At 48.4% G+C, this 107287-nt stretch carries 104 protein-coding genes, 1 rRNA gene and 2 pseudogenes (1 of these 107 cut by a window edge); 51 read left to right on the forward strand and 56 right to left on the reverse strand.

Annotated elements, in window-relative coordinates; all coding sequences use genetic code 11:
* The first annotated feature begins 74 nt into the window (after positions 1–74).
* Positions 75–1082: a dihydroorotase gene (gene pyrC / locus AOG36_RS02630; RefSeq protein ID WP_015106278.1), complete on the forward strand. Its 1008-nt coding sequence runs from the start codon at positions 75–77 to the stop codon at positions 1080–1082.
* A 557-nt stretch (positions 1083–1639) separates the two neighbouring features.
* Here pyrC and AOG36_RS02635 read toward each other — a convergent pair.
* Positions 1640–2296, reverse strand: a complete 657-nt coding sequence (locus tag AOG36_RS02635) for a non-canonical purine NTP pyrophosphatase (protein WP_015106279.1) — start codon at positions 2294–2296, stop codon at positions 1640–1642.
* A gap of 86 nt (positions 2297–2382) precedes the next feature.
* On the opposite strand from AOG36_RS02635, the gene hypB reads away from it, so the two are divergent.
* Genes hypB through hypD form a run of 3 tightly spaced genes read left to right on the forward strand, consistent with a single transcriptional unit; the run spans position 2383 to position 4443 of the window.
* Positions 2383–3117 carry a hydrogenase nickel incorporation protein HypB gene (gene hypB, locus AOG36_RS02640; RefSeq protein WP_015106280.1) on the forward strand — a complete coding sequence of 245 codons (735 nt, stop codon included), beginning with the start codon at positions 2383–2385 and terminating at the stop codon, positions 3115–3117.
* The gene (locus tag AOG36_RS02645; protein WP_015106281.1) at positions 3117–3350 is read left to right on the forward strand and encodes a HypC/HybG/HupF family hydrogenase formation chaperone; all 234 of its coding nucleotides are present in this window, start codon (positions 3117–3119) and stop codon (positions 3348–3350) included. Before hypB ends, AOG36_RS02645 begins: the two co-directional genes overlap by 1 nt.
* Positions 3343–4443, forward strand: a complete 1101-nt coding sequence (gene hypD, locus AOG36_RS02650; RefSeq protein WP_015106282.1) for a hydrogenase formation protein HypD — start codon at positions 3343–3345, stop codon at positions 4441–4443. Before AOG36_RS02645 ends, hypD begins: the two co-directional genes overlap by 8 nt.
* On the opposite strand, the gene AOG36_RS02655 is transcribed toward hypD, so the two are convergent.
* From AOG36_RS02655 to moaA, 5 genes are all read right to left on the reverse strand, one after another.
* A complete protein-coding gene (locus AOG36_RS02655) occupies positions 4436–5884 on the reverse strand; it encodes a M16 family metallopeptidase (RefSeq protein ID WP_015106283.1) in 1449 nt (482 codons plus the stop codon). The genes hypD and AOG36_RS02655 overlap by 8 nt on opposite strands.
* Positions 5877–6926: a dehypoxanthine futalosine cyclase gene (locus AOG36_RS02660; protein ID WP_015106284.1), complete on the reverse strand. Its 1050-nt coding sequence runs from the start codon at positions 6924–6926 to the stop codon at positions 5877–5879. The genes AOG36_RS02655 and AOG36_RS02660 overlap by 8 nt, the downstream gene beginning before the upstream one ends.
* A gap of 8 nt (positions 6927–6934) precedes the next feature.
* Positions 6935–9352, reverse strand: coding sequence for an outer membrane protein assembly factor BamA (bamA, locus tag AOG36_RS02665; protein ID WP_053825562.1), 2418 nt, complete (start codon positions 9350–9352; stop codon positions 6935–6937).
* Positions 9353–9551: 199 nt separating this feature from the next.
* A complete protein-coding gene (gene mqnE, locus AOG36_RS02670) occupies positions 9552–10634 on the reverse strand; it encodes an aminofutalosine synthase MqnE (RefSeq protein WP_053825438.1) in 1083 nt (360 codons plus the stop codon).
* A gap of 17 nt (positions 10635–10651) precedes the next feature.
* Complete coding sequence (gene moaA, locus AOG36_RS02675) at positions 10652–11620, reverse strand: GTP 3',8-cyclase MoaA (protein WP_015106287.1); 969 nt, start codon at positions 11618–11620, stop codon at positions 10652–10654.
* A gap of 95 nt (positions 11621–11715) precedes the next feature.
* On the opposite strand from moaA, the gene AOG36_RS02680 reads away from it, so the two are divergent.
* Genes AOG36_RS02680 through flhB form a run of 4 tightly spaced genes read left to right on the forward strand, consistent with a single transcriptional unit; the run spans position 11716 to position 14974 of the window.
* On the forward strand, positions 11716–12570 hold the full coding sequence (locus tag AOG36_RS02680; protein WP_015106288.1) for a type II restriction endonuclease: 855 nt from the start codon (positions 11716–11718) through the stop codon (positions 12568–12570).
* Entirely contained in the window at positions 12563–13369 is an 807-nt protein-coding gene (locus AOG36_RS02685; protein ID WP_015106289.1) for a DNA-methyltransferase, read from the forward strand. The genes AOG36_RS02680 and AOG36_RS02685 overlap by 8 nt, the downstream gene beginning before the upstream one ends.
* Positions 13357–13926 carry an NTP transferase domain-containing protein gene (locus AOG36_RS02690; RefSeq protein WP_231850681.1) on the forward strand — a complete coding sequence of 190 codons (570 nt, stop codon included), beginning with the start codon at positions 13357–13359 and terminating at the stop codon, positions 13924–13926. The genes AOG36_RS02685 and AOG36_RS02690 overlap by 13 nt, the downstream gene beginning before the upstream one ends.
* Positions 13919–14974, forward strand: a complete 1056-nt coding sequence (flhB, locus tag AOG36_RS02695; protein WP_015106291.1) for a flagellar biosynthesis protein FlhB — start codon at positions 13919–13921, stop codon at positions 14972–14974. Before AOG36_RS02690 ends, flhB begins: the two co-directional genes overlap by 8 nt.
* On the opposite strand, the gene AOG36_RS02700 is transcribed toward flhB, so the two are convergent.
* Both AOG36_RS02700 and AOG36_RS02705 read right to left on the reverse strand, forming a co-directional pair.
* The gene (locus tag AOG36_RS02700) at positions 14971–15876 is read right to left on the reverse strand and encodes an alpha/beta fold hydrolase (RefSeq protein ID WP_015106292.1); all 906 of its coding nucleotides are present in this window, start codon (positions 15874–15876) and stop codon (positions 14971–14973) included. The genes flhB and AOG36_RS02700 overlap by 4 nt on opposite strands.
* 11 nt (positions 15877–15887) lie before the next feature.
* The gene (locus AOG36_RS02705) at positions 15888–16742 is read right to left on the reverse strand and encodes a menaquinone biosynthesis family protein (RefSeq protein WP_015106293.1); all 855 of its coding nucleotides are present in this window, start codon (positions 16740–16742) and stop codon (positions 15888–15890) included.
* Between the two features lie 106 nt (positions 16743–16848).
* On the opposite strand from AOG36_RS02705, the gene AOG36_RS09215 reads away from it, so the two are divergent.
* From AOG36_RS09215 to AOG36_RS02715, 3 genes are read left to right on the forward strand one after another with little or no spacing between them, the layout of a single operon-like run.
* Positions 16849–17190 (forward strand): NlaIII/IceA1 family type II restriction endonuclease, encoded by a 342-nt coding sequence (locus AOG36_RS09215; protein ID WP_265341731.1) that lies wholly within the window; start codon positions 16849–16851, stop codon positions 17188–17190.
* A gap of 49 nt (positions 17191–17239) precedes the next feature.
* Entirely contained in the window at positions 17240–17509 is a 270-nt protein-coding gene (locus AOG36_RS09220) for an NlaIII/IceA1 family type II restriction endonuclease (RefSeq protein ID WP_265341730.1), read from the forward strand.
* A 4-nt stretch (positions 17510–17513) separates the two neighbouring features.
* Positions 17514–18518, forward strand: a complete 1005-nt coding sequence (locus AOG36_RS02715) for a DNA adenine methylase (RefSeq protein ID WP_053825439.1) — start codon at positions 17514–17516, stop codon at positions 18516–18518.
* Positions 18519–19263: 745 nt separating this feature from the next.
* Here AOG36_RS02715 and AOG36_RS02725 read toward each other — a convergent pair.
* Genes AOG36_RS02725 through ndk form a run of 5 tightly spaced genes read right to left on the reverse strand, consistent with a single transcriptional unit; the run spans position 19264 to position 22224 of the window.
* Positions 19264–20256, reverse strand: a complete 993-nt coding sequence (locus AOG36_RS02725) for a beta-ketoacyl-ACP synthase III (protein ID WP_015106298.1) — start codon at positions 20254–20256, stop codon at positions 19264–19266.
* 9 nt (positions 20257–20265) lie between these two features.
* Positions 20266–21294, reverse strand: coding sequence for a phosphate acyltransferase PlsX (gene plsX / locus AOG36_RS02730; protein WP_015106299.1), 1029 nt, complete (start codon positions 21292–21294; stop codon positions 20266–20268).
* A gap of 6 nt (positions 21295–21300) precedes the next feature.
* Positions 21301–21450: a 50S ribosomal protein L32 gene (gene rpmF, locus AOG36_RS02735; protein WP_015106300.1), complete on the reverse strand. Its 150-nt coding sequence runs from the start codon at positions 21448–21450 to the stop codon at positions 21301–21303.
* Positions 21451–21460: 10 nt separating this feature from the next.
* Positions 21461–21826, reverse strand: a complete 366-nt coding sequence (locus AOG36_RS02740; RefSeq protein ID WP_015106301.1) for a hypothetical protein — start codon at positions 21824–21826, stop codon at positions 21461–21463.
* The gene (gene ndk / locus AOG36_RS02745; RefSeq protein WP_015106302.1) at positions 21826–22224 is read right to left on the reverse strand and encodes a nucleoside-diphosphate kinase; all 399 of its coding nucleotides are present in this window, start codon (positions 22222–22224) and stop codon (positions 21826–21828) included. The genes AOG36_RS02740 and ndk overlap by 1 nt, the downstream gene beginning before the upstream one ends.
* 135 nt (positions 22225–22359) lie before the next feature.
* Here ndk and AOG36_RS02750 point away from each other — a divergent pair, with 135 nt between their 5' ends.
* The 7 genes from AOG36_RS02750 to AOG36_RS02785 are packed head-to-tail and all read left to right on the forward strand — an operon-like array spanning position 22360 to position 29633.
* Positions 22360–23391: a type II asparaginase gene (locus AOG36_RS02750; protein ID WP_053825441.1), complete on the forward strand. Its 1032-nt coding sequence runs from the start codon at positions 22360–22362 to the stop codon at positions 23389–23391.
* Between the two features lie 9 nt (positions 23392–23400).
* On the forward strand, positions 23401–24453 hold the full coding sequence (locus tag AOG36_RS02755) for a GMP reductase (RefSeq protein ID WP_015106304.1): 1053 nt from the start codon (positions 23401–23403) through the stop codon (positions 24451–24453).
* Positions 24443–25045: a TorD/DmsD family molecular chaperone gene (locus AOG36_RS02760; protein ID WP_015106305.1), complete on the forward strand. Its 603-nt coding sequence runs from the start codon at positions 24443–24445 to the stop codon at positions 25043–25045. Before AOG36_RS02755 ends, AOG36_RS02760 begins: the two co-directional genes overlap by 11 nt.
* Positions 25046–25053: 8 nt before the next feature.
* The gene (locus AOG36_RS02765; protein ID WP_053825442.1) at positions 25054–25296 is read left to right on the forward strand and encodes a hypothetical protein; all 243 of its coding nucleotides are present in this window, start codon (positions 25054–25056) and stop codon (positions 25294–25296) included.
* 15 nt (positions 25297–25311) lie between these two features.
* A complete protein-coding gene (locus tag AOG36_RS02775) occupies positions 25312–28119 on the forward strand; it encodes a formate dehydrogenase subunit alpha (RefSeq protein WP_210628053.1) in 2808 nt (935 codons plus the stop codon).
* A gap of 1 nt (position 28120) precedes the next feature.
* On the forward strand, positions 28121–28759 hold the full coding sequence (gene fdh3B, locus AOG36_RS02780) for a formate dehydrogenase FDH3 subunit beta (protein ID WP_015106310.1): 639 nt from the start codon (positions 28121–28123) through the stop codon (positions 28757–28759).
* Positions 28760–28769: 10 nt separating this feature from the next.
* Entirely contained in the window at positions 28770–29633 is an 864-nt protein-coding gene (locus AOG36_RS02785; protein ID WP_015106311.1) for a formate dehydrogenase subunit gamma, read from the forward strand.
* A gap of 37 nt (positions 29634–29670) precedes the next feature.
* Here the strand turns inward: AOG36_RS02785 and AOG36_RS09225 are convergent, their stop codons facing one another.
* On the reverse strand, positions 29671–29799 hold the full coding sequence (locus tag AOG36_RS09225; protein WP_265341729.1) for a hypothetical protein: 129 nt from the start codon (positions 29797–29799) through the stop codon (positions 29671–29673).
* 16 nt (positions 29800–29815) lie between these two features.
* Here AOG36_RS09225 and AOG36_RS02790 point away from each other — a divergent pair, with 16 nt between their 5' ends.
* On the forward strand, positions 29816–30211 hold the full coding sequence (locus tag AOG36_RS02790) for a glycosyltransferase family protein (protein ID WP_053825443.1): 396 nt from the start codon (positions 29816–29818) through the stop codon (positions 30209–30211).
* A 295-nt stretch (positions 30212–30506) separates the two neighbouring features.
* Here the strand turns inward: AOG36_RS02790 and pdxA are convergent, their stop codons facing one another.
* From pdxA to AOG36_RS02805, 3 genes are read right to left on the reverse strand one after another with little or no spacing between them, the layout of a single operon-like run.
* Positions 30507–31430 (reverse strand): 4-hydroxythreonine-4-phosphate dehydrogenase, encoded by a 924-nt coding sequence (gene pdxA / locus AOG36_RS02795; RefSeq protein ID WP_015106313.1) that lies wholly within the window; start codon positions 31428–31430, stop codon positions 30507–30509.
* Positions 31420–32196 (reverse strand): pyridoxine 5'-phosphate synthase, encoded by a 777-nt coding sequence (locus AOG36_RS02800; RefSeq protein ID WP_015106314.1) that lies wholly within the window; start codon positions 32194–32196, stop codon positions 31420–31422. The genes pdxA and AOG36_RS02800 overlap by 11 nt, the downstream gene beginning before the upstream one ends.
* Positions 32187–33164, reverse strand: coding sequence for a glycosyltransferase family 4 protein (locus AOG36_RS02805; RefSeq protein WP_015106315.1), 978 nt, complete (start codon positions 33162–33164; stop codon positions 32187–32189). The genes AOG36_RS02800 and AOG36_RS02805 overlap by 10 nt, the downstream gene beginning before the upstream one ends.
* Positions 33165–33195: 31 nt before the next feature.
* Here AOG36_RS02805 and AOG36_RS02810 point away from each other — a divergent pair, with 31 nt between their 5' ends.
* On the forward strand, positions 33196–33780 hold the full coding sequence (locus AOG36_RS02810) for a phosphatase PAP2 family protein (RefSeq protein WP_015106317.1): 585 nt from the start codon (positions 33196–33198) through the stop codon (positions 33778–33780).
* Between the two features lie 104 nt (positions 33781–33884).
* Positions 33885–35564, forward strand: coding sequence for a methyl-accepting chemotaxis protein (locus AOG36_RS02815; protein ID WP_053825444.1), 1680 nt, complete (start codon positions 33885–33887; stop codon positions 35562–35564).
* 102 nt (positions 35565–35666) lie between these two features.
* On the opposite strand, the gene selA is transcribed toward AOG36_RS02815, so the two are convergent.
* Positions 35667–36965: an L-seryl-tRNA(Sec) selenium transferase gene (gene selA, locus AOG36_RS02820; RefSeq protein WP_015106322.1), complete on the reverse strand. Its 1299-nt coding sequence runs from the start codon at positions 36963–36965 to the stop codon at positions 35667–35669.
* Between the two features lie 80 nt (positions 36966–37045).
* On the opposite strand from selA, the gene speA reads away from it, so the two are divergent.
* Genes speA through AOG36_RS02845 form a run of 5 tightly spaced genes read left to right on the forward strand, consistent with a single transcriptional unit; the run spans position 37046 to position 42915 of the window.
* The gene (gene speA / locus AOG36_RS02825) at positions 37046–38908 is read left to right on the forward strand and encodes an arginine decarboxylase (RefSeq protein ID WP_015106323.1); all 1863 of its coding nucleotides are present in this window, start codon (positions 37046–37048) and stop codon (positions 38906–38908) included.
* 33 nt (positions 38909–38941) lie between these two features.
* Complete coding sequence (locus AOG36_RS02830; RefSeq protein ID WP_015106324.1) at positions 38942–39853, forward strand: carbon-nitrogen hydrolase; 912 nt, start codon at positions 38942–38944, stop codon at positions 39851–39853.
* A gap of 27 nt (positions 39854–39880) precedes the next feature.
* Positions 39881–40246, forward strand: coding sequence for a hypothetical protein (locus tag AOG36_RS02835; protein WP_156294629.1), 366 nt, complete (start codon positions 39881–39883; stop codon positions 40244–40246).
* 39 nt (positions 40247–40285) lie between these two features.
* A complete protein-coding gene (locus AOG36_RS02840; protein WP_053825446.1) occupies positions 40286–41581 on the forward strand; it encodes a Na+/H+ antiporter NhaC family protein in 1296 nt (431 codons plus the stop codon).
* A 56-nt stretch (positions 41582–41637) separates the two neighbouring features.
* The gene (locus AOG36_RS02845; RefSeq protein ID WP_015106327.1) at positions 41638–42915 is read left to right on the forward strand and encodes an MATE family efflux transporter; all 1278 of its coding nucleotides are present in this window, start codon (positions 41638–41640) and stop codon (positions 42913–42915) included.
* Here the strand turns inward: AOG36_RS02845 and gmd are convergent.
* On the reverse strand, positions 42908–44011 hold the full coding sequence (gene gmd, locus AOG36_RS02850; RefSeq protein ID WP_015106328.1) for a GDP-mannose 4,6-dehydratase: 1104 nt from the start codon (positions 44009–44011) through the stop codon (positions 42908–42910). The two genes, AOG36_RS02845 and gmd, sit on opposite strands and share 8 nt — an antisense overlap.
* A gap of 9 nt (positions 44012–44020) precedes the next feature.
* The gene (locus AOG36_RS02855; RefSeq protein WP_231850708.1) at positions 44021–45400 is read right to left on the reverse strand and encodes a mannose-1-phosphate guanylyltransferase/mannose-6-phosphate isomerase; all 1380 of its coding nucleotides are present in this window, start codon (positions 45398–45400) and stop codon (positions 44021–44023) included.
* A gap of 349 nt (positions 45401–45749) precedes the next feature.
* On the opposite strand from AOG36_RS02855, the gene AOG36_RS02860 reads away from it, so the two are divergent.
* Positions 45750–47060, forward strand: a complete 1311-nt coding sequence (locus AOG36_RS02860; protein ID WP_370696095.1) for a hypothetical protein — start codon at positions 45750–45752, stop codon at positions 47058–47060.
* On the opposite strand, the gene gltX is transcribed toward AOG36_RS02860, so the two are convergent.
* Together gltX and dapF are read right to left on the reverse strand one after the other, a co-directional pair.
* A complete protein-coding gene (gltX, locus tag AOG36_RS02865; protein WP_053825449.1) occupies positions 47057–48445 on the reverse strand; it encodes a glutamate--tRNA ligase in 1389 nt (462 codons plus the stop codon). The two genes, AOG36_RS02860 and gltX, sit on opposite strands and share 4 nt — an antisense overlap.
* A 21-nt stretch (positions 48446–48466) precedes the next feature.
* Positions 48467–49258, reverse strand: a complete 792-nt coding sequence (gene dapF, locus AOG36_RS02870; protein ID WP_015106333.1) for a diaminopimelate epimerase — start codon at positions 49256–49258, stop codon at positions 48467–48469.
* Between the two features lie 55 nt (positions 49259–49313).
* Between dapF and AOG36_RS02875 the strand changes: the two genes are divergently transcribed.
* Positions 49314–50366 (forward strand): AI-2E family transporter, encoded by a 1053-nt coding sequence (locus tag AOG36_RS02875; protein ID WP_015106334.1) that lies wholly within the window; start codon positions 49314–49316, stop codon positions 50364–50366.
* Here AOG36_RS02875 and AOG36_RS02880 read toward each other — a convergent pair.
* The 7 genes from AOG36_RS02880 to trpD form a co-directional block, all read right to left on the reverse strand.
* Positions 50359–52008, reverse strand: a complete 1650-nt coding sequence (locus AOG36_RS02880) for an L-lactate permease (protein ID WP_015106335.1) — start codon at positions 52006–52008, stop codon at positions 50359–50361. The genes AOG36_RS02875 and AOG36_RS02880 overlap by 8 nt on opposite strands.
* Positions 52009–52465: 457 nt before the next feature.
* Positions 52466–52621 carry an outer membrane beta-barrel protein gene (locus AOG36_RS08170; protein WP_015106337.1) on the reverse strand — a complete coding sequence of 52 codons (156 nt, stop codon included), beginning with the start codon at positions 52619–52621 and terminating at the stop codon, positions 52466–52468.
* 254 nt (positions 52622–52875) lie between these two features.
* Entirely contained in the window at positions 52876–53049 is a 174-nt protein-coding gene (locus AOG36_RS02890) for a hypothetical protein (protein ID WP_156294630.1), read from the reverse strand.
* Positions 53050–53975: 926 nt separating this feature from the next.
* Positions 53976–54548 carry a thiamine phosphate synthase gene (locus AOG36_RS02900; RefSeq protein ID WP_015106341.1) on the reverse strand — a complete coding sequence of 191 codons (573 nt, stop codon included), beginning with the start codon at positions 54546–54548 and terminating at the stop codon, positions 53976–53978.
* Between the two features lie 42 nt (positions 54549–54590).
* Positions 54591–55760, reverse strand: a complete 1170-nt coding sequence (gene trpB / locus AOG36_RS02905) for a tryptophan synthase subunit beta (protein WP_015106342.1) — start codon at positions 55758–55760, stop codon at positions 54591–54593.
* Positions 55761–57116 (reverse strand): bifunctional indole-3-glycerol-phosphate synthase TrpC/phosphoribosylanthranilate isomerase TrpF, encoded by a 1356-nt coding sequence (trpCF, locus tag AOG36_RS02910; RefSeq protein ID WP_053825455.1) that lies wholly within the window; start codon positions 57114–57116, stop codon positions 55761–55763.
* Entirely contained in the window at positions 57109–58122 is a 1014-nt protein-coding gene (trpD, locus tag AOG36_RS02915; RefSeq protein ID WP_015106344.1) for an anthranilate phosphoribosyltransferase, read from the reverse strand. Before trpD ends, trpCF begins: the two co-directional genes overlap by 8 nt.
* A gap of 250 nt (positions 58123–58372) precedes the next feature.
* On the opposite strand from trpD, the gene AOG36_RS02920 reads away from it, so the two are divergent.
* Positions 58373–59182, forward strand: coding sequence for a glycosyltransferase family 25 protein (locus AOG36_RS02920; protein ID WP_053825456.1), 810 nt, complete (start codon positions 58373–58375; stop codon positions 59180–59182).
* A gap of 18 nt (positions 59183–59200) precedes the next feature.
* Positions 59201–60247 (forward strand): YeiH family protein, encoded by a 1047-nt coding sequence (locus AOG36_RS02925; protein WP_015106347.1) that lies wholly within the window; start codon positions 59201–59203, stop codon positions 60245–60247.
* A 562-nt stretch (positions 60248–60809) separates the two neighbouring features.
* Here the strand turns inward: AOG36_RS02925 and AOG36_RS09325 are convergent.
* Positions 60810–60986 (reverse strand): alcohol dehydrogenase catalytic domain-containing protein, encoded by a 177-nt coding sequence (locus tag AOG36_RS09325; RefSeq protein WP_082336614.1) that lies wholly within the window; start codon positions 60984–60986, stop codon positions 60810–60812.
* A 161-nt stretch (positions 60987–61147) separates the two neighbouring features.
* On the opposite strand from AOG36_RS09325, the gene AOG36_RS09330 reads away from it, so the two are divergent.
* A complete protein-coding gene (locus tag AOG36_RS09330; RefSeq protein ID WP_370696088.1) occupies positions 61148–61543 on the forward strand; it encodes a tetratricopeptide repeat protein in 396 nt (131 codons plus the stop codon).
* A 59-nt stretch (positions 61544–61602) separates the two neighbouring features.
* Here the strand turns inward: AOG36_RS09330 and AOG36_RS02935 are convergent, their stop codons facing one another.
* The 5 genes and pseudogenes from AOG36_RS02935 to groES all read right to left on the reverse strand — a co-directional run bounded on the left by AOG36_RS02935 (position 61603) and on the right by groES (position 65814).
* Positions 61603–61974, reverse strand: a complete 372-nt coding sequence (locus tag AOG36_RS02935; RefSeq protein WP_015106349.1) for a tetratricopeptide repeat protein — start codon at positions 61972–61974, stop codon at positions 61603–61605.
* Positions 61975–62170: 196 nt separating this feature from the next.
* A pseudogene (locus AOG36_RS02940) lies at positions 62171–62793 on the reverse strand (GIY-YIG nuclease family protein).
* Position 62794: 1 nt separating this feature from the next.
* Positions 62795–63705: pseudogene (locus AOG36_RS02945) on the reverse strand (DNA adenine methylase).
* Positions 63706–63779: 74 nt separating this feature from the next.
* Positions 63780–65426: a chaperonin GroEL gene (groL, locus tag AOG36_RS02950; protein WP_053825458.1), complete on the reverse strand. Its 1647-nt coding sequence runs from the start codon at positions 65424–65426 to the stop codon at positions 63780–63782.
* Between the two features lie 46 nt (positions 65427–65472).
* Entirely contained in the window at positions 65473–65814 is a 342-nt protein-coding gene (gene groES, locus AOG36_RS02955; RefSeq protein WP_015106354.1) for a co-chaperone GroES, read from the reverse strand.
* Between the two features lie 229 nt (positions 65815–66043).
* On the opposite strand from groES, the gene dnaG reads away from it, so the two are divergent.
* The 4 genes from dnaG (at position 66044) to AOG36_RS02975 (ending at position 70086) form a co-directional block, all read left to right on the forward strand.
* Positions 66044–67699: a DNA primase gene (gene dnaG, locus AOG36_RS02960; protein ID WP_082333455.1), complete on the forward strand. Its 1656-nt coding sequence runs from the start codon at positions 66044–66046 to the stop codon at positions 67697–67699.
* Positions 67696–68754 (forward strand): 7-cyano-7-deazaguanine synthase, encoded by a 1059-nt coding sequence (locus AOG36_RS02965; RefSeq protein WP_015106356.1) that lies wholly within the window; start codon positions 67696–67698, stop codon positions 68752–68754. Before dnaG ends, AOG36_RS02965 begins: the two co-directional genes overlap by 4 nt.
* Before the next feature lie 16 nt (positions 68755–68770).
* Positions 68771–69613, forward strand: a complete 843-nt coding sequence (locus tag AOG36_RS02970) for a DUF5718 family protein (protein WP_015106357.1) — start codon at positions 68771–68773, stop codon at positions 69611–69613.
* 107 nt (positions 69614–69720) lie between these two features.
* Positions 69721–70086: a hypothetical protein gene (locus AOG36_RS02975; RefSeq protein WP_015106358.1), complete on the forward strand. Its 366-nt coding sequence runs from the start codon at positions 69721–69723 to the stop codon at positions 70084–70086.
* A gap of 1 nt (position 70087) precedes the next feature.
* Here the strand turns inward: AOG36_RS02975 and selD are convergent, their stop codons facing one another.
* The 13 genes from selD to AOG36_RS03040 are packed head-to-tail and all read right to left on the reverse strand — an operon-like array spanning position 70088 to position 82046.
* Positions 70088–71047 carry a selenide, water dikinase SelD gene (selD, locus tag AOG36_RS02980; RefSeq protein ID WP_015106359.1) on the reverse strand — a complete coding sequence of 320 codons (960 nt, stop codon included), beginning with the start codon at positions 71045–71047 and terminating at the stop codon, positions 70088–70090.
* A 43-nt stretch (positions 71048–71090) separates the two neighbouring features.
* The gene (gene epsC, locus AOG36_RS02985) at positions 71091–71612 is read right to left on the reverse strand and encodes a serine O-acetyltransferase EpsC (RefSeq protein ID WP_015106360.1); all 522 of its coding nucleotides are present in this window, start codon (positions 71610–71612) and stop codon (positions 71091–71093) included.
* Entirely contained in the window at positions 71587–72516 is a 930-nt protein-coding gene (gene cysK, locus AOG36_RS02990) for a cysteine synthase A (protein WP_015106362.1), read from the reverse strand. Before cysK ends, epsC begins: the two co-directional genes overlap by 26 nt.
* Positions 72517–72527: 11 nt before the next feature.
* Complete coding sequence (locus AOG36_RS02995) at positions 72528–73376, reverse strand: aldo/keto reductase (protein ID WP_015106363.1); 849 nt, start codon at positions 73374–73376, stop codon at positions 72528–72530.
* Between the two features lie 46 nt (positions 73377–73422).
* On the reverse strand, positions 73423–74562 hold the full coding sequence (locus AOG36_RS03000) for a sigma-54-dependent transcriptional regulator (RefSeq protein ID WP_053825460.1): 1140 nt from the start codon (positions 74560–74562) through the stop codon (positions 73423–73425).
* Entirely contained in the window at positions 74559–74927 is a 369-nt protein-coding gene (locus tag AOG36_RS03005; protein WP_015106365.1) for a hypothetical protein, read from the reverse strand. The genes AOG36_RS03000 and AOG36_RS03005 overlap by 4 nt, the downstream gene beginning before the upstream one ends.
* A 37-nt stretch (positions 74928–74964) precedes the next feature.
* On the reverse strand, positions 74965–77382 hold the full coding sequence (gyrA, locus tag AOG36_RS03010; protein ID WP_015106366.1) for a DNA gyrase subunit A: 2418 nt from the start codon (positions 77380–77382) through the stop codon (positions 74965–74967).
* 8 nt (positions 77383–77390) lie between these two features.
* Entirely contained in the window at positions 77391–77729 is a 339-nt protein-coding gene (locus tag AOG36_RS03015) for a diacylglycerol kinase (RefSeq protein WP_053825463.1), read from the reverse strand.
* Positions 77726–78589, reverse strand: a complete 864-nt coding sequence (locus AOG36_RS03020; protein ID WP_053825464.1) for a hypothetical protein — start codon at positions 78587–78589, stop codon at positions 77726–77728. Before AOG36_RS03020 ends, AOG36_RS03015 begins: the two co-directional genes overlap by 4 nt.
* On the reverse strand, positions 78589–79572 hold the full coding sequence (locus tag AOG36_RS03025; protein ID WP_015106369.1) for a lipid A deacylase LpxR family protein: 984 nt from the start codon (positions 79570–79572) through the stop codon (positions 78589–78591). The genes AOG36_RS03020 and AOG36_RS03025 overlap by 1 nt, the downstream gene beginning before the upstream one ends.
* A gap of 34 nt (positions 79573–79606) precedes the next feature.
* Positions 79607–80746: a potassium channel family protein gene (locus AOG36_RS03030; protein ID WP_053825570.1), complete on the reverse strand. Its 1140-nt coding sequence runs from the start codon at positions 80744–80746 to the stop codon at positions 79607–79609.
* Positions 80747–80767: 21 nt separating this feature from the next.
* Entirely contained in the window at positions 80768–80956 is a 189-nt protein-coding gene (rpmB, locus tag AOG36_RS03035; RefSeq protein ID WP_053825465.1) for a 50S ribosomal protein L28, read from the reverse strand.
* A gap of 52 nt (positions 80957–81008) precedes the next feature.
* A complete protein-coding gene (locus AOG36_RS03040; RefSeq protein ID WP_231850711.1) occupies positions 81009–82046 on the reverse strand; it encodes a cytochrome-c peroxidase in 1038 nt (345 codons plus the stop codon).
* A gap of 169 nt (positions 82047–82215) precedes the next feature.
* Here AOG36_RS03040 and crdR point away from each other — a divergent pair, with 169 nt between their 5' ends.
* Positions 82216–82851, forward strand: coding sequence for a copper response regulator transcription factor CrdR (gene crdR, locus AOG36_RS03045; protein ID WP_053825571.1), 636 nt, complete (start codon positions 82216–82218; stop codon positions 82849–82851).
* Positions 82833–84047, forward strand: coding sequence for a sensor histidine kinase (locus AOG36_RS03050; RefSeq protein ID WP_015106376.1), 1215 nt, complete (start codon positions 82833–82835; stop codon positions 84045–84047). The genes crdR and AOG36_RS03050 overlap by 19 nt, the downstream gene beginning before the upstream one ends.
* On the opposite strand, the gene AOG36_RS03055 is transcribed toward AOG36_RS03050, so the two are convergent.
* From AOG36_RS03055 to AOG36_RS03075, 5 genes are read right to left on the reverse strand one after another with little or no spacing between them, the layout of a single operon-like run.
* Positions 84044–85750 carry an SEL1-like repeat protein gene (locus tag AOG36_RS03055; protein WP_015106377.1) on the reverse strand — a complete coding sequence of 569 codons (1707 nt, stop codon included), beginning with the start codon at positions 85748–85750 and terminating at the stop codon, positions 84044–84046. The two genes, AOG36_RS03050 and AOG36_RS03055, sit on opposite strands and share 4 nt — an antisense overlap.
* 1 nt (position 85751) lies before the next feature.
* A complete protein-coding gene (locus tag AOG36_RS03060; protein ID WP_015106378.1) occupies positions 85752–86318 on the reverse strand; it encodes an ABC-type transport auxiliary lipoprotein family protein in 567 nt (188 codons plus the stop codon).
* Entirely contained in the window at positions 86315–87169 is an 855-nt protein-coding gene (locus AOG36_RS03065) for an MlaD family protein (protein ID WP_053825467.1), read from the reverse strand. The genes AOG36_RS03060 and AOG36_RS03065 overlap by 4 nt, the downstream gene beginning before the upstream one ends.
* Positions 87154–87939 carry an ABC transporter ATP-binding protein gene (locus AOG36_RS03070; RefSeq protein ID WP_370696090.1) on the reverse strand — a complete coding sequence of 262 codons (786 nt, stop codon included), beginning with the start codon at positions 87937–87939 and terminating at the stop codon, positions 87154–87156. The genes AOG36_RS03065 and AOG36_RS03070 overlap by 16 nt, the downstream gene beginning before the upstream one ends.
* Complete coding sequence (locus AOG36_RS03075; protein WP_015106381.1) at positions 87920–89032, reverse strand: MlaE family lipid ABC transporter permease subunit; 1113 nt, start codon at positions 89030–89032, stop codon at positions 87920–87922. The genes AOG36_RS03070 and AOG36_RS03075 overlap by 20 nt, the downstream gene beginning before the upstream one ends.
* Before the next feature lie 94 nt (positions 89033–89126).
* Between AOG36_RS03075 and AOG36_RS03080 the strand changes: the two genes are divergently transcribed.
* The 13 genes from AOG36_RS03080 to fusA all read left to right on the forward strand — a co-directional run bounded on the left by AOG36_RS03080 (position 89127) and on the right by fusA (position 103605).
* Positions 89127–89816: an outer membrane beta-barrel protein gene (locus AOG36_RS03080; protein ID WP_015106382.1), complete on the forward strand. Its 690-nt coding sequence runs from the start codon at positions 89127–89129 to the stop codon at positions 89814–89816.
* 16 nt (positions 89817–89832) lie between these two features.
* Entirely contained in the window at positions 89833–92148 is a 2316-nt protein-coding gene (locus AOG36_RS03085) for a TonB-dependent receptor family protein (RefSeq protein ID WP_202903434.1), read from the forward strand.
* Positions 92149–92203: 55 nt separating this feature from the next.
* Positions 92204–92539, forward strand: coding sequence for a histidine triad nucleotide-binding protein (locus tag AOG36_RS03090; RefSeq protein ID WP_015106384.1), 336 nt, complete (start codon positions 92204–92206; stop codon positions 92537–92539).
* Entirely contained in the window at positions 92521–93897 is a 1377-nt protein-coding gene (locus AOG36_RS03095) for an aminotransferase class V-fold PLP-dependent enzyme (protein ID WP_015106385.1), read from the forward strand. The genes AOG36_RS03090 and AOG36_RS03095 overlap by 19 nt, the downstream gene beginning before the upstream one ends.
* Positions 93898–93899: 2 nt before the next feature.
* On the forward strand, positions 93900–94412 hold the full coding sequence (locus tag AOG36_RS03100) for a DUF3972 domain-containing protein (RefSeq protein ID WP_015106386.1): 513 nt from the start codon (positions 93900–93902) through the stop codon (positions 94410–94412).
* A 517-nt stretch (positions 94413–94929) separates the two neighbouring features.
* Positions 94930–95214: a hypothetical protein gene (locus AOG36_RS03105; RefSeq protein ID WP_015106388.1), complete on the forward strand. Its 285-nt coding sequence runs from the start codon at positions 94930–94932 to the stop codon at positions 95212–95214.
* Positions 95215–95246: 32 nt separating this feature from the next.
* Positions 95247–95468: a hypothetical protein gene (locus AOG36_RS03110; RefSeq protein ID WP_053825468.1), complete on the forward strand. Its 222-nt coding sequence runs from the start codon at positions 95247–95249 to the stop codon at positions 95466–95468.
* Between the two features lie 282 nt (positions 95469–95750).
* Positions 95751–99359 (forward strand): DNA polymerase III subunit alpha, encoded by a 3609-nt coding sequence (gene dnaE / locus AOG36_RS03120; RefSeq protein WP_053825470.1) that lies wholly within the window; start codon positions 95751–95753, stop codon positions 99357–99359.
* Positions 99359–100123 carry a pseudouridine synthase gene (locus AOG36_RS03125; RefSeq protein WP_053825471.1) on the forward strand — a complete coding sequence of 255 codons (765 nt, stop codon included), beginning with the start codon at positions 99359–99361 and terminating at the stop codon, positions 100121–100123. Before dnaE ends, AOG36_RS03125 begins: the two co-directional genes overlap by 1 nt.
* A gap of 296 nt (positions 100124–100419) precedes the next feature.
* Complete coding sequence (locus tag AOG36_RS08515; RefSeq protein ID WP_156240560.1) at positions 100420–100563, forward strand: hypothetical protein; 144 nt, start codon at positions 100420–100422, stop codon at positions 100561–100563.
* 69 nt (positions 100564–100632) lie between these two features.
* On the forward strand, positions 100633–101040 hold the full coding sequence (rpsL, locus tag AOG36_RS03130; protein WP_015106395.1) for a 30S ribosomal protein S12: 408 nt from the start codon (positions 100633–100635) through the stop codon (positions 101038–101040).
* A gap of 9 nt (positions 101041–101049) precedes the next feature.
* On the forward strand, positions 101050–101517 hold the full coding sequence (rpsG, locus tag AOG36_RS03135) for a 30S ribosomal protein S7 (RefSeq protein WP_015106396.1): 468 nt from the start codon (positions 101050–101052) through the stop codon (positions 101515–101517).
* 9 nt (positions 101518–101526) lie between these two features.
* A complete protein-coding gene (gene fusA / locus AOG36_RS03140; RefSeq protein WP_015106397.1) occupies positions 101527–103605 on the forward strand; it encodes an elongation factor G in 2079 nt (692 codons plus the stop codon).
* A 547-nt stretch (positions 103606–104152) separates the two neighbouring features.
* Here fusA and AOG36_RS03145 read toward each other — a convergent pair.
* The 3 genes from AOG36_RS03145 to AOG36_RS09335 form a co-directional block, all read right to left on the reverse strand.
* Positions 104153–104587, reverse strand: coding sequence for a hypothetical protein (locus AOG36_RS03145; protein WP_053825472.1), 435 nt, complete (start codon positions 104585–104587; stop codon positions 104153–104155).
* Between the two features lie 737 nt (positions 104588–105324).
* Positions 105325–105507 carry a hypothetical protein gene (locus AOG36_RS08970; protein ID WP_015106400.1) on the reverse strand — a complete coding sequence of 61 codons (183 nt, stop codon included), beginning with the start codon at positions 105505–105507 and terminating at the stop codon, positions 105325–105327.
* A 585-nt stretch (positions 105508–106092) separates the two neighbouring features.
* Entirely contained in the window at positions 106093–106173 is an 81-nt protein-coding gene (locus AOG36_RS09335; protein ID WP_366884328.1) for a hypothetical protein, read from the reverse strand.
* A gap of 629 nt (positions 106174–106802) precedes the next feature.
* Here AOG36_RS09335 and AOG36_RS08180 point away from each other — a divergent pair.
* A 23S ribosomal RNA gene (locus AOG36_RS08180) occupies positions 106803–107287 on the forward strand (it continues 2463 nt past the right edge of the window).

Raw genomic sequence — 107287 nt, forward strand, 5'->3', positions numbered from 1 at the left:
CCCCCCCCCGCCCCACCACCACGACTTTAATCCGTATCCGCGTGCGCTACTTCATCTACCGCTAAGGCCAAGCCATGCAAATCACTTTAAATAACCCTTTAGACATGCACCTGCACCTACGAGAAGGTGCACTTTTAAAAGCCATCCTGCCCTTTAGTGCCGTCCCCTTTAGCGCAGCGGTGGTGATGCCCAATTTAAGCACCCCCTTAAGTACCCCCGCCCTAGCCCTAGAGTACCAAGCACAAATTGCCACCCTAGCCCCCCGCTTTAAACCCCTCGTGGCTTTGTATTTAAACGACCAGCTAGACAAAGAAAGCCTGCAATCTGCCAAAGAACAGGGGCTGTTTTTACTCAAACTCTACCCCAAGAACGCCACCACCAACTCCGTACAAGGGGTGGGCGACATTTTAAGCCCCAAAATACTAGAAATTTTGCAAGTAGCACAAGACTTGGGCTTTATTTTGTGCGTGCATGCCGAGAGCACGGGCTTTGTACTTGAAAGAGAATTTGAGTTTCACACCACCATCCACACCCTAGCCGCGACCTTTAAGAACCTAAAAATCATCCTAGAACACATGAGCGATCGGCGTAGCATTGCCCTATTAGAACAATACCCCAATATTTACGCCACCCTGACTCTGCACCACTTAGCCCTAAACTTAGACGCTTTGGCCGGTGGCGCGCTCTTGCCCCATCTCTTTTGTAAGCCCCTTTTAAAAACCCCTAAAGACCAGCAAGCCCTGCTAGAGCTTGCCCTGACAGCCCACAAAAAAGTCTCCTTTGGCTCGGACAGCGCGCCGCATTTAACCGGCACCAAGCACACCTACAGCTGTGCGGCTGGAGTGTTTAGTGCGCCTTTACTTTTAAGCGGGCTTTGTACCCTCTTTGAGCAGCATAACGCCCTAGAGCATTTACAGGATTTTATCAGTACGAACGCAATGCGCATCTATGGTCTAACAGATCTACCCCAAAAGAGCATCACTTTGGAGAGAAAACCGCCTAACTTGCCAAACTTTCTTTTAAACGGCGATCTCATTATCCCCCATTTCATACCTCTAGAGTGGCGCATCCAGTCCACTTAAAAAGCTAAAAAGGATACTTTAAGAAACTTGGTGCGTGCTCTTGCCCGTTATGGTAGCTCTCGTAGCAATCCCCTTAGGGGGATTGGCTAGCCAGCAGATCCGAGGTTGTATGTGCCAAAAAGACAATACCCCAAAGAATGTTTAATGACAGCTTTAAACCTTTTGGCTAGACAACCAATACCCCGCAAGAAACAGCAGTGCAACAGAGTTGCTCCCCCGCCTCTTTAAGGTGGCATTGTGGACTTATTCATTTAACACCGATGGTATGTGGGTGTTTGTTTAATACAAAGGTGCGGCCACATTTGTGGGCTAAACCCCCATTGTTTTCCACCTTATAGGCAGCCACCTGCTCTATCAAGATCGCTTCCCTAACTCTTAGCCAAATTCACCTCTAAGACATTGACTGCAGCCACCTAAAAGTTAAAAATGAAAAAGATAAACAAATTACTGCCTACTGCTGATTACGCAATTCGCTTTATTTAGCCTCGAGTTTGATACACACAGAGAGCGGGTTTTGCAAGGATCAGCAGTGTCGCAAGCCCAAGTGTGAGTGGCGTTTAAGGCACTAAGTCTTTCAAGAAGTTTTGTACTTGCTGCAACGCTAAAAAGCGGTGCGAGATTCTGTTCTTCTCTTTTAAGGTGTCCATGGTGGTGTGATAGCCCTTGGGAATGAATAAGGGATCATAACCAAAAGCATTAGATTTCAAGGAGGCTTTTACGATCTTACCCCAACACTCCCCTCTAAAGGCTTGGCTAACCTCTTGTCCGCCCACACACCCACACAGAGCCGCCACACACACAAAACAAGCGGGCGATTCTAAAAGCCCCAATGCATCTAAACACGCCAAGAGTTTGTTGTTGTTCTCTGTGTCGCTTGCGGGCAAACTAGGGGGTGTGAAGTTGCCCGCCATGATGGCTTTTGCGCTCTCCTTTATGCTTGCAAAGCGTGCGCTGTAAATGCCCGGATATCCGCCTAGAGCCTGCACGCACAGCCCACTATCCTCCGCCAACACGCAAAAGTCTTGAAATTTGTCGGCCAAAAGGGGATAGAGTGTCTGCGCTTTTAAATGGGCGTTTTCTTCAAAACTCTGCCCACCCTCTACAACTTCTACACGCCCTAAAAGGCTTGTGTAGGGCAAGATTTCTTGACCTAAAATGACTTGCACCTCAGCACATTTATGGGTGTTGTTGCTAAAAAATATTAAGGGTAACACCCAAATATTTTAATCTTTTTTGCTTGCAAAGAGATTATTAAACCTTTTGTGTTAACATGGGGAGTTTTTAAATTTAGGAGCTACACATGATCGAAGCAACGGCAAGAGAACAAAGCCTTAATAACAACCCCAATTTGAGTAAAAAAGATGTCAAAGTTGTGGAGAAAATCTTAAGCAAGAACGACCTAAAAGCTCTTGAGATGAAAGAACGCTACATGGCCGATGGGCTGTATGTACTCAACTTCATGAGTTCTCCCGGAAGTGGCAAAACCACGCTGCTAGAAAACTTAGCCAGCTTTGAAGATTTTAAATTCTGTGTGATTGAGGGGGATTTACAGACCAACAGAGACGCTGACCGCTTGATTAAGAAAAATGTCGCCGCCCAGCAGATCACCACAGGGGAGGCCTGCCACTTGGAGGCAGCGATGTTGGAGGGGGCGTATGACATTTTAAAAGACAAGGGGGCAATCACTGCTAGCGATTACTTAGTGATTGAAAATGTCGGCAACTTGGTTTGCCCCTCCAGCTACAACTTGGGCGCGGCGATGAACATCGTCTTGCTCTCTACACCAGAGGGCGATGACAAGGTGCTCAAATACCCAAGCATGTTTTTATGTGCTGATGCCGTTGTGGTGAGCAAGGCGGATCTCATGGACGTCTTTGGCTTTAGGATTTCTCAGGTGCAAGAGGACATGGATAAGTTAAAGCCAAACACCCCCATTTTTACCCTAAGCTCTAAAGATCGGGCTAGTCTAGAAGCTTTTAAAGATTTCATTGTTTCAAGACGGGCTGAGAATTACCAATCCACCCACGCCTTTTAATGTGCCTCGCGATCCCCTCTAAGGTCGTTGCCCTTCAGGGCAATGTGGCGGTGTTAGAAACGATGGGCGTGCAAAGAGAGGCAAGTTTAGACTTAATGGACGAGCCTTTGGAGGTGGGGGATTTTGTGCTCTTGCATGTGGGCTTTGTGGTGGGCAAGATCGACACCAATGAAGCCCTAGAGTCCCTAAAGCTTTACGCAGAAATGATTGCCAAAATGGAGCAAGATGCCTGATCTCATCGACTCTTTTAGGGACAAGAACGCCATTTTAGCCCTTGTGGGGCAGATTAAAAAAGAGAGTGCTTCGCTCAAAGCCCCCTTTAAAATCATGGAGGTGTGCGGAGGACACACGCATGTTTTGATGCGCTATGGTCTCTTGAATCTCTTGCAAGACACACCCCTAGACTTCGTGCACGGCCCGGGCTGCCCCGTGTGTGTGATGCCCAAACTGCGCATCGATGAAGCCATCGCTTTGGCCCAAATGCCAAATACAATTTTAATCACCCTAGCGGATTTAATGCGTGTGCCCGGCAGCAAGGGTAACCTACAATCTCTAAGAGCACAGGGGGCCGATGTGCGCTTTGCCTACGCCCCCCTGCAAGCCCTAGAAGTGGCTGCACAAAACCCCGATAAAAAGGTCGTATTTGTAGCGATCGGGTTTGAAACCACCACACCCATGACGGCTAGCCTTGTGTTGCAAGCCAAAGAAAAGGGGTTAAAAAACCTCTTCATACATAACAACCATGTGCTTGTGCCCCCCAGTGTGCAAGCAGTGCTAGAAAACTCTAAGATCGATGCCCTGATCGCTCCCTCGCATGTGAGCGTGATCACGGGGGCTAAGATTTATAAACCCCTACTTGATCTGTTTAAAATCCCTATTGTTGTGGCAGGTTTTGAGCCCGTGGATGTCTTAGATGGCATTTTACGCATTGTGCGCCAAGCCATTAGAGAACAAGCCTTGTTAGAGATACAATATAGCCGTGTGGTGAGCTTTGAAGGCAATTTAAAGGCGCAAAGCTTGATCGCTCAAACCATGCAGGTAAGAGAAAGTTTTGAGTGGCAGGGGCTAGGGCATATTGCCTTTTCTGCCATGTGTTTGCGCCCTGAGTTTAGAGAGTTTGATGCGGAAGTGGTCTTTGCTGAGTTCCTGCCAAAGGCAAGCGTGCTTGAGCCTAAAAATTGTCTTTGCGGGGCGATTTTAAAAGGCCAAGCCAAACCCTTAGATTGCACCTTGTTTAATAAGGCGTGCACACCCAGCCACCCCGTGGGTGCGTGTATGGTGAGCACTGAGGGGGCTTGTGCGGCGTATTATAAATACCTTAGTTAGCCTCTTTTTTCTCCTCTTTACCCACTAATTTATTGTATTTAGGGTTTTTGGGGTCCATGGTCACGATGCTGAAGCTTAGATTGTTGATCTCTGTGTGGGACTTGATGTAGTCGTTGATCTCTTTCAAGGTCATCTTGCGGATGCGCTCGAGCATGATGGCATCGTAGTTTAGGGGTAGCCCTAAGTAGAAGTTGTGGAACTTGCTGGTAAGCCGCTTACTGATTGTTTCATTGGCCAGGGGCTCAGAACCTAGTAGGAACTTTTTAGCCCCATCTAACTCCTCTTGAGTGATCCCTTTTGCAATAAACTCCTCGATCACCTTTTTAACCAGCTCGACACTCTTGTCTTGGTTCTCCAGCTTGGTTTGTAAATAGCCCGTGGTACAGTTGATGATGCGTGAGAGCTGGATACGCATATATGCACTGTAAGCCAAACCCTCTTTTACGCGGATGATGTCCATAAGGCGTGAACCAAACCCGCTAGAACCCAGTACAAAACCCATCACCTTGGCTAAAGGTAGGTCTTTTTCTAAGTCCTTCATCATAAAGGGGGAGCCAAAATAGATGTAAGCTTGTTGGCTGTCCTTGTAAATGATTTTGGTTTCGGGCTTATTGGTGGTGTCAAAGTATGGGGTGAAAAAGGGCTTGTTAGAGGGCAGGGCTTCTAGGGTGGGCTTTAAAAAGTTTAGGGTTTTATTGATATCCAAATCCCCGCCCATGACAATGATCAAGCGCTCAATGTCTAGCGCATCCTCTAGGCGTTTTTTGACATCGTCTAAAGAGATGGATTTAATGCTTTTGGGTGTACCGGTGGCCGGATGCGCTAGGGGCGTGCCGGCAAATAAAATTTCATTGAGCCCCAGTTGTGCTACATAGTCAAAATTGCTCTCTTTATTCAAGGCAGCAGCGACCATGCGCTGCTGGACCTTAGCTAAAGTGCTTGGAGTGAGGTTGGGCGAGAGCAAGAGGTCGTGTAAATAGCCAATCGCCTTGTCCTCATATTCTTTTAAAAAGCTTAGGTCGATGTGTAAAGACTCTAGGCGGATGTCTGCATCTAGCGTAATGGCTAATTGCTCCAACTGCTCGGCAAAGGCCACACTACCCAGCTCTTTAGTCCCCTCGTTTAAAATGCTGGCACTGAGCTTTGAAAGGCCGTATTTATCCTTGTCCATGATATTGCCCCCACCCATGAACATCAGCTTGATGGTCCCCATAGGCAAGATGTGGTTGTCTTCATAAATCACGGGGATTTTCACTCCCTTGACCTCAAAGTAATGCATCCCCTTACCAACTTGATCCCGTTTGATCACTTGTGCGGATTTTTCATGTGTCTTTGTTTTTGTTGGCATATTTCCTTCCTTATAAATTCCAAACACGGCAAGAAGCACAACGGCCAAAACCAAGAGCAGGGTGTAGCGCGCGCTACGGACTTTATTAGACATGGTAGCGTTTTAAGATTTCGTAAGCCGTGTTGCGCTTGGCTGCCTTGCTGCCGATGTCCTCGATCAAATGCACCATCTCCTGTTCGTTCAAGCAAAAGCTTGTCCCCGCCGCCTTAACGACATTTTCTTCCATCATCACACTCCCCAAATCATTGGCCCCAAAAAGTAGGGCCAACTGCCCGATGAGTGCCCCTTGTGTAACCCAAGAGCTTTGGATGTTTCTAACATTATCTAAAAATAACCGACTGCAAGCTAACAAACGCAGATAATGGTTCGAACTTGCCTTTTTGATGTGAGGCATTTCTTGCTGTAGGGGTGTGAAATCGGGCTGAAAGCTCCATAGAATGAACGCCCTAAAGCCCCCTGTTTCATCTTGCAAATTGCGCACCCTCTCCAAGTGCTCGGCAATATCCTCATCGGTGTCTGTTGTGCCAAACATCATGGTTGCTGTGCTTTTGATGCCCAGCTTATGGGCTTCTTTATGCACCTCGATCCAACGATCCGCGCTTAATTTCTTGGGTGCAATCTTTGTGCGCACCCGATCACTTAAAATCTCTGCCCCAGCCCCAGGAATCGAGCTTAGCCCCGCTGCTTTTAAACGCTCCAACACTTCTTGCAAAGAAAGCCTGGACACCTTAGCAATGTAGTCGATCTCCACTGCTGAAAAGCCGTGGATGGTAATGGTGGGGAACTTCTTAGCGATATGGCTGACGAGGTTTTCATAGTAGTCGATCTTCAGCTGTGGATGCACGCCGCCTTGAAATAAAATTTGTGTCCCTCCAATCGCCAAGAGCTCTTCGATTTTGCGATCGATCGTCTCAAAGTCCAAGACATAGGCATCTTTGTCTTTGAGCGTGCGCTTGAAGGCGCAAAATTTACAATCCACAAAACAAATATTCGTGTAATTAATATTGCGGTCCACGATAAAAGTTGTGGTGTTTTCCGGGTGCAACTCTTGCTTTTTGGCCAAAGCCATTTGCCCCAACTCTTTTAAGGGCTTGTTTGCCATGTAATCTAATAATTCTGTTCTACTCAAACGCATGTGTTCTCCTAAAAACGGGTACCCATTGAGAAGGCGAAGCGTTGGGTATAGTCGTGCATGTTGGGGTTGAACCACAAGCCCTTTTTGTCGCTCCAATCGTTGAAAAAGGCGATGGGGAAGATCAAGACCAAGGGCCCCATGGGTGAAATCCACTCAATTTGTAAGCCCGTAGAAGCCCGCCAAGTGCCGTGCTCATAGCCCGCACCCACCACGCCATAATCCTTAAAACTCACATCGGTCGCATAGGTTTGTTCCCAAAAGCCCCCAGCTTTATTGGGGGTTTTAAAGGTCAAGAAGCCCCAGTCAAAGAACCACGCCAAGCGCATTTTAGCCGCTTTTAAGAGCCCATAGCTCAGCTCCACCGAACCCGTGTAGAGACCATCGCCCCCTACCCACATACCTAAATTGGTTTTGGGCGTGATCGAGCTGTTTCTAAAGCCCCGGATAGTGGTAACACCCCCCATATAGAACACGGAGTTAAGGGGCAGGTAGTCCTCAGTGTTGTAGCGGAAGATGTAGCCTCCTTGGGTCTTGAAGCGGGCGATGAGATCGATGAGCAAGAGTTTTTTAAGGTCTTTATAAGCGGCAAACTTGCCGTAGATTTTGGTGTTGCGCACATTCCCGCCCAGCCCATTCCATGAGTTGAGAGGGTGGTCTGAAGGCAGGCCGGACATGGTGGTGTAGTTGGTGAAAGTAAAGCCATTTCTGGGGAAGTAGTAGTCATCTGTGTTGTCAAAATGCGTGCTCAGAGTGAAGGAGCTGGTGGCGGGCGTGTTGTAATCTCTGTTCCATAAGCCATGCAAGACCTGCCCATTGGGTCCTTTAAAGGGCACGCCATCGAATGTAATTACGGTGTTTTTACTGCTGTAAAACATCTCATACAAGGGACTAGAGAAGCCCAAAATTTTATTGATGTTGTAGTTGTAACCCAAGTTCATGCTAAACGTGTTAGTGAGCATGCGCCCCGCGCTGATGCTAAAGCCCCCGCCTTGTTGGATATAGTTATAGTTGATGATGTATTCGGCAAAAAGGCTGATAGACGAGCTGTAGCGGCTGTCAAAAATACGGGGGTTTCTTAGGGTTAAGTTGCCCGAGAACATCCGTCCACTGCCTCGAATCCCGTAGTTTCTATTGCCCCCTCCTGTGGCGATATTGGCGTATAAACTCATGCTTTGGCCTGTGCCAAAGAGATTTTTCTCGCTCACACTGCCATTGAGCATAAGCCCCCCGTAACTGCCATAACCTAGCCCAAATTGCAACTGTCCAGTGCGCCCCTCTTGGACATTCACTAACAAGTCCATCAGCTGGCTGTTGACCCGTCGCTCTTCAATTTTAACCTTAGAGAAGAAACCCAAGCGGCGCAAGGCGTTCTCTGAAGCAGCGACTTTACTCAAGCTGTAGCGCTCTTTGGGGCTTAGCCACACCTCGCGGCGGATCACGCGGTCGCTGGTGCGCTGGTTGCCCGAGATGATGATGTCGTTGATGTAGACCACATCCCCCGTTTCGATATGGTAAATCACCTTCACCTTGCCGTGTTTTTCATCCTTATCTAGGTCGGGCTTGACCACCGCAAAAGCATAGCCCTGGTCGGCGACCTCTCGTTTTAAAATCTGGGCATCCGAGCGCATGTGTTCAATGTTGAAAACATCGCCCTTGTGGATTTTGATTGCCTTCAAGAGTTTAGCCATCGGCACAACTTGTTTGTTGATCTTGATCTCAATGCCGGCTATGCGGTATTGAATCCCTTCTTTCACCTTATAGTACAACTTAGCCTTGTGTGTGCCGAAGTTGGTGTTCAAGAAAGGGGAGGATACATTAACATCCAAAAACCCGTGGCGCAGGTAGACATCTTGGATGCGCATAGAGTCATACTCCAACTCATTCAAGCGCAATTTCCCCGAGTTCAAGCCCCACATCCAACCCATGAAATCCCGCTGTTTATTCGCACTCAAAGATTCAACTAAGCGTGATTTGAGTTGTTTGCGCCCCTCGTAGACAGACTTAGTGATGTAGATGTTATTCCCGCGGTTCACATCAAAGATGATCCGATACGCCCCCTCACCAGCGAGGTTTTCTGTACGGGTCTCCACCACACTACCATAGTAGCCCTGCTGCTCTAGGGCGGTTTTTAAAATATACTTGGCATTGTCCAACTTGGTTTCATCGTAGGTGTCGCCCTTTTTGATCCCCATTTGGTTATAAAGGTTTTCTTTTTCTTTCTCAGTCCCATAGCCTTTAATTTCAATACTGGCGATGCGGGGTTTTTCTTTGAAGTGGAAGGTCAACTTCCCCTTTTTAAAGGTGGCGTAGACATCCTCGAAATAACCTTGGTTGTATAGAGCCAAGACGGCATCGTCCACCGCCTTGAGGTCTAAAATATCATTTTCTTTGATTTTGACAATCTCGTTGGCGAGCATGTCAGACATGTAAGATAGGTTTTTATATTCGACCTGGGTGATTCTTTCCTCAGCGGCATCTAGGGGTAAGAAAAATTGACCAAGCCAAACTAGGCAAAATGTGAAAAACTTTTTAATGTGGAATCCTTGCACTTTGCTTTTGCAACCCGCACATTATACTCAAAAATAACATTTTAGTAAACAAAAAATTAACCAAAATACACACTTTTCACCATACGCAAATCTGGTTATACAAACTATCCCTTTCAATAGCTTGAAAACGGGCATCCTTGATTTGGTAGATCAAATCCTCTTTGCCCACCCCTTTTTTGCTCTTGGCCCCCCCGGCTGATTGGATCATCTCCACCTCGATCGTACCGTCCAAATCATCCGCACCAAACTCTTGTGCCACTAGGGCTAAGTTCAGCCCCAAGGTTGCCCAATAGGCTTTGATGTGGGGGATGTTTGAGAGCACGATGCGCGCGATAGCAATCGTCTTTAAAATCTCCACCGCGCTAGGGCTATGCTCCACCTTTAAAAAGTTATTGTTTTTTTGATAGAGCAGGGGGATGAAGGCGTTAAAGCCCCCCTCTTTGGCTTCTACTCTCTCTTGCGGGCTTTGGGCGTGTTTCAAGCGCAACATGTGATCCAATCTATGTTCCCTGCTCTCCACATGCCCAAAAAGCATGGTGGCGTTGCTCATCTTGCCTAAAGAGTGCCAATACTGGTGGATTTCAAGCCATCTAGTAGAGCTCACCTTGCCCGCGCAAATGTGTTTTCTCACCTTTTCATCAAAAATCTCCGCCCCACCCCCGGGCATGCTATCCACCCCCGCTTGTAGCATGTCCTCTAGCACCTCTTGGTAGGGCTTGTTAAACTTCGTGCTTAAAAAATGCACCTCGGCGGCCGTCATTGCCTTTAAATGCAAGTCCTTAAACGCCGCCTTGATCGCCCTAAAGAGCTCAAAATACCATACATAGCTGTAATTGGGGTTGTGCGCACTCACCACATGCACCTCTTTAATGCCCCGCGCATAAGAGCTAGAAATCTGCTCTAAAATCTGCGCTTGGGTCATCTCATAGGGGTTGGGGTTCTTGCGGCTGGCTGAAAAGGCGCAGAACTTGCAACTATCCGTGCAGATATTGCTGGGGTTAATATGCCGGTTGGTGTTGAAAAAGACTTTATCTTGGTGCATTCGCGTGCGGATGGCGTGCGCCTCTTTGGCTAAGGCGAATAAATCGTAATCATAAAGCCTGGCTAAAACGCTCGCCTCAGTGCATTGCCCGCTTAGGGCTTGTTCTAATAAATCCATGGTTGTCCTTCTTAGGGTTATCCCCCCGTTTTGTAAAAAGCGCGCTCGGAGACTTGGTTTTGCGTGCCCGGTTGCCATAAATTCTTTTCGGGTTTGTTGTGCACGCTTTGATGCAGGGCTTGGCGCATTAAGGCGGGGTTGGTTTGTAAAATCGCGCTCTTGGCACTCACGCTATCTTGGTAGTAAAGGCAGGGGAAAATCGTTCCATCGGCACTCAAGCGGATTTTATTGCAGTGCTTGCAAAAGTCGTCATTATGCGGGGCGATGATCCCAAATTCGTAGCCATCCTCTAGGGCGTAAATCTTAGAGGGGCTCACCCCCTCGCTTTTCAGGCATAGATTGGGGTATTTTTGGCGCACTGCCTCTAAAATCTGCGCCTCGCTTAGCCCCTTTAATTGGCTGTTGGCATGCGTGTTCTCCATAAACTCAATGAAGCGGATTTGGGCGTTTTTGCCTTTGGCAAACTCCAAGAGAGCAATGATCTCATCCTCGTTAATGCCCTTGAGCACGACCATGTTGAACTTGAGCCCCAAGCCCACCCTTAACGCCTCTTGTACACCCTCTAAAATCGCCTCTAAGCCATCCTTTTGTGAGATTTTAGCTACCCTCTCAGGCTTTAGAGAATCTAAAGACACATTGACCCGCTCTAGCCCAGCTTCTTTAAGTTGCTGCGCTTGGGCTTTTAACAAAAACCCATTGGTGGTTAAAGCCAACTTCACATGCGGGGCGTAGGTATGGATTTTAGCGATGAAGGGGGCTAAGTCCTTGCGGATCAAGGGCTCTCCACCCGTGATTCTAATTTTAGCCACTCCCTCATCGATGGCGATTTTAATGAACTCAAGCATTTTATCTAGGGGTATAAGCTCCTCGCTCTCCACAAAGTCCATCGGCGTGGTGGGCATGCAATACTGACACCTAAAATTACATTGCTTGGTAACAGACACCCGCAAATAGTCAATCTGTCTTGCAAAGGTATCCACGAGCATAAACTTCTCCACTTTTTAGACTAAATGGGTAAAATAGCAAATCTATAAAGAATTTGGGCTGAAATGCCGCCATTTAAAACCCTTTAAGGAAATTGATGACAAACCCCGTGCCTTTTACAGAATTTTTAGCCACTCTCCAAAAGACGAACCGGACACTAGATTTTTTCGTGGATTGGCAAAAGTGCCTAGAAAATCAAGATAAGATTCGCATTTGTTGTAACCACTTAAATCTGTTACTGGGTGTTAGAGCAGAAGATTTGTTTGCAAAAGTTCATCTACTTTTCCAAGAATACCCTAGAGCCTTCCAAATCCTGCCTTTATTGCTCGCCATAAACATTAACGATGCCAAAAAGCAAAGGGCAGAGATGATTGTGCTAACCCCTACAAAAGAAGAGAGATATTTAAGTTACTACTGGGAAAGCCCACAAGCCATTTGCACCTTTCTTCAAGAAAGCGGGCTTTTGCAGATTTTGAGTGCTGGGCATCTCCACGACCTTAATGATTTTGTTTTTGGGATCGAAGTTGGACTAGACAGCAACGCGCGTAAAAACCGCAGCGGGAAGTGGATGGAGAAACACTTAGAAAGTGCTTTAAAACAAGCCAAGCTTAATTTTAAAGCACAGGTGAGTGTTACAGAATTTAAGGACTTGCACGCCAGCTTTGGCAACGACATTAAGAAATTTGACTTTGTGATCTATGGCGCACAGACAACCTATTTTATCGAGTGCAATTTTTACAGCAGTGGGGGGAGCAAGTTAAACGAGGTCGCGCGGGCGTATTTGGAGCTTACCCCCCGCTTTGCCAAGCACCCGCATAAAGAGTTTATTTGGATCACGGACGGGCAGGGGTGGATGGATGCTAAGAATAAATTACAAGAGGCCTATAAAAGCGTGCGTGTCTATAATCTAAGCCGATTAAATAGCCTCTTAGGGGAGCTAAGCCATGCTTAGCCCCGCCTTTTTGAGCGCGGATCAAAAATTCATCCTCTACCACGCGAATTGCTTGGAGGTGTTGCCCCATTTAAAAGAGAGTGTGGATTTGATCTTTGCCGATCCGCCCTATTTTCTCTCCAATGGGGGGCTTAGTATCCAAAGCGGGCAGATTGTGAGTGTCAATAAGGGAGAGTGGGACAGATCGCAGGGGCTAGAGCACATGCACGCCTTTAATGTGGAGTGGCTAAGTCTGGCTAAAGATGCCCTAAAGCCTACAGGTTCGCTATTTATCAGCGCGACTTACCATAATCTTTTTTCTTTGGGACTCGCCTTGCAAACCCTAGGCTTTAAGCTCTTGAATATCATTACATGGCATAAGAGCAACCCCCCGCCTAATTTTTCTTGCCGCACCCTAACACATGCCAGCGAGCAAATCCTATGGGCGCGCAAAAGCCCCAAGCACGCCCATATTTTCAACTACCAACACATGAAGGAGATCAACGGCAATAAGCAAATGCGCGATGTTTGGACATTGCCGGCCATCGCCCCGTGGGAGAAAAGCCTAGGCAAGCACCCCACGCAAAAGCCCCTAAGTCTACTAAGCCGTTTGATTTTAATGGCAAGCACAGAAGAAAGTTTAATTTGTGACCCTTTCAGTGGCTCGGGCTCTACAGGCATTGCGGCGAATTTACTCGGGCGTGATTTTGTGGGGATTGAGCGGGAATTAGAGTTTATCCAGCTAGCCACCAAGCGCAAGCATGATTTGGATTTGCGTTTTAAAGAATTGCACCAAAAAATCTCTAAGTGGATTGCCTAGTGCAGGATTTAAGCTGTGTGTTGCTTTGCGGAGGGCAAAGCAAGCGCATGCAAATAGAGGGGCAACAATTCAACAAAGCCCTATTACCATTTAAATACACCACGCTTTTAGAGTATCAATACACGAGATTACAACAATGGTTTAAAGAAGTTTATATTTCTTGCAAACAGCCCTACCCCTTGCAGGCACGCTATTTAACGGAGCCTAGCACGCATTTTAACCCCCTCTTTGGCATGGCGCACGCTTTAAGCAGCCTAAAAGCCCCGATGGTCTTTATCCCTGTGGATATGCCTTTTATCCGCCAAGAAAGCCTTTTAAAACTCTATGACAACCGCGAAAAAGCCCCCCTAATTTATCTTAAAAGCCCCAAGACTTTTTACTTGCCTAGCTTATGCCAGCCAAGTGCCCTACACCCCTTGCAAGAAGCCCTAGAGGGTGGAGAACAAAGAGTGGGGGCGGTGTTTGAAAAAATAGGCTTTAGCGTGGCAGTGGCAGAAAGTAAAGAGTTCAGCAATCTAAACACCTACAGCGACTATTTAAGGGCACTCAATGGCTGAAGAAGAAAAAACCGAACAGCCCTCGGCCAAAAAGATCGAAAAGGCCAGAGAAGAGGGCAATGTTGTCAAGAGCTTAGAGGTGTTGGGGTTTTTGGGTTTGGTGGCGAGCTTTGGGGGGATTTTTGCCTTCTTTAAATTTTGGCTGCAGAGCTTTGAGAGCATGTTTAGGCAGTCCTTGCAATGGATCAAGCTAGACTTCACACCCCACAATCTGTATGTGCTCTGCTTGCAACTTGTCAAAGACATTTTATGGGTGCTCTTGCCCTTTCTTTTGTTAGTGGGGCTTGTGGCATTTTTAGCCAATGTCTTGCAATTTGGCTTCTTATTCAGTCCTAAGGCCATCGCGCCCAAGTGGAGCAAAATCAACCCCATCACGGGCTTTAAAAACCTCTTTGGGTTAAAAAGGCTCTTAGACGGACTACTCATCACCATAAAGGTTTTTATCGCCTTCATTTTGGGCTTTGTCTTGGTATATTCGTTTATAGATGAGCTGGTGGGTGTGGCTGCATTCAACTACAAAGACCAATTACTGTGGTTTAAAAGCAAATCTTTAGAAGTCATCGCCAGTTTGTTGTTTTTATTTTTAGTGGCTTCTTTGCTGGATTTTATGTTAAAACGCCGACAATACATAGACTCGCTCAAAATGACAAAACAAGAAGTTAAGGACGAATACAAACAACAAGAGGGTAACCCAGAAATTAAAGCCAAAATCAAGCAACTCATGCTCAAAAATTCCATGAGCAAAATGATGGCAGCCATCCCTAGTGCCAATGTAGTCGTTACCAACCCCACGCACTATGCTGTGGCTCTGCGCTTTGAGGAGAACGACCCCGCCCCCGTTGTGGTGGCTAAGGGGATCGACCATTTAGCCATCCGCATTAAAGGCGTGGCAAGAGAGCATGAAATCGAAATCATTGAAAATCCTAAACTCGCCCGCCAGCTCTACCAAGATGTGGATATTGATGAGGTGATCCCTAAAGTGCTCTTTGAGGCGGTGGCGATTGTGTTCGCTCAAGTGGCGCATATCCAACAAATGAAAAACCGCTAAAGCCCCTTGCTCTCCAGCCACTTTAAAAGGCTCTCTAGCACCGCCTGTTTGTCGCTCTCATCCAAGATTTTATGGCGGTCCTTAGAAAAAAGGCGCAGTTCAATGTCTTTAAAGCCCTGCTTTTCTAGGCAGTGGTGCGCTTTAATCACCCCCACGCCAAAGCCCCCGCACACATCATCCAGTCCGCTTAAAAACAAAATGGGTAAGTCCTTGCGCCCATAGGCGTGGGTGTGAAACACCCGCACCGCCCCCTCCACCAAGAGCGCAAAACTTTTAGTGCTAAACACAAAGCGCGAAGCCGGATCGACCCTTAAGAGGCGCAACGCCCCCGTATTGCGGCACACCCAATTACCCTGATACGCCCGCACCCTGGGGTGCAAACTAAAGAGTGCATTGACCCCACCCTTAAAGGGGATATTTAAACGGCTTAAGATTTTTAGCAAAAAAGCGCACAGTCTAAGCCCCAAAAAGGGGGCGGGCGTGCCGGTCAAAATCAAGGCATCCAAAGGGGCGTAGCCGTGTTGTACCCACCGCCTAGCCAGTAGTGAACCCATGCTATGGCCCAAGACCACCAACTTATGCGTGGGGTATAGAGTTTTAATGTGTGTAGCTAGTTTTGCCATGTCCTTAGCCGCCCACTCAAAGCCCTCAGCACCCATCTGTCCCCAAGCAATCTCCCCACTCTCCAGCACACTCAAGCCATGCCCCCTGTGATCGGCAACAAAGACCACATACCCCCTAGCGCAAAGCTCAGTAGCCACCCATCTATAATGCTCCTTATGCTCCACCATGCCCGTAGCGATCTGTACCACCACCCCCTTAGATTGTGTGGGCTCGTAGTGGTCAAAATAAAGTTTTAAATGAGGGGGGTTGGAGCTGTTAATGTACTCGTTCTTAGCCACCTAGCTATCCTTTAAGCAAAGCGCAGATTTTCATAGCCATCTGGGATTAAGCAGTCCTTGCACGCCACCAGCTCAGGGTAGAGCCCGTGTTTAAAGCCTAGGGCAAATAAAGCATCAATGCCCGCCATTTGCTCCTCACTCAGCGCGCAAGAGCTGGTATTGGCGTACATTTTTAGGTAGGTGTCTAAATGCGTCTTATGCACCCGCACCAAATGACGCTCTAAAAGCATGCTTGCTAATAAATCTTGGTGTTTGAGGGCAAGAATGATTGCTTGGCTCAGTGCCCTTTGCATGCTTATGGCTTGCGTGAGCGGGATTGAGCGGCGCAAAGCCATCCCCCCCAAAGGCAGGGGCAACTGACTATTGGTGAGCTCACACCACACCTCCCAAATCTCTTTTTCGACTACTAAATCGCTATGAAAATCTAAAATGCTCTCGTGGATCAGCACCCCCGCATCCACCTCCCCGCTCAAAACTGCCCCCTCGATCTCTAAAAAGTTTTTATACACCACCCGCGCGTGTGGGTAGTAGAGTCGAAACAACAGCGCGTTGGTGGTGTATTGTCCGCTTAAAGCCACTTTAAAGTTCTTTTTTAAAGGCTTGTCCTTGCGCTTAATGAGCTTAGGCCCATAGCCTAGCCCAAAACTTGTGGCCGGTTGCAATAGGGCGTAATGCTCCTTAATGAGCGGGTAAAGCCCAAAACTAATGGCACTAATGGCGTGCGTGCCCCTCAAAGCTTCTTGGTTTAAAGTTTCAATGTCTAGGGCGTGGTGGCTAAAGGGCTTAGGAAAGCTCACCCAGCCAAAGACTAGGGCGTAAAACATAAAAATATCGTCCGCATCGGAGCTGTGCGCTATGCTTAACATGTATCCTTCTTTTTTCTCTCATTGTAGCTTGTTTTATTGAAAATGGGGCGTTGTGCTTTTAGGGACTTTGGGTAAAATACTCCCTACCCTATGAATAAAGAAGTTTATGGCAAAAGAAAAACCCACACAAGCCGAGTTGTTTATAGAGCTCGCACAGCCTAACGATCAAGACATCAGCCATTGGGTGCGTGTGAGCGAATTTAAAGGGCAGTATGCGAGTCTTGCGCTGGGCAATGGTTTGAGTTGGGAGCTTGGCAGCCGCTCCTTAGCAAAAAAACACCGCATAAAAACGGACAAAAGCCAAACCCCGGGCAACGCCATTCGCATCTGCTTGGCCGGGTTCAATGAAAATGTTTCTTTTAATCAAAGCATTAGAAAGGATATTAGAGAAGCTTTAGAAAAAAGCCCTGTGTTATGTTGGGCTTTGTGGGGACAAGTGAGAACATGAAAGAACATGAAAATAGAAATTGATCATACAGGATGGGCGTAAAGACGATATGCGTGTTTCCAACCAAAAGACTCAACAATTAGGGGATTTTCAACCCCTTTGTAAAGCCGCCAATGACATGAAAAGGCAGGCTTGTAAACAGTGTAAAGAAATGGGGAAACGATGGGACGCAACACAACCTCTAGGCAATCCCCACCCTTTTTATGCAGGCGATGAAAACTACGATGAAGTTTTGGGCTGTGTGGGCTGTTATCTCTACGACCCTGAGACTTACCGCAAGTGGACTTACAGCCAAACCCCTCACAATAAAAGCAACTAAGCCAATGAACTACATAGGTTCTAAACACAAACTCTCCCATTTTTTGTTGAGCAACATCAACGAGGTGTTGCAAGGCTATGGGGTTTGTTTAGCCGATTGTGTTTTTACGGATTTGTTTTCAGGCACGGCGGCAGTAGGGCGGCTCTTTAAGAACTACGCTAAACAAATCATCAGCAACGACAAAGAGTTTTATAGTTTTGTACTTGCCAAGCACTACATCGAAAACACTAAACCCCTAAAGAGAGCAAAAATGCTCATAGATGAGCTCAACCACTTGCCCCCTTTAGCGGGCAAAATCTACCAACACTACGCCCTAGGGGGTGGGGAGGGGCGGCAGTATTTTAGCGATGGCAACGCCTTAAAAATCGATGCCATGCGCACCCAAATTGAGCACTGGCACACCACGGGGGAGACAAGCTTAGCCGAGCATTATTTTTTACTCACTTCGCTTTTAGAGGCGGCAGATAAAATTGCCAACACCGCCTGCGTCTATGGGGCGTTTTTAAAGAAGCTCAAAAAAAGCGCACAACAAGAGTTGATCCTAACTGCTGCTCCCTTGATCTTAAGCCCCAACCCCCACTATGCCTACCACACGGATGCCAAAGAAATCATCCCCCGCCTGCAAACCGACATTTTATACCTAGACCCCCCCTACAACCAACGTGAATACGGGGCAAACTACCATATCTTAAACAGCATTGCCCTATATGACGACTTCACTCCCAAGGGAAAAACGGGCTTAAGGGATTATAACAAGTCGGCTTGGTGTAAAAAGTCTTTGGCACTTCAAAGTTTAGAACATGTCCTTAAATGCACCTCTGCGCGCTTTGTGTTCTTAAGCTACAACGATGAAGGGCTGCTCAGTTTAGAGGAAATCAAGTCCATTTTTAGCCAATACGGCACATATCATCTCAAAAGCCAAGATTACAGCCGTTTTAAAGCCGACTCCAAACGCTTACAAATCAAAGCCAGCACCACCGAGTATTTACATGCGATCAAGAGGGGTTAATTTATACCCTCCACATAAGCATGATTGAATTTAAAAATGCGATGCAATGCATCTTTAGTGCTCGCGCCCTAAATCCCCTAGCTTTAGTTATGGGGGAGTATGCCAGTTTTAGTGCGCTGCATTGCTTTAACTTGATTTTAGGGCATTGCATATTTCTAGCCTTTTATCTCCCACAGCAACCGCTAAGCACAGCTGAACTAAAGTTTTATTCTAATCCCTTGCTTTTTTCTACCCCTGTCTTTAATCTCTTTTTATGTCTATTCATGTCTATCCTTTTTGCTCTAATCGCAAACCATCAATCCACTTTATCCAACTGCGCGTAAGGGTACTTAAAGATTGGGCGTGGTTTTAAGCCTGGTTGTCTGTCTTGAAGCTCACTTTTAACTTGATAGATTTTTAGCGATTTTTGCGCTAGGAGTGGGATGATGGAGTTGCCCACTTGCTTGTAGAGTTTGGAGCTTGCCAAAACGGGGAGTTTAAAAATCTTAGGATAATCCTAAAAATCAAGGCACCCTTTAGAGGGCAACCTGTGGATATCAAGAGCACATCCTTGATGATGGGTGCATTATGTCTGCCCGCACCCATGCTTCTCGCTTAAGATGGGGCAAAGACTGGGCTTGTTCTCACGCGTATGCATGCGGTAGATTTAATAGAGTGTATCGCTTTAAGCACCTCTTGAACAAGCTATATCTTTTTCTAAGAAAAAGCTATGCTTTCGAGAAAAGGCTACGCCTTCAAGGAAAAGCTACGCTTTTTCGCCAAAATACACCAATGCAGAACCCCAGGTGAGGCCACCACCAAAGGCATCTAAGAGCATTAAATCACCCGTTTTGAGCTTGCCTTGCTCGTAAATTTCATTCATCGCCATAGGGATGCTGGCCGCGGAGGTGTTGCCGTATTTTTGCACAGTCAAGACCACTTGTTCCTCTTTGAAGGCGAGCTGATTTTGCACGGCTTGGATGATGCGCAAATTCGCTTGGTGGGGGATAAAATAGGTGATTTGCTCAGGAGCAATGGCGTTGGCTTGAAGGATTTCTTCTACATCCTTTAGCAGGGTTTTAATGGCAAGTTTAAACACCTCATTGCCCTTCATGCGCAATGCTTGGATGTCCTCATATCCGGGGCAAAAGGCACTGGCCTTAATGTTGCGTGGGGTGTAAAGGTAGTCGCCAAAGTTGCCATTGGCCGCGATTTTTACATCTAAAATACTCTTTTTAACATCCTCAGTGGGTGAAATCACACACGCCCCCGCCCCATCTCCAAAGAGCACGCAAGTGGAGCGGTCGCTAAAGTCTAAAATGCTGCTGCACTTCTCCGCCCCCACGATCAGCACATTTTGATACGCCCCACTCTCCACGAACGCCTTAGCGGTGGCGAGCAAATAAATAAACCCACTGCACGCGGCGATCAAATCCATGCTGGGCGTGTTCTCTAGGCCTAATTTTGCGCTAAGGCCACAGGCGGTGGAGGGCATGGCGACATAATCGGGGCTGAGTGTCCCCACCAACACCAAATCAATGTCCTCCTTTTTTAAGCCCGCCCGCTCAATGGCAAGCTTGGCTGCCTGCATGCCCAAATCGCTGCTCTTTTCCTTGGGGCTGGCAAAATAGCGGGTTTTGATCCCTGTGCGCTTTTGAATCCACTCATCGCTTGTGTCCAATAGCTCCTCAAAGGCAGTATTGGGGACACAATTTTGGGGGACATAAGCCGCTACAGAGCGCAACATCGCATAGGGCATGGACTTCCTTTACGAAACAGGGGGGCTTTGTACGCCCGCATTTTTATGGCTGAAGGCTTGCGCCATTTTCTCCGCCACGCCGCTTTCCTTAGCTCGAATCGCTTGGTAAATGGCGCATTCAATCGCCCGTGCATTGCTCTTGCCATGGCTGATGATGACTGCTTTATTCACACCCAAGAGCGGCGCGCCACCATACTCAGCGTAGTCAGTTTTTTGCTTGAGCGTGCCAAAGGCCTCTTTTAAGAGAAACGCTCCGATTTTTGCACTGAAATGCTCTTTGATTGTGGTTTTAAAGATGCTGCCAATCGCACTGGCAACCCCCTCGGTGGTCTTAAGCACAATATTGCCCACAAAGCCATCGCACACCACGACATCCACGCTATTGATAAAAATGTCGTTGCCCTCCACATTGCCCTTAAAAATGGACGGATTATTTGCAAAGAGGGGGTAGTCGTGAATCAGTTTGAACGCCTCCTTGGTGAGGCTATCGCCCTTGCTGTCCTCCTCGCCATTGGCTAAAACCCCCACCGTGGGGTTGCCGTAGCCTAACACGCTTTTGGCGTACTCATAGCCCAAGATGGCAAAGTCCAGCAGATACTCCGCCTTGCAATCGGTGTTCGCGCCCACATCTAGGCACAAACTCGCCCTCTTGCCCACAGAGGGCATAAGCGTGCATAAAGCGGGGCGGCTCACACCCTTAATGCGCCCGAGTTTGAGCGTGGCAAGCCCCATTGTCGCCCCGCTGTGCCCGGCAGACACTAAGGCATCTGCCCCGTTTTTTAAAATGTCCATCCCCACGAAGATCGAAGCCTCTTTGCGCTTGAGTGCCTCGGTGGCCTGCTCCTCCATGCGGATAAAGTCGGGGCAGTCAATGACTTCCACCTTAGAAGCTAAGTCCTTAGAAATGAACGCCTTCGCCTTCTTGGCATCGCCCACCAAAATGGGCTCGAACGCCTTGTTGGCCAACGCCTTAGAAACGCCCTCAATAATGGGTAGGACCCCAAGGTCCGCCCCCATCATATCAACAACGATTTTCATCGTTACCTATTTGTAATTGCCTGTGAATCGATTGACAAAATGGGGCAATTTCCAGCTACCGTCCTTGCCTTTCACGGGCATGGCTAATTTAGCTGTGTAATGGGTGCGGCGTTTTCGCGCCCTCGTTTTACTCACGCGTCTATCAGGCACTGCCATTTTTCATCCTTTATACTTGGTCTAAATAGTGGTAATCGGCTTGGATACTCTGCACTTCAGAGCGCAAAATATCCTCGAAATCAATAATGCCATCAAAACACTCAATGGTGTCTAGGGCATCCACGCCCAGGCCCTCCAAACCCTGCTTGGGGTCAAACATCCCATCGCAGAGCAGGAGTTTTAAATCTTGGGACATGGTTTTGTTAAAGACTTGCGCACTTCTAGCGCACACAACGGCGACCTCTCCGTGCAAACGCCCCTCGAGCACAAAGAGCTTGGGGGCGACTCGGCGCACCTGCCCGTCTAAGCGCACGCCCTCAAAGGTGCACGCTACAGACTTCGCCGAATGCCCGATTTTTTGCATTTCTAGGCGCACTATTTGCTGAAGAAAAAGGCGATTTCTCGATGGGCGTTTTCTTCGCTGTCGCTGCCATGCACGACATTCGCATCGATGTTTTCGGCAAAATCCGCTCGAATGGTGCCGGGTTTAGCGGCTTTGGGGTCGGTCGCGCCCATCAGCTCGCGGTTTTTCTCTACAGCATTGGGTCCCTCTAGCACCATCACCACCACCTCGCCACTGGTCATGAACGCGATCAGATCGTTGAAGAAGGGGCGGTCTTGGTGGATGGCGTAGAACTCCTCGGCCTGCTCTCGGCTTAAGTGTAGACGTTTGATTTTCACCACCTCGAGCCCCGCGTCTTCAAAGCGGGTGATGATTTTACCGATGATGTGTTTTTTCACACCATCGGGTTTGATGATAGACAGGGTTTGCATGCGTGTCCTTATGTGAAATCTAAACCGCCCATTTTAGCAAACTAAGCCGTGTTTTTAGCTTAAGCTAGGAATATTTGCCAAGTGTGCAGAAAATTGCGCTAAAATCGGAGCATTCTGTGTTTTAAAAGGATTTTTATGCGTTTTCTTTGGTCTTTGTTGTTTGTGGGGGTGTGCTTTGCCAAGCCCTTAATCTATGTCTTGGCGACAGGGGGGACGATTGCGGGCAATTCTAACAGCCATTTAAGCAGTGCCTACAAGGCGGGGGTGGTGGGTGTGAGTGCGCTCTTAAAAGCCGTGCCCCAGTTGCAAGAGCTCGCCATCTTAAAGGGTGAGCAGATCAGCAACATCGGCTCGCAAGAGATGGACAACGCCACTTTATTGAAGCTGGCTAAACGCACCCAAGCCCTGCTAGACAAGCCAGAAGTACAGGGGGTGGTGATCACGCATGGCACGGACACAATGGAAGAGAGTGCGTATTTTTTAGACCTTGTGGTGCACAGCAAAAAGCCCATTGTGTTTGTGGGGGCGATGCGTAACGCCAGCTCTCTTAGTGCCGATGGACCCTTAAACCTTTACAATGCCGTGGCGGTGGCGGCCAGCAAACAGGCCTACAATAAGGGAGTCTTAGTGGTAATGGACGATGCGATCCACGCCGCTAGAGAAGTGAGCAAAACCAACACCACCCACACCGACACCTTTAAATCTTTAAACACTGGCTCTATTGGATCTGTGATCTACGGGCAGGTGCGCTTTTACATGCAACCCTTAAGAAAGCATACCTTTAGTAGCGTGTTCGACATTGCCAACATCAAAAGTCTACCTAGGGTGGATATTCTCTACGCGCACGAGAACGATAACCCCGAATTTGTTCAAGCGGCGTTGGCTAGGGGGACTGAGGGGCTTGTGAGTGCTGGCGTGGGCAATGGCAATCTCTTCCCTTCCGTGCTCAGTGCCCTAGCAGAAGCGGCCAAAAAGGGCGTGGTGGTGGTGCGCTCGAGCCGCGTGGGTAGCGGGGAGGTGACCCAGCCTGGCGAAATCAACGATGCCAAATACCACTTCTTAACCAGCGACAATTTAAACCCCGCCAAAGCCAGAATCCTTTTAATGGTGGGGCTCACCAAAACACATGATTTAAAAACCCTGCAGCGGTATTTTTTAGAATATTAAGGATTTGCCATGCACATGGACGCACATGAATATTTAGATTTCGAAGATGTATTGATCAAGCCTAGGCGTAGCCCCGTTAACTCCCGCCAAGAGGTGGATTTAATCCGCAATTTTAAAACCAAGAGCGGGCATGTTTTAAGCGGGGTGGGGGTGGTGGCGGCGAATATGGACGGCGTGGGTACTTTTAGCATGGCTAAGGCCCTAGCACAAGAAAAAATGTTTACCGCCCTGCACAAGTTCTACACCCTAGAGCAGTGGGTGGCGTTTGCCAAAGAAAACCCGCAAGTCCTGCCCTATGTCTTTGCCACGATTGGCTCAAGCCAAGCAGAATTAGAAAAATTGGAGCGTATTTTAGAGGCCATCCCCGTTTTGACGAATATTTGTATCGACATCGCCAATGGTTACAGCGCGCATTTTTTGCCCCATGTGGCTAGGGTGCGCGAGAAGTTTCCAAACAAAGTCCTTATGGCAGGCAATGTGGTGGGGGCAGAGATGAGCGAGGCACTCGTGCAAGCGGGGGCAGACATTGTCAAGGTGGGCATTGGCCCGGGCAGTGTGTGCACCACGCGCAAAATGACGGGCGTGGGTGTGCCGCAATTCTCGGCGATTGTGGAGTGTGCCCAGGCGGCGCACGCCTTAGGTGGGCTGGTGTGTGGGGATGGGGGCTGTGCTTGTGTGGGCGACATTGCCAAGGCACTAGCGGGGGGGGCGGATTTTGTGATGTTGGGCGGGCTTTTAGCCGGGCATGCCGAATCTGAGGCCAAAATTGTAGAAAAAGAGGGCAAGCCCTATGCTTTATTTTATGGCATGAGTTCCTACACTGCCCAAGAGCACCACGGGGGGGTGCGCTCTTACCGGGCCAGTGAGGGCAAGGAGGTGTATTTGCCCTTTAGGGGGGCGGTGGCGGCGCGTTTACAAGAGATTTTAGGGGGACTGCGCTCCACTTGCGCTTATGTGGGTGCGACCAATCTAGAGGAACTACCCAAGAGGGCGATTTTTATTCGGGTGCGCCGGCAAGTCAACCCCATTTATAACCACTTAGAGAGCCCCCATGGAAATTGATTTGATCCACGCAAGGGCACTTTACTACCGTCTGTGGCATTATTTGGTGGTGTTCGTGCACGATGAAGAGCTGTTTGGGGAACTTAGTGCGCTGGTGGCACATTTAAAAGACTACCCCTTCAATGCCCAAACTGCACAGGCATGGCAGGAGATTGAGAGTTTTTTGGGGCAGGGTTTGGAGGCGTTGAAGTCTGAGCAAAACGCCGTGTTGTTTGCGCCCGGCGAGCAGTTTGTACCCTTGAGTGCATCTTATTATTTAGAGGGGCAGGACAATGGCAAGAAACGCCTAGAGGCGATCGCGCTTTTAAAACAATCGGGCTTACACATTGAGAGCCACACGATCGGCGCGCCTGTGGCTGAGGACGATTTGGCGTTTTTGACCCTGATGATGAACGCCTTTTTAAAGGAAATGCTAGCCAATCCGCACTTCTTTGCGCTACACGCCACGCTTTTTAAAGACTTCTTCCATTTATTCAGCGATGCCTTTATTGAGACAATCATCACACATAAAAGCAGCGTGTGTTATAAAAATTGTGCTATAATCCTCAGCGCATTTATCCAACACGAAAGATTATTTTTTAATCTGGTCTAGGAGGTTTAATGAACGGAAGTAAAGCGCAGGTAGAAAACGGAACTCCAACAAGACGTGGGGCTTTAAAGAAATTAGGGATCTTGGGTGTGGGGGCCCTCTCTAGCCAAAGTTTGCTAGCGACCATGCCTGAAAGGCGTTTTCCGGATACGGATGCTAATAGCAATGGCGTGGTGGTGGGCAAGAGCAATAAAAAAGAAATTCTTTACCACAAAACCCCCGCTTGGGAGATTTTTTACAAAAGTGTGTGGTAGTTTTAAGGAGACAACATGGGTAATTTAAGTCGGCGCTCGTTCTTAAAAATGGGCGCAATCGGGGCGGGGGCAGGCGCAAGCCTAGCCTTTGCCAACACCAAAGTCAGTAAAGAAGAGAGTGTGATCGACCCTAATGAGGGGGTCAAACGGGTTAAAACCATCTGCAGTATCTGTTCGGCCGGATGTGGGATCATCGCTGAGGTCAAAGACGGAGTGTGGATCCGCCAAGATGTGGCCCAGGATCACCCCATCAGCGCGGGTAGCCACTGTTGTAAGGGTGTGGATCAAATTGACCTCGTCAAATCCAAAATGCGCTTAAAATACCCGCTCAAAAGAGAGGGCGGGCAGTGGAAGCGCATCAGTTACGAGCAAGCCATCAACGAGATCAGCGATAAAATGCTCAAAATGCGTGAAAAATACGGACCCGATAGTATGATGTTTCTAGGAAGTGCTAAGATGAATTCCCAGCAGGCCTACTACTGGCGTAAGTTTGCTGCCTTTTATGGGACGAACAACATCGATCATGTAGCCCGCATTTGACACAGCACCACAGTCGCCGGTGTGGCGAATACATGGGGGTATGGTGCGATGACAAACCACTTTGGGGATGTAGTCGGACATTCTAGGGCAATTTTGATGATTGGGCTAAACACCGCCGTGAGTAACCCGATCGGCTTTAAGCACTTTTTGCAGGCTAAAGATCGCAATAATGCCAAGCTCATCGTGATCGATCCCGTGTTTACTAAGAGCGCGGCCAAGGCAGATATTTATGTGCGCATCCGCTCCGGTACAGATATTGCCTTTGTCTATGGCATGCTGCATTTGATCTTTAAGCATGGCTGGGAGGATAAGGAGGTCATTAAAAATCAAGCCTTTGGCATCGATGCGATCAAAAAAGAGGCGTTGCACTACACGCCCGAAGTGGTCGAGGACATTACGGGCGTGCCTAAAGAACTGCTCATCCAAACCACAAGGGTGTTTGCGCACGCTAAACCCGCCACTTTGGCGTGGTCTCTTGGGATCACACAGCACACAGTGGGCAGTGGCAACACGCGCATTCTGTCTATTTTGCAACTCGTGCTAGGCAACATGGGCAAAAAGGGCGGGGGTTGCAACATCATCAGAGGGCATGACAATGTGCAGGGCTCTACGGATATGTGCTGTGTGGCGGACAATTTGCCCGGCTACTATGGCCTAAGCGAAGCAAGCTGGAAGCACTACGCCAAATGCTGGGGCGTGGATTACACCTATTTGCAAAAACGCTTTTTTGCCCCCGAGTGGATGCATAAAAAGGGCTTTAGTCTGTCGCTTTGGTTTGAAGGCGTACTACAAGAGTCTAAAACCCACTCCAGCGCGCCCATCAAAGGGCTATGGGTGCAGGGTAATGGGGTAAGCTCTCTGGCGCACAACACCAAAATGGCTAAAGCGATTGAGAAGCTAGACCTCATGGTGATTGCCGAGCCCTTTTTAAACGAGGCGGCAATTTTGACAGATAGACCCGATGGGGTATATGTCCTGCCCGTGGCAACCCAATTTGAATGCGAGGGGATCGTGGTCGCCACCAACCGCGCAGCCCAGTGGCGCAGCCAAGTGGTCAAACCCCTGTATGAAGCCAAGCAAGACCACGAACTCATGTTTGAAATGGCAAAGAAATTTGGCTTTTATGAAGAGTACACCAAAGCCCTACTCTGTGATTTTGACAAGAACGGAGAGCTGGTGCAAGTGCGCAAAACCTTCCAGTGGCCAGAAGATGCAACTAGAGAAATGGCGCGCTCTATTAAGGTGATTGGTCTTGGGGGCTGGACACCAGAGCGGCTTAAAGCCCAACAAGAAAATTGGCACATGTTTGATTACATCAGTCAAGAGGGCTATGGCCCAATGAAGGGGCAGTACTATGGCCTGCCTTGGCCATCTTGGACACCGCAGCACCCCGGCACGCCTATTCTCTATGATACCAGCATCCCCACTAAAGAGGGAGGCATGGGCTTTAGGGCGCGCTTTGGCGAGGAGTATAAGGGGCAGAGCTTGCTGGCCGATAAAAGCGTTACAATCAAGGGCTCGGCCATTAAAGGCGGTTACCCTGAGATCACCAAGGCTAACATTGAAAAGGTGCTAGGGATCAAGCTCACCGATCACGAAAAGGCGATCATGGGGGATAATTGGAAGGTGGACACCAGCGGGCTCATCCAACAAAAATGCGATGAAAAGGGTGTTTGTGTCTATGGGAATGCTAGGGCGCGCGCCATTGTGTGGAACTTTTTAGACCAAATCCCTAAACATAGAGAGCCTTTGCACTCCCCGCGCCCGGATTTGGTGCAAAAATACCCCGCCATCAAAGATCAGATCAATAATTTTAGAGTCGATGTGCGCTATGCCAGCGAGCAAAATAAAGAAGTGTGGGCCAAAGACTTCCCCATTGTACTTGCCTCCATGCGCTTGGTGAATTTGAGCGGAGCGGGCATGTTGGAGCGTACCAGTAAGTATTTATCCCACATCACGCCCGAAATGTTTTGCCATATCCACCCCGATTTGGCCTTAAACCACGGCATTAAAGACGGGGAAATGATGTGGGTACACTCTCCCGAGGGGACTAAGATTAAAGTCAAGGCGATCTTTAGCCACGCCGTAACGCCCGATCGCATCTGCATGCCCTATAGCTTTGCGGGGATTTTACAAGGCGTGGATTTATCCCACCGCTACCCAGAGGGCACCAAGCCCTACACCATTGGTGAGAGCTCCAATACGATCACTAACTACGGCTTTGATCCCGTAACCCAAATCCCTGAATTTAATGCCGGCTTGTGCCGCATTGAGAAGGCTTGACATGGCAAATTTACAACCTGCAAAACAAATCCCTAATGCCAATCGCATGAAGTTTTATTGCGATGACAACCGCTGTATCAGCTGTTTTGCCTGCTCTGTGGCGTGCTCGCACTCTAATGAACTGGAGGTGGGTTTGAACCGGCGCAAGGTGATCACACTCTATGAAGGTGTGGAGGGCAAGGAAAAATCGATTTCGATCGCCTGCCAACACTGCACAGACGCGCCCTGCGCCCAGGTCTGCCCCGTGGATTGCTTCTACATTAGAGAAGATGGCATTGTGTTGCACAATAAAGAAACTTGTATTGGCTGTGGTTATTGCCTTTATGCCTGCCCCTTTGGCGCGCCGCAATTTCCTAGAGATGGGGCCTTCGGCGTGCGCGGCGTGATGGATAAGTGCACCATGTGCGCTGGGGGTCCCGCGCCCACACACTCCAAAAAAGAAATGGAGCTTTATGGGGTCAATCGCATTGCCAGCGGGCAAGTGCCCATGTGTGCGGCAACTTGCTCGACTAACGCCCTCTTAGTGGGCGATGCCTTGAGCATTGCTGACATTTACAGAAGAAGGGTCATGGCAAAATACGCCAACGCCCAAGATTTTAAGACCAAAGCTGCGCACCAGCTCGAGGGTGCCACACCTTAAGGGAGAGCCCATGAAAAAATTGCTGCTTTTTATGGGGCTTTTGGCGGGCTTAAACGGCACCCCCCTAGATCAAGAGCGCATTTTAGGCATTCTGCCCTATGGCCAAATGGACACGACCAAACTGGGCGAAATTTGGACGCTTTGGCAGGGGCATTATTTTTTATGGCTCTTTTTGGCGGTGGTGGTGGGGGTCGCTTTGGCGTTTCTCTTGCACTACTTGGTCATCGGGCCTAAACAATTTCCCCACAGCGGACAAAAAGTCCCCTTTTTTAGCCTATTTAATCGGATCGTCCATTGGATTGCGGGGATGTCTTTCATCTTGCTCGTACCCACGGGACTTATCATGATTTTTGGCTCGTTCTTTGGGGGTGGGGCGTTTGTGCGCTTTTGCCGCATCACGCACAGCATAGGTTGTGTGGTCTTTATCATTGCCGTGATCCCTATGTTTCTTATGTGGTTTAAACCCATGATTTTGAGTCTCGCGGATTTTAAATGGCTGTTCATCATGGGCGGGTATCTCAGCAAAGAGCATAAACCCGTGCCAGCGCATAAGTTCAACGCTGGGCAAAAGACATGGTTTTGGGTGGCGACTTTGGGTGGGTTTGTGATGATCGCTAGCGGCGCGCTCCTTTACTTCAACACCAACGATTTAAGCAAAATTGCCAACTTTTTCGGGCTTTACCAAATTTCGCTCTTGCGTTTAAGCGCGCTGGTGCATAACTTCTTTGGGCTGGTACTCGTGGGTTTTTTTATCGTGCATTTGTACATGTCCTTGTTTGCCATTAAAGGCTCTTTGCACTCCATGATCGATGGCAATAAGGAGCTTGAAGAGGTGAAAATCCTGCACAGTTTGTATTTAAAAGAGGGGTATTAAAAGCTGGCACTAAGCTAAGAGGATTAGCATAAGAGATTTACCCTACGGCTAGAGGTTTTACATGTCCGAGCCCTTGATCATTCCCGTTGTGGTGGCGTTTAATCAAGACTGTTGTCTGCCCGCCGGTGTGGCTTTTGCACTCCGCTCTCACCCACGCTAGCCACATACACGAAGGCACCCCCTTGTTTTATAAAATCCATTGTCTAGTACAAGGGGTGGATGCCACCCAAAAATCCAAAATTGAGCAGGGTTTATCAGCTTTTAGGAAGTTTTCTAGTGTGGAGTTTATGGATTTAGAATTTGAGCCACGAGCTACATTGAGCATCGACATGCCTCTATGCGATTTGTCTTTTGAAGAATGGAGCAACATCTATAACGACCACTTTAATATTGGGTTTGCTGTCTATAATCTCAAGGCGTGGCGGGTGCATAATTTAGAGGACCAATGCGTTGAGTTTTTTACAAAAGGGGATATAAGCTTTTTGCACCCGAACACCACCACACTCTTGTACCACAAAAATATCTTAGAATTGCCCTATATTTACAACGCCAACCCCCACCATAATCACCCACAATAAGCCATCTAACCCAACGAGGTGGTGTGGTATTTTATGGTCCCAACAAGCCGTGGTAACCCAGCAATTTCCACACTGTTCAAGTTTGGATCAATGCCATAGCGTGCTCCCCCTTCGTCCCTCTTTACTTTGACAATTATTACAGCTAGCTTAGAGACAAAAGCACACAGACAAATTTTGTACACTTCGAGTTTCTTTTAACAAAAAGTTCCTCTTTGGTCATATCCTATATAAAATCCAAGGGTCGCCAAACGCCTATGGGCTAAGTGTCGCTTGCGTGAAAAGACGAAAGGCCAGCCTAAGTGTGTACCAACCACCCAATCGCGTTTTCATAACTCTTAATACTGGCTTTGTTTTGGTAAGCAATGTCAAAGGCCACACCATGATCGACTGATGCCCGTTTAATGGGTAGATCCAAAGACACATTGATGCTCTCTTCAAAATAAAGAGCCTTAAGGGGGGCTAACCCTATATCGTGATAAAGGGCCACAAAATGGCGGTGTTTTGCCCTAAAGTGGGGGCTAAAGGCACTATCCGCGGGCACAGGTCCTAAAAATTTGGGCGTGTTTAAAAGAGCGTTGGCCTGCTCTATGGCTTCTTTAACTTCCATATCTTGCGTGCCGATTGCGCCATTGTCCCCACAATGCGGATCAATCCCCAAAACCACGATCTGCTCGTCTGTGTTTAAAACCTGCGCTAAGGTGTATAAAAACTTCTTTAAGGGCTCTAGGCGCACCTTCGCGCTCACGGCACTTAAGGGGATGTGCTCGCTAAAGAGTGCCACCCATAGCTTAGGACAACCAAGTACCATGATCGCCTCTTGTTGGTAGCGCTCTCTTAGTAAGGCTGTGTGCCCGGGAGTGGTGATGCTGGCAAGTTGCCAAGCGTGTTTGTGGATGGGCAGGGTACAAACCCCGCTTGCCACCCCCAAGTCGGCTAAATCCAAAGCGTGTAAAAAACTTGCATGGCTGTAAAACCCGCTCTCTTGATCGATACTAGCAGGCTTGATCGCAGGCTGGCAGGCATTTGGGGCAATGCACTCCATGCTCTCTAGGGCGTGGGTGTAGGTATGGTTTAAAAGGGCATTGGCTTGCACTAAGAGATCGCGATGTACGCAGTAGAGGGGCTGGCAAATTTGGCTGATGCGCGCGTGCGCTTTTAGGGCAATTTCTGGCCCTACGCCTTGGATGTCCCCGATAGAAATAGCGATTTTAGGGCGCACAGATGGCTTCCTGCATGGATATAATGGCTTTTTCTAGTCCCACAATCACCGCCCGCGCGATGATGGCATGTCCGATGTTAAGCTCAGCAATGCCCTTTAGGCGCGCCACTAACCCCACGCTGGCGTAATTCAATCCATGCCCAGCGCACACTTCTAGCCCCATTTCTTGCCCTTTTAGGGCACTTTGGGCAAGCTCCTCTAGGCTTTGCTCGAGCATGTTTTTTAAGGTGGCGTTGGACTCTGGCAAATCTAGGTGGTTTTTATGGTGTTTAAAGCCCGTGTAAAGGGTATTGAACACATTGCTAAACTTGCCCGTGTGTAATTCCACGACCTTCACACCCAATTTCCAAGCCCTTTCTAAATTTTCTAAATTGGGGTCAATAAACAGAGCAACTTCGATCCCACAATCGCTGTAAGCCTTGATGGTGTCTTGCAATTTGGGGTGTTGTAAGTTCAGCCCCCCCTCGGTAGTGATCTCGGCACGCCTTTCTGGCACTAGGGTTGCTTTAAAGGGCTTTAAGGTGCATAAAATCTTAGTGATCTCAGGGTCGATGGCACACTCGGCGTTGATGGGTAGTGGGGCGTGCTTGACGATGCTTTTTACATCGTCCTCATGGATGTGGCGGCGGTCCTCCCTTAAATGTAGGGTGATCAAATCCACGCCCGCATTTTTAGCAATGAATACCGCCTCTAGGGGGTCTGGTTCATGGATTTTTCTAGCCTCTCTTAAGGTGGCGATGTGGTCAATATTTAAGCCTAAGCGCATGTCTGTCCTGCTTTGAGTTTAAAGTAAAGCTTGAGATACGCCCACACGAATAGAGCGATGAGAAACAGCAGGGCGTAGGGGTGATTGCGGCATAAAAAGCTCGCCCACATAAAAGGGGTGTTGGCTATAACAACCATCAAGCCTGTTAAGGCATTGGGGTTTAAAAAGCGGGGTTTGTTTTGCAAGGTTTTAAAAAGCAGGGTGTGTAGGTGCAGGGCATCGGGCAGAGTCGCCTTTTGCTTCTGCCATTTGCGCCGCGCAATGGAGAATAAAACTTCTGTGACGGGATAAACCATTAAAGCCAGCCCAAACCACGCGCTCACCACCCCCTTTAGCGACAAATCCATCAAGCTAGCCCCCAAAATAAAGCCCAGTAAATACGCCCCCCCATCGCCTAAGAAAATCAGTCCCTTAGGGAAATTGAGTGCTAAAAAGCCCAACACGGCCCAAAACAACGCCAAAATGAAGGGGTTTGGGGCCACTAAGTAGATAAATCCCAACGCCAAACAGCTAAAGCCCCCTGCTAGCCCGTGAAAGCCGTCAATGATGTTCATGGCATTGGCCACCCCCACGAGCATAAACACACTAAAGGGCAAAGCCACAAGCCAAGGTAGGCTAAATAGTGGGGAAAAGTCTTTGAGCACTAGGGGGGTAAGGAGCACCACCAAAGCCACACCTAGACTTTGTAAAATTAAACGCATTTTGGGGCTTAAAGAGAAATTTAAATCCTCTAAAAAGCCACTGATAAAAATGAGCACCCCACCTAAAAAACCCCACACGCCTAAAAACCCCCCGCAAAAGACAAAGGCCACAAACACGCCAAGCCCGCCTGCTCTAGGGGTTTTTTTAATGTGAAAACCTTGGGGCTTGTTAGCGTTGTCGGTGAAAATCTCTGTATTTTTGGCATAAATGATCACGCCCAAAGTACAGATGAAACTGAGCAAAAAGTACACAAACATAAAGGGCATTATACCCTAACAAAATGTTATAATGCGCCCCATGCTTAAAAAATTGTTCTTGGTGCTTTTGTTGTGTGCGAACTTGGGACGAGCAGAACTTTCTCGCGATGCAGTTGTGTTAGAGGACATCGGGGATGTTTTGCGGTTGATGCCTATATTTGTGGGTGTGGTGAGCCTTGGGATACGCGATTATCGGGGGATGGGTGAGTTGGCGATCGGCTCTTTGGTCGCCCAGGGCGTGATTTATGAGGTGAAAAATATCTTTGATGATGCCCATGCAAGGGGGGAGAGAGTGCCCTTTGCCAAGCGGCCTTGTTGTGATAGTTGGCGGGGAATGCCAAGTGGGCACGCCGGAGGGGCGTGGAGCGCGGCGGGGTTTGTCTATTACCGCTATGGCTGGAAGCCCGCCCTGCCCGTGATCGCCCTAGCCATTTTAACCGATGCGAGTCGGGTGGTCGCTAGAGAACACTCCATTTTGCAGGTGGTGGTCGGCTCTTTGATCGGCTGGGGTTTTGCCTATCTTTTTACCTCCAAATACCGCCGCAACTGGGAGCTGTATCCAGAGATCGGGGTAGACAACCGAGGCTATGCCCGCTATGGGATGCGCTTTCACTACCGCTTTTAAGTGATTTACAGCGGGATTTTTTGTGGAAGTGCCAAGCAAGTTTATACTTAGTTAAATTTAATTCGAAAATATTATAAGTTCAATCACACTACTAGGATGAAATCGTGCGCGTTGGGATAAAAATCTTGTTGAATATTTTTCTTTCTCTGATCGTGATGGGTGTTTTGGTGGTGTTGCTCACGAATTACAAGCAGCATAAACTCGTGCAAGGGCTCATCCACATCACGGAACAAGATGGCATTAAAAAGAAAGAAGATGCCCTAAGAGACATGTACGCCTTGATCGAGCATGGCATCCACCGTTACTACCGTATCCAGCCCTCTAAAGAACTAGCTCTTAAATACACCCTAGACTATCTAGGGGCGATCAATAAAGACCGCAGTTCGGTGTATATGGTGGCGGTGGACAAGGAGGGCAAAGTGCTCTTTGATCCGGTGAATCCAAACACCGTGGGCAAGAGTGGGCTGGATTTACAAAGCGTGGATGGAGTCTACTATGTGCGTGGTTATTTAGAAGCAGCCAAGAAAGGCGGGGGCTACACCCGCTATAAAATGCCCAAATTTGCCGGGGGCAAGCCTGAGCCAAAAGTGGCTTACAGCAAATACGATCCCGTGAGTGGGATGGTGTTGGCCACCACTTCTTACTACAGCGACATTTTAAAGGACTTTAACACCGTAGAGCGAGGAGCAAAAAGAAAGGTTCTAGAAGACACGCATGTTTTAACGCTGTGGATCAGCGCTACGATGCTGGTGATGATCTTGCTCTCTAGCATTTCGATCCATTTCACCGTGATCCAGCGGCTTAAAGACACGGTGGATCGGCTCTATAACTTTGGACAGGGGGATAAGGACTTGACCAAACGCTTGAAGGTCCGTAAAGGCAATGACGATGTGAATAAGGTTGCTGTGGGGATCAACGCCTTTGTGGAAAAGATCCATCAGTGCATCCAAACCATGAAAGACAACAGCGTGCACAATAAGTCTTTGGCAGATCGGTTGCAAGTCATCATCGGCAACACCTATGAGCGCTCCAAGGGCAACGCTGCCATTGTCCAGGACATTTGTCAAGAATCCAAAGACCTCACCACCACGGTGGCGCACTCAGTACAAGCCGCCAAAGAAGTAGGGGATCGGTTAGGACAAATGCGCGCCTCCATTGAAGACTCCAACGCTTCTTTAAGTACCATGCTCACACAAATCCTAGACGGAGCAAAGACGGAGGAAGAGCTGGCCAATAAGGTCGAGCACCTAAGTAAGAATGCCGATAGCGTGAAAAGCATTTTGCACATCATCAACGACATCGCCGACCAAACGAACTTACTCGCCTTAAACGCCGCCATCGAGGCAGCAAGAGCGGGCGAGCACGGGCGGGGCTTTGCTGTGGTGGCTGATGAAGTGCGCAATTTGGCGGCAAGAACCCAAAAAAGCCTAGCAGAAATCAATTCCACCATCGGGGTGATTGTGCAAGAAATCAACGATGTGAGCAGCCAAATGAATTTAAATTCTAGAAAGATCGAGGAGCTGAGCACCGGTAGCATCGAAGTGCAAGAGCGTTTCACTAACATGAGCGCAGAGGTGGGCACAGTAGTGGAGAGAACCCACGCCTTTATTGGCAATTACAGCAAAACCGGAGAGCGCATCCACACGATGGCCGAGCGCTTGACCCAAGTGGACAAAGACACCAGCGAGACTATAGATGAAGCCCAAGAAATCCTAAGCGTGGCCGACTCGCTCAAAGTCTCCACCTCTGAGCTGGATGCAGAGATTAACCAGTTCAAAACTTAAGGGACTAAAGCCTTGAAAGAGGTTTTGGGGTGCGCCCTAATTTCTCACTTTTTAAATCTTTTCTGTGCTTTGAACCCCCCAAACTTTTCTAGCTCTTTAAGCTTAGGGGTGGGGCTGATGCCTATTTATGGTGCTGTTAAGGATTTTGGCAATGGCGTGTAGGTCTTTGTCAAAAAGCGCAAAGGTGTCTAAGAGCACGCCGTCATGGCGCAACACACAGGCGAGCCCTTGTTGGTACAAAGCGTGGTGCAGCTCTTGAAAATCGCTTGGTGGGCTTAAAAGCAAGCCAAAACTTTTCATGCCGCTATCTGCCACCCCCCCGCCCACCAAGGCAGTGGTTTCTATGAGCGTGGCTTGCACCCCTTTTAAAAGTTGCAAGAGTTTTAACGCCTTATTTAAAAGCGTGTCTTTGTCCTGCTCTAAAAATCTTTGCGTAGGGTTAGCCTGTCCGCTTATGTGCTCTTGCAAACTTCGAGCAAGCATGTAGAGTTGGATTTTATCCGCTCTAAAAGCCCGATACAGCGGGTGTTTGGCAAGTTGGCAGATCGCCTCTTTAGCCCCCAGCACCACCCCACCCTGCACGCTGCCAAAGAGTTTATCGGTACTAAAGCTCAGCAAATGGGCGTGCTTCAAGGCCGTTTGCACCTGCATAATGCTTTGCAAACTGCCTAAATCTTCATAAAAAAGCACCCCCCGCTCTGTGGCAAGTTTATATAATTCTTTAGTCCCCACAGAGGCGACAAAACCTTGTTGTACAAAGTTACTTAGGTGGATGGTGGTGATGAGAGTGGTGTTAGGACTTAGGGCGTGTTGGTAGTCTTGTAAATAGGTCTTGTTCGTACTGCCGACAAATTTAAGGTTGGTTACGCACTCTAAAAGCTCATGCGCTCTAAAATGCCCGCCGATTTCCACGAGTTGTCCATAGGATAAAAGTGTTTCACAGCCTTGGGCTTTGGGGGCAAAGACGCTTGCCACCAATACTAGGGCACTGGCGTTGTTGTTGAGCACTAAAGCGTCTTCTGCGCTAAAGAGCATTTTTAAGAGCTCTTGTACCAAAGCGCAACGATCCGCCCTTTTGCCCCTGTGATCCACTTCTAAATTGATGTACCCGCTTAAAAGCTCTAGTTCTTTAAGGTGGCTTGGCTCTAAACAAGCCCGCCCTAAATTCGTGGAGAGCAACACCCCCGTGGCGTTGTAAAGGGGCTTTAGGGGGGCAGACATTAAAGCGGTGTATCGTTCTCTTACAAGCTCCACCCACGCATCTAAGCTGGCATAGGCAAATGGGGTCTTTTGGTGGGCTTTAAATAGAGAGGTGGCTAGGGCTTTTAAGGGGGCTTTGGGGTAGCCTTTGAGGGCGGGGGCGTTTAAAAGAGCGTGCATGGCGGGGGGGCGGGTTTTCATAGTGGGGATTGTAACACAAAAGGGGCATTTTGGTGATATTTTAGTTATACTCTAAGGCTCATTAACACTTAGGGGTTGGCATGCAAAATTATGGTTTGAATTATTGGGGCAGAGAGGATTTTATCATTGAGGGTGGGCTTGTGAAGGTCAATGCGGGCAGCAAGCCAAGCCTGATAGATGTGGTCTTGGACATGCGCGAGCAGGGCTTTAAGGGGCCCCTGTTGTTGCGCTTCCCCCATTTGATCGCCAAACAAGTACACAAGCTCTTTTCTATCTTTTCGCATGCCATTTCTCAATACCATTACAGCGGGGCGTTTAAAGCGGTCTTCCCCTTAAAGGTCAATCACATGCCAAACTTCGTCAATGCTCTTGTCCAGATTTCTAGCCAGTTTAATGGGGCATATGGGCTAGAGGCGGGCTCTAAGGCGGAGTTGATTTTGGCCATGGCGTATGTTCACGAGAGTGCCCCGATCACGGTCAATGGCTTTAAAGACAAGGAGATGATTGAACTGGGCTTCATTGCCACGAGCATGGGTGCGGACATCACCCTAACGATCGAGGGGCTAAGTGAGCTTAAAAGCATTTTAGAAGTCGCCCTAGAGAACAACACCATTGGCGAGAACACCAAATTTTGCCCAAAAATCGGTATCCGGGTGCGCCTACACAGTGCAGGGGTGGGGGTGTGGGCAAAAAGCACGGGCATCCACGCCAAATTTGGGCTCGCTAGCACCGAACTTCTAGAGGCGATGCACCTGCTAGAAACGCATGGTCTACTAAGTCAACTTACCATGATCCACTTCCACATCGGCAGTCAAATCAGCGACATCACCCCCTTAAAAAAGGCCCTAAAAGAGGCGGGCAATATTTATGCCGAGTTGCGTAAAATGGGGGCATTCAATTTAAACAGCATCAACATCGGCGGGGGGCTTGCCATTGAATACTCCCAGCACAAGCATAAATGCGAGCGCAACTACACTCTAGAGGAGTTTGCCGGCGATGTGGTGTTTTTGCTAAAGGAGATTGTGAAAAATAAAAAAGAGCTTGAACCGCATATTTTCATCGAGTCGGGGCGTTTCATCAGTGCCAGCCACGCCGTGCTCATCACGCCCGTGCTCGAGCTCTTCTCCCAAGATTACGATGAAAGCACTTTGCGCCTGAAAAAATCTAACCCCCCCCTAGTGGCAGAGATGGAGGATTTATACCACAACATCAATAGCAAGAATGCCATTGAGTATCTGCACGACAGCCTAGATCATATGGAGTCGCTTTTCACGCTCTTTGACTTGGGCTACATCGACTTGCAGGATCGCAGCAATGCTGAGGTGTTGGGGCATTTGATCATCAAAAAGGCGATCGGGTTTTTGCGCCACAAGGACCATAACGACATCATCCGCATCCAAGAGCAGGTGCAAGAGCGCTATTTACTCAACTGCTCGTTTTTCCAAAGCTTGCCCGATTATTGGGGCTTAAGACAGGCATTCCCTGTAATGCCCCTACACAAACTCGATGAAGAGCCCACAAGGAGTGCAAGCCTATGGGACATCACCTGCGATAGCGATGGCGAGATCAGCTTTGATAAAGACAAACCCCTTTTCTTGCACGATGTGGATGTGCGCCAAGAGGATTATTTTTTGGGCTTCTTCTTGGTGGGGGCGTATCAAGAGGTTTTGGGCATGCACCATAATTTATTCACTCACCCCACGGAGTGCAGCGTGCACATCAGCGAGGAGGGTTATGAGCTTGCCGACATTTTCCAAGCACAAACGATTTTAGATGCACTAGAGGATTTGGACTACGACACCAAAGAGATCGAGCGGATTTTAAAGCAAAAAATTGAAGATAGCGAACTTTTGGAGGACAGCGAGGAGCGTAAGGAGATGCTCGGGCGGCTGTATGTGATGCTGAGCGAAAACGGGTATTTACGCACCCTCACCCAAGAGTAGTTTTGTTATAATCCGTCTTTTTAGGGAGTGCGTATGGATTCTGTAGATTTACACTTAAAAACCATTGAGGTTGCCATTTTGCAACACGGCTATCAGGGCAGCGTGCAGACCACCTTAGAGCACACGGCCAAGCTTCTTGCCAAGGCTAGGTCTAAGCACCCACAATTAGATTTAGTGATCTTGCCCGAGCTGCATCCCTACCCCTACTTTTGCCAGCACGAAGACCCTAAATACTTTGCGTGGGCGCGGGAGTTTAGGGCACACTCTGCCTTTTTAGGCACTCTAGCCAAAACGCATAGGGTAGTGCTGGTGGGCTCGCTCTTTGAGGAGCGCATGGTGGGGGTGTATCATAACAGCGCGGTGGTGTTTGAAAAAGACGGTACATTATTAGGGGTGCAAAGAAAAATGCACATCCCCGATGACCCTAGATTTTATGAGAAGTTTTACTTTACCCCGGGGGATCAATACGCCCCCATTGCTAGCAGTGTAGGCAATTTAGGGGTGCTGGTGTGCTGGGATCAGTGGTATCCAGAGGCCGCACGGCTGATGGCCTTGCAAAAGGCGGATATGTTGATTTATCCTAGTGCCATTGGGTGGTTTTGCGATGAAGAGAGCGAGGATTTAGAGGAGAAGACCCTACAAAGGCAGGCATGGATCGGGGTACAAAGGGGGCATAGCATCGCCAACACGATCCCCGTGATCGCTTCTAATCGGGTGGGCTTTGAGCCAGACCCCTCTGGCCAGACTAGCGGATTGGAGTTCTTTGGTTCTAGCTTCATTTTCGGGGCATTTGGTAAAAAGCTCGCCCAAGCGGGCTTTGAAGAGGAGATTTTACATGCGCGCATTGATTTAGAGCAGAGCGCGAAAATGCGCCAAATGTGGCCTTTTTTTAGGGATCGGCGCATAGACACCTACAAGCCTTTAACAAGAAGGGTGGTGGATTAAGCCATGTGTTTAAAGATGTCAAAATTGGTGTCATTGGTTTTTATCGTGTTAAACTCGTCTTTATTAAGTGCTTATTCTGCACTAAGAAGCGATGGGTTTCTTAGCCAAGTTTTAGCCACGCATTTTATGCGCTCTGCCATCACGAGCCATAATTTGGCGTTGCAAGGCGATCGCTCCACTCTTTTTACGGGCGCTATCTGCGATACAATGGGTGAGCCCTACAAATGCTATCTGCTTAGAGCTCTCGTTTTATCTCGTTTTGAAAAGGCGACTAGCACCTACCAAGCAAAGAGGATTGAGTTAGAGGATGGACGCGCGCCCGAACCCTTTATCTTAGCCACTAAAAAGGCATTACAAGATTTTGCACACGCTCTTGTTAGGGGGCAAAAGTGATGGGGGTGATTTTCAAAAATAGGTTAAGTGAGTAGTGCCATGGCTTTATGGAGCAATCCCGCAGTCGTTGCTGTGCTTGTCATGGTGGCTCTAAGCCTTGCCCGCTTAAATATCTTGCTGGCGATCATCAGTGCCACGCTTGTGGGTGGGCTTATGGGAGGCCTTGGGCTTGTGGATACCACTAAAGTCATGATTAATGGCATGCAGGGCAATTTAGAAACCGCTTTAAGTTATATTTTACTCGGGGCCTTGGCCGTAACCATTTCTAGTGGCAATTTAATGAAAGTGGTTTTACTTAAGCTCGTGGCTTGCTTGGATCAGAAACGCACAATTTTTTGCTTTTTAATCGCCTTCATTGCGTGCTTTTCACAAAATTTAATCCCCGTGCACATCGCCTTCATCCCCATTTTAATCCCCCCCCTCTTGCACTTAATGAACCGCTTGCAAGTGGATAGACGAGCGGTGGCGTGTGCGCTCACCTTTGGCTTGCAAGCCCCTTACATGACGATCCCGGCAGGCTTTGGACTGATTTTCTTAAACCTCATTGTGGATAATCTAGACAAAAATGGCATACACACCACCCTTAGCGAGGTGGTGGCGGTCATGTCCATTGCGGGTTTGGCGATGCTTGTCGGGCTGTTGGTGGCGGTGTTAGTTCTATATCGAAAACCCCGTATTTATGAAGACCGCCTAGAGAGCATGGCGCATGAAGAGTTGAAATTGCAAACAAAAGACTATCTCGCTTTAGTGGGCATTGTTTTAGCCTTTGTGGTGCAAATTTTCACAGGCTCTTTGCCCCTTGGGGCGTTCATAGGGCTTATGGTGATGCTTGTGGGCGGGGTGATTAAATGGGGACAAATGGACATGGTGATCGATGAGGGCGTGAAAATGATGGCGTTTGTCGCCTTTGTCATGCTCGTGGCTTCGGGCTTTGGCGAAGTCTTGCAAAAGACGCACGCCATCACCGACTTGGTGCATATAGCCAGCGGGGCGATCTCGGGCAAATTTTTAGGGGCCTTGATCATGCTGGTGATTGGGTTGTTTATCACGCTTGGCATCGGTACTTCCTTTGGCACTCTGCCCATTATCGCCACCTTTTACTGCCCCTTGTGTTTGGCTTTGGGTTTTGACACGAAGGCGACAATCCTGCTTATAGGCATTGCTGCTGGGCTAGGAGACGCGGGCTCACCGGCCTCAGATAGCACCATAGGGCCCACCACGGGGCTCAATGCCGACCGGCAACACAACCATATTTACGACACATGTCTACCCACCTTCTTGGTTTATAATATCCCCTTAGTGGTCTTTGGCGTGGGGGGAGCGTTGCTATTATAAAGGCGCAAAAATGGTGGCGTTTAAGGCGCATTCTAAAGCTGGCGATCCCCTCAGGAGTGAACAACTTTTTAGAAATTTTTGTGCTCGCCGTGTCCGTAGTGTTCATGGGGCGGCTTTCAGACGACCACATTGTAGCGATGGGTGTGGGGCTGCAGTATATCATGCTCTTTTACGCCCTAAACTCCGTGTTTTACATAGGCACCAACGCAACTTTAAGCCGTTTGGTGGGGGCAAAGGACACCGAATTGGTGGCGATTGGGTATTCAAGCATTTTAATCGGGGCGTGTGTGCTGTGCATGGGGGCGGGGGTGGCGGGATTTTTAGGCATTGGAGCGTTTGTCAATTGGATGGGGATCACGGGAGATGCTAGCCTTCTAGCCAAAGAGTATTTACAGATTTTAATTTGGGCCATGCCCGCGATTTTTGTGAAAAACACCATGGCAAGCGCGCTTGCCAGCTTGTCTGACACCCTAACCCCTTTTGTGCTCAAAGTTGTGATGAGCGCGCTGTGTTTATTTTTAAACGATGCTTTGATTTTCGGGCATTTTGGCTTTATGCGCCTTGACATTCAAGGGGCGGCTCTAGCTAGCGTTGTGGTGGCGTTTGTGGAGCTCTTGTTGCTCTTTATAGCCATTAGTCTTAAAAAACACAACCCCTTAAAATTCCGCTTTGTCTTTGATGGCACCCTCTTTAAGAAGACTTGGCAAGTGGGCTGGCCCTCGGGCTTTGAGCGCATGCTAACACTCTTTTCTATGGCGTTGGTGTCTAAATTCGTAGCAAGTTATGGCAATGAAGTGCTCGCAGGCATGCAAGTGGGGCTAAGGGTAGAAACTTTTAGCTACATGCCCGGCCTTGGCTTTACCATCGCATGTATGGTGCTCGTGGGGCAACATTTGGGGGCCAATCAAGTCAATCGCGCCCAAGAGTATGTCCGTACGACTTTAAAGGTGGCGGGGGTGGGGCTGGGCTTTTTGGGCGTGGGGATGATTGTATTTGCTAAAGAGCTCGCCGGTATTTTTAGCCAAAATCAAGAGGTCGTGCAAGTGGCGGCGTGGTATTTAATGGCCGTGGGGGTGTCTCAAATGCCTTTAATTTGCTTATTTGTGCTGGATGGGGTGTTTCGGGGAGCGGGGATGGCAAAGGTGTCGCTGCTCATCAACACCTCTAGCCTGTGGAGTTTACGGATTTTACCCATGTTTATCTTTTGGAGATTGGGGCTTTCGGTGCGCTGGTTTTTTATGCTGATTTGTTTGGAAACCTTTGCGCGGGCGGGCTTTTTTTACATTGCCTACAGAAGGGGCATATGGAAAAAGCCCGGGCGTTTTGCTACCTAGTTAAACTCTCTTTATGGGCAAGTTTTAAATCACTTTTAAGCATGTCTAGCACCAAATCCTGCATGCTAAATTCCCGCTTCCAGCCTAGTTCTCTTTCAATTTTAGAAGGGTCGCCAAGCAATAAATCCACCTCTGTGGGGCGGAAGTAGCGAGGATCTACCCTTAGCAGTACCTGCCCTTTTTGAAGCGGGGCAAGTTTGAGCTTATCTAAAAGCGCACTTGGTGTGAAATCCACCAACACCCCCTTTTCCTCTAGCCCACTGCCTTGAAACTCTAGCTCAAGCCCTAGTTTCTCACACGCCATTAAAACGAAGTCTCTGATGGGCATGGTCTGTCCGCTCGCCACGACATAATCCACGGGCTGGCTGTGCTGCAAGATCAAATGCATGGCCCTGACATAGTCTTTAGCATGCCCATAATCCCTTTTAGCATCCAGATTGCCTAGATACAAGCACTCTTGCAGCCCCAACACAATGCGGCTAAGTGCCATCGTGATTTTGCGCGTTACAAAGGTTTCGCCACGCATGGGGCTTTCGTGGTTGAATAAAATCCCATTGACGGCGAACATGTTGTAGGCTTCGCGGTAGTTCTTAGTGATGTAGTAGGCATAGAGTTTGGCCACGGCGTAGGGGCTTCTTGGATTAAAGGGGGTGTTCTCATTTTGCGGGGTCTGCAACACTGCGCCATACAGCTCGGAGGTGCTTGCCTGATAGAAACGGGTGTCTTTTAAGTTTAAAAAGCGCATGGCCTCTAAAATACGCAACGCTCCCAATGCATCCACATTGGCGGTGTATTCAGGCATTTCAAAGGACACCTGCACATGGCTTTGGGCGGCTAGGTTGTAAATCTCTGTGGGCTCTATTTTAGCGATGAGGCTGGTCATGTTGTTTGAGTCGGTCAAGTCGCCATAGTGCAAAAAGAAGCGGTTTTGATGCGCGTGGATGTCCTCATAAAGTGCGTCTATGCGGGCGGTGTTGAAAGAGGAGCTGCGCCTTTTAATGCCATGCACTTCATAGCCTAAATCCAAGAGATGGCGGGCTAAATAGCTCCCGTCCTGTCCTGTAATGCCCGTGATGAGGGCTCTTTTTATTGCCATTGTATTCCTTTAAGGTCTTTTGTAATCATCGTGCAACCGTTCAATGTCGCTCTCATCTAAAATCGCCCCGCATTGCACTTCTAGGATTTTTAAGGGCTGGTTAGTGTCATTGCTAAGGCGGTGCACCTGCCCCTGTTTGATAAACACGCTCTCGTTGATCGGCACACTTAAAGATTTTTCGCCCACCACCACACTAGCCACCCCCTCTACCACCACCCAATGCTCGCTCCTATGCTGGTGTCTTTGCAGACTCAGGCGCTTATGCGGGGTGATCTCTAAAAGCTTCACTTTGAAAAAAGGCCGTTCTAACAGCACTTCAAAACTACCCCACGGACGGTATTCGAGCGGGTAGGTTTTAAGCAGGTGTGGGCACTTTTGTCCCACGCGCGCCACAAGCTCCTTTAAGCTGTCTAAGTGTGCCTTTGCGGCAACCAACAACGCGTCCTTGCTATCCACCACCACGCAATCCTCAAGCCCTAGCAAACACACTAATTTATCGGGCGTGCTGTAGGTGTAGTTGTTCTTGGCATGCAAGTGCAATAGGGGGTTGTTGTGCGCCACATTGCCCGCATCATCGGTGATCAAACTCGCCTGCAAGCTGGCAAAATGCCCCACATCCTGCCAATGGGCTTTTAAGGGCACTAATTTTAACCCTTGGCACTTTTGCCACAAGCAAATATCCACGCTACCCTCTTCTAACTCTGCCATACCCTCGCATTTTAAAATGGCGGGCAGTTTCTTGGCACTGTGGTGGATCTTTTTGCACGCCTCTAACATTTGGGGGGCGTGTTGCATGCACGATTGCAAGAACACCCTCGCTTTAAAAACAAACATCCCGCTGTTGATATAAAAATCCCCGCCTTGTTTGCGTAGTTTAGAAATTTGGGCTTGGCTTGGCTTTTCTATGAAGTCAAGCACACCACACAGTCCATTTTCTACTTTGGTGCAACGCACAAAGCCGTATTGGTTGCTCGGCTCCCTAGCAATGCCAAAAAGCACCATATGGTTATTTTTAGCGCAATCTAGAGCGGTGCTTAACGCCGTTTTAAAAGCCTCTTGGTCCATTAAATGGTCTGTAGGACTGATGACTAAAATTTCATCAGGTTCGCAAGATAAGGCGGCGAGCATCAAGGCATTCATTGTGTTCTTGCCCGCGCTCTCTAGTAAAAACTGTGTGCGGGTTTGCAAGTCGGCTTGTGTGATCTCTTCTAGGGCGTGGAAGTAATGCGCTTCGTTACACACCACCAAAAAGCGCGCGTGAGGGCTTTTGAGCCGCTCTAGGGCGAGCCCAAAGAGGCTTTTATCCTCATAGAGTTTTAAAAATTGTTTAGGGAAATGCTCCCGACTCAAGGGCCATAATCTTTTGCCACTCCCCCCGCTCAACACCACATGTACCAAAAAAGCCCCCATAGATAGAGTAAAATCAAAAACTTATTATAGCTAAAGCCACGCCCTAAGGCAACAGGGCAAGCATCGGGAGTAAAAATTTAATTGTAGCTTTTGGCATGCAGATCCTTAAAGCAAGGCACCCGTCTAAAGCCACAAAACTCAATGATCCCCCTCTTAGCCTTGCTTGCCACTGCTTTTATCCAACTAAAAAAGCCTTATGGTTTCATCTTAAGGCATAAAGGTCTTTTTTATCTGTATGGAGCACCTAACATAAGATTTTAAGGTTTATTTTATTTACTTTGTGTTAAAACTCCCATGTTCCCATTTTTAAAGGATTATGATGAAATGCTTGAAAATATTAAGGCTTGGTCTGTGTGTTGCGGCTGTGTCTGCCTTTTTACAGACACAAGCAGGGGCGGTTGCCTTTGCCTATGATTTGAAGTTCATGAGCTTTACTTATAACTTGGCAGGCAAGAATAACCCTTATTGGAATAGCTTGGTCAATATGAAAAATAGAATCATGCCCGAGATCGGGATTCAGTTTGATAAACACCAGTCTATTATGTTCGGGGCGTGGTTTATCCAAAACTTGCACACGCACATCAGCTACTTCCCCTTTTCATGGGGCGTTACCATGTACTACAGCGCGGTGGGCAAGGATTTTAGAACCTACATTGGCATCGTCCCTAGGTCCTACACGATGGCAAACTACCCCCTAGCCGCCTTCAAAAAGCTCTTTTGGTTTAAAGACCCCACCATCCGCGGAGCAGTGTTCCAATACAAGCCCGCCTACAACCCGAATCGTTGGTGGAATGGCTGGTCAGAGTTCATCATCGACTGGTATGGCGGACGCAACTGGAACAATGTTTGGGGCAAGAAATACGCTGCTAACCACTACAACATGAACCAAATGCTTTACTTTGGGGCAAGCGAGTGGTCGTTTTTAAAAGGCTATTTGGGCTTTGGCGGACGCGTGGTTGCCTTCCACAACACCAGCTCTTATAGCATGGGCGATCCCTACCCCTTTGGCGGGCACTCCGATCCAGCCATGCGCGGGCAAACCCCTTTATGGCCCGGGGGTTACCCCTATGCCAGTGGCATGCCCTTAGGCGGTGTGCCCGGTAAATACGCTAACCCCACGGTACTCGATCGCATTTACTACTATGGCTACATCAAGAGCGACTTAAAACGCCTTGCCCCCTTCATGGATAAACTCTCTGTGTCCTTTGGCACGATGAGCGAACAAGAGCACTACTGCGTGCGCTCAGGCAATAATTGCGGACCTAGCCAATGGTACAACAGCTTTGGTGGGCAATTTGACTTCGTGGCGCAATACAAGGGCTTTGGCTTCTACAATAAATACTACTTCTCGGATAAGCCCCAAATGAAGTTCTATGGGACTTATGGGCGTGCGCTCTACACGGGCTTGCCATGGTACCACGCCCCTAACTTTGAGCGCATCGCACTTTACTATGTCTATAAAAACAAATACCTCAGCGTGCGGGCGGATTGTTTCTTTAACTTCATGGGTGGGGGCAATGGGCACAGCTTGAATGGGCATGGCGGTCATTGGTTCACCACCTTCCAGCAATTCGTCACCGTGGCGATCGACACCCGCCAGCTTGTGGACTTCGTAAGAAGCCGCACACATAAATTCTAAAGGGCTAAAAACGCCTTTAAGCGCTCTAGACTCATTTTATAGCCTAGAATAAATAAAGCCTCCTTCACCCCAATCCCCCCCGCTTCTCCAAGCAGGGCGATCCTTAAGGGCAACATCAGTGCCCCCGCTTTAAGCCTACTATCTGCCATAAAGGCGTGCAAGGTGGCATCTAGGCTTTCTACACTGCTAAAATCCTGCTCTTTCAAGCCCGTCATTAGGGTTTTTAACACCTCTAGGGCTTGATCTCTGTTTTTGAGCTTGTTTAAGGCGTAGCTGGTGGGCGTGTTCAACACCTTAGCAATCTCTATCGCCATTTCCTTTAAAGTGCTCACCCGACTTTTTAGAGCCTCTAGCAAGGTGTTTTGTTGGGCTGGGCTTAGGGCGTAAAAGTTGCTTGGCAAATTGAAATCTGCCAGCAGTGCTTTTAGCCGGTCTACGCTGCTCTCTTTAAGGTAGTGGCTATTCAACCACTCCAACTTATGGGGGCTAAAGCAACTGGGCGCGCTATTTAAATCCTTGGGATTAAAAAATTCTTTCATCTCCTGCAGACTAAAAATCTCTTGGTCTTGGTGGCTCCAGCCCAAACGCACCAAGAAGTTTAAAAGCGCGTCCTTAAGATAGCCCAATGCCTTATAATCCATCACCCCCATCGCCCCATCTCGTTTGCTGAGCTTATGCCCGCTTTCGTTTAAAATCATGGGCACATGGTAGAAGTTGGGGATTTTAAAGCCCAAAGCTTCGTATAAAATGATTTGTTTAGGCGTGTTGCTTAAGTGGTCATCCCCGCGGATCACATCGCTAATCCCCATCAAAGCGTCATCGATGGTTACCACAAAATTATAAGTGGGCACACCATTGGAGCGCGCAATCACAAAGTCGTCTAGCTCCTCGGCTTGCACGCACACCTCCCCCTTAACCCCATCTTTAAAGTGCACTTCCCCACTTAAAGGGGCTTTGATGCGCACCACGGGCTCTATGCCACTGGGGGGTGTGCCTTTAAAGTCTCTGTAGCGGCGATCATAGCGGGGGGTTAGACCTTGTGCCCTTTGTGTTTCCCTTAAGGCCTCTAGCTCCTCTTTAGACATATAACAATAATACGCCTTGCCCGCATCTAAGAGTTGCTGGATATAGCGTTGGTAAATGTCTAGCCTTTGGGATTGATACCAAATTTCGCCATCCACCTCTAGCCCCACCCACTCAAAGGCCTTTAAAATCGCCTCTGTGGCTTCCTTGACATTGCGGTCTAAATCCGTGTCCTCGATGCGTAAATAAAACCTCCCCCTACAAGAGCGGGCGTAAAGATAGTTGAAAAGGGCGGTTCTTAGGCCTCCTATGTGTAAATGCCCCGTAGGCGAGGGGGCAAATCGTGTGGTTACCATGTTGATCCTTTATGAAAATTTCAAATTCTAGCAAAGGGCATGGCAATAGTCAATGAACGCATTTAAGGAGACTGCCCCCACCCTTTTGACCGCCCCGCTAAAGAGAACATTCTTGCCCTCTAAACTTAAGTTTAAAACCTCCCCACTGGGCGGAATGCAATACGCTTTAGGCTTTGCCCCCCTTTGTTGCGCCGCCACAAACACGGCCGCCATGCCCGTGCCACAGGCCAGCGTGATGTCCTCCACCCCCCGCTCATAGGTAGCCAAATGGATTTTTGCAGGACTCTCTACATAGGCATAGTTGACATTGGCGTTAAATTGTTGGCGCAGGGCTTGCATGGCTGGGGTCTTGGCTTGAGGCAATGCGCTGACATGATCTACAAAATGCACCAAGTGGGGCACGCCGCTGTCAATCAATGCCCACTCCTGCCCCTCAATCTCTAGATGCTCTAGCCACTTGGGACTGCCTAAGTTACTTTGCACCACCCCGCCCCTCTCTTCAACTTCAAGCACTTCAACGCCAATTGCCCCAGCCCCGCTTAAAAAGCAATGTTTCTTGGGGGCGATCCCTTGCAAATACGCATAAAGTCCCACGCACCGACTCGCATTCCCGCACATGTTGGCTAAGCTCCCATCGGCGTTGTAAAACTCCCATGTATAGGCATATTCAGGATGGGGCAAGAGCACCACCAAACCATCTGCGCCAAAGCCATAGTGGCGCGCGCAAAGCTCTTTGGCTAGGGCTTGGCGGTTGGTGGGCTTCAAGTGGTGGGTGATTAAAAAATCGTTCCCACTGGCACAATATTTCTCTAGGTACATGTTTGGCCTTTTTGGGGTATTATTTGGGGTATTATAGAGTAAAAAAGCGAGTTGCATGCGTCCTGTGTATTTCTTTTGGCTTTTGTTTGCGGTGTCTTTTTATTGGATGCTCTATCTTTATGAAGATTTTTTAATGGATTTGCTCATCGCCGGACTGCTCTGCGTCACGGTCTTTTGGCTCAAAGAGTTCTTTGACCACTACATGAACAACATTTGCAGCTCGCTTTTATGCGTGGTGGTGCTTTTAAGCTTTTTAGTCGTGCCGATGTATTTTCTCATTTACAAAAGCATGGATTTTATCACCCACTTAAACCTAGAAAAATTTGCCTTTTACTTCAACAAGTCCAAAAGCGACCTCTTGCTCTATTTGGAGCACTTCCCCGCCCTAAGCACCTATGCCCATAAACTCTTGTCTAATTTTTCAGCGCAGACCTTGATGTCCTACGCCCTGCACCTTAGTAGCGGGATTGGCAAGTACAGCCTTAAATTTGCTAGCGATACGGCGATGGTGTTGGTCTTTTTATTCTTATGTTTCTTTTACGGGCAACGCTTTTACGATTATATTTTGGAGATTCTGCCCTTTGAGAAAATCCAAAGCCGGGGGATTTTTAGAGAAGTGGCGGGGATTTTGCGCGTGGTCTTGCTGACCTCGATCATCAATGTCGTGTTGCAAGGCGTGGCCTTTGGGGTGTTGGTAGTGTTTTTTGGGCTAGATTGGCTCTCGCTTGGGATTTTATACGGACTGGCTTCTTTGATTCCCATTGTGGGCGGGGCTTTGGTGTGGCTGCCCGTGAGCGTTTATGAGCTTTACAGAAACCACCCTACAATCGCCTTAATCATCGCTCTTTATTCGGTGATCTTTATCGGCGGGGCGATCGACAGCCTGATTAAACCATGGCTCATTGGCTTCATTAAACGCCAAGTGCTGAAAATCTCGCTTAAGATCAACGAGATTTTAATCTTCTTTTCCATTTTAGCGGGTATCAGCAAGTTTGGCTTTTGGGGGATCGCTGTGGGCCCCACCATCACTGCCTTTTTCATCGTGCTCTTGCGGTTGTATGAAAAGGTCTTCAGCTCTAAGCCCAAGCAGGTGAGCCTACCTAAGTAGTGGGCACCACTTGGGGGAATCCATAGGCGATCACGCTCACCACAATCCCAATCACAACCACAAAGGCGATCGAGTATTTCACCGTGAATTTAAACAAATCAGACTCCTTGCCCGCCAAGCCCACGGCGGCACAGGCGATCGCGATGCTTTGTGGGCTGATCATCTTGCCCAAAGTCCCACCCACGGTGTTGGCGGTGAGCGTTAAAATTTCTGGGATTTTAAGGTTATTGGCGGTGAGCTGTTGCAAGGAGCCAAAGAGCAGGTTAGAGCTTGTGTCGCTGCCTGTTAAAAACACGCCAACCCACCCAATGATGGGCGAGAAGAAAGTAAAGGCTTTGCCCGTGTGGGTGAGCGCAAGTGCCATGGTGGCTGAAATCCCGCTGTAATTGGACACATAAGCAAAGCTGAGCACCAGTCCGATCGTCAAAATAGGGTAGCGCATTTCTTTTAAGGTGTCGCCAAAGACCTCGATTGCTTCGCTAGCCTTCACGCGGAGCACAAAAATACTAATGAGCGCAGCCACTAAAATAGAAGTGCCCACGGTGTTGATGAGAGGTAATTTAAAGACCACAGGGCTGGCCGCACTCTTGCTCTCAAACACAAAGGGCGCGCTCTTTAAAATCTTTTGACTGATGCTACTAAACTCAAAGTAAAAGCTAGAGAACGCCAACGCTCCGCCCTTGGTAAAGAGGGCTTTAAACCACGGCTGAGTCCAAATGACAATGGTTGCAATGAGAATAATGAAAGGGGCCCACGCCACCAAGACCTTACAGATATGGTGTTTGGGGTGCTCATGGGAAACTTCCTTGCCATCACTTCTAAAAATGTGCTTGGGTTGCCAAAAGCGCAAAAACACTGCAGTTGCGATGAGCGAAACGATTGCCGAGAGGATTCCGGGCAACTCTGGTCCTAGATAGTTGGAGCTTAAATACTGCGCTAAGGCAAAGCTAAGAGCAGCTACGAACACTGCAGGGAAGGTTTCTTTCACTCCTCTAAACCCATCCATTAAGAACACAATGAAAAAGGGAACAAGCAAACTGATAAAGAATAAAATCTTACCCGCCATCGCACTGATAGAGAGCGCGCTCACACCCACTGCCCCTGCCATGGCCGTGATGGGGATGCCCACTGCTCCAAAGGCCACGGGCGCAGTGTTGGCAATCAAGCACAACCCCGCCGCATACAGGGGGTTTAAGCCTAGACCGACCAAGATCGCCGCGGTGATCGCTACAGGTCCACCAAAGCCGATCGCCCCCTCCAAAAACGAGCCAAAACAAAACCCGATCAAAATCACCAAGATGCGGTGATCGGGTGTGATGGCCTGTACACTTTCTTTGAGAATCTCAAAGTAGCCGGATTTCACGCTGAGCTTATACAAGAAGATCGCAGCGACGATGATCCACGCAATGGGCCACAAACCATAGAGAAAGCCGTAAACAAAGCTCGCCCCCACCATCACAGCGGGCATTTTGTAGATAAAAAGGGCGATTGCCACAGACAACCCCACGCTTAAAAACGCAGCGGTGTGTCCTTTGAGTTTAAACACAATTAAGGACGCAAAAAAGAGTACAATGGGTAAAACCGCAACAAGGGCGCTTAGCCAAATATTGCCCCCCAGGGGGGCGTAGACCTGATGCCACATCAAAAACTCCTATAAAAATTAGAACTTAAGTATATCATAAGCTTAGCCGCAGAGGGACTGCTCACCCAAATCATGCCAACAACCGCCTAGAAGTTGTAAACATAATTCACAAAGACGGAGATAGGGCATTTGTTGCTAAGCTCTATGAGCTCTTGTCCTTATGGGCTTTGGAGCAACTGTTGAAGGCTAGGGGATTTTAGCCCCACTTTAAACCTATGATGCTTACTGACATTGCTTTAAAGCCAATGTTAGGAGGATTTGAAAATAGGTCATGTGTTGGCACACCTGCCAGCCCTGAGATTTTAGGGCACTGGCCAAGTTTTTGTATGCCCTGGCATCCTTTATAGCCACGAGCTGCTCGCCAGTATAAAGCCTATAAACAACCCTGTGTTGTAAGACACATGGGCACTTTCATAGAGGTTATAGAGCGCATCTATGAGCACCATAGACCAAGTTGCTAAAGGGCACTGGCAGACTTCGCAAGCTTGCCATATTGGTAGCTAAAACTGCTGTAGCAACGCAGTCCAAAGCGTTTTCTCTTGCCAAAGAATTGCTGATAACCCAGTTGGGCGTTAAATCTGTAGACATTGCCGCTTTCCTGCCCGCTTTGCATCGTGGCAAGGCGAGAGTTTAAGAGGGCGATTAAGACTTGGGTGCTTTAAGCGTAGGTGGCCAGCTTGCTTTTTGTAGTCTGTAGGTAGGTGTGCCCAAGTCTTGTATCGCCAGCCCTTTGAACTGTTGATTCTTGGAGACTAATTTCACTCTTTAGCAGCCAAGACATCTAGCCCTACAAAGAGGTGCTTAGGATGGGTGTTTAACAACGCGCCGCAACTTCTGCTCTTGAATGATGAGTTGGTCTAACCTGGCTTATAAGCTGGCGATATTGTGGCTTGGGTTGTTTGCCATCGCATCAAAACCATTAAAAGAGTCATTCATATCTTGGCTGATGTTGGCGTTGTTAGACACTTGGTTAAAAAACTTGTCGGTCCCCGCCACTAAAGAACTGATGGCTTGTGCCGTGTTACCAGTACTGTGCTCCACAAGCCTAAGCAATATGCTTGTATTGACTTCAATCGTGCCCTATTCTTCTCTCTTGTAGCTATCAATGTTTTGGAGTGTACCACCACCATCTATCAGGGTTTGCGAGTGGGTTTAGGACATAGGGGTGTAGAAATTTTAGGGGGCGTAGTGGCACTTGGCTTGCTGGTCGGGGTTTGGGCGGTGTTTTGGGGGTTTGGCAAGGGCATTCCATTATTTTGGGTTTGGCAAGGGCTGGCACTCTGTGTAGACTTAGAGAAATGGGCGCAGGACTCGCATCCACCTTTATGGGGGGCAGGTTTTTAGTGTTGGCAATGGGGGTGTTGGGGTTTGGTGTTGTGGTTTGGTTTATGTTGTTACAAACCCGGGGCAGAGGTTTAGTTTTGGTTGCCTCAGAAAGTTAGGGCACAGGGGGTTTAGCTCAAGGTCCGGGCGCGCCAAAGAAGGAGGCTTAAGAAAGGATTGCCATGAGCATTGCAACACCAAAGGACATCCGTCCCTTGAAAGCCATCTTATCGATCTCTGTGTCCGCTTCTTAAGAAGGATGAACAAAAGGCAGAGGAAAGGCTAGCGGAGGTATTTTTGAGCCCGTTGTCCATAAAAACTCCTTTGAAGTGGTTCTAGGCTACTTGCCCACCTTGGTTTGGGGCACTTGAGGCGCAGACAAAACTATAGGTTTAGTGTTTGCACATCAAAACGCGGGATTTGGCTGGCAAGCTTAAGGGGCTTTTTTCTGCGTGCTTTGGGTGCTGTTGGAGCATTGAAAACCACAGACCCATAAGCCCACAAGGGGCAGGTAAGGCCCAGAGCTGCTAGGGTGATTATTGTTTTGAAAGAGTGCATTTTGACCCCTTTGACCAGGATTAGCAAAGTTGTCGCCAAGTTTTACTACAAGCAACATTGAACTTATAAAAGCTTGAGAGTGGGTTTTAGGGGTTTAAAAAATAGCGGATGCTCGCAAAACCCTTAAGGTGTAGATTTTTCACTAGCTCAATGTGTCTTGGTGTGGTGATCCCCCCTAGGGCAAAAACGCGGGCTTTGAGCGCAGGGCTTAGGGCATTGAAGTAGTCTAGTCCCAAAGGTGGGGGTTTGTTTGGCGTGGCAAATATGGGGCTTAGGGTGCAAAAATGCACACTGCAATCTAGGGCTTCTTGTACCTCATCAATGCTGTGTGCGCTGTAAAAGATTTGTAAGTGTTTAGGGATTTTTGGTGCAAAATCTAGGACATGGCTTTTTAAATGCACGCCGCTAAAGCCAAATTCTAGAGCACTCTCTAGGCTGGCACTCGGGGTTTTACAATTGATTAAAGCGACCACTTTAAAAGCGACACAAAGGCGCACAAAAACAGCACACACATCTGGGCTAAAGGGCGCGCTACCCGCTTGCCTTAAGCAGGCGAAGTTGGGCGGATGGGCGCGAAACACCCGCATTAAGTGGGCCTCAAACTCTTTTACACCTAAAGCCTGCCAACTCTTTGGACTGATGAAGTAGGATGCAAACACCAAACCGCTTACACCAAGAAATCACACCATGGGCAAACAACCCTAGGCATTTGCCAACGCCCCCTGCACTGTGGCTAAGTCCTTATCCCCCCGGCCACTTAAATTGACAAGAATCAGGCTTTCTCCCTTGCACTCGTTAGCAAGTTTATAGGCATAAGCTAGGGCATGCGCGCTCTCTAGGGCGGGGATGATGCCCTCGCTTTGGCTTAAGTGCACAAAGGCCTCTAGGGCTTCCTTATCGCTCACAGCCACATACTGCGCCCGCCCGCTTGTTTTTAAATAGCTATGCTCTGGCCCCACGCCGGGGTAATCTAGTCCGGCAGAAATGCTGTGGCTTTCTAAAATTTGCCCCTCTTCATTTTGCAGAATATAAGTCTTGCTGCCGTGCAAAATCCCCACACTCCCCTTGCATAAAGTTGCCCCGTGTTTATTTGTATCTAGCCCAAGCCCTCCGGGCTCCACCCCCACCAAGGCAACGGTTGTATCGTCTAAAAATCCCGCAAAAATGCCAATCGCATTAGAGCCTCCGCCCACGCAAGCGATGACAGAGTCGGGCAACCTGCCTTCTTTTGCTAAAATCTGCGCCCTTGCTTCAGTGCCGATCACGCTTTGGAAGTGTTTAACCATTTGTGGGTAGGGGTGCGGGCCAGCAGCGGTACCTAGCAGGTAGTGGGTGGTGGCATAAGAGCTTGCCCAATCCCTAAGGGCCTCATTGATCGCGTCCTTTAAACTTGCCGAACCGCTCTCTACGGATTGCACCTTGGCACCCAGTAGGCGCATCCTAAAAACATTTTGCTTTTGTCTCTCAATGTCTTTAGCCCCCATATACACCACACACTCTAACCCCAAGAGCGCGCAAGCAATGGCACTCGCCACGCCGTGCTGCCCTGCCCCCGTTTCGGCAATCACGCGCGTTTTGCCTATTTTTTGCGCCAAGAGTGCTTGCCCTAGGGCTTGGTTAGTCTTGTGTGCCCCCCCGTGGATCAAATCCTCCCTTTTTAGATACATTTTCACCTTGGGGTTAGGGCAAAAGTTTTTCACTAGAGTTAAGGGGCTTGGCCGGCCCACAAAATCCTTTAAAAGCCCGCTTAACGCGGCTTGAAACCCGCTGTCTTTTAAACAAGCCTCAAACGCCTGCTCTAATTGTGTGAGGGCGGGGACTAACAGCTCGGGCACAAAGCCTCCTCCAAATTCTCCAAAATACCGCTGCATTCAATACTCCCGTAACATTTTCGCCACTTGGGCGATTTTTTGCCCGCTCTTTCTGCCGGGTGCGTTTTCCACTCCTGAGTTTAAATCAAGCCCCAGCGCTCCTATGGCGGCTGCCTTTTCTAAATTACTCGCATTTAGCCCCCCTGCGAGCATAAAAGGGCGTTTAAAACCCTCTAAAAGCTCCCAAGCAAACGCCACGCCATTGCCCCCCGCTTTTGCTCCCTTGCTGTCAAACAACACTAAAGGGGCATTGGGGATTTGGGGTAATTTTTTGGCATGCGGGTCAATGCTTGCCACCAGCCACACGGGGCAATCTAGGGCATTTTGCAGTAAATGTAAATCCTCTTGGCTATAGTACCCGTGAAGCTGCACCGCCTTAAGCCCTAGCTGGTAGGCTCGTTTAATGATCGTCTTGGGCTTGGCCTGCACGAACACGCCCACAAAGTCCAGCTTAGGCACTTTTTTAATGAGCTTTTTGGCCTTCTTGGGGGCAATGTAGCGCGGGCTTTGGGGGTCAAAAATCAGCCCGCCATAAATAAAGCCGTTTTTAAGCACCGCCCTAGCATCTTTCACCCTTTTTAATCCACAGACTTTATTTTCGCCCAAGATGAGCTTTTTACACGCCTTTTCTAGGTTTTTTTGCGCCATAAGGTGGCTGCCCACCAAGAAGCCCTGCACCTTGTGGCACAGCTGTTTTATCACCGCGTGTGAGTTGATCCCAGACTCGCTAACGAGGATTTTATCCTCAGCGATTAAAGGGGCGAGCTTTAGGGTGGTGTGTATATCCACTTTGAGGGTTTTTAAATCCCGGTTATTGATGCCCACAATGGGAGCGTTTAAATCAAGGGCTCGTTGCAATTCCGCTTGATCACTCACCTCAGTTAAAACCGCCATGCTTAAAGACTGCGCAAGGGTGGCTAATTCTGCATAACTCTCATCATCCAGCACACTAAGCATCAATAAAATCGCGTCCGCACCCATAAAGCGCGCTAGGCGGACTTGAAAAGGGTCCAGGATAAAGTCCTTACACAAAAGGGGTTTGGTGGAGTGCTCGGCCACTATACGCAAATTCTCAAACGCCCCTTTAAAATATTTCTCATCGGTCAGCACGGAAATGCAAGTGGCATATCTCTCATACACCTTAGCGATTTTCACCAAATCAAAGGGGCTTCGAATCAAACCCTTAGAGGGGGAGGCCTGCTTGCACTCTAAAATAAAGCTCGTGCGCCGCTCTTGCAAGGCCTCTTTAAAATTCCTTTGGCTGGGCCTAAGCTCAGCGGGTAGGCTGTAGCGTTTTTTTAGGGCTTGCACCTCTTTTTTCTTGTGTTCTACCATGGTTTTTAGCAAATCATGCATGGCTTAATTGCACCATCCTTTGTAAGTGGGTGTAGGCTTGTTTGCTCTCTAAACACTCTCTAGCTAGCTTAGCACCCTCTCTAAAATCTTTAACCCGTCCTGCCACAAACAACACCCCCGCGCTATTGGCGATCACACTCGCCTTTTGGGCCTCACTGCCCCCCCCTTGCAATAAGTCTAAACAAATGCGCACGCTCTCTTGCACGCTCTGCACCTTTAGAGCTTCTAGCGGATGGCTTTTGAGTCCAAAGTCTTTAGGCTCTAACATGTATTGTTTGATTTGCCCCTTCCTTAGCTCGCAGACTAAAGTCTTTCCATGCACGGCGATCTCATCGCAACCTGAGCCGTGCACCACCAGTGCCCGCTCTAGCCCTAGGTTTTGCAAGGTGCAGGCTAGGGGGTAACACAATTTGGGGGTGGCCACGCCTAAAAGCTGGGCTTTGGGGCGCAGAGGGTTTAAGAGCGGGCCTAGCAAATTAAAAAGGGTACGGGTTTTTAGGGCTTTTCTTAGGGGGGCAACCTTAGCAAAGCTGAGGTAGAAAATGGGGGCAAAGAGGAAGGCGAAGTTGGTTAAGTCTAAGCTTTGATGCACTTGTTTAGGGCTTAGGCGCAAATTAAAGCCTAAATGCTCTAAGAACTCCGCGCTTCCGCTCCCGCTTGAGCTGTAATTGCCCGCCTTAGCCATTTTCACGCCCAGTGTGGCGCACACAAAGGCACTGATGGTACTGATATTAAAGCTTCTGTTGCCATCCCCGCCCGTGCCGCAATTATCCACCACCCCCCCAAGCGGGGCCTTCAAGGCTTGGCTCTCTTGCAAACACGCCTGCACGCTAAACGCAATCTCTTGCGGGCTCTCGCCCTTGCATTTTAAGGCAATGAGCAGTGCCCCTAACTCAATGTCGCTAAAGTGCCCGCCCAAAACGCCCGCCCAAAACGCCCGCACCTGCTCCTCTCTTAAATCCTCTTTGGCGCAAAGCTGGCTTAATAAATCTGTATAAAGGGGCATGGCGGTCTTTATTTTGGCGTTTTCATAAAGGGGGATTATAGCACACGCAAGATAAAGCTTATGTGGCGGTAGGGATTTGGTGGCTTGGGGGGCTTAGGGGAGTGTGTGTTGGTATATGTCTAGGGGGTTGTGATCGGGGCGTTTTGTGGAGATCGGTTGTAGGCTAGAGTGGGGTCTTGGGGTAAAAAGCGTTGCTTAAGTGCTGCTTATAGCAAAGTGTTGTTATAATGGGTCTTTTTTTGGAGAGTGCATGCGTATTTTTGTGATCCACTTATCGAAAGCCACCTGCCAAGAGTGGGGGCTTAAAGAGCGCAATATCGATGCGCTCTTGGCGGATTTGAAGCAAGATAAACACCCCGTAGAAATTTTTGATGCCATTTATTCCCAAACCAAGGAAGGCCTGCACCCCCTCGTGTCCGCCCATTTATGCTATGTTTTTTTGCACAAAAACACGGGGATTGCTGGGGGCGGGGTGAAAACCCTGTTGCAAGCCTGCTCTTATGCGCTTAAGCAAATGGGCATACCCATGAGTCTTGGAGAACTTGGGTGCTTTGCCAGCCACTATAGCCTATGGCAACGGTGCATTGATTTGCGAGAATCCATCTGTGTATTAGAGGACGACATTGTCCTAGAGCCTCATTTTTTTGACAGCCTAGAGTACATCCAAACCATCATAAACCGCCTGCATTGGGTGCGTTTGATGCATTTATTCGTCAATCAAATCCACGCCACACCAACCCAAATCCCTAATATCTTCGTCATCAACCACCCCACTTATGGGAGTGGGACACAAGGTTACATCATCAACCCAAAAGCTGCTAAAGCTTTTGTCCGAGCGAGCAAGCACTGGGTGATGCCCGTAGACTGTGTGATGGAGAACACCTATTTACACGGCATTAAAAACTATGTCTACCAGCCCTTTGCCATCAGAGAGCATGAAGAAAACACTCTAGAGGGCAATATCTCTAGAGAACGGGATGCGTGCTATCCGTTTGTGGTGCGGGTGTTTAGGCGTTTGCACCCGCGCTATGTGTCCTTAGTGCAAAAATTTAGGAGTTGATCCAAAAAAAGAGAGAACATGCGACACCATCAAAACACTTTTTTAGGAATTGTCTTAGGTCTTTGTGTCATCGGGATTTTGGTCTTTGCATCGCTCAAAATCGCCCATCTACCCTTTTTAACCACACACCACATTTCACCCCTTTTAGTGGCGGTTTTAATTGGGCTTCTAGGTTCGTTCTTTTACCCTAAGATCGCCTACTGGACGCACCATGGCGTGCATTTTAGTGCCAAAAAGCTCTTGCGTTTAGGCATCATCCTTTACGGCTTTAATGTGACGATCAACGACATTTTGCACTACGGCTACACCCCCCTATTCATCGCTTTGGTCGTGGTCGTGGGGGTGTTTTTGCTTGGGGTGTGGCTGGGGGGCAAGATGGGGCTAGATCGGGATTTAAGCATGCTCGTGGCATGCGGGAGCGCGGTGTGCGGGGCAGCGGCAATCTTGGCTTTAGAGAGTGTGCTTAAATCCCCCCCCTTTAAGGGCGTGGTGGCAGTGGGCACCGTGATCGTCTTTGGGCTCTTGGCGATGTTTTTATACCCCTTTGTGTATCACCTAGGCTGGGTGCCCTTAAGCCCACTCTCTGAGGGCGTGTATATCGGGGCGACTTTGCACGAGGTGGCCAATGTCGCCGGAGCTGCTAGTGGAATTTCACTAGAAGCCGAGAAAGTCGCCGTAACCATCAAAATGGTGCGCGTGATCATGCTCATCCCCCTGCTCTTAGCCGTGTCCTTCTATTTAAAAAGTACAAACACTGCGCACAAGCACAAGGTCAAATTACAAGTGCCTTGGTTTGCCTTTATTTTCTTAGGGATGGTGGTGGTGCATTCCTACCTGCAGCCTTTATTGGGCGGCTTTGTGCCCCCCGATACGCTAAAACATGGGGTAGAGATGTTGCGCTTTGGATCTGTGGTGTGCTTGGTGTGCGCCATGGGAGCACTGGGTCTGCAAGTGGAGTTAAAGAAGTTTTTAAACCTTGGAGGGAGTGCTTTTATTTTAGCCCTCATCCTCTTTATTGTCCTCATCTTTGCGGGCTTTGGGCTGGTGAAGGTGTTGATGGGCTAAAGGCACTGCTTAGCGGTGTTTACACCTTGGAGGGGTGGCCAGCGCACAAGGTAGTTAAACATCAAGTCCAAATGGCTAGCCAAGAGCACCTTTGCGGCTCACTGTTGCCAAGTTTTTCCATGTCAATCGTATACCTCAAGCCTCCAATCCTTAAGCCATACGCCCTTTTATGCTCTCGACAATCAGACCCACAAGCTCAATTCCAAAAACAGCCTCTTTAGGAGGTGGCGATGATGCAATCTAGGCTATCTCTTGGCACCTCTTGTGGGGATTGTAGTGGTGCTTAGTCCCTAGAGCCAACGCCGTTTGTCTTTTTGCTCCACTGCGCCCAAACACACTTACCTTAAGCTCCTAGTGCCAATGTGTATTTGAGTGCCATTTGACTAAGCCCCCAAAATCTGCGATCCCCACCTTAGAACCCGGGCCACTTTAAAAAACTTTAAACAGGTGTAGGTGGTGATGCCGGCACACAAGGGGCCACTTTATCTAGGGGAGCGTGGGCGGGGATTTTCACCGTATAGTTCCATCCACCACAATGCAATCGGAAAGTCGCCATGTGGGTTCATTTGTGAAAGCAACCCAAAGAATTTAGAAGTGAGCACCACCTTGCCCTCACTGCAGTTGTGCGCAAAGCACGAGTGCAAGGGCCACATTTTCCACAGGAGTTCACAAAATACCCCACTCCTGCCCTATCCCCCACTTTGAGCTTGCGCACCTGGGCACCCACTTCTTTAACCATGCCAGCAATTTCATCCCATTAGTTTTTGTTAAACTAGACATACAATTCTTTATAAAAATTATCATTACGATCATTATATTATTTATTAAAAAATCACAAAAAAATGTTAAAATGGGCTCCTTATATTTGATTTATTAAGAAGTTTGGAGATTTACATGTGCATGAATCTCATAAAAAATGTGAGTTCATACTTTGAAACTTTGGCCACACATGCTAGTAAAAATTATCAAAGAACTAGAGAACACTATACACGGGCTGAAAAAAACGCGTGCGCGCTAAAGTACTACAAACTGGGTTTGTTGTATTTTGATGGCAATTGTGTGGTTCAAGATAGAAAAATCGCGTTTGCGTATTTTCTTAAGGCGGCTAAGCACGGAGAAGCGAGGGCTTATTGCTCTTTGGGGCTTTTTTATCAATATGGATGTGAAAGACCACAAGACATTGCGAGAGCCAAGAAATGCTTTGAAAAAGGAGCGGCCATGGGAGATGCCTTGGCACAGGTTGCCCTAGAAAGGATGCTTAGGAAGTCTGCGCGCTATTTGATACAACCTGCGTAGTGTGCCACTCTAGGAGTGGCGTTGCCTTTGGTAGATGGGTTGCACCACAGCGGGTAAGCTCAGTGTTTCTTTCTCATGAGGTGGTTCAGTGCCTCTTGTGCTAGTACATCCCCCATCTCCGCCCCTTTTTGGAAATATTCCTTAGCCTTAGTGGCATCCTGATGCATGCCATGCCCGTATTGGTAAAGCACTCCTATGGCATGGTATGCCCTCACATCCCCATGGGCGATGGCTTCTTGTAAACACTCGATGCCCTTGACATAGTCCTGCTCCACTCCATGTCCTCGCATATACAAAATCCCCAATCCATAGTGTGCTCTGCTATCTCCCGCCTCTTTTGCTTTGAGATAGTATTCTATCGCCTTTAGATAATCCTTGTTGTCATGCGCCTCTTTGGCGATCTCAAAATACGAACCCGTGCTGTCTTCCATTAGAGTTCCTAGATTTGGAATAGAATGGGGGTATTCTAGCAATTTTTTCTTGGTTTTTTGTCCATTTGGGGCTAGCAAGCCCATCGGTGTAAACGATTTACACGCATGCCGACAAGGGTTTATTTTGTGTCAAAAAAGGCGCATTAAACCCACAAAAAGCCTTGAGTGCCCAAGCTAAAGCTCTTGGCACATACCCCTAATCTGCCCCCTCTATGCTTCTAGGCCCTTGCACGGCTCCCCTTGTTACTCTCTTTTCTCTAGTTTGGGCGTTTTGTAAAAGTTGGGCTGGGTATCCTTAGCTTCACTAGGCCAATCCTTGCCCTGTTCTTGGATATTCCACTCGGGGTAATCCCCCATCACTTTTTGATAATCTAGCAGACATGCATTTTCTAAGAATTTATAGCTAAGAGAAGCGTCCGGCACTTCGTGTAAGCCGAGTAAGCCCTTAACCTGTGCCTTAAAATTGTCTTGGTAAATCATGTAAAACTCGATCTTTTTGCCGGATAAAATAGTGCTATAAAGAAAATACCAAATCCCAAAACTGCGGATGCTAGGCCGTCCTTTCACACCCCCGTCTCTATAAATCTCTAAAGTACTTTTGATCCCACCCTGTGCCTGTGAACCGCCGATTTTTTTAATGACCCCATCCACGACAATTAAGTACACCCGGGCGACATTCTTAGTCAAAAGGCTTTGGGGTAGGGGGTTGTGGTTTTCATCTTGCAATTCTTTAAGGTAGTTAAAGTTAAGTTTGGTGTTGTTGGGCACAAGTTCTACATCTGCAATTTTAAACGCTGTTTTGACTTGTAAAATGTGCATTTCACTCCTTAATAATCAAAAGCTCATGGGACTTTTTCACATACCCCGCATCGCCCCGCTCAAGGCGGTTTTTACCCATTCTTGTCTCTCCCTGCCACATCGTGTATTGCCACGCCAGTTCCACGATTTTAAAATCCTTATACGCCTCTCTTACAAAGGAGCAATCGTTGTAGCTTAAAACAAAAGGTCCCGGACGCGCTTTAAGCATTTGGGCGAGTTGGTCGTGCCTAGAGCCGTTGTGGTGTATGGGGAAGTTACGCATGGGATAAATCCCCCTAAACATTTTAGAATCCCCTTCTAAGAAATAAGGTGGGTCTAGGTAAGCAAGTCATGGGGATAGGCTAGAAGCACCTCCCTAAAGTCCGCACATTGCACGCTCAGCGTGGGTGCGTTGAAATTTTTTAGCTTGGTTAGGGCGTTGTGGTAGCGTTTCTCTTGGGTATAAATCTTGCTCATCCAGCCTAAAAATCCGGGCCCATAGCTCAAGTTGAAGTTAAAATAATAATCCCGCGCTAGGGTGAGGGGGTCGAGCACGCATTCTTTTTGATAATGCGCTTTGAGCTCGGTTTTAATAGCATTGTAAATTTCTTGAGTGGGGCTTAGCGCACGCAAAGACGCATAAAGGCGTTCTTTATCTTGTAAGAGCACTTGCCAAAAATTGACTAGAATATCAAAAATGTCAAAGGTGCGCACCTCTAAGCCAAGTTCTCTAGCACAGGCAATCTCCACACTCCCCCCGCCCATAAAGGGGCTGATCACTCTTTTTATATTTGTGGGTATGTGCTCCAAGATAAACCCCACCGCTAAAGATTTACCCCCACCATAGCGCAAAGGGCTTTTAGTGTAGCGTTTGTAGCGCAACTTTTGGGATTTGAGTTTTTCTAAAAAATGTGATTTTTTAAGCTGGTGCAAAGTGTGCTACCTAAGTGGATTGCCCCCTCCAACCCCTCCAAAAAGGCAAAAGCAAAAAGGCAAAAAGGCAAGGGCTACATCATGCCGCCCATGCCCCCCATACCGCCCATGCCGCCCATATCCGGCATGGCAGGAGCGGGTTTGTCTTCTTTCACTTCGTGCACGGTGGCTTCAGTGGTTAAGAGCAAGCTAGAGACAGATACGGCGTTTTGCAAGGCAATGCGCGCCACTTTAAGGGGGTCAATAATACCCGCTTTAAACATGTCCACATATTCCCCATTGCTGGCATTAAAACCAAAATGCGCCTCTTTGTGTTTTTCCACTTCATTGACCACCACACCGCGATCATAACCGGCATTGGCCGCAATTTGTGCTAGGGGCGCTTTGATGGCGCGCATGATGATTTCATAGCCCACTTTTTCATCGCCCTCTAGGTTTAAATGCACTTTTTGGGCGGCACGGATGAGAGCTGCACCCCCACCAATCACAATACCCTCTTCAACGGCCGCTTTAGTCGCAGACAAAGCGTCATCCACGCGATCTTTCTTTTCTTTCATTTCCACTTCAGAAGCCGCCCCGACTTTAATCACCGCCACGCCGCCGCTGAGTTTGGCTAGGCGTTCTTGGAGTTTTTCTTTATCATAGTCGCTCGTGGTGGCTTCAATTTGGGTTTTGATTTGGGCGATGCGATCTTTTACATCGTGGGCTTTGCCTTTGCCATCTACGATCGTGGTGTTGTCTTTATCGATCACAATGCGTGCCGCCACGCCTAGATCGCTGGCATCGGCGTTTTCTAGGGTTTTGCCAAGTTCCTCAGAGATCACTTGGCCACCTGTAAGGATCGCAATGTCTTTAAGCATCTCTTTGCGGCGATCGCCAAAGCCGGGGGCTTTGACCGCAGCCACATTGAGCACACCCCTAAGTTTATTGACCACCAAAGTGGTGAGCGCTTCGCCCTCAATGTCTTCAGCGATGATCAACAGGGGTTTGCCCTCCTTCATGGTGCGCTCAAGCAAGGGCAAAATGTCTTTCATGCTAGAGATTTTTTTATCGGTGAGCAGAATGTAGGCATTTTCTAGCTGGGTGGTCATTTTTTCGGCATTGGTTACAAAGTAAGGAGAGAGATAGCCGCGATCAAATTGCATCCCCTCTACAACATCTAACTCGTCTTCAATCCCCTTCGCTTCTTCGACGGTGATCACGCCATCTTTACCGACTTTTTCCATCGCATCGGCAATGAGTTTTCCGATTTTTTCATCGGAGTTGGCAGAAATAGTAGCGACTTGGGTGATTTCCTCTTTTCCGCCCACTTTTTTGCTCGCTTTTTTGAGCTCGGCGATAATGGCCTCACTTGCTTTGTCCATGCCTCTTTTGATTTCAATGGGGTTGGCCCCGGCAGTGATGTTGCGTAGTCCTTCTTTGAAGATGCTATAAGCAAGCACAGTAGCGGTTGTGGTGCCATCGCCGGCGGCATCCGCGGTTTTGCTGGCCACTTCTTTAACCAGCTGTGCGCCCATATTAGCTACAGGACAGGCTAGTTCAATCTCTTTAGCCACGCTCACGCCGTCCTTTGTAATGCTGGGCGCGCCGTAGCTTTTTTGGATCAACACATTGCGCCCTCTAGGCCCCATAGTAACTTTCACGGTGTCGTGGAGTTGTTTCACGCCTTCAAAAAGTTTGTTGCGTGCGGTGTCTGCAAATTTAATTTCTTTGGTTGCCATGTTTGTCTTCCTTTGTCAAATTTTTAAATGCTTAGGGTTGCTCTTTTTAGTGGTTGTGGCAGCAATTGCCCTCGTGTTTGTGATCGCCCTTGTGATCGTGTCCGTGTCCGTGGCAGCAAGAATCCACAATGCCGAGCACATCTTCAAGTTCTAAAACCATGAACTCTTTCCCGCCCAAAACGATTTCTGTGCCTTTGTACTTCCCAAATGCCACCACATCGCCCTCTTTGAGGCATTTACAGCCCTCGCTGATTTTGTGGCTCACGGCTTTCACCACGCCCATTTGGGGTTTTTCCTTAGCATTGTCAGGGATAATAATCCCAGAAGCGGTTTTCTTCTCTTCTTCTAGTCTCTCAACTAGTACTCTTTCACCTAATGGTTTAAACATTGCGTCTCCTCAAGTTACAAAAATTAGCACTTAAAAAATTTAAGTGCCACGATTTTAGCAAAAAATTGCGCATAAGTCAAGGCTTAGGACAGGATTAAAATACTTAACTAAATAAACTTTATAGTAAATAGCTAAAGTTATCTATTATTAAAATTGTAAAGTCTTGGACTAAGTTACCCTGTGTGCGCCTTTAGGCAAAATCAAAGTTACCTATGCTAAATTTTTAAGCATGATCACGCAAGAGTCTTTAGAACAACTCAAGCAAGTTGCCGACATTGTGGAAGTTGTGCAAAGCTACATCTCATTAACAAAAGCGGGGAGCAATTACAAGGCGATTTGCCCATTCCATGACGAAAAGACCCCAAGTTTCTTCGTGAGCCCGCAACACAATTCCTTCCGTTGCTATGGTTGTTTTAAGTCGGGCAACGCCTTTACCTTTATCATGGAATATGAAAAGGTGGATTTCCCCACAGCGGCGCAAAAATTAGCGGATATGTTTAATGTCCCCCTGCAATTCACCCATGCCCAAGAGCCCATGACAAACACAGGCCTTTTAGACCAGATCGCCCAGTGCTACCAAGCCCAGCTTGCTAAAACCCCCCATGCTCTTGAATACTTGCACCAAAGGGGGGTAAGCCCTGAAAGTGTGGAGGATTTTTCTTTGGGCTTTTGTGCATCTGTAAGCGTGCTAGACTACATCCAAGCGCATCGACTAGATACCAAAGCCCTTTTGGAGTTGGGGGTCTTGGGCCAAAACGACTATCAAAAAACCTTTGTGCGCTTTACCAACCGCTTGATGTTTCCCATCCACAACCCCAATGGTAAGGTGGTGGGCTTTGGGGGGCGGACATTGCAAGAAAACGCACAGGTGGCAAAGTATATCAACTCCCCCCAAAGCGTGTTGTTCAATAAATCTAAATTGCTCTATGGCTATTTTCAGGCCCGTCAACACATCCTTAAAACTAAGCAACTCATTTTAACCGAGGGCTATTTGGATGTGATTTTGCTCCACCAAGCGGGCTTTAAAACGGCAGTGGCGACTTTAGGCACGGCTTTAACCGAGCAGCATTTACCCGCTTTGAGTCGGGGCGAGCCCTCCATCATCTTGCTTTATGATGGCGATAAGGCGGGGCGCATAGCGGCATTTAGGGCGAGCTTGCTTTTGGCCAAAGAGCTAAAAAGCGGGGGCGTGGTGCTTTTGACCCCTCCGCTTGATCCGGCTGACATGGTGCTGCAAAAGCAAATAGACAGTCTACAGGCCATGTTGCAACGCCCCATCCCCTTCATTGAGTTCGTCTTGCAGGGGCTTACCAAGGATTGCAATTTAAACGACCCCTTGCAAAAAAAGCAAGCCTTCGAGCAGGTCCAAGTTTTTTTACACAATCTGCCCCCCATGGTGCAAGAAGACTACAAGCCAATGGCAGCCAGCCTACTGCAGACCTCTTTACGCTTTTTTAGCCACCAAAAACCCAAGTGGCAGCCCGCCCAGCCCCTAGCCCAGCGCCCCATCAGCGACCCTCTAGAAGAGTTGTTGATTAAATACATGGCATTCTACCCCGAATTGCTCGAGCGGGCGAAAACCTACATCAGCACCCCCCAAGTCTTTAAACACTGTGCTCATGCCTTCACGCTTTTATGCAACACTCAACCCGAAGATGTGCAAATTGCCGCCATTAAGTTGGATGAGAGATTGCCGATAGCAACGCCCTATCATAAGGATTTTAAAGCACATTTAATCCTGTTGCTGAAACGCCACTGCGTCATGCAATTAGAGCAAAGCAAATACATTGCACCCCACCTAGACATCACCCAAAGGCTAGAAATGCTTGCCAAGTGGCGGGAGAAATTACATTTATTGAATCAAGGAGAATTAATTCAAGTATGAGAGCCTTAGCGTTGTTTAGCGGGGGATTGGATAGCTTGTTATCCATGCACCTTGTCGCCTCACAAGGGGTTGAAGTTCTTGCCCTACATTTTAACATCGGGTTTGGGGGCAATAAGGACAAGAGAGAATATTTAGAGAAAGCCAGCGCACAAGTGGGCGCAAAGTTGCTTTTATACGACATCCAAGAGCAGTTTTTTAATGATGTCTTGTTTAGCCCCAAGTATGGCTATGGCAAGTATTTTAACCCATGCATCGATTGCCATGCCAATATGTTTAGACAAGCTTTCTATAAGCTCTTAGAGCTCAAGGCGAATTTTGTCATCAGTGGAGAAGTGCTAGGTCAGCGTCCCAAGAGCCAAAGACGCGAAGCACTAGATCAAGTGAAAAAATTAGTGCGTGGCTTTGGGGCTGAAAGTTGCTTTGATAGCCTACTAGATAGAAAGGGCGATGATCCTAGCAAACCCAAAACCCTAGACGAGTTGCTGCTAAGGCCTATGAGCGCACAGCTTTTAGAACCTAGTTTTGCTGAAAAGCAGGGGTGGGTGGATCGCTCCAAACTCTTAGGCGTGCAAGGGCGGGGGCGCAACACTCAATTAGAAAAAGTCAAAGAGCTGGGGCTCGAGCACTATGAGAATCCTAGCGGGGGGTGCTTGCTGACCGACTTAGGCGTGAGCCGCAAGCTTAAAGATTTACAAGCCCACCGCCAACACACACAGCAGAATATGGTAGTGCAAGACAATGTACTCGTCAAGGTAGGGCGTTACATGGTGGTGGGCAACACTCGTCTGGTGGTGGCGCGCAATGAACTAGAAAACGCCAAGCTCGAGCCTGTGCACCCCTTGATGGATAAAATTGTCCTGCTAGATTGCAAGGGGCCTTTGGGGCTTGTGGAGAAGAGAGCGAGTGTAGAGGAGAAAAAGTTAGCCGCCCAAATTGTGCTGAGTTATGCTAGAAGTAAGTGTGAACACTCTTATAGTGTGCAGGTGGGGGATAAGGCCTTTAACCTTAGCCCTCTTGAGAGAGAAAAGGCGCAGAGCTATTTATTTTTAACTTAAATCAAAAGGAGAAAAAATGCGAGACTTTATCGGTTTAGGGGTTGTAGGTAACTTTGCGAGGCATTTAGAGCAGGCGGGCGAAGCGCATAGTTTTATCAACATGAAACACATTGAAAAAGATGCGCCTAAAGGACTTTTTCCTTTTTATTTACCCAACGATCCGAGCTATTTGGGGCGTGATTGTATAGACAATGAAGTGATGGTCTTACCCGATGATGTGAGTTTGCGCGCCCAGGCCGAGCCAGAGATCGCCCTAGAGTGTGAGATCATCTACAACGATAAACACTTGGTAGAGAGCATCACCCCCCACTATTTCATGGCCTTCAACGATGGTTCGATCCGCAATTTCCCCGCCAAAAGGCTGTCAGCCAAAAAGAATTTTTCTAGGGCTTCTAAGGGCATGGGAACAAAGTTGCCCATCGACCGCTTTGTTTATGGCGGGGTGTGCAACGACTTCTCCATCGCCTCGTTTTTAACTAGAGAGGGGCAAACCCATGTCTATGGGGAGAACTCCAAACTCGTCAAATACGAGTATTTTTACGACAAACTCATGGATTGGATTGTAGAAATATTAAACACCCAAAAAGACACGGGGGTTTTAGAGGACTTGCAAGAACTTTTAAAGACCAACAAGTACCCCTCCAAACTTTTGATCGCTATTGGGGCCACACCCTATATGCCCTTTGCTCAAGAGCATTTTTTGCAACAGGGCGACACGATCACCATCATCGTCTATAACCACCGCCGCTACAGCTTTGAGAAGATTTTAGAGATGGTGTCTTCCAACGCTTTGTTAAAAACTTCTTTGGCCGACACCTCCATCGTCCAGCAGAAGGTGCTGTTAGAGAGTATTGTTTGAATCTGTATATCTTTTTTGTGAATAAAATACACAATCCAAAGTTTTTAAAAAATTATTAAGCAATTTGAGCTTAAAATTGAGTGCAACTTTATTAACAAAGGGTAAATTTGAGACAAAAAAATAACCGCTTAGATTCAAACCACGAATTTGACCAATTGAAGCAAGAATACATGCGCCAAGAGGTGGCTTACGCCACTTACTTGAGGGAGAGTAAAAAGCAGCTCTATGGGTGCAAGGATGTTTTAGAGCGACACACTTTCTTTGTAAACCGTTGCCATGCCTACAAGCCTTTGAACGACATTTATATGCGCCTGCGCTCCGTGTCCAAAAAATGTAAAATCGGCATGCAATCCATCCGCGAATCTTTTGAAAAATTCCGCCGCACCCACAACAACACCCTAACCTCTATCAAACGCTACGAAAACAAGTTACAACGCATCAAAGAAGGCAAAGCTCCCTCCGATTGGGAATAGTCTAGAGCAGGGCGATCTGCCGCTCCCTAGGCGGCACGCACCGCCCGATAATCTTTGCCCTCACTCCCTCGTTTTGTAATCTTTTCACACACTCTACCCCTTCTTTTGTATCCATCGCTACCAACAAGCCCCCTGAAGTCTGTGCGTCATAAAAGAGAATATCGGGTAGACTTGTTTGGTTGAGTACGCAATCTTGCAAAGCCTTTTTGCTTGCCACGCTGCCCCCCGGATACACCCCCTCCTTAGCCAACTCCAACGCCCCTTGCAAAAGCGGGACCTGTGCGCTATTGATCTCAAAAGAGATTTCAGGGCTTAGCATTTCAGCCAAATGCCCCACGAGCCCAAAGCCCGTAATGTCTGTGCAGGCATGCACACTAAAATTTTGCAAAACCTGCATGGCCTTTAAATTCAGACACGCCATGCTCTCTATGGCCTCGGGTGCTTCTTGCAACAGCCCCCGCTTTAAAGCGGTGGTGAGAACCCCGCTGCCTAGTGGCTTGGTTAAGATCAATACATCGCCCACGCGCGCGCCCCGCTTGGGCCATAAAGATTTTTCTACAAGCCCGGTAACACTTAGGCCAAATTTTTGCTCTACATCGCTTAGACTATGCCCACCCAAAAGCGCACAAGAACACTCGTTCAATTTGTCTAATGCCCCCTGCATGAGGGCCTGCACACTTGCAACACCCACATGCTCTTGATCCCACGCAAGGATACTTAGCGCACTGACTGCCCTAGCCCCTTTGGCAAAAATATCGCTTAGGGCATTGGCGGCAGCAATTTGCCCATAGGTGTAAGGATCATCGACGACGGGAGGAATCACATCCACGCTCTGCACGAGTGTAGAATCCCCCACTTCGATCGCTCCGCAATCATCGCCATCGCTAAAATCTAAGAGCACGCCCTTTAAGCGGGGTTGTTTGAGCTTAGCTGTGATTTGTTTTAGGTCCTCCAGACCCACCTTAGCCGCTCAACCTGCGCAACGCACAAACTGGGTCAATCTTTCAGCCATTGCTCTCCTTAGAAATGGTTTTTGCTTTTGTGCCCACCGCCACAGAGCCGTTGGGTAGGTCGGTAAGCACCACGGCATTCGCCCCGATTTTGACATCATCGCCGATTGTGATCGCGCCCAACACCTTCGCACCCGCTCCCACCACCACGCGGTTACCCAAAGTGGGGTGACGTTTGCCGGTGAGTTTGCCCGTACCGCCCAAAGTTACGCCATGGTAGATCGTAACATCATCGCCTATTTGCGTGGTTTCGCCAATCACTACCCCCATGCCATGGTCGATGAACAACCCCCGCCCGATCTTAGCTCCTGGATGGATTTCAATCCCGGTCAAAAAACGGCTAAATTGCGAGAGTGCGCGGGCCAAAAAATAAAAGTGCTTGTTATATAGGGCGTGGGCAAGTCGGTGCAAAAACAAGGCGTGCACGCCCGGATAGAGCAATAACACCTCCCACTTGTTGCGTGCAGCGGGGTCTTGATCTAGCGCGCGCTCAAGGCTGTAGACTAGATCGATCATCGTAAAGCCCAGTGGAGATGTATTTTTCTCCTCCATCGGGGGCGAGGGCGAGCACAGATTTACCTTTGCCGAGTCTTTGGGCCACTTGCATGCCTGCAAAGATCGCCGCCCCTGAGGAAATCCCCACTAAAATCCCCTCCTTTTGCCCAAAAAGTCTAGCCGTGCGGATCGCGTCCTTTTCATCCACAGCGATCACCTCATCGACCACGCTTTTATCGTAATTGCCCGGGATAAAGCCCACACCGATCCCTTGGATTTTATGGGGGCTGTGCCGCCCTCCGCTTAAGACCGGCGATTGTGCCGGCTCTACGGCGATGATTCTTGCCTTATGCCCACTCTCTTTAAACTTGCGCCCCACGCCCGCAATGGTCCCCCCCGTGCCTACACCTAGCACCACAGCGTCTGCATCGGGTAAATCCCGTAAAATCTCTTCGGCAGTCGTGCTGTAGTGCTTGCTCGGGTTAGCTGGGTTTTCAAACTGTTGGGGGATGAAGTACCCGGGAGCGGCACCAATCTCTAAGGCTTTATCAATCGCCCCCTTGGTGCCTAAAGACCCCGGGGTCAGGACTAACTCAGCCCCATACGCCTTGATCAATTCCCGGCGCTCAACACTCATGGTGTCTGGCATCACAATGATCACCTGATAACCTTTAAGCAAACCGATTAAGGCTAGAGCAATACCCGTATTCCCACTTGTGGGCTCGACTATGGTTGTGCCCGGGGCGAGCCAGCCATTTTTCTCTGCCTGCTCGATCATCCCCAAAGCCGCGCGATCTTTCACACTCCCTCCGGGGTTAAATTTTTCCAATTTGACATATAAATCCGCCGCCCCCTCTTCTAAAAGCCTACTGGTTTTTAAAATGGGGGTGTTGCCAATCAAGTCTAATGTACTGTTGTATATCATAGGTGCCTTTCTTAGGAATTAAAGGGGATCGTCCTCAAATATTCGAGTCCGCTAGGTTCTCTGTGATCAAAAAACACGCTTTGGCGTGTGTCCATGGTGGCGATTTTAGCAAAGTCCTCGCTGTCTAATTGGAAATCAAAAATCTGCCCGTTCTCCACGATGCGATCGATTTTGGCGGATTTAAACACCACAGAAATGCCCCGCTGGGTGATCCAGCGTAGGATCACTTGGGCGGGGGTTTTGTGGTGCTTTTTGGCGATCTCTTGGAGCACGGGGTGTTTAAAAATGTCCTTTTGCCCCTCGGCAAAGGGCGACCACGCTTGGGGCTGGATATTGTGTTGCTTCATAAATTCCTGCTCGTGCTGCCTTTGGAAAAAGGGGTGCAGTTCAATTTGATTGAGCGCAGGGGCAATTTCGTTAAAAGCCGCTATGTCGGCTAGGCGGCCCGGATAAAAGTTACTCACCCCAATGGCGCGGATTTTACCCTCCTTATGCAGTGCCTCTAAGGCGCGGTAAGTCCCATAGTAGTCGTTGAAGGGCTGATGCACCAACACCAAATCCAAATAATCTAAACCCATTTTTTGCAAGGATTTTTCTACGGATGCTTTGGCTTTTTGCTCGCCGGCGTTGCTAAACCAAACTTTTGTGGTGATGAACAGATCTTCACGGGGGACGCTGGTTTTTTTCACCGCTCGCCCCACGCCTGCCTCATTGCCATACATTTGAGCGGTGTCGAACAAGCGGTAACCTTTCTCGATCGCCTCCAACACGACTTTTTCACACTCACTATCGGGGATTTGAAACACCCCTAAGCCCAAAATAGGCATTTTAATTTGGTTATTCAAAGTAACAAATTCCATAAACTTTCCTTAAAATCAAATGGGCTCTCACCTTAACATAAAAAGTTTAACTCCGCTCTAAGAAGAGATCTTTCTCGCTAATTTGTGTCCCCTCGCTTAGGATTGCTGAGCGCTCCACGACAGAGAGCAATTCGCGGACATTGCCATGCCATGTGTAACTTAGCATGCACTCCTTAGCTTGATCGCTAAAACTCTTTGCTCCCAAATCATAGGCGCATAAAACTTCTTGTAACTTCCACTCCGCTAAGGGTAAAATCTCTTCCTTGCGTTCTTTCAAGGGGGGGATTTTAAGGGGGATGGTGTGTAGCCTAAAAAACAAATCCTCCCTAAACTCTTTGGTGCTGATTTTCTCTTGGATATTCGTATTGGTCGCCGAGATAAAACGGACATCGATCTTAATGGGCTTGTGGCTGCCTAGCCGCACAATCTCCTTTTCTTGGATCGCTCTTAGGAGCTTGCTTTGCAACTTCAGGGGCATTTCGCTGATTTCATCTAAAAACACACTCCCCTTGTTGGCGCTCTCAAACAACCCCGCCTTGGCGCTAGTCGCATCCGTGAAAGCCCCCTTTTCAAACCCGAACAACTCGGATTCTAACAAATGCTCGGGGATGGCTGCCATGTTGATCGCCACAAAGGGCGCGCCCTTGCGTTTGGAGTTTTCGTGGATGAAGTGGGCGAAAACCTCCTTACCCACCCCACTAGGGCCTTGTAAAAACACGCTCGCATCTGTGGCTGCCGCCTTGAGAGCCTGTTTTTGCACCGCCTCTAGGGCCTTTGAAGTGGCGATGAAAAACTCTTTTTTGCACGCCTTTTGCACGGGATGGACTTTGTGAAACTCTAAAACCTTTTTACTGCGATAAATGGATTCTAAAAGCAATTCGGGCTTAAAGGGCTTTTGGAAAAAGTCTTTCACCCCTAAGCGAATCGACTCGATAGCTTTATTCAGCGTGGCGTTGCCCGTGATGACAATCGCCTCAAAACGCCCATCTAGTTTGCGTAAAAACTCTAGTCCGTCCATTTGGGGCATGTTGATGTCCGTGATGATGAGCTCAAAACTCTCATCAATGGCCTTTAATGCGTCCTTGGGGCTTTTAAAGGCGACCACCTCTAAATCCTCGTGATCGCTAAAAAAGAGCTCTAAACTCTTGCGCATGTTGATGTCGTCTTCTACAATGGCGATTTTCATTTTTCTCCCTTCTCATAAATTTCTAGCACCAACAACCCCCCCTCCAAATGCACGCTGGCCGGGGCGTGTATGTCTAGGCTGGCTTGGTTTTGGTTTTGTAGTTTGCTGTTAAACCCACTGGCTTGCACCAAAACCTCGCCCTTATACAGACAATCCACGACCGCATTTTGGTAGCTTTTTAGCAAGATGTCGAGCAAATAGGGCTGTTGGGGGGGGCTTAATTTAGGCTCATTCACGGGAATGTCGCAAGTGTAGCTAGAGTTGTGGGGGTGTTTCTTGAGCGCATGGCTTAAGCCAAACGCCTCGTTTGTGGCGATGCCATTATGCGTTTGCACCCGATAAGAGAGCACAAACTCCTCCCCCACACAAACCCCCCCCAGAACCAATAGACAGAAAAAAGCCCTATTCCACTTCATTTTCTTTCGGGCAAGTGTTGGTATAAACCACGCCATCGCCCTCCACACTCACAAGTTTTACACCGCTAGCGTTGCGCCCCGTTTCGCGGATGCTATCCATAGGCATGCGGATCATCTTGCCACTCTTGGTCAACAGCATTAAATCTTGGCTCTCATCCACGCTCACAATGCCGACCAAATCGCCCGTTTTGGGTGTGATTTTCATGGCGATCACGCCCATACCGCCTCGCCCTTGCAGACGGTAAGCCCCCGCTAAAGTCTGCTTGCCCATCCCCTTAGAGCTGACACTAAGCAACTTCTCTTGCTCGCTAGAGATCACACCCCCGCCAATCACCTCATCGCCGGCTCGAAGGCGCATGCCAATCACCCCTCTAGCCACCCGCCCAATTTGTCTCACCTCCTCTATGCCAAAGCGGATACAAAGCCCCTTAGAGCTTGCCATGAACAGCTCTTGGGTGTTGGAGCTTAAAATCTGCGCGGTAACGAGCGCATCGTCCTCATCAAGCACAATCGCACGCACCCCCCCACGGACACGCCCAAAGGCACTTAAATTTGTCCGTTTGATCAAGCCCTTTTTGGTGAAAAAGACTAAGGATTTATCGGGACTAAAATCCTTTGTAGCAAGCGTGGCTTTAATGCGCTCACCGGGCTGCAAATCGATTAAATTCACCAAAGCCTTGCCAATGGCATTGCGCCCCATTTCAGGGATGCGATAGACCTTTAGCCAATAAAGCTGCCCCATGTTCGTCACAAATAAAATTGTGTCGTGCGTGTTCGCGCTGAAGAAAAACTCAATGAAGTCGTCCTCATGCGTGTTGCCCGAGATTTTGCCCTTGCCCCCGCGTTTTTGCTGTTCATACACCCTTAAGGGCATGCGTTTCACATAGCCTCGATGGCTCACGGTCACGACCATATCCTCGTGCGCGATCAAATCCTCGGCACTTAGCCCCTCGTAATCCTCCTCAATTTGGGTTTTTCGTGGGGTGCTAAATTTCTCTTTAATCTCTAAAAGCTCCTCTTTAATCAAGGCGTTTAATTTGTCGGCATGCTCTAAAATGCCTTGCAAATAGGCGATCTGCTCTTGCAACTCTGTATGTTCTTGCTGGATTTTCTCCTGCTCTAGCCCTGTGAGCCTCTGCAAGCGCATTTCTAAAATCGCCTTGCTCTGCTCTTCACTTAGATCATGCGCTTTAGCTAGAGCCTCTTTAGCCCCCAAAGTGTCGGCACTGCCTTTAATGAGCGCAATCACCGCCTCGCTGTTTTGCAAAGCTACAAGCAAGCCCTCCAAAATATGCACTCTTGCCCTTGCTTTTTCAAGCTCAAAAATCGTGCGCCGAATGACTATAGTTTTTCGATGTAATAAGAAGAGTTTTAAAAGCTCCAATAGCGTGAAAATACGCGGTTCTTTATTGTAAATGGCGAGCATGATCATGCTAAAGGTGCTCTCCATGTTGCTGGACTTATACAAATGGTTTAACACAATCTGCGCCACCGCGTCCTTTTTAAGATCGATCACCACGCGCACCCCCTCGCGATCGGATTCATCGCGCACCTCAGCAATCCCCTCTACGATTTTTTCTTTAGCCAGCTCGCTGATTTGCTCCACCAACTTTGCTTTATTTGTTTGGTAGGGGATTTCTTCTATGATAATGCTCTCTCGGCTGCCCGTTTTCTCAAAGCGGGTTTTCGCCCTCACCTTAATGCGCCCCCTGCCCGTGCTATACGCCTCTAAAATCCCTGCCTTGCCATAAATCACCCCCCCCGTGGGAAAGTCCGGCCCCTGCACAATGTCTAAAATTTCTAGTAGCTCCACTTGGGGGTTTTCAAGCACGCAAATTAAAGCGTCTACGATCTCATCTAGGCGATGCGGGGGGATAGAAGTTGCCATCCCTACAGCAATCCCACTAGAGCCATTGATCAAGAGATTAGGCAAGCGGCTAGGCAAAATGTCGGGTTCTTTAAGCGTGCTGTCGTAGTTGTCGCTAAAATCCACGGTCTGTTTTTCAATGTCTCTTAGCAACTCCTCACTCGCACTTGCCATGCGCGCTTCGGTATAACGCATCGCCGCGGCGTTGTCTCCATCGATCGAGCCAAAGTTGCCCTGCCCATCCACTAGAGGCAAGCGCATGCTAAAATCCTGTGCCATGCGCACCAAAGCTTCATACACGGCACTATCGCCATGCGGGTGGTATTTACCGATCACATCCCCCACAATGCGCGCACTCTTTTTATAAGGCACCCGTGCGCTTAAGCCCAATTCGTGCATGGCATATAGTATCCGCCTATGCACGGGCTTTAGCCCATCTCTAGCGTCCGGCAGAGCCCGCCCGACAATCACGCTCATTGAGTAGTCTAAATAACTCTCTTGTAACGACTCCTCAATTTTGACATCTTTAACTTCCATAAACGCTCCTAAAAGACAAAATAACCCCCCCATACAAGGATAAAAAACACCAACGCCACAAACTGCGCCGCACTGCCCATATCTTTTGCTTTTTTGGCTAAGGGGTGCTGGTGTGTACCCGTGAAATCCACGGCGTTTTCAATCGCGCTGTTTAACAGCTCCACAATGAGGCACAACGCCCCGGGCAATACGAGCAGCGTAAATTGTGTAAAGCTGTGTGCCACAAAGCACGCCCCCAAAAAACCCGCCAACGCCAAGACAAGCACCTGCCTAAAGGCGGGCTCGTCCTTAAACGCCGCCTTGAGCCCCGCTTTAGAATACAGCCACGCCTGTAAAATGCGTTTCATGGCAACACTTTAAGGCTGAAGTGGGGTAGGTACGCCCAAATTTCTTTAAAATTTCTTAAATCTGTCCAACGCATGAAGGGGGCGTTTTTATTGAGAAGTTCAAAGCCCACAGAATCCCGTTTGTTGTTCGCAAAGTCCAAGAACTTTTGTGATAAATCGTTCGCCTTAGCTACCTCATCTTGCAGTCCAGCCACCAAGAGCCCGACTAAAATCGTGCCTTTAAACGAGCGGGCGATTTCTTTCAAGGCTTTATCGTAGGCATGCGTGTCAAAGTGAGGGTTGTTAATGTCCCCGCTTTTTTGCAGCAGTGGGTAGAGCAAAGAGCGCATGTCTTTAGAAGACACCTTAAAGCCCAGCCGCTCCACTAAAACCTCTAAGTCCTTTGTGGGTGCATCTTTACCTAAGAGATTTTTGAGACTCACAGGTTTGTTGCCCTCTTTAAAGCGGGCACTTAAAGAAAACTCATAGGTGGCTTTAAGGTTTTTAAGCTCACATGCATTTTGCCCAATGAGGGTGTCTTTGAGGCTCAAGTCTAAAAGGCAATGCGCACTCGTGGGCTGCCACGCCTGTTTGGCGTGGATGGTGGGGATATCTAGTTTAAAGCGCAAGGCATTGGCCTTAACTTCCTCTAGGGCGACTTGAATCGCCCCCGTGTGCCCCGCAACACCCACGCTCTGGCACACAATGTTTTTAAACCCATGGCATTTAAAGGGCTTGGCGTGGATATTTACCGCAAGCCTATTTAAACTCTGCTCTAGCTTACGCTTGACATCGCCGCTGAGTTTCAAGCCCACGCCTAAAAGCAACATACATAAAAGCCCACCCATCCCGAGTAAAATGAACATGAATTTTTTACGCATTAAAAAGCTAGGTCCAATTCTATACTGCCAATGTTGTGGTTTTGGCGTTGGTTTCTAAAGGTTTTGCTAAGGTCAATGGCACTGAAGGCAAAACGCCACCCTTTGTAAAGGATCGCCACCCCCACTTGGGCGTTGTAAAGAAAATAGGGCAGCTGGGTGATGTTGTGCGTTTGTGGGTCGTTGCCCTGCACGAAAATATCTAGGGGCTGGAAAGAACCCATCGCCCCGGCAAAGACATAGAAAGAAAAGCGGTTGCTGTAAGGCTCGCCCCCGGCAAAATTGCTATGCACTTGGTTAGGCCCAAAGTCGGCCTCTAAATTATAACCCACCCTCAAGGTCGTGCCTAAGTTAAAATTCGTCAAGGCGTTGCCTAAGCTAAAGCTGGCGGCCGGGAGCATGTCTATACTGAAAAACCGGCTTTTATAAAAGTCAAGCTTTTGTATCCAAGTGTAGTTCAGCTCAAAGATAAATTCGTTTTTAATTTGGCTATTCCAGCCTAAAAACTTGGGGTCATGCCCCCAAGTGTGAATCAAATTTTGCGTCTGCGCAGCCAAAGAAGAAGGCCCTACCATGCCAAAACTCACGCTGGCATGCTCTAAAGAGTGTGCGCTTCTTTGAAAAATCCCAAAGTTCAAACGCAACCACCCCCCATATAAATGCTCCCCCCTTAAGGGCACTAACCGCCTGCGATTAGCGAGCGTGGGCGTATACATGTCTTGGGTGAGGTAGATATTAAAGCGGGTTTCTCTCTCTTTCTTGCCCTGCAAGCTCACAAAGCGCGCCCATGCCATAGGCGACTTTTTTGTAAAGTCGTATTCCTTACTCACCCAGCCGATGCGTGTGCCAGCGGTATAGTAGCGGTCGATGTAGGGGTTGATGTAGCCATCGTCCTCTGTGAGTAGCTGTACATACCCCTTATGGTAAGGCGTGAGTGCCTTTAAAGAGCAAAAAAGGACACAAAAAAGGGGCAAGTGTGGTTTCATTTGTCTATTATAGCCAAAAAACCCTAGTGGGGGCTTATAGGGTGATGTAGTCCATTTCCATGGGTCTTTGGTGTTGCAAAATGAAGGATTTGGACTTTTCCACGCCCTCAGAAGTGCCGATCATTAAAAGTTTAGACTCGCTGGCGATGATCGCCTCCCCATCGGGCATGGGGATATAACGCCCGTCTTTTTGGATAATGCCGATGATAAAAACTTTGGTGATCTCCCTAAAGTGCGCCTCTTTGAGTTTGCGCTGCACCAGCCAGCTTTCTTTAGGCACGATCACCTCTTCTAGGTCGAGCAAGGTGTCTTTTTTATAAATAAACTTTTCTAGGATGTTTTCCATGTCAGGGCGGATCGCCATTGCGCTCACCCTTTGTGCCATCAGCTTTGTGGGCGAGACCACGCTGTCTGCCCCAAGTTTCTTTAATTTCTCCAAACCTTCATCGGTGTGGGCACTGGCGATCACATAGTAGGGCTTGCGCCTGAGCTCCTTTTCAAAGAGCCGTACACTCACAATCAACGCCACATTGACGGGCAAAACCTCTGAGAAGGTCACGACCCCTCTTGCACTGCTTAGATGGGTTTTGAGCATGGCGAGGTTGGTGTGCGGGTCGCCCACGATGTAGTGGGGGTATTTATGCTTGATCGCCTCCTCTTCAAACCCCTCCTTATTATCCACTACCACAAAGGGGATCTGTGCGCTTCGAAATTGTTTGCTCAGCTCGATGGTGTATTCATTGTGGTAGCAGATGACATAGTGGTTTTTGAGTCTTGCGATTTTGTAAATCATTTTTTTCTCCCGAATGAGCCTAGATAAAACGCCCTTGTTGATGACGCTGATTAAAACGGCGACACTAAAGGTAACGACCCCCGTACCGCAAAACATGATGATCGAAGTGAAAAAGACGCTGATTGTGCCAAAATGGCTTTCATTGAGCGCCCCAAAGCCCGTAGAAGTAAAAGTGTAAGTGGTTTGGAAAAAGGCTTGGATGAGGGTGTAATCTTCTAGGGCTAAATAGCCCAAAGTCCCCACCAACACGAAGCATTGGATCAAGACTAAGGGGAGTCTAAAGACCTCAAACTGCTCGTAAATCTCGGCGTTTAAATTGTAATCCGCCTTGACTTTCTTTTTCTTAACAGAAGAGAGGAATCCTTTGACTTTTTGCAGCATTGGGGGGCGGGTCAAGCCCGCCTAGTTGCTTTTGCGCATGGTCCTTAGGGTGGAAGCGGCGACCTTGATTTTTTGCCTTGTACCATCCTCTAGGGTTACGCGGATGGTGTGTAAATTAGGCAATAAACGCCGCTTGTTCTTGTTGTTGGCGTGGCTCACGCGGTTACCCACCATAGGCCCCTTGTGGCTCAACATACATCTTCTAGCCATGAATGCTCCTTTTGCAAAATAAAGCGAGCATTATACCCCAGTTGCGCTTAAATTAGTGCGTGGGTTGCTTAGCGGGTTTCTTATCGCCCTCCATGATCCCCTCTGGTTTTGGGGTACTCGCGCTCATCACGGGCAGTTCTGGGTAAATGATTTTGGGTTTTTTACCCGTCAGTGCGTTGAAGAAGGTGGCGATTTTTGTTGCCTCCTCGTCGTTGATGGTGGTGCCTAGCTGAATCGCACCCATCTCTTTGATCGCGTCTTTGATATTCCAGTACTGCCCATTGTGGAAGTAGGGCATGGTTTCTAGGACATTGCGCAAAGTGGGGACTTTTACCATGCCATTTTTATCCCCCTTGAAGTCGCCCACATTGGCGAATTTATAGGGTGCGGCCACTTGGAAGGGCTGCATCATCCCGCCCAAGTTAATGCCATTATGGCAACCCACACAGCCCTTATCTAAGAACACTCTTAAGCCCTCTTGCTCTTGGTGGCTCAGTGCCTTGGTGTTGCCCCTTAAAAAGTCATCGTAGCGGCTAGGGGTTACCAAAGTCGCTTCAAACATGGCGATCGTGTCTGTAATGAGGTTGAGATCGATCTTAATATTGTTGCCATAGGCGCGCTTAAAGGCCCTGACATAGCCGGGCATGGAGTTGATTTTTTCCTCCACAACTTTAGGATCGGCGTTCATCTCTACGGGGTTACTGATGGGACCCTTAGCCTGCTCATCTAGGTGTGCCACCCGCCCATCCCAAAACTGCACGGCATTAAAAACAGAGTTGTACACGGTGGGGGAGTTTAAAAAATGTGGGTTGGGCTTCCAGCCCTCGCCGACAGCCCTAGACACCAAATCCACCCCAGCCAGCCCCAAATTGTGGCAAGTGTTGCAAGAGATCAAATAGGAAGTGGAGATTCTAGGGTCTAAATAGAGCTTTTTGCCCAGCTCAATCTGCCCCTTGGTCATCACCGCTCCCTTGTACTTCAAGCCCAATTCCCGCACCCTTTGTTCCAAATACTTGTCTAAATCCTTGCCGGTGGGCATGGGGACTAAGTTCGCTTCTAGGGCTTTTTTAATGAGCCCCACGCTATCCATTTTCTTTTGAGCGCTTAAGGGCACGCTTAGGGCGAGCAAAGTACAGAGAGAAAACTTAAAAATGTTTGGCATGAAAATCCTTTTTCCTTTTGTTTATCTTGTTGCAAGGCAGATCGATATTTTAACACAAAACCCCCGCTATATAACAAAAAATGTTAGAATACCCGCTATGAAAACGCTTTTTTTGCTAGAAGATGATTTTTTATTGCATAAGGCCCTAGCAGAGTTTTTAGAGCATGCGGGCTTTGCAGTGGTGGGGGCGTATAACCAAGCTAGAGCCCTAGAGATTTTAGGCCAGCAAAGCTTTGATCTCTTGCTCCTAGATGTGCAACTGCCCGAGGGCGATAGTTTTGAGCTGTTAGAAACTTTGCGGGATTTAAGCATCAACACCCCCGCGATTTTCATCAGTGTGCGTGGCGACATCCACGCCCTGCGTCAAGCCTTTGGTGTGGGGGCGAGCGACTATTTAAAAAAGCCCTTTGACTTAGAAGAGTTGCGCCTGCGTATGGAGCGTTTGCTTGCCCCCCCAAAGTTGCAGATCAACTCCGAGTGCCTTTATGAAAACGGGGTCTTATACACCGACAAGCCCCATTTCTTAAGCCCTAAAGAAAAACGGCTGTTGGAGTTTTTCATCCGCCACAAAAACCAAGTTCTCGCCAGTGAGCAAATCATCGCCAATGTGTGGGACTATGAGGGTGTGGAGAGCTCAACTCTGCGTAGCCACATTAAAAATTTACGAAAACTCTTAGGCAAAGAGTGTTTACAAAACATCAAGGGGTTAGGCTATTGTTTAAAAATTCCATGAAACTCAACACCCATGAAAAGCAATCCTTGCTCCGGTTTGTGGGGCTGTATTTGGGCTCATCCTTTGTGCTCATTGTCTTCATCGCCCTCTTGTTCCTGCACAACGCCAAGAGCATATTTTTAGAAAACACCCAAGCGCGTCTACAAAGTGAAAGCAACCAACTCACACAAGACATCATCCAAGCCCACATGCACAATTGGGACGAGCCTTTCAAGACCTTAGCCCACAAATACAGCCACTTGCATTTTGTGCTGTTGGATGCGGCTAGGCATGTGCTCTATAACCATGAATTTGGCAATGCTACGAGTTTGGCTTTCTTTGGCAAGGACGGACCCTTTCCCGTGTTTTTAGACCAAGACAACACCTTTTACTTAGTAGACAACAAGATCTTTGGGCATTTGGGCGTGGATTTGGTGATCTTAGAAGAGCAGCACCCCACGCATTTGTTCGCCGCCCTTTACCGCCGTGTGTTTTTGGTGTTTTTAGGGGTGTTTGCCTGTGTAGGGATACTCTCTTTTTTTCTAGCTCGCCTGTTTTTACAGCCCCTAGCCAGTGAGCGCAGCCGCATCAACACCTTTAGCCAAAACATCGCCCACGAGCTCAACACCCCAATCGCCGCCCTACTCATCACCGCCAAGGCTTTCTATCAGCAAACCAACGACCCCAAGGTGTTGGGCATTTTAGCCAGTGCTAAACGCATCTCCCACCTTTACGAGTGCCTAGCGTATCTCTATTTTCAAGAATTACGCCAAGAAGAGCCTAGATTGCTGGATTTAAAAAGCCTAGTGGCGCAGCAAATCGCCGCCTTAGAGCAAATGGCGCATTTTTACCATGTGAGCCTCACAAGCCAGCTTGAGTCTAAAACCTTTAAGGCCTGTGAAGAGGATATTGCCACCTTGGTGAGCAATCTTTTGATGAATGCCCTCAAATACAACCACCCCGGGGGCTTTGTCAAGGTGCTTTTAAACGATTGTTTGCAGGTGATTAACAGCGGGGCAGCCATCCCTGAATCCAAACTCAAGGCATTAACCGAGCGCTACATCCGCCTAGATCGTGAGAAAAAGGGCTATGGGATCGGGCTAGACTTGGTGCAGCAAATTTGTATACGCTATGGTTTTAGCCTAGAAATTGAGAGCCAGCCCACCCAGGACCCCCACATCTTTTGCAATGTCTTTAAGGTATATTTTTCTAGTTAAGTGGTGGAGAATAAGGACGCTAAGGTTTGGCGCGCCCGGATATTGCCCATCTTTTGTGCCCGCCTGAAGCACTCGATCGCCTTGTCTAAATCCTGCATTTCGCCTTGGTAGTAGAGCACACCCATGTTATACATCGCGTCCGAGCTACCCAAATTAGCCGCCTGCTCAAAGTAATCTAGGGCTTGGCGGGTGTTTCTTTCTATCCCCTCACCCTTGCTATAAAGTACGCCTAAGTTGTAGCAGTCCTTGACTGAGCCTAGCCGTGCCGCCTCGCGAAAATAACTGAATGCCTTTTGGGGGTCTTTGAGCACGGCTTTGCCCACATGATAGAGCGTGCCCAAATGGTGCATCGCACTCGCGTTGCCCAAAGCCCCCGCCTGTTTGTAATAGCGGATGGCCTGTGGCATGCTTTTTTCCACCCCCTTGGCGTATTCGCACATCAGCCCCAAGTTGTAATAAGCCTTCGCCTCGCCTAGTTTTGCCGCCTCTTGGAAGCATTCAAATGCCTTGGCGTAGTCCTGTTTCACCCCAAGCCCTCCGCTGTAAATCACGCCTAAGTTGTAGTAAGCCTTGGCGTAACCCAAGTTTGCGGCCTTTTTAAAGTATTCTAAGGCTTTCTTTTCATCCTTGGGCATGCCATCCCCGCTGGCATAGACCACGCCTAAATTGTAAAGTGTTTGTGCCTTTTGTTCAACCGTTTGATCTTCCATCGCGTTTAGATTGCCCATCGCATTGACATCGCCCAAATCTGCAGCTTGTTGGTAATAGGCAAGAGCCTTAAATTTGTCCTGCTCCACGCCCCCCCTACCCGTGCGGTACAAGGTGGCTAAACTGCAAAGCGCCTCCGAGTCGCCCATGCTGCCCGCCTCTTGGTAGAGCTTGATCGCCTCTTTCATGTTTTGATCCACCCCCTCCCCGATCTCATACATAGCTGCTAGAGTGTAGGTCGCCTTAGCAAAGCCAAGCTTGGCGGCCTCTTTTAAAAACTCTAGGGCTTTCGTGCTGTTTTTAGCCATGCCCTGCCCGCTCTCAACCATGATGGCCAGGTTGTAAAAGGCCTTGGCATCACCTAACTTTGCTGCTTCTTTGAAGTAGTCCAGGGCTTTCGTGCTGTTTTTAGCCATGCCCTGCCCCTCGTAATGCATTGTACCAAGACTCACCAATGCCTTGACACTGCCCAAATTGGCCGCCTTTTTATAATATTCAATGGCTTTTTGGTAATCCACCCCCACCCCCTTACCGGTGCGAAATATTAGGGCGATGTGGTTTAAGGCGTGTATGTCCTCCAAATCCGCCGCCTTTTGGAAGTAATAAAGTGCCTTTTGGCAATCTCTTTTCACCCCCCGCCCTAGGTCATACATCACACCTAGATTCACATACCCCTGGCTATCGCCCAAGTCCGCTGCTTGTTGGAAGTAGTGCAGGGCCTTGTCGTCATTTTTTTCCACGCCCTTGCCCCCTGCATAAACCACGCCCAGCCCCACCAGTGCCCGTGCACTGCCCAAATTGGCCGCGTTGGTGAAGTTTTCTAGGGCACTTGGGTAGTCCTGCTCTTTATAGGCTTGGTTGGCTTTGATTAAATATTCTTGGTAGGTTTCTAGGTTGGCTTTGGTATCCAAGCCCTTATCTAATTCCTCCTCGAGAGCTTCCTTTTCATTGCGGTCGTCTTCAAAAGCCTTGGGCATGTCATTTTTTTGCGGCATATCATTCCTTTTGCGGTTTGATTTGCTCTAAAAGCTGGCCAATGGCTTTAAGCACTACACTCTGCAGTGCTTGGATTTGGGATGCCTCCTCTTGCCCGGCCTGCTGTCGTTGGATGATGCGCCCGTGTTTGCCCTTAGTGCCCTTACTTAGGGTGTAGTCCAATACGATCTCAGCCTTGTTGTCTAAAAGTGCAAAGGTTAAGATATTGATTTGTAGGGTGGTCGTGGTTTCAGCATAGGGGGTGAGCGACACCGCCACGCAGTGTTTAGGAGCTTGGAGCAAAAGCAGATTTTTGAGCATTTTAGTGGGCAAGTCAGCGAATCTCTGTCCCTTGGCATAGGTGATCTGTCCCCCGCTGCTGCGCCGTACAATGGACTTGGTGTTGTATAAATCCGCAGCTAAAACCTCCAACAAGCCCACACTAAAATTATCCTTACAACTCTGTTGTTCTATGGCCCCCACACTCAAATCGTAGTCTTTAAAATCAGGCAAGTTCTGTTTTAAGTTGAGGTTCAAACAGCCCGTAAAGAGCAAGGGCAGGGTGAAGAGTCCAAATTTTGCCTTCATTTTCGATCCCCAAAGATGGTTTTATAGGGATTGGCATCGAATTTATCCATCAAACTTGAACCCTTTTGTACGAAGTTATCGATGTGGCGCAGACTAAGCTGCATTTGCATGATGAGGGGCGAGAGCATGGTTTTAAAGTCGTATTGTTTGTCACGCACTTTGGCATCGATATCTTGGATGAGCTGATCGGTGTGTTTGACGAGCACATCTCCATTGTCCACGAGGGCATCGCCTTTTTTAAGGGTGATGGTGGCGTTTTTAAGCACCGTGTCTAGGGCGAGGCGGGTGTTGTCTAGCCCTTGCGTGGCTTTTTGGATAGAGGCGATGATTTTACTGATGTTTTTAATGTTTTGGGCATCCAGGATTTTATCGATGGCACGGATGATGTAGAGCACCTCATTAGAGATGTGCCCAGCATTGCCAGCCAGTTGCTCTAAAAAGCTTTGTTGGTAGTTGAGTATGCGCTCGCTGTCTTTCTCGGTGTAAAACTCTTGAGAATCACTTTGGATCAAACTTAAATACTTCATCCCCACCAAGCCTTGCGATTCAACCTTGACCGAGGAGTCTTTACGCACGGGCACCCGCCCTAAAATGCGTAAAGTGATCTTCACCACCCCTAAATGTACCTTGTCAAAACCCACTTGGCGCACAGACCCCACTTGGATACCTTTGTAGTTAACAGGAGTGTTTGTCCCGATCCCGCCCAAATCTTTATCGGTGTAAACCACATAGCTTAGGTATTTTTTATCCTCTAAATTAACATGGCCTAGCCATAAAATGAAAAACACCATACACACCACAAAGGCCAAGAAAATCCCCCCGATGAGTGTGTAGTTCACATGCCTTTCCAAAACTTCTCTCCTCGTGTAGAATTAAACAAATTACCCTCTTCAAGCGGGTGCTCGTGCGTGTGCAGCACGAAATCCTGTAAAGTGCCGTCAAAGTCAATGAGGCCGTCTTTGAGCATGATAAAACGATCCACCGTGTTTTTTACCGAGTCTAAATCGTGGGTGATCATCACCACCGTGAGCTGTAAGGACTCCTTAAGTGAGTGGATCAAGTCGTCAAACTTATCGGCGGAGTAGGGATCCAGCCCACTGGTGGGTTCGTCTAAGAATAAAATATCCGGGTTGGTCGCCATCGCTCGGGCTAGCCCCACGCGCTTTTTCATCCCACCACTCAGTTCATAGGGATAAAGGTAGTAGGTGTTTTTATTTAGTCCTACACGCTCGAGCCACATTTTGGCGATCTCGATGATATTGTGCTGGGGATAATGACTGTATTCTTCTAGCATCGCCCCCACATTTTCTAAGACCGTGAGCGAGCTGTAAAGCGCACCAAATTGGAACAACACCCCAATGCGTTGAAAAATCTTATTGCGCTCCCGCTCTTTCAGTTTCCAAATGTCTGTGCCAAAGAGTTTGATCGTGCCTTTAATGGGGCGGTTTAATAAAATCATGCTCCTTAAAAGCGTGCTTTTGCCACTCCCACTGCCCCCCAAGATCGCCATCACCTCTCCCTTATCCACGCTAAAGCTCACGCCTCTATGGATGATGCGATCCCCGTAAGCGGTGTGGATATTTTCAACCGAGATTAAAGAGTTAGACATTGAGCTTCCCAAAGATCACCGAAAAAGCGGCATCCAAGAAAATGATCCAAAACAGCGCATTCACCACGCTGATCGTGGTGAGCTTGCCCACCGACTCGGTGTCGCCCTTCACTTCAAAGCCCCGCATACACCCCACCAAAGCGATCGCAAAACCCCAAAAGGGGGCTTTGATCAGCCCGATAAAGAAATGCGACACCCCGACATTTTCGTGCAAGCGGGCGATGTAGTGCGCAAAGTCCACGCCCAACTGGTACCTAATAGCGATCATCGCTCCTAAAATGGAGAAGACATCCGCTAAAAAGACCATCAAGGGCATGGCGATCATCAAGGCGAGCACTCTAGGCAGCACCAAAAAGGCAAAGGGGTTAAGTCCCATTGTCTTCATCGCATCCAGCTCTTCGGTGATCTTCATCACCCCAATTTGGGCGGTAAAACTAGACGCGCTACGCCCCGCCACCACCAACGCCAAAATGAAGGGCCCCATTTCTCTTAAAGACAACTTCGCCGTCATCTCAATGCTCATCATCGGAAAACCCATTCCTTGCAATTGCATCGCCCCTTGCAAAGCGACCGCAAAGCCCACCACAAAGACCGTCAAAATGCTCACCGGCAAGACCTTAAACCCGCTCTCGTTGATGTGGTAGATGAGCGGAGTCCAGCAAATGGACTTGGGGCGGATGAAGGCTAGCCCCACAAAATAAATCACCATTCCACAGAAATTAAAGGTGTTGAGCAAGGTGTTATAAAAGGAAGTCACCCCTCGGCCTAGGTGCTCTAGGGGGTTTTTAAACACCCGCGAAACATGCTCTTCCTTTAAAATGCTCGGATTTGCCCGAACCCAACTCTCCACAACTTCCAACACCCGGGTGTTGTAGGTGCTAGGATTGACAAAGCGGGGTTTGCGCCGCCCCAATAAATCGTAGAGCAACATGAGAAACACAAAATCCAAACTTCCCACCCCTTGAAAATCGATCGCCTCGATGGGGGGTGCGTCTTTTAAAATGTTCTTCAACTGAGAGAGCGCACGCGCCGAAGTTTTAAAATCCCAATCTCCCTGCAAAACCAAGGTCTGAGCTTGGACATAGGCTGTACTTTGGTCTAGCAAAACTCCCCCTTGTGCGCTAAAAGCCAGAGCATCTTAACCACCATTTTATGTTATGATAAGCGATTATACACTATTCGGGGTAAATATCAATTTCATGCGCTTTTTGGGGTTCTTGCTGTGTTGCTTTGGCATTGTTTGGCTAGTCCCCCCCCTGCAAGCCCAAACAGACTCTAAAAAATTTTTACAATCCCTACACAAAGAGGAAGAACTCTACCAACGCCTGCAAAACAAACAAAAGCAACGCAGGGCCAAGGACGGCGGGTTCTTTGGCATAGGGTTTGGCATGATCGACATCAAAAAGGATACCAAACAAGGCAAGAGCCAAACCTTCCCCGTGATTTTGAGCTTTAAAGGGGGGTATCAGAGCTACTTTTCAAACTTCATTGGGCTCAAGGTCTTTGCCGCTTTGGATTTAGCTACCTCTGAAATCAACTGGCAAGCCAACAACCCCCACACCAACTCCTTCTATGGTGTGGCCTCAGCGGGCTTAGAAATCCCCATTGAGTTTAGCCTCACCCCTTCTTACAAGCACTTCTTGGGCTTTTATGCGGGTGTGGGCGGTGGGGCGGTGATCTACATGGACAACGACCAATTTCAGATGCGCAACAAACAAGAGATCAAGACCTTTGGACTCATCATCCAAGCGGGGGTGGCCTTAACCCTCTTTTCCAAGCACCGTATCGAAGTGGGCTTTAAAATTTTACCCACCAACAAGACCCTTCTCGCCTCTAAACGCTTTGAAACCTCCCAAATGTTCAATGTGGTGTATCTGTATAAGTTCTAAGGTGGGGGGTGCTGGAATGAAAATAAATCGCATTTTTGGAGTCATTTTGAGAAAAGTCGCCTTGTTTTGCAGCGCAGCCCTCATATTGCATGCTATCCCCACTAAGCGTTTACAAAGAATCCAAACCACCCAACGCGTAAGCCACGAAGAGGCCCCCCTAAGCTGGCAAAGCCCGGGAGTGAAGAACTATCTAGGCAGCCGCACGGTGATTTCGCACAAGCAACTCACCCAGCAGGCCAACCAAAGCGTGGAAGAAGCCCTGCAAAATGTCCCCGGGGTGCATATCCGCAACTTCAGCGGCACGGGGGCGATGCCCAGCTTTTCGATCCGCGGCTTTGGAGGAGGCAGCCCGGGGCACAGCAACACAGGGCTAGTGTTGGTCAATGGCATCCCCATCTATGTTGCCCCCTATGCGCTCATCGGCATTTCGATCTTCCCTGTAACCTTCCAATCCGTGGATCGCATCAGCGTTACCAAGGGGGGCGAGAGTGTGCGCTATGGGCCTAATGCCTTTGGGGGGGTCATCAACATCATCACCAAGCCCATCCCCACAAAATGGAGCAACCAAATCGCTGAGCGCACCACCTTTTGGGGACGTTCTAACGGGGGCTTCATCACTTCTAGCAGTGGCCCGGCAAATAAAAGCATAGGCAACAACTTTTTATACAACACCTACCTAAAAACGGGGGGCATGTTTAACAAATACGTGGGCATCCAAGCGCAGGCGAATTACATCACGGGGCAGGGTTTCCGTTACAACAGCCCCACAACCATCCAAAACTACATGCTTGACGGGCTTTACCAAATCAATGAGAACAACAAAATCACGACTTACTACCAATACTATAAATTTTTCCTAACCGACCCTGGGTCCTTAGCCCCCAGTGCCTACGACACCAATCGCTTCCAAAACAACCGCCCCCACAACACCAAGAGCGGGGACGCAAACCGCTGGGGCGTGGTGTATAAAAACTTCTTCGGCGATGAGTCTAAACTAGGCGGAGATTTCACCCTCACCTACTACGGCCATGCCATGAGTCGCGATTTCCAATTTGACTCCAACTACCTTAATGTCAACACCAACCCCACTAGGGGGCTTGTCTACACCAACGACAACTACCCCGGCTTTTTCATCGTCAACCACGCCCGCCACTTTTTCTTAAACGCCATCGAACCCAATGTCAATTTACACATCGCCACCAAGCACTTAACCCAACATTTAAACTTCGGCCTGCGTTTCATGACCAACGACATTGTCATGGCCCCCATGCAATCTACCTGTAAAACTTTAGTTAGCGGCAAATGCCAAATGCCCCCCGCCACACCCCTTTTAAAATCTAGCCAAGACATGGACAATAACTACACCGCTTTGTATTTGAGCGACAAATTAGAGTTTTTCAAGGGCAAGTTTGTGCTCACCCCGGGCCTGCGCTACACCTTTTTAAACTATGAGCGCAAAGTGCCCCTTAAGCCCGATTACACAAGCATGCAAACCATCAAAACCCACCAAAGCGAGTGGAGTCCGGCCTTAAACATCGGTTACAAGCCTATGGATGGTTGGCTCTTTTATGGCAACTACCGCCGCAGTTTTATCCCCCCGCAAAATCGCATGATTGCGCTGTATTCGAGCAATTACAACCAACTTTTTGACGAAATGGAGTTTGGCAGCCGCTACACTTACAAAGATAAATTGAGCTTCAACGCCAATTACTTCTTAATTTTTGCCAAAAATTATTACTCAGGCGGCTACAGCCCCGGACCCGTGGATGCTAGAAGTCAGGGCGTGGAGCTAGAGCTTTACTACTCCCCCATAAGGGGGCTAAACTTGCATGTGGCCTACACCTACATTAATGCGGTGGTTACCAACAACGCCCTAGATGAAACCAAATGGTTTGAGGGCATCGTCAATCACCCCTTTGACATCAAGGGTAAGCAACTGCCCTATGTGAGCCCCCATCAATTCATTTTAGGGGCGACCTACACCTATAAATACACCACCATCGGACTGTCTAGCTACTTTTATAGCCGTGCCTACTCGTCTATGCTCAATCAAGCCCACACGCAGACGGCGTGCTTTCCCTTAAGTGGGGCTAAAACGGGGGGCGTGAGCTATGGCTGTAACAGCGTGGGGCTCTTGCCTTGGTATTGGGTGTGGAACATCCAAATCAGCCAAGTTTTTTGGAAAAGCGGGCGGCACAAGATTGTGGGCAGCTTGCAAGTGAATAATATTTTTGACATGAAATACTACTTTAGGGGCATTGGCACCAGCCCCACAGGCTACCAGCCAGCACCTGGCCGCTCAGTTACGGCGTATTTGAGCTACGAGTTTTAAAGCGCAAGAATAGCGCAAAATCAGCTATAATAAACAGAAATTCTAAAGGTTTTGTGTGGCAAATGTGTTTGAAAAAATCGTGGCTGGAGAAATCCCCTGCCAAAAAGTCCTAGAAAACGCCCAATTTTTGGCGTTTCACGACATCAACCCAGTAGCCCCCGTGCATGTGCTGGTGATTCCCAAGGTTTGCGTAAAGGATTTTAACGCCGCTAGCCCCGAGCTCTTGGCCCAAATGAGCGGCTTTATTTTAGAGGTCGTGGAGAAACTAGGGATCAAAGAGAGCGGGTATCGGCTCATCACCAATGTTGGCAGCGATGGCGGACAAGAAGTCCCCCACTTGCATTTTCACATTTTAGGGGGCGCAAAGCTTGCATGGCCAAAACTCTTTTAGACAAAGCCCAAGATAAGTTTTTAAACAGCATTTTTGCCCCCCTTCTGCCTGAAGGGAGCAAACAAGAGCAACTGGAGCACATCCGCCAAAGCGTGGTGCTTAAAAGTGGGGCGCGCTACTTTGATTGGACGGCTTCGGGCTTAGCTTCTACTTTAGTGGAAAAACGGGTGGCTAAGCTCTTGCCCTACTATGCCAACGCCCACTCTGGCATGTCTAAACACGCCCATTTAATGGACTTGGTCTATTTACACTGCAAGGAAAACATCCGTAAATTTTTGGGGCTGAGTGAGGACTTTTTGGTGCTCAGTGCCGGTTTTGGGGCGAGCTATGCTATTAAACGGCTGCAAGAGATTTTAGGCATCTACTTGCCCCCCAAGAGCCGCCAAAGGCTAGGCGAGCTGCAGGGGCTCAACTTGCCTAAAGTCATCGTGGGACCCTACGAGCACCATTCTAATGAAGTGAGCTGGCGAGAGGGGTTGTGTGAGGTGGTGCGCGTTAAACTCGATGAAATGGGGCTATTCTGCCTAGAGGACTTTGCCAAACTCTTAGAAGCACACCCCAAAGAGCGTCCTTTAATCGTGTCCGTAGGGGCAGCGTCCAATGTAACCGGCCTCATTGTGCCCTTTGAACAAATTGCTAAACTTTGTCAAACACACAACGCCCTTTTAGCCTTTGACTTGGCCGCCTTTGCCCCGCATGACAACTTAGGCCCCATCCCGCTAGACGCATGCTTTGTGGCGACGCATAAATTTTTAGGCGGGGTGGGCAGTTGTGGGCTTTTGGCGTTGAAAAAATCGCTCATTGACACGAGCCTACCCCCCAGCTTTAGCGGCGGGGGCGTGGTGTCCTATGTGAGCCGCAGCACCCACGAATACATCACAGACCCGCACTTGCGCGAAGAAGTGGGCACTTATGCGCTCATCCCCCTTTTAAGGGCGGCTTTAGCCTTACAATTAAGAAACGAGCTAGGCACAAGTTACATTAGCCGTAGAGAGAGCATGCTCACTAAAGTCTTCATGCAGGGCTTGCAAGACATCCCCGCTTTAAACATTTACGGCTCTTTGCAGGCCAAAAGGGTGGGTAATGTGGCGTTTAATGCGATCGGGGTTTCTTGCTATGACTTAGCCCCCCTACTTAGCTACACCTATGGCATTGAAACGCGGGCGGGCTGCTCGTGCGCCGGGCCTTATGGGCACGATTTATTGGGCCTGCAGGATAGCCGTTTTTGCACGCTCAAAGCCAAGGGGCAGACCCCGGGGTGGCTACGCGTGAGTTTGCACTACACCCACAGCCTTGAAGACCTAGACCATCTCTTAGACAGACTCCAAAAGGCGGTTAAAACTTTGCGCGGAGGTTGAAGATGGACAAACAACCCGAGAAAACTTGGATTGAGTTAGACGAATTTGTTGCTGTATCTAAACTGCCTAAAGAGCGGGTGCTAGCACTCATACAAGATCAAAGCATCGACAGCAAGCATGACGCTGAAAAAATTTGGGTGGATTTACACAGCGCGGCGCAAATTTTAGCTAAAAGGGGGAGTGGAAAAAGCCTAGTGGCGGCTAAGGCAGGTTATCCTACCCTACTAGAAAACACCCCCACAGACCCCGTCTATGTGGAAAAGACCATCAACACTATTTTAAGTCTGCACGATAAAGTCGTGGGGGCTAAAGATGAGACCATCGCCGCCTACAAGAACGAAAACACCCTGCTTAAAGAAGCTCTGATCTCCATGCAAGAAATCTACGATGAGGACAAAAAAACCATTGCCCTACTGCAAGAAGAGTTAGATAGGGTGCGCGAAGAGGTGGAGTTTATGAAGCGCAAATACCGCCTCATGTGGGGCAAGGTGACGGACATGGGGAATTTGAAGTGACTCGCCTTGCTTGGTTCATTTGAGGGGCAACTCTTAAGCTGTGGCAATCTTGTGGCGGCAAAACGATCTCTTGCCTTGGGTTTTTGAGTGTGGAGCGATTGGTTTTGTGGTTGCCCCCCAAATATCTACCTAAGCCATCCATGAGAGCCAAGCCAAACCATATAACCAAGCCCCAAACCATTTGAACTAAAAAAGCATTGAAGCGAGCGGTGCCAAGCCCTAAAGGTGCAGAGGGGAGAGAGGGGCTAGCCCTTTGATTTTTAAGCCCCACTATCCTAGCATGACCCTTATGCTAAAGGCAACACATGAACACAGCAAAAACAGAACTTGATTAGAGCCAAACTTAAAGCCAGTGTCTCTTGGGTTTTAAACCCTTTTAGAAAATATTCTACTTCTAAAGCTTTGCGCAAAATGGAGCAATCCGCCATCCTCTTCGCCCAAATTCTCAGCTTGCAACACCGCCAGCTTTATATGGGGGTGGGGGGGTGAGATCGACATCCGCGATTTCGAGTTCAGTGTGTCTTCGCAAAATGGCGAAGATGGGATTTTAGATTGTCTCATTGAAGTTTTGGGGTTGGATAGTCCCGATTCTACCTACCCACGGGCATTTATTGAGTTTGGTGTGCAGGATTACACCGAATCCAACACCTGCTTTTTATTGCAAAAGCGCAATTTTATTGGGCTTGTGATAGACGGAAGCGTTGCAAACATTCAGTGCATTAGGGGGCAGGATATTTTTTGTTTTTATGACCTAGAGGCTTGGTGTACCTTCATCACCAAAGAGAACATTAATGGGCCTTAAAAGACTACTTACAATCTAGAAAACTCGACAATGTGACGGTGTTCAGCCTTGACATCGATGGGGTGGATTATTTTGCTTGGGAGGCCATCACTTGTATCCAGCCCGCCATTGTCATCATCGAATTTACGCCGTTTTTTGTCCGGATTTGTGTGCGAGTGTGCCCTACCGTCCTGATTTTGAGTGCTACAAGGCGCATTACAGCGGGTTGCATTTTGGTGCGAGCAATCCAAGCCTTGATCGCTTTAGGGCAATAAAAGGGTTATATATTCGTGGGGTGCGATAAAAGAGGTGTGAATATGTTTTTTATCCACAATTCTTTAACATCTAAAGCTAAATTCAAAATCGCCCCCCTGCAAGAGTATTGCGATGGCCACCATTGCCACCAAAGCTGCGATGCTAAGGGCGTGCCTACTTTTTTAAGCAAAGATGCGCGCTTTACACTTATCAAGCATTTACCTTTGTACCGTGTGAAGTCTCAGCTAGCTCTTTTGATTTTTAAGCCCTTGTATGTAATAGTGTTTAGATAAAGGGAGCCTATGCAAAACTATACCCACCTACACCTACACACCGAATACTCTTTACTCGATGGCGCAAACAAGATCAAAGTTTTGGCCAAAAAGATCAAAGAGCTGGGCATGACCAGTGTGAGCATGACCGACCATGGCAATATGTTTGGCGCAATTGACTTTTATACATGCATGAAAAAAGAGGGGATCAAGCCCATCATCGGCATCGAAACCTACCTGCACAACGCCGAAAAGTTAAACGACAAGCAATCCCGCCAGCGCTTCCACCTATGCCTATACGCTAAGGACCAAGAGGGTTACCAAAATCTTATGTATTTGAGCTCCCAAGCCTTTTTAGAGGGATTTTACTACTACCCCCGCATCAACAAGAAAATCTTAAGGGAACGCTCTAAGGGGCTGGTTTGCTCAAGCGCATGTTTGCAGGGTGAGATCAACTGGCATTTAAACGACCAAAACCCACGCAATAAGAAATTCGGTGCAAAAGGCTATGAAGAGGCCAAGCGCATCGCGCTAGAATACCAAGACATCTTCGGGGACGATTTTTATATGGAGATTATGCGCCATGGCATCGCCGATCAGCTTGCCATTGATGAGCAAGTCATTAGACTCTCTAAAGAAACGGGCATTAAGATCATCGCCACAAACGACACCCACTACACCAACAAAGAGGACGCAAGAGCCCAGGAGGTCGCCATGTGTGTGGCGATGGGCAAGACCTTAAACGACACCGAACGGCTCAAACACTCCGTGCATGAGTTTTACATCAAAACCCCCGAAGAAATGGCAAGGCTCTTTGCAGATATCCCTGAAGCCCTAGCACACACCCAAGAGATCGCCGACAAATGCCATTTGGAGATTGATCTTAAAAACGACACCAATCCCCCCACCCCTCCCCGCTTTAAATTCACCAAAGAATACGCCAAGGCGGAGGGGCTAGACTTTGTAGACGATAAAGCTTACTTCGCCTACAAGGCAAGAAGGGGGCTACAAAAACGCCTAGAGATTGTAGAACCTAACCAACACGCGCGCTATACAGAGCGCCTAGAATACGAAATTAAAGTCATCAGCGATATGAAGTTTGCGGGCTATATGCTGATTGTGTGGGATTTTATCCGCCACGCCAGAGAGAACAACATCCCCGTGGGACCGGGGCGAGGCAGTGCGGCGGGTAGTTTGGTCGCCTTTTGTTTGCAAATCACCAACATAGACCCGCTTAAATACGATCTCTTGTTTGAGCGCTTTTTAAATCCCGAGCGGGTGAGTATGCCCGATATTGACACCGACTTTTGCCAAAGACGGCGGGGCGAAATGCTGGATTACATGATTGCCAAATACGGCAAGTACAATGTTGCTCAGGTGATCACCTTCAATAAAATGCTGGCTAAGGGAGTGATCCGCGATGTCGCCCGGGTGCTGGACATGCCCTACAAGCAAGCCGATGAAATGGCAAAGCTCATCCCCAATCGGCTCGGAATCAGCCTGCAAGAAGCCTTTGAGCTCGAGCCTAAAATCCAAGCCTTGATTGAAAGCAACCCTTTAGCCAAGCAGGTTTGGGATTTTTCCTTGCGCCTAGAGAATTTAAACCGCTCGGCGGGCAAGCACGCAGCGGCACTGGTGGTGGATAGCGAGCGGGAGTTGTGGTATAAATCCCCCCTTTACATGAGCGAGCGCACAGGAGGCATTGTGACGCAATACTCTATGAAATACCTAGAGGCGATCGATCTTATTAAGTTTGACTTCTTGGGACTGAAGACGCTCACCGTGATCCACGATACCCTAAAGATCATTGAAAAATACAGCCACGAGCAGATTGACTTTTTGAGCGTAGATATGGACGACTCGAAAGTCTATGCCACGATCCAAGAGGGCAACACGGTGGGCATCTTCCAAATCGAGTCGGGCATGTTTCAAACCTTAAACAAACGGCTACGCCCCTCCAATTTTGAGGACATCATCGCCATCATCGCGCTTGGCCGCCCCGGACCTATGGAGTCTGGCATGGTAGATGACTTTGTCAATCGCAAGCATGGCAATGCTCCGATCACCTATATGTTTGACGCGCTCGAGCCCATTTTGCGCCCCACTTATGGGACGATCGTGTACCAAGAGCAGGTCATGCAGATTGTGCAAACCATTGCGGGCTTTTCCTTGGGCGAAGCAGATTTGATCCGCCGTGCAATGGGTAAGAAAGACGCACAAATCATGGCGGATAACAAAGCGAAATTTGTGCAAGGGGCGATCAACAACCACTTTGATGGCCAAAAGGCGGGCGAGCTGTTTGATTTGATTGTGAAATTTGCCGGCTATGGCTTTAACAAGTCGCACTCGGCCGCTTATGCGATGCTGACCTTCCAAACCGCCTATTTAAAAACCCACTACAAGCACGAGTTCATGGCAGCGATGCTCAGCAGCGAATGCCGCCACATTGAATCGGTCGCCTACTATGTAGAGGAGGCAAGCTCTATGGGCATTGAGGTGGCGCGCCCCCATGTCAACACTTCCGATGTACAATTCAAGGTGCAAGATAAGGAGGGTAAGAAATACATTGTCTTTGGGCTAGAAGCGATCAAGGGAGCGGGCGAGGGGCCATTAGGCACTTTGGTGGAAATCCGTGAAAAACATGGCAATTTTACCAGCCTAGAGGATTTGATCAGCAAAATCGATTTTTCAAGGTTTAGTAAGCGCATTTTAGAGCCTTTGGTGAAATCAGGGAGTTTAGATGGACTAGGCTACAACCGCCGCACCATGCTAGAAAACCTAGATGTGATTTGCGATGAAGGGCGCAGAAAGGACAAGAGCAATGCACAGATGAGCGTGGGGCTGTTTGCTAACATGTCGAGCGAAGAGCTGGAAAAGGCGCATTTAGAGTTAGTGGAATACCCCGAGTTTGACGCGAACACGTTGCTAAATTATGAATACGAGTGCATGGGGCTTTACTTCTCAGGCCACCCCTTGGATGCGTTTAAAGAGCAGATCAAAAGTCTTAAAAATGTAGCTAAGAGCATGGATATCCCCCGCATGGAGGTCGGCTCGCAAGCGGTGTTCATCGGCAAAATCTTGGATGTCAAGCGCAAAATAGGCAAAAACAGCGGAAAGCCTTATGGTGAGGCGGCGATCGTGGATTTTTCGGGGCGCTTTGAGCTCATGCTCTTTGAAAAGCAATTAAACGCCTTGGATCAACTAGACATCAACCTACCCCTAGCCTTTAAATGCAAGATCGAGGAGCAGGAGGAGGTCGCCCGTTTGCGCCTCTTGGAGATCTTCACCTTTGAAAATATCAAGCAAGTCAAAATCCCCAAAGTGCGCTACAAAGCCCAAAAAGAGGACATAGAGGAAATCCAGCCCGTGGATGTGGTCAAAGACTTCAGCACCAATCCGAGCTCCTGCGTGATCGGGCATCAAGATGAGCAGCACATCCCCCTATCCATTGTGCTGGATACGAGCGTGTCTTTAGACTTGTTTTCTAAGCTCAAAGAGGCGGCCGCAAGCCACAAGGGCAACCGCGCCCTATCCGTGATCTTTTACGAGCAAAACAAACGCCTGCGCTTCAACACCGCCTTTAAAGTCAACACCACTATTAAAGCAAACTTTCAAACCTACCAATGGCTGGATAACTAATGCGTTTAAACCAATTTTTAGCCCACAACATCCCCTGTTCGCGCCGCGCCGCCGATGCCCTGATCGCCCAGGGGCGGGTGAAGATCAAGCACACCAAAGCCACCTTCACCACGCCCTTTGCTCCCCACGATAAAATCTTTATCGATGGTAAGTTGCTACGGGTGAAAGAGCAAGAGCACTACACCGTGATCGCTTATCACAAGCCCAAGGGCGAGCTGGTGAGCCATAGGGACGATCGGGGGCGCAAGGTCATTTTTAACAGCTTGGATAAAAAGTTCGGGCACTTCACCCCCATAGGGCGGCTCGACTACGCGTCCATGGGGCTCTTGCTTTTAAGCGATAGTAAAAAAGTCGTGGATGCCTTAATGCATAGCCGCTTGGATCGCACCTATTTGGTGAAAATCAATGGGAGCGTGACGCAGGCCATGCTGGAGGCTTTTGAGATGGGCTTAGAGAGCACAAACAAGGAGGGCGCACATGAAAAAAGCCGTCTAGAGAGCATCCACATCGACCCCATGCAGGCGGTGGTGCTCAAAAGCAGCCGCAATTACTCTAAGCTCAAACTCACCTTGCAAGAGGGGCGAAACCGCGAATTGCGTCGCTTTTTCGGACATTTTAAACGCGAAGTGTTGGACTTAAAGCGGGTTGCCTTTGGCTTCGTGTCCTTAAACGCCTTGCCTGTGGGTAAAACCCGCTATTTAAACTCAAAAGAATACAAACATTTACACGCCTTTTTAAACCAATTAGGAGAAGATAATGGATAAGACTTGGGTTAAATGTGGCAAATCCTTGAAATGTTGCACTTGTGGAGTGCGTCTGTTCTAGTACTTAAGATACAAAAAACTAAAAACCAGCGTTATTTTGCACAAATCCTTGAGGAGAAGTAGACATGAAAAGAATGAACATCGTTTAATCAATGCACCCACCGCCTTTGCTCTAACGCCCTATGCCAGTGCCTAGCCCTTAAATTTTGCAGTGTCTCTCATGCCAAGTACATTTTTCAAACCCAGCCAAATTAGCAACCGCGCCCTAAACCCCCTAGCTTTAGTTATTGTAGAGTATGTCAAACACGCAGTCGCAGCAAGTGGAGAACATTGCTCAGCAGGGTTTGCAAGATTTGGAGACCATCCAAAAGCAGATCGATGAAGTCAAAGTCCACATCAACGAGAACAAGGAACTCATCCACCGCTTGAATTTTAGCTAAGTCGCATTAAAGATTTTTAATGTTATAATGAATCTTTTATCATGCAAAAATTACAGATAAAGGACAAGAGTGCCAACCATCAATCAGCTCATCAGAAAGGAAAGGAAAAAAATCCTTAAAAAAACCAAGTCCCCCGCCTTGGTTGAGTGCCCCCAAAGAAGGGGCGTTTGCACACGGGTTTACACCACCACCCCTAAAAAACCTAACTCCGCTCTAAGAAAAGTCGCCAAAGTGCGCCTGACTAGCAAATTTGAAGTGATCAGCTACATCCCCGGCGAGGGGCATAACTTGCAAGAACACTCCATTGTGTTGGTGCGTGGCGGACGGGTGAAAGACTTGCCCGGGGTGAAATACCACATTGTGCGCGGCGCGCTAGACACGGCTGGGGTGAATAAGCGCACGGTTTCTCGCAGTAAATACGGGGCGAAAAAAGCCAAAGCCGGGGCCGCAGCCGGAACTGACAAGAAGAAAAAGTAAAGGGAAAAGATGAGAAGAAAAAGAGCACCCATTAGGGAAGTGTTGGGCGATCCCGTCTACAACAGCAAGGTTGTAACAAAATTCATCAACAAGATGATGTATGACGGTAAACGCAGCGTGGCAGAAAAGATCATTTACGCTGCCTTGCAAAAAATCGAGGAAAAAAGCGGGGAAAAGGGCATTGAGGTCTTTGAAAAGGCGTTAGAAAATGTCAAACCTTTGGTGGAAGTGCGCTCTAGGCGTGTAGGGGGGGCGACTTACCAAGTTCCCGTAGAGGTGCGCCCCGCAAGGCAACAATCCCTCTCCATCCGCTGGATTTTAGAGGCGACTAGAAAACGCAACGAACGCATGATGGTGGATAAGTTGGCTAACGAGTTGATGGATGCATCCAGCGACAAAGGGGCGGCGTTTAAGAAGAAAGAAGACATCCATAAAATGGCAGAAGCCAATAAAGCTTTCGCCCATTACCGCTGGTAGGAGTTGTCAATGGCACGCAAAACCCCTTTAGACAAGATTAGAAACATTGGCATCGTCGCCCACATCGATGCGGGCAAAACCACGACCTCCGAGCGGATTTTATTTTACACGGGCGTGAGCCATAAAATCGGGGAGGTGCATGACGGGGCTGCCACCATGGACTGGATGGAGCAAGAAAAGGAGAGGGGCATCACCATCACTTCAGCGGCGACCACCTGCTTTTGGAAAGATCACCAAATCAATTTGATCGACACCCCCGGACACGTGGACTTTACGATCGAAGTGGAACGCTCCATGCGTGTGTTAGACGGAGCTGTGGGCGTGTTCTGCTCTGTGGGCGGGGTGCAACCCCAAAGCGAAACCGTGTGGCGGCAGGCGAATAAATACGGCGTGCCCCGCATTGTGTTTGTCAATAAAATGGACCGCATCGGGGCAAACTTCTACAATGTGGAAAACCAAATTAGAGAACGCCTAAAAGCCAACCCCGTGCCCATCAATATCCCTATCGGGGCAGAGGACACCTTTATCGGCGTGATCGACCTAGTTGCCATGAAAGCCATTGTTTGGAACAACGAGGCGATGGGGGCAAAATACGAAGTCCAAAAGATTCCTAGCGACTTGCAAGCCAAAGCCCAAGAATACCGCGACAAACTCTTGGAAGCAGTCGCCGAACAAGACGAAGCCTTGATGGAAAAATATTTGGCCGGCGAGGCACTCAGCGAGGAAGAGATCAAAAAGGGCATTAAAACCGGGTGCTTGAACATGTCCTTAATCCCCATGCTCTGTGGCTCTTCCTTTAAAAATAAAGGCGTGCAAACTCTCTTAGATGCCGTGATCGACTACCTACCCGCCCCTACGGAAGTGGCGGACATCAAGGGTGTGGACCCCAAGAGTGAAGAAGAAATCCATGTGCAAAGCAGCGATGAGGGCGAATTTGCCGGACTTGCCTTTAAAATCATGACCGACCCCTTCGTAGGGCAACTCACCTTTGTGCGGGTGTATCGGGGCAATTTAGAATCCGGTAGCTACATTTACAACTCCACGAAAGATAAAAAAGAGCGCGTAGGGCGACTCTTAAAAATGCACTCCAATAAAAGAGAGGACATTAAAGAAGTCTATGCCGGCGAGATTTGCGCCTTTGTGGGCTTAAAAGACACGCTCACCGGCGACACCCTTTGCAGCGAGAAAAACCCCGTGATCTTAGAGCGCATGGAATTTCCTGAGCCCGTGATTCACATTGCCGTAGAACCCAAAACCAAAGCCGACCAAGAAAAAATGGGCGTGGCTTTAGGCAAACTTGCCGAAGAAGACCCCAGCTTTAGGGTGATGACTCAAGAAGAAACCGGGCAGACCTTGATCGGCGGGATGGGCGAATTGCACCTAGAGATCATCGTGGATCGCTTAAAACGGGAGTTTAAGGTCGAAGCTGAAGTGGGCCAACCCCAAGTTGCCTTTAGAGAAACCATCCGCAGTGCGGTGCAAAAAGAGCATAAATACGCCAAACAATCTGGCGGACGCGGGCAATACGGGCATGTCTTCATCAAGCTTGAGCCCAAAGATCCGGGCACGGGCTATGAGTTTGTCAATGAAATCAGCGGGGGCGTGATCCCCAAAGAATACATCCCGGCGGTGGATAAGGGCATCCAAGAGGCGATGCAAAGCGGAGTGCTCGCCGGCTATCCGGTCGTGGATTGTAAAGTTACCCTATATGATGGCAGTTACCACGAGGTGGATTCTTCTGAAATGGCGTTTAAAATCGCCGGTTCTATGGCGTTTAAAGAGGCTTGCCGTGCGGCTAACCCTGTGCTTTTAGAGCCCATGATGAAGGTAGAAGTGGAAGTGCCCGAGGAGTATATGGGCGATGTGATCGGGGATTTAAACCGTCGCAGAGGGCAGATCAACGCGATGGACGACAGATTGGGACTTAAAATTGTCAATGCCTTCGTGCCCCTGGTAGAAATGTTTGGTTACTCCACGGATCTGCGCTCAGCCACCCAAGGGCGAGGGACTTACTCTATGGAGTTTGACCACTATGGCGAAGTCCCCGCAAACATTGCCAAAGAGATTGTGGAGAAACGCAAAGGCTAAAGAGCTTTGTTAACCCTTTGGAATTAACGCCTAAGATCGCATCCCTACATTGACCCTTGAGGGTCGATCCCTAAGAGTTGACAGCAGCATCTTAGAAATTTCTATTTGTTCCCCAAAGCCTTTGATTTTAGATAGGTGGATTGGCCCAATCAAGGAATGGGGACATAAAACTTCAAGGGTTCACACAAGATGCCAAACAGAGCTGACTTGTTAAACCGCTTTTAGCCATAAATCTCAACAAGGCACTGCTTGGAGTGATGCGTTCTTGCTACTAATCAGCCAGTAGATGGCTCTGCAAGCTTTACTTGCTAGCAAAAGAATCTAACAAATCCCCACCTGCTTAACACCCCAGCATAGCTCTAGGCTTTAAATATGCCTTGGCAGTCCTTGCACTTCTTGCATCCATTGACCACAAAATCTTGTCCATTGAGAGGGTTTTTCACCCAATTATGTCTAGCACTGCTCAACTCTTCACGCCCACAATTTCTGCAGACCTTTATTAACCGGCACTTCTCATCCTTGCCCATCTCTTCATCGTTGTAGTCTTCTAAAGATTCTGTTTTGCCGCAATGGACACACGAACGGCTTTGGGTACAATGACCCGTGTTTTGCCACTCACCATATTCGTGGCTTGCAAACCAACTTTTATCTTGATCTGCGCAAACCTCGCAGACCTTGATAATCTTACATTCTGCATCCCTCGTCTCTTTGTAGGTGTGTTTTTTCCATCTGCTTTTTTATGCCCGCAGTCCTTGCACACCTTAAACACATCGCATTGGACTTGCTCGCTCCCCTCGTAAGCGTGGGTCTCTTTGACATATTGTTTGTCCTTGCAGTGGCTACACATTTTAAAGACCTTGCACTCCGCGTCTTTGGCTTGCTCCTGATAGTCGTGTTCGACCTTGGACTCTTCGGTGTTGCAGTGAATGCAGCTGTGCACCTTGGTGCAGTCTGGACCCGTATAATGCCACTCGTCGAACACATGCTCGCTTTTACTCAGGTATTTATTACAATCGGGGCAGGTTTTTGAGAAGAAACATTGGGGTTTTCCCGCTTCTTGTGTGTATTCCCCGGCGTGGACCCCCACCCCGCACTTAACACTCTTGGCCGCACTTTTGATGGCATCTCATAATCCCATGTTTGTCCTTTTTAAGTGGAGTTTTTTTTATACTACGACCTTATACAATGCCTTTTGTTCTTCAAGTACACAGACTAAGTATTGGAGTTTGTTGGGGTGTTTGGAAACAAAACCCGGGGCTCTTGGGCATTGAAGACATCCCCACACCCTTAAAGCCACAAAAGCACTAAGAAATGGTGGACAAACACAAGGGTAAAAACTCTCCACCCCTGTGGGGTTAAGTACCCCTAGTGCTATTTTTTCTTCTTTGACTCTTGGATGATACCCCCCCACGATACCCCCCACGACCATCCCTATACCCGTGCCACAACGGGGATCATCGAGCCTATGATGCCACCAACCCCTGCCCCAGCTACAATCCCCGGATTTTCATTCATAAAGCCCTTCACTTTATCCATTTTCTCTTTTTTTTGTTAATCTGCCATCATTCACTCCTTTTATTATTGTCTATCCAAGGTTCTTACCCTAAACTCCTAAGCTGCACCTATAAAGATGAACAGCCACTTCTTTAATCCAACATTTTGACCGCTTCTTAATAAAGCATAAAGTTTTTCACCACCCAATCTTTGAGTTGATTGACCTTATGGGTGGACACGCCCATCTCTTTGGCGTAAGAATAAATGGTGTCCCTTTCGTTGTCTGCACCTGCTATCGGCTAAAGCCATGGACACTAATTCTAAAAGCGTGGCGTGTTTGGCGTGGTTGGTGGTGAAAATCTTGAGCTCACTTAAGGGCACTTCTTTTGTGCTAATGCCATAACTCACATTGCTTTTTAATCGTATCTAACGCGCCTAGTTGCAACTCGTGCAACACCCCATCGGCTTCAATGACTTTAGTCAAATACAAAAACACTTGTTGTTCTGTGTTTAGGCAACATGTTTGCTCCTATCTCAAGCTGCAAAGCTCAGCCCAACGCCTTGCCTTTTACCAAAATTGCCCATGTGCCTTTTTTGACATTAAAAGTGCCATTATTGCGGGGATTGTGGCTCAAATACATGGGGATAATTCACCAACTTCGCTCTTCATCCAAATACACAGCGTGCCCAAACTTGCCATATCAGAACAGCCAAATTGCGCACATTTTGGATTAGAAAGATGAGATTTGTCTTTAAAAATTCAATCCAAGAGCTATAGCCCGATGGAAGACTAAAACCACTGCTCTTGCATATAACGGGCGCGTATCTGCCCATCAAGTTCCATAAATCAACCATACGACTCTTTTACAAGAAAATTAAAAATATAAAGGGGATTTTGTGTGAAATCCGCCTAAAGCACTTGATTTCTGTTGTATAAGGGCGTGTCTCCAATTGCACGACTTCTTGGGCCACTAAAGAGACAAATTCTAGGATTTACTCCCTAGATAACCTGCCATCCACTAAGGCATAATTCAAGGCGGCGCAAAAAGAATCCCCGGCTCCAAGCGTATCCACAACTGGAATGAGGGGGCGCAAGGCTTAAAGAACAGGGTGTGTGATCGCTCAATAAATAAGCTCCTGGCTGCCCAAAGTTAAACACACATCTTGTATCTCAAAATTTCTTTGTGTGTGGTACAGCATGGTTGTATAGTCATGGGTCTCATACACAAATAATCTGGCAATTAAAGCACATTTCTCTTCGTTGATTTTCAACACATTGGCAAAATGCAAGGCTTTCTCTAGCTTTTTTTTAGTGTAATGATTTTTGCGTTTTGCATCACTTGACATAGGGTATTAAAAGAGATTGGAAATCTTTGGAGAGCAAGTTAAAATGAAAGACATCATAAGCTTCTGTTAAGGACTCTTGGATTTCTTGGGAATTAAATCCGTTGCCACCCCCCAAAAATCCCCAACATTTAAGCCACACTTAAGCTCCAAACCGCTAATATTGCGTTTTGCTTCTAAGAAAGCTTACATTGAAAAGGTGAAAACTTTTTTCTAAGGCATCAATCTTAAAAGCGTGTTATTTGACTTTTTATTGTCAATAGCCTATGTAAAGGTAAAAACTACAAAGCCGAAAGAATTATACTCAATAAGGCGGTGTGGCTCTTATGCAACGCTCTATGCGGATATGCTAGAGTGGCAAACAAGATATTAAGAGTGGATGGTGGATGCCTTGGCAAAGAGAGGCGATGAAGGACGCACTAGACTGCGATAAGCTACGGGGAGCTGTCAAGAAGCATTGATCCGTAGGTGTCCGAATGGGGCAACCCAATCCACAGCAATGTGGATTACTCTATTTCTATAGAGAGCGAACCTAGCGAAGTGAAACATCTCAGTAGCTAGAGGAAAAGAAATCAACGAGATTCCCTCAGTAGTGGCGAGCGAAAGGGGAAAAGGGCAAACCGGGTGCTTGCACTCGGGGTTGAGGACGGCAACATTCAAGGGGTTTTTCTAGCAAAGTTGTTTGGAAAGACAAGCCATAGAAGGTGATAGCCCTGTATGCGAAAGGAAAACCCTAGATAGCCGGATCCAGAGTAGGCCAGGACACGGGAAATCCGGGCTGAAGCCGGGGAGACCACTCTCCAACCCTAAATACTACTCTTTGACCGATAGCGCACAAGTACCG

Origin of the sequence: Helicobacter heilmannii (genome assembly GCF_001283065.1) — a bacterium.
GTDB lineage: Bacteria > Campylobacterota > Campylobacteria > Campylobacterales > Helicobacteraceae > Helicobacter > Helicobacter heilmannii.

What these genes read in the sequence shown, in the direction of transcription:
- AOG36_RS02995 (WP_015106363.1), bottom strand. Translation starts at nt 73,376, where the DNA reads ATGGAATTTGTTACTTTGAATAACCAAATTAAAATGCCTATTTTGGGC.
- AOG36_RS03055 (WP_015106377.1), bottom strand. Translation starts at nt 85,750, where the DNA reads ATGCCGCAAAAAAATGACATGCCCAAGGCTTTTGAAGACGACCGCAAT.
- moaA (WP_015106287.1), bottom strand. Translation starts at nt 11,620, where the DNA reads ATGCTCGTGGATACCTTTGCAAGACAGATTGACTATTTGCGGGTGTCT.
- AOG36_RS03030 (WP_053825570.1), bottom strand. Translation starts at nt 80,746, where the DNA reads ATGCTGCAAAAAGTCAAAGGATTCCTCTCTTCTGTTAAGAAAAAGAAA.
- AOG36_RS02705 (WP_015106293.1), bottom strand. Translation starts at nt 16,742, where the DNA reads ATGTTAAGCATAGCGCACAGCTCCGATGCGGACGATATTTTTATGTTT.
- fdh3B (WP_015106310.1), top strand. Translation starts at nt 28,121, where the DNA reads ATGGCAAATTTACAACCTGCAAAACAAATCCCTAATGCCAATCGCATG.
- AOG36_RS02660 (WP_015106284.1), bottom strand. Translation starts at nt 6,926, where the DNA reads ATGCGTTTGAGTAGAACAGAATTATTAGATTACATGGCAAACAAGCCC.
- gyrA (WP_015106366.1), bottom strand. Translation starts at nt 77,382, where the DNA reads ATGGAAGTTAAAGATGTCAAAATTGAGGAGTCGTTACAAGAGAGTTAT.
- AOG36_RS03000 (WP_053825460.1), bottom strand. Translation starts at nt 74,562, where the DNA reads ATGAAAATCGCCATTGTAGAAGACGACATCAACATGCGCAAGAGTTTA.
- mqnE (WP_053825438.1), bottom strand. Translation starts at nt 10,634, where the DNA reads ATGGATTTATTAGAACAAGCCCTAAGCGGGCAATGCACTGAGGCGAGC.
- AOG36_RS02680 (WP_015106288.1), top strand. Translation starts at nt 11,716, where the DNA reads ATGACAAACCCCGTGCCTTTTACAGAATTTTTAGCCACTCTCCAAAAG.
- speA (WP_015106323.1), top strand. Translation starts at nt 37,046, where the DNA reads ATGCAAAATTATGGTTTGAATTATTGGGGCAGAGAGGATTTTATCATT.
- AOG36_RS03060 (WP_015106378.1), bottom strand. Translation starts at nt 86,318, where the DNA reads ATGAAGGCAAAATTTGGACTCTTCACCCTGCCCTTGCTCTTTACGGGC.
- AOG36_RS02725 (WP_015106298.1), bottom strand. Translation starts at nt 20,256, where the DNA reads ATGCCCTATGCGATGTTGCGCTCTGTAGCGGCTTATGTCCCCCAAAAT.
- AOG36_RS09330 (WP_370696088.1), top strand. Translation starts at nt 61,148, where the DNA reads ATGAATCTCATAAAAAATGTGAGTTCATACTTTGAAACTTTGGCCACA.
- AOG36_RS03040 (WP_231850711.1), bottom strand. Translation starts at nt 82,046, where the DNA reads ATGGATAGCGTGGGGCTCATTAAAAAAGCCCTAGAAGCGAACTTAGTC.
- pyrC (WP_015106278.1), top strand. Translation starts at nt 75, where the DNA reads ATGCAAATCACTTTAAATAACCCTTTAGACATGCACCTGCACCTACGA.
- AOG36_RS08170 (WP_015106337.1), bottom strand. Translation starts at nt 52,621, where the DNA reads ATGCAAAGCGGGCAGGAAAGCGGCAATGTCTACAGATTTAACGCCCAA.
- AOG36_RS02935 (WP_015106349.1), bottom strand. Translation starts at nt 61,974, where the DNA reads ATGGAAGACAGCACGGGTTCGTATTTTGAGATCGCCAAAGAGGCGCAT.
- rpmF (WP_015106300.1), bottom strand. Translation starts at nt 21,450, where the DNA reads ATGGCAGTGCCTGATAGACGCGTGAGTAAAACGAGGGCGCGAAAACGC.
- ndk (WP_015106302.1), bottom strand. Translation starts at nt 22,224, where the DNA reads ATGCAAACCCTGTCTATCATCAAACCCGATGGTGTGAAAAAACACATC.
- gmd (WP_015106328.1), bottom strand. Translation starts at nt 44,011, where the DNA reads ATGGCAATAAAAAGAGCCCTCATCACGGGCATTACAGGACAGGACGGG.
- AOG36_RS03080 (WP_015106382.1), top strand. Translation starts at nt 89,127, where the DNA reads ATGCGCTTTTTGGGGTTCTTGCTGTGTTGCTTTGGCATTGTTTGGCTA.
- dnaG (WP_082333455.1), top strand. Translation starts at nt 66,044, where the DNA reads ATGATCACGCAAGAGTCTTTAGAACAACTCAAGCAAGTTGCCGACATT.
- groL (WP_053825458.1), bottom strand. Translation starts at nt 65,426, where the DNA reads ATGGCAACCAAAGAAATTAAATTTGCAGACACCGCACGCAACAAACTT.
- flhB (WP_015106291.1), top strand. Translation starts at nt 13,919, where the DNA reads ATGGCTGAAGAAGAAAAAACCGAACAGCCCTCGGCCAAAAAGATCGAA.
- AOG36_RS02715 (WP_053825439.1), top strand. Translation starts at nt 17,514, where the DNA reads ATGAACTACATAGGTTCTAAACACAAACTCTCCCATTTTTTGTTGAGC.
- fusA (WP_015106397.1), top strand. Translation starts at nt 101,527, where the DNA reads ATGGCACGCAAAACCCCTTTAGACAAGATTAGAAACATTGGCATCGTC.
- AOG36_RS08515 (WP_156240560.1), top strand. Translation starts at nt 100,420, where the DNA reads ATGTCAAACACGCAGTCGCAGCAAGTGGAGAACATTGCTCAGCAGGGT.
- AOG36_RS02785 (WP_015106311.1), top strand. Translation starts at nt 28,770, where the DNA reads ATGAAAAAATTGCTGCTTTTTATGGGGCTTTTGGCGGGCTTAAACGGC.
- hypD (WP_015106282.1), top strand. Translation starts at nt 3,343, where the DNA reads ATGCCTGATCTCATCGACTCTTTTAGGGACAAGAACGCCATTTTAGCC.
- AOG36_RS02840 (WP_053825446.1), top strand. Translation starts at nt 40,286, where the DNA reads ATGGCTTTATGGAGCAATCCCGCAGTCGTTGCTGTGCTTGTCATGGTG.
- AOG36_RS09220 (WP_265341730.1), top strand. Translation starts at nt 17,240, where the DNA reads ATGCGTGTTTCCAACCAAAAGACTCAACAATTAGGGGATTTTCAACCC.
- crdR (WP_053825571.1), top strand. Translation starts at nt 82,216, where the DNA reads ATGAAAACGCTTTTTTTGCTAGAAGATGATTTTTTATTGCATAAGGCC.
- AOG36_RS02875 (WP_015106334.1), top strand. Translation starts at nt 49,314, where the DNA reads ATGCGTCCTGTGTATTTCTTTTGGCTTTTGTTTGCGGTGTCTTTTTAT.
- AOG36_RS02765 (WP_053825442.1), top strand. Translation starts at nt 25,054, where the DNA reads ATGAACGGAAGTAAAGCGCAGGTAGAAAACGGAACTCCAACAAGACGT.
- AOG36_RS03025 (WP_015106369.1), bottom strand. Translation starts at nt 79,572, where the DNA reads ATGAAACCACACTTGCCCCTTTTTTGTGTCCTTTTTTGCTCTTTAAAG.
- AOG36_RS02880 (WP_015106335.1), bottom strand. Translation starts at nt 52,008, where the DNA reads ATGTGGCATCAGGTCTACGCCCCCCTGGGGGGCAATATTTGGCTAAGC.
- epsC (WP_015106360.1), bottom strand. Translation starts at nt 71,612, where the DNA reads ATGATCGATCTAGTCTACAGCCTTGAGCGCGCGCTAGATCAAGACCCC.
- AOG36_RS09215 (WP_265341731.1), top strand. Translation starts at nt 16,849, where the DNA reads ATGGCAAAAGAAAAACCCACACAAGCCGAGTTGTTTATAGAGCTCGCA.
- rpmB (WP_053825465.1), bottom strand. Translation starts at nt 80,956, where the DNA reads ATGGCTAGAAGATGTATGTTGAGCCACAAGGGGCCTATGGTGGGTAAC.
- AOG36_RS02810 (WP_015106317.1), top strand. Translation starts at nt 33,196, where the DNA reads ATGCTTAAAAAATTGTTCTTGGTGCTTTTGTTGTGTGCGAACTTGGGA.
- AOG36_RS03015 (WP_053825463.1), bottom strand. Translation starts at nt 77,729, where the DNA reads ATGAAACGCATTTTACAGGCGTGGCTGTATTCTAAAGCGGGGCTCAAG.
- AOG36_RS03085 (WP_202903434.1), top strand. Translation starts at nt 89,833, where the DNA reads ATGAAAATAAATCGCATTTTTGGAGTCATTTTGAGAAAAGTCGCCTTG.
- AOG36_RS02755 (WP_015106304.1), top strand. Translation starts at nt 23,401, where the DNA reads ATGCACATGGACGCACATGAATATTTAGATTTCGAAGATGTATTGATC.
- rpsG (WP_015106396.1), top strand. Translation starts at nt 101,050, where the DNA reads ATGAGAAGAAAAAGAGCACCCATTAGGGAAGTGTTGGGCGATCCCGTC.
- AOG36_RS02655 (WP_015106283.1), bottom strand. Translation starts at nt 5,884, where the DNA reads ATGTCTAATAAAGTCCGTAGCGCGCGCTACACCCTGCTCTTGGTTTTG.
- AOG36_RS02805 (WP_015106315.1), bottom strand. Translation starts at nt 33,164, where the DNA reads ATGCCCTTTATGTTTGTGTACTTTTTGCTCAGTTTCATCTGTACTTTG.
- cysK (WP_015106362.1), bottom strand. Translation starts at nt 72,516, where the DNA reads ATGATATACAACAGTACATTAGACTTGATTGGCAACACCCCCATTTTA.
- AOG36_RS02970 (WP_015106357.1), top strand. Translation starts at nt 68,771, where the DNA reads ATGCGAGACTTTATCGGTTTAGGGGTTGTAGGTAACTTTGCGAGGCAT.
- AOG36_RS03100 (WP_015106386.1), top strand. Translation starts at nt 93,900, where the DNA reads ATGGACAAACAACCCGAGAAAACTTGGATTGAGTTAGACGAATTTGTT.
- trpD (WP_015106344.1), bottom strand. Translation starts at nt 58,122, where the DNA reads ATGCCCCTTTATACAGATTTATTAAGCCAGCTTTGCGCCAAAGAGGAT.
- AOG36_RS02750 (WP_053825441.1), top strand. Translation starts at nt 22,360, where the DNA reads ATGCGTTTTCTTTGGTCTTTGTTGTTTGTGGGGGTGTGCTTTGCCAAG.
- AOG36_RS02760 (WP_015106305.1), top strand. Translation starts at nt 24,443, where the DNA reads ATGGAAATTGATTTGATCCACGCAAGGGCACTTTACTACCGTCTGTGG.
- selA (WP_015106322.1), bottom strand. Translation starts at nt 36,965, where the DNA reads ATGAAAACCCGCCCCCCCGCCATGCACGCTCTTTTAAACGCCCCCGCC.
- AOG36_RS02830 (WP_015106324.1), top strand. Translation starts at nt 38,942, where the DNA reads ATGGATTCTGTAGATTTACACTTAAAAACCATTGAGGTTGCCATTTTG.
- AOG36_RS02925 (WP_015106347.1), top strand. Translation starts at nt 59,201, where the DNA reads ATGCGACACCATCAAAACACTTTTTTAGGAATTGTCTTAGGTCTTTGT.
- bamA (WP_053825562.1), bottom strand. Translation starts at nt 9,352, where the DNA reads ATGTCTGACATGCTCGCCAACGAGATTGTCAAAATCAAAGAAAATGAT.
- hypB (WP_015106280.1), top strand. Translation starts at nt 2,383, where the DNA reads ATGATCGAAGCAACGGCAAGAGAACAAAGCCTTAATAACAACCCCAAT.
- AOG36_RS09225 (WP_265341729.1), bottom strand. Translation starts at nt 29,799, where the DNA reads ATGTGGCTAGCGTGGGTGAGAGCGGAGTGCAAAAGCCACACCGGCGGG.
- AOG36_RS09325 (WP_082336614.1), bottom strand. Translation starts at nt 60,986, where the DNA reads ATGGTTAAAGAAGTGGGTGCCCAGGTGCGCAAGCTCAAAGTGGGGGAT.
- dapF (WP_015106333.1), bottom strand. Translation starts at nt 49,258, where the DNA reads ATGTACCTAGAGAAATATTGTGCCAGTGGGAACGATTTTTTAATCACC.
- AOG36_RS02920 (WP_053825456.1), top strand. Translation starts at nt 58,373, where the DNA reads ATGCGTATTTTTGTGATCCACTTATCGAAAGCCACCTGCCAAGAGTGG.
- groES (WP_015106354.1), bottom strand. Translation starts at nt 65,814, where the DNA reads ATGTTTAAACCATTAGGTGAAAGAGTACTAGTTGAGAGACTAGAAGAA.
- AOG36_RS02965 (WP_015106356.1), top strand. Translation starts at nt 67,696, where the DNA reads ATGAGAGCCTTAGCGTTGTTTAGCGGGGGATTGGATAGCTTGTTATCC.
- AOG36_RS02800 (WP_015106314.1), bottom strand. Translation starts at nt 32,196, where the DNA reads ATGCGCTTAGGCTTAAATATTGACCACATCGCCACCTTAAGAGAGGCT.
- AOG36_RS03095 (WP_015106385.1), top strand. Translation starts at nt 92,521, where the DNA reads ATGGCCAAAACTCTTTTAGACAAAGCCCAAGATAAGTTTTTAAACAGC.
- dnaE (WP_053825470.1), top strand. Translation starts at nt 95,751, where the DNA reads ATGCAAAACTATACCCACCTACACCTACACACCGAATACTCTTTACTC.
- AOG36_RS02685 (WP_015106289.1), top strand. Translation starts at nt 12,563, where the DNA reads ATGCTTAGCCCCGCCTTTTTGAGCGCGGATCAAAAATTCATCCTCTAC.
- AOG36_RS03125 (WP_053825471.1), top strand. Translation starts at nt 99,359, where the DNA reads ATGCGTTTAAACCAATTTTTAGCCCACAACATCCCCTGTTCGCGCCGC.
- AOG36_RS03020 (WP_053825464.1), bottom strand. Translation starts at nt 78,589, where the DNA reads ATGCGTAAAAAATTCATGTTCATTTTACTCGGGATGGGTGGGCTTTTA.
- plsX (WP_015106299.1), bottom strand. Translation starts at nt 21,294, where the DNA reads ATGAAAATCGTTGTTGATATGATGGGGGCGGACCTTGGGGTCCTACCC.
- trpCF (WP_053825455.1), bottom strand. Translation starts at nt 57,116, where the DNA reads ATGCATGATTTGCTAAAAACCATGGTAGAACACAAGAAAAAAGAGGTG.
- trpB (WP_015106342.1), bottom strand. Translation starts at nt 55,760, where the DNA reads ATGCAGCGGTATTTTGGAGAATTTGGAGGAGGCTTTGTGCCCGAGCTG.
- AOG36_RS02645 (WP_015106281.1), top strand. Translation starts at nt 3,117, where the DNA reads ATGTGCCTCGCGATCCCCTCTAAGGTCGTTGCCCTTCAGGGCAATGTG.